The sequence below is a fragment of the Microcoleus sp. PH2017_35_SFW_U_B genome (assembly GCF_020737865.1).
Taxonomy (GTDB): domain Bacteria; phylum Cyanobacteriota; class Cyanobacteriia; order Cyanobacteriales; family Microcoleaceae; genus Microcoleus.
In genome coordinates this window covers 1-83,618 of record NZ_JAEQDE010000049.1, presented here as the reverse complement: position 1 = coordinate 83,618, position 83,618 = coordinate 1, and the positions used below count along the sequence as shown (strand labels likewise).

The 83,618-nt window shown below is 45.0% G+C and carries 78 protein-coding genes; 37 read left to right on the top strand and 41 right to left on the bottom strand.

Translation table 11 applies throughout. The features are described from left to right. Positions 1-258, top strand: a 258-nt coding sequence (locus tag JGK36_RS14515; protein ID WP_293200983.1) for a hypothetical protein, incomplete at its 5' end; no start/stop codon positions are given. Here JGK36_RS14515 and JGK36_RS14510 read toward each other — a convergent pair. Together JGK36_RS14510 and JGK36_RS14505 are read right to left on the bottom strand one after the other, a co-directional pair. Next, a complete protein-coding gene (locus JGK36_RS14510; RefSeq protein ID WP_293196743.1) occupies positions 204-2,282 on the bottom strand; it encodes an abortive infection protein in 2,079 nt (692 codons plus the stop codon). The two genes, JGK36_RS14515 and JGK36_RS14510, sit on opposite strands and share 55 nt — an antisense overlap. Positions 2,283-2,290: 8 nt before the next feature. Beyond that, on the bottom strand, positions 2,291-2,962 hold the full coding sequence (locus tag JGK36_RS14505; protein ID WP_293196742.1) for a hypothetical protein: 672 nt from the start codon (positions 2,960-2,962) through the stop codon (positions 2,291-2,293). A gap of 239 nt (positions 2,963-3,201) precedes the next feature. On the opposite strand from JGK36_RS14505, the gene JGK36_RS14500 reads away from it, so the two are divergent. Further along, positions 3,202-4,119 carry an OmpA family protein gene (locus JGK36_RS14500; protein ID WP_293196741.1) on the top strand — a complete coding sequence of 306 codons (918 nt, stop codon included), beginning with the start codon at positions 3,202-3,204 and terminating at the stop codon, positions 4,117-4,119. 539 nt (positions 4,120-4,658) lie between these two features. Here JGK36_RS14500 and JGK36_RS14495 read toward each other — a convergent pair. Next, on the bottom strand, positions 4,659-5,771 hold the full coding sequence (locus JGK36_RS14495; RefSeq protein WP_293185217.1) for an AI-2E family transporter: 1,113 nt from the start codon (positions 5,769-5,771) through the stop codon (positions 4,659-4,661). Positions 5,772-5,915: 144 nt separating this feature from the next. Here JGK36_RS14495 and JGK36_RS14490 point away from each other — a divergent pair, with 144 nt between their 5' ends. Continuing rightward, the gene (locus JGK36_RS14490; protein ID WP_293185218.1) at positions 5,916-6,896 is read left to right on the top strand and encodes an alpha/beta fold hydrolase; all 981 of its coding nucleotides are present in this window, start codon (positions 5,916-5,918) and stop codon (positions 6,894-6,896) included. Positions 6,897-6,957: 61 nt separating this feature from the next. Here the strand turns inward: JGK36_RS14490 and cysS are convergent, their stop codons facing one another. Beyond that, positions 6,958-8,580 (bottom strand): cysteine--tRNA ligase, encoded by a 1,623-nt coding sequence (gene cysS, locus JGK36_RS14485; protein ID WP_293196740.1) that lies wholly within the window; start codon positions 8,578-8,580, stop codon positions 6,958-6,960. Between the two features lie 148 nt (positions 8,581-8,728). On the opposite strand from cysS, the gene JGK36_RS14480 reads away from it, so the two are divergent. Beyond that, entirely contained in the window at positions 8,729-9,019 is a 291-nt protein-coding gene (locus JGK36_RS14480) for a type II toxin-antitoxin system Phd/YefM family antitoxin (RefSeq protein ID WP_293185221.1), read from the top strand. 24 nt (positions 9,020-9,043) lie between these two features. Continuing rightward, a complete protein-coding gene (locus tag JGK36_RS14475; protein ID WP_293190429.1) occupies positions 9,044-9,487 on the top strand; it encodes an Imm30 family immunity protein in 444 nt (147 codons plus the stop codon). On the opposite strand, the gene JGK36_RS14470 is transcribed toward JGK36_RS14475, so the two are convergent. Continuing rightward, positions 9,480-9,587, bottom strand: coding sequence for a hypothetical protein (locus JGK36_RS14470; RefSeq protein WP_293185228.1), 108 nt, complete (start codon positions 9,585-9,587; stop codon positions 9,480-9,482). The two genes, JGK36_RS14475 and JGK36_RS14470, sit on opposite strands and share 8 nt — an antisense overlap. 207 nt (positions 9,588-9,794) lie before the next feature. Here JGK36_RS14470 and JGK36_RS14465 point away from each other — a divergent pair, with 207 nt between their 5' ends. The 11 genes from JGK36_RS14465 to JGK36_RS14415 all read left to right on the top strand — a co-directional run bounded on the left by JGK36_RS14465 (position 9,795) and on the right by JGK36_RS14415 (position 21,300). Further along, positions 9,795-11,153, top strand: a complete 1,359-nt coding sequence (locus tag JGK36_RS14465) for a P-loop NTPase fold protein (protein ID WP_293196739.1) — start codon at positions 9,795-9,797, stop codon at positions 11,151-11,153. Further along, on the top strand, positions 11,110-11,691 hold the full coding sequence (locus JGK36_RS14460) for a hypothetical protein (protein ID WP_293200982.1): 582 nt from the start codon (positions 11,110-11,112) through the stop codon (positions 11,689-11,691). The genes JGK36_RS14465 and JGK36_RS14460 overlap by 44 nt, the downstream gene beginning before the upstream one ends. Further along, the gene (locus JGK36_RS14455) at positions 11,586-12,560 is read left to right on the top strand and encodes a tetratricopeptide repeat protein (protein WP_293200980.1); all 975 of its coding nucleotides are present in this window, start codon (positions 11,586-11,588) and stop codon (positions 12,558-12,560) included. The genes JGK36_RS14460 and JGK36_RS14455 overlap by 106 nt, the downstream gene beginning before the upstream one ends. Before the next feature lie 282 nt (positions 12,561-12,842). Next, positions 12,843-12,977 carry a hypothetical protein gene (locus JGK36_RS14450; protein ID WP_293185226.1) on the top strand — a complete coding sequence of 45 codons (135 nt, stop codon included), beginning with the start codon at positions 12,843-12,845 and terminating at the stop codon, positions 12,975-12,977. Between the two features lie 227 nt (positions 12,978-13,204). Further along, positions 13,205-14,602, top strand: coding sequence for a DUF4912 domain-containing protein (locus JGK36_RS14445; RefSeq protein ID WP_293185227.1), 1,398 nt, complete (start codon positions 13,205-13,207; stop codon positions 14,600-14,602). Between the two features lie 578 nt (positions 14,603-15,180). Next, positions 15,181-16,497 carry an ABC transporter substrate-binding protein gene (locus JGK36_RS14440; protein WP_293182577.1) on the top strand — a complete coding sequence of 439 codons (1,317 nt, stop codon included), beginning with the start codon at positions 15,181-15,183 and terminating at the stop codon, positions 16,495-16,497. Between the two features lie 80 nt (positions 16,498-16,577). After that, on the top strand, positions 16,578-17,477 hold the full coding sequence (locus tag JGK36_RS14435) for a carbohydrate ABC transporter permease (protein ID WP_293196737.1): 900 nt from the start codon (positions 16,578-16,580) through the stop codon (positions 17,475-17,477). Positions 17,478-17,651: 174 nt separating this feature from the next. Continuing rightward, positions 17,652-18,515, top strand: a complete 864-nt coding sequence (locus tag JGK36_RS14430; protein ID WP_293196736.1) for a carbohydrate ABC transporter permease — start codon at positions 17,652-17,654, stop codon at positions 18,513-18,515. Between the two features lie 247 nt (positions 18,516-18,762). Beyond that, a complete protein-coding gene (locus JGK36_RS14425; RefSeq protein ID WP_293182583.1) occupies positions 18,763-19,845 on the top strand; it encodes an ABC transporter ATP-binding protein in 1,083 nt (360 codons plus the stop codon). A 486-nt stretch (positions 19,846-20,331) separates the two neighbouring features. Continuing rightward, on the top strand, positions 20,332-20,772 hold the full coding sequence (locus tag JGK36_RS14420) for a DUF3574 domain-containing protein (RefSeq protein WP_293196735.1): 441 nt from the start codon (positions 20,332-20,334) through the stop codon (positions 20,770-20,772). 258 nt (positions 20,773-21,030) lie between these two features. Further along, positions 21,031-21,300, top strand: a complete 270-nt coding sequence (locus tag JGK36_RS14415) for a hypothetical protein (protein ID WP_293182587.1) — start codon at positions 21,031-21,033, stop codon at positions 21,298-21,300. Here the strand turns inward: JGK36_RS14415 and JGK36_RS14410 are convergent. Beyond that, complete coding sequence (locus JGK36_RS14410; protein ID WP_293196733.1) at positions 21,297-21,479, bottom strand: hypothetical protein; 183 nt, start codon at positions 21,477-21,479, stop codon at positions 21,297-21,299. The genes JGK36_RS14415 and JGK36_RS14410 overlap by 4 nt on opposite strands. 76 nt (positions 21,480-21,555) lie before the next feature. Between JGK36_RS14410 and JGK36_RS14405 the strand changes: the two genes are divergently transcribed. Next, on the top strand, positions 21,556-22,068 hold the full coding sequence (locus JGK36_RS14405) for a hypothetical protein (protein ID WP_293190424.1): 513 nt from the start codon (positions 21,556-21,558) through the stop codon (positions 22,066-22,068). A gap of 518 nt (positions 22,069-22,586) precedes the next feature. After that, entirely contained in the window at positions 22,587-24,602 is a 2,016-nt protein-coding gene (locus JGK36_RS14400) for an ABC transporter ATP-binding protein (RefSeq protein ID WP_293196732.1), read from the top strand. Positions 24,603-25,376: 774 nt separating this feature from the next. Here the strand turns inward: JGK36_RS14400 and JGK36_RS14395 are convergent. Then, entirely contained in the window at positions 25,377-25,586 is a 210-nt protein-coding gene (locus JGK36_RS14395) for a hypothetical protein (RefSeq protein ID WP_293182595.1), read from the bottom strand. Positions 25,587-25,737: 151 nt separating this feature from the next. Here JGK36_RS14395 and JGK36_RS14390 point away from each other — a divergent pair, with 151 nt between their 5' ends. Continuing rightward, entirely contained in the window at positions 25,738-32,004 is a 6,267-nt protein-coding gene (locus JGK36_RS14390) for a PAS domain S-box protein (RefSeq protein WP_293182596.1), read from the top strand. A 290-nt stretch (positions 32,005-32,294) separates the two neighbouring features. Continuing rightward, on the top strand, positions 32,295-33,605 hold the full coding sequence (locus JGK36_RS14385) for a cytochrome P450 (protein ID WP_293196731.1): 1,311 nt from the start codon (positions 32,295-32,297) through the stop codon (positions 33,603-33,605). A 408-nt stretch (positions 33,606-34,013) separates the two neighbouring features. On the opposite strand, the gene JGK36_RS14380 is transcribed toward JGK36_RS14385, so the two are convergent. Continuing rightward, complete coding sequence (locus JGK36_RS14380) at positions 34,014-34,610, bottom strand: chorismate lyase (protein WP_293196730.1); 597 nt, start codon at positions 34,608-34,610, stop codon at positions 34,014-34,016. A 275-nt stretch (positions 34,611-34,885) separates the two neighbouring features. Here JGK36_RS14380 and JGK36_RS14375 point away from each other — a divergent pair, with 275 nt between their 5' ends. Beyond that, on the top strand, positions 34,886-36,508 hold the full coding sequence (locus tag JGK36_RS14375; RefSeq protein ID WP_293196729.1) for an NAD(P)/FAD-dependent oxidoreductase: 1,623 nt from the start codon (positions 34,886-34,888) through the stop codon (positions 36,506-36,508). A 130-nt stretch (positions 36,509-36,638) separates the two neighbouring features. Here JGK36_RS14375 and JGK36_RS14370 read toward each other — a convergent pair whose 3' ends face one another. From JGK36_RS14370 to JGK36_RS14360, 3 genes are read right to left on the bottom strand one after another with little or no spacing between them, the layout of a single operon-like run. After that, positions 36,639-36,977 carry a XisI protein gene (locus JGK36_RS14370; protein WP_293182604.1) on the bottom strand — a complete coding sequence of 113 codons (339 nt, stop codon included), beginning with the start codon at positions 36,975-36,977 and terminating at the stop codon, positions 36,639-36,641. Continuing rightward, a complete protein-coding gene (locus JGK36_RS14365) occupies positions 36,965-37,381 on the bottom strand; it encodes a XisH family protein (protein WP_293182606.1) in 417 nt (138 codons plus the stop codon). Before JGK36_RS14365 ends, JGK36_RS14370 begins: the two co-directional genes overlap by 13 nt. A gap of 2 nt (positions 37,382-37,383) precedes the next feature. After that, a complete protein-coding gene (locus JGK36_RS14360) occupies positions 37,384-37,935 on the bottom strand; it encodes an acireductone dioxygenase (protein WP_293182608.1) in 552 nt (183 codons plus the stop codon). A gap of 227 nt (positions 37,936-38,162) precedes the next feature. On the opposite strand from JGK36_RS14360, the gene JGK36_RS14355 reads away from it, so the two are divergent. The 3 genes from JGK36_RS14355 to JGK36_RS14345 all read left to right on the top strand — a co-directional run bounded on the left by JGK36_RS14355 (position 38,163) and on the right by JGK36_RS14345 (position 40,930). Continuing rightward, positions 38,163-39,128, top strand: a complete 966-nt coding sequence (locus JGK36_RS14355; RefSeq protein WP_293196728.1) for a M48 family metallopeptidase — start codon at positions 38,163-38,165, stop codon at positions 39,126-39,128. Between the two features lie 299 nt (positions 39,129-39,427). Then, positions 39,428-39,832 (top strand): DUF4359 domain-containing protein, encoded by a 405-nt coding sequence (locus JGK36_RS14350; RefSeq protein WP_293149171.1) that lies wholly within the window; start codon positions 39,428-39,430, stop codon positions 39,830-39,832. Positions 39,833-40,372: 540 nt separating this feature from the next. After that, complete coding sequence (locus JGK36_RS14345) at positions 40,373-40,930, top strand: TerD family protein (protein ID WP_293182612.1); 558 nt, start codon at positions 40,373-40,375, stop codon at positions 40,928-40,930. A gap of 103 nt (positions 40,931-41,033) precedes the next feature. On the opposite strand, the gene hpsP is transcribed toward JGK36_RS14345, so the two are convergent. Further along, positions 41,034-42,266, bottom strand: a complete 1,233-nt coding sequence (gene hpsP / locus JGK36_RS14340) for a hormogonium polysaccharide biosynthesis glycosyltransferase HpsP (RefSeq protein WP_293196727.1) — start codon at positions 42,264-42,266, stop codon at positions 41,034-41,036. 99 nt (positions 42,267-42,365) lie between these two features. Between hpsP and JGK36_RS14335 the strand changes: the two genes are divergently transcribed. The 3 genes from JGK36_RS14335 (at position 42,366) to JGK36_RS14325 (ending at position 45,115) form a co-directional block, all read left to right on the top strand. Beyond that, positions 42,366-43,652 carry an ATP/GTP-binding protein gene (locus JGK36_RS14335; RefSeq protein WP_293182616.1) on the top strand — a complete coding sequence of 429 codons (1,287 nt, stop codon included), beginning with the start codon at positions 42,366-42,368 and terminating at the stop codon, positions 43,650-43,652. Further along, positions 43,645-44,277 (top strand): RloB family protein, encoded by a 633-nt coding sequence (locus JGK36_RS14330; RefSeq protein WP_293182618.1) that lies wholly within the window; start codon positions 43,645-43,647, stop codon positions 44,275-44,277. Before JGK36_RS14335 ends, JGK36_RS14330 begins: the two co-directional genes overlap by 8 nt. 205 nt (positions 44,278-44,482) lie before the next feature. Beyond that, positions 44,483-45,115 (top strand): DUF3455 domain-containing protein, encoded by a 633-nt coding sequence (locus tag JGK36_RS14325; RefSeq protein ID WP_293196726.1) that lies wholly within the window; start codon positions 44,483-44,485, stop codon positions 45,113-45,115. A 145-nt stretch (positions 45,116-45,260) separates the two neighbouring features. On the opposite strand, the gene hpsO is transcribed toward JGK36_RS14325, so the two are convergent. The 6 genes from hpsO to JGK36_RS14295 all read right to left on the bottom strand — a co-directional run bounded on the left by hpsO (position 45,261) and on the right by JGK36_RS14295 (position 52,368). Next, positions 45,261-46,430: a hormogonium polysaccharide biosynthesis glycosyltransferase HpsO gene (gene hpsO / locus JGK36_RS14320; RefSeq protein ID WP_293182622.1), complete on the bottom strand. Its 1,170-nt coding sequence runs from the start codon at positions 46,428-46,430 to the stop codon at positions 45,261-45,263. A 92-nt stretch (positions 46,431-46,522) separates the two neighbouring features. Continuing rightward, positions 46,523-47,497: a hormogonium polysaccharide biosynthesis glycosyltransferase HpsN gene (hpsN, locus tag JGK36_RS14315; protein WP_293182624.1), complete on the bottom strand. Its 975-nt coding sequence runs from the start codon at positions 47,495-47,497 to the stop codon at positions 46,523-46,525. Positions 47,498-47,515: 18 nt separating this feature from the next. Next, on the bottom strand, positions 47,516-49,213 hold the full coding sequence (locus JGK36_RS14310) for a glycosyltransferase family 39 protein (protein WP_293182626.1): 1,698 nt from the start codon (positions 49,211-49,213) through the stop codon (positions 47,516-47,518). Between the two features lie 368 nt (positions 49,214-49,581). Next, positions 49,582-51,042, bottom strand: a complete 1,461-nt coding sequence (gene glmM / locus JGK36_RS14305) for a phosphoglucosamine mutase (protein WP_293182640.1) — start codon at positions 51,040-51,042, stop codon at positions 49,582-49,584. Between the two features lie 379 nt (positions 51,043-51,421). After that, positions 51,422-51,964, bottom strand: a complete 543-nt coding sequence (gene rsmD / locus JGK36_RS14300; RefSeq protein WP_293182628.1) for a 16S rRNA (guanine(966)-N(2))-methyltransferase RsmD — start codon at positions 51,962-51,964, stop codon at positions 51,422-51,424. Between the two features lie 260 nt (positions 51,965-52,224). Next, positions 52,225-52,368 (bottom strand): hypothetical protein, encoded by a 144-nt coding sequence (locus tag JGK36_RS14295; protein WP_293182630.1) that lies wholly within the window; start codon positions 52,366-52,368, stop codon positions 52,225-52,227. 80 nt (positions 52,369-52,448) lie between these two features. On the opposite strand from JGK36_RS14295, the gene JGK36_RS14290 reads away from it, so the two are divergent. Further along, on the top strand, positions 52,449-52,580 hold the full coding sequence (locus JGK36_RS14290; RefSeq protein WP_293200978.1) for a hypothetical protein: 132 nt from the start codon (positions 52,449-52,451) through the stop codon (positions 52,578-52,580). A gap of 77 nt (positions 52,581-52,657) precedes the next feature. On the opposite strand, the gene JGK36_RS14285 is transcribed toward JGK36_RS14290, so the two are convergent. Together JGK36_RS14285 and JGK36_RS14280 are read right to left on the bottom strand one after the other, a co-directional pair. Further along, the gene (locus tag JGK36_RS14285; protein WP_293182634.1) at positions 52,658-53,104 is read right to left on the bottom strand and encodes a hypothetical protein; all 447 of its coding nucleotides are present in this window, start codon (positions 53,102-53,104) and stop codon (positions 52,658-52,660) included. Between the two features lie 316 nt (positions 53,105-53,420). Continuing rightward, a complete protein-coding gene (locus tag JGK36_RS14280) occupies positions 53,421-53,882 on the bottom strand; it encodes a CHAP domain-containing protein (RefSeq protein ID WP_293182636.1) in 462 nt (153 codons plus the stop codon). Positions 53,883-54,231: 349 nt separating this feature from the next. On the opposite strand from JGK36_RS14280, the gene JGK36_RS14275 reads away from it, so the two are divergent. Beyond that, positions 54,232-55,554 (top strand): NB-ARC domain-containing protein, encoded by a 1,323-nt coding sequence (locus JGK36_RS14275; RefSeq protein ID WP_293196724.1) that lies wholly within the window; start codon positions 54,232-54,234, stop codon positions 55,552-55,554. A gap of 584 nt (positions 55,555-56,138) precedes the next feature. Here JGK36_RS14275 and hisH read toward each other — a convergent pair. Continuing rightward, positions 56,139-56,774 carry an imidazole glycerol phosphate synthase subunit HisH gene (hisH, locus tag JGK36_RS14270; RefSeq protein ID WP_293185028.1) on the bottom strand — a complete coding sequence of 212 codons (636 nt, stop codon included), beginning with the start codon at positions 56,772-56,774 and terminating at the stop codon, positions 56,139-56,141. Positions 56,775-56,931: 157 nt separating this feature from the next. Between hisH and JGK36_RS14265 the strand changes: the two genes are divergently transcribed. Continuing rightward, complete coding sequence (locus JGK36_RS14265) at positions 56,932-57,468, top strand: peptidase C15 (protein WP_293185029.1); 537 nt, start codon at positions 56,932-56,934, stop codon at positions 57,466-57,468. A 42-nt stretch (positions 57,469-57,510) separates the two neighbouring features. Here the strand turns inward: JGK36_RS14265 and JGK36_RS14260 are convergent, their stop codons facing one another. Beyond that, positions 57,511-57,993, bottom strand: a complete 483-nt coding sequence (locus JGK36_RS14260) for a flavin reductase family protein (RefSeq protein WP_293149208.1) — start codon at positions 57,991-57,993, stop codon at positions 57,511-57,513. 286 nt (positions 57,994-58,279) lie between these two features. Here JGK36_RS14260 and JGK36_RS14255 point away from each other — a divergent pair, with 286 nt between their 5' ends. Further along, positions 58,280-59,479 (top strand): glycosyltransferase family 87 protein, encoded by a 1,200-nt coding sequence (locus JGK36_RS14255; protein WP_293185030.1) that lies wholly within the window; start codon positions 58,280-58,282, stop codon positions 59,477-59,479. 66 nt (positions 59,480-59,545) lie between these two features. On the opposite strand, the gene JGK36_RS14250 is transcribed toward JGK36_RS14255, so the two are convergent. The 3 genes from JGK36_RS14250 to lgt all read right to left on the bottom strand — a co-directional run bounded on the left by JGK36_RS14250 (position 59,546) and on the right by lgt (position 62,392). Next, the gene (locus JGK36_RS14250) at positions 59,546-60,424 is read right to left on the bottom strand and encodes a dienelactone hydrolase family protein (RefSeq protein WP_367120250.1); all 879 of its coding nucleotides are present in this window, start codon (positions 60,422-60,424) and stop codon (positions 59,546-59,548) included. A 174-nt stretch (positions 60,425-60,598) separates the two neighbouring features. Further along, positions 60,599-61,378, bottom strand: a complete 780-nt coding sequence (cobM, locus tag JGK36_RS14245; protein ID WP_293185032.1) for a precorrin-4 C(11)-methyltransferase — start codon at positions 61,376-61,378, stop codon at positions 60,599-60,601. 120 nt (positions 61,379-61,498) lie between these two features. Next, entirely contained in the window at positions 61,499-62,392 is an 894-nt protein-coding gene (gene lgt, locus JGK36_RS14240; RefSeq protein WP_293185033.1) for a prolipoprotein diacylglyceryl transferase, read from the bottom strand. 417 nt (positions 62,393-62,809) lie between these two features. Between lgt and JGK36_RS14235 the strand changes: the two genes are divergently transcribed. Together JGK36_RS14235 and rlmN are read left to right on the top strand one after the other, a co-directional pair. Then, positions 62,810-63,877, top strand: a complete 1,068-nt coding sequence (locus JGK36_RS14235; RefSeq protein ID WP_293185034.1) for an acyltransferase — start codon at positions 62,810-62,812, stop codon at positions 63,875-63,877. A 111-nt stretch (positions 63,878-63,988) separates the two neighbouring features. Continuing rightward, positions 63,989-65,098: a 23S rRNA (adenine(2503)-C(2))-methyltransferase RlmN gene (rlmN, locus tag JGK36_RS14230; protein ID WP_293185035.1), complete on the top strand. Its 1,110-nt coding sequence runs from the start codon at positions 63,989-63,991 to the stop codon at positions 65,096-65,098. Between the two features lie 136 nt (positions 65,099-65,234). Here rlmN and JGK36_RS14225 read toward each other — a convergent pair whose 3' ends face one another. The 3 genes from JGK36_RS14225 to JGK36_RS14215 form a co-directional block, all read right to left on the bottom strand. Further along, positions 65,235-66,344 carry a bifunctional 2-polyprenyl-6-hydroxyphenol methylase/3-demethylubiquinol 3-O-methyltransferase UbiG gene (locus tag JGK36_RS14225; protein ID WP_293185037.1) on the bottom strand — a complete coding sequence of 370 codons (1,110 nt, stop codon included), beginning with the start codon at positions 66,342-66,344 and terminating at the stop codon, positions 65,235-65,237. Positions 66,345-66,469: 125 nt separating this feature from the next. Next, on the bottom strand, positions 66,470-67,132 hold the full coding sequence (purN, locus tag JGK36_RS14220) for a phosphoribosylglycinamide formyltransferase (RefSeq protein WP_293185039.1): 663 nt from the start codon (positions 67,130-67,132) through the stop codon (positions 66,470-66,472). A 278-nt stretch (positions 67,133-67,410) separates the two neighbouring features. Further along, complete coding sequence (locus JGK36_RS14215; RefSeq protein ID WP_293185041.1) at positions 67,411-67,995, bottom strand: GNAT family protein; 585 nt, start codon at positions 67,993-67,995, stop codon at positions 67,411-67,413. A gap of 59 nt (positions 67,996-68,054) precedes the next feature. Here JGK36_RS14215 and JGK36_RS14210 point away from each other — a divergent pair, with 59 nt between their 5' ends. Continuing rightward, complete coding sequence (locus JGK36_RS14210) at positions 68,055-68,945, top strand: carbohydrate ABC transporter permease (RefSeq protein WP_293190406.1); 891 nt, start codon at positions 68,055-68,057, stop codon at positions 68,943-68,945. 226 nt (positions 68,946-69,171) lie between these two features. Here the strand turns inward: JGK36_RS14210 and JGK36_RS14205 are convergent, their stop codons facing one another. Further along, positions 69,172-69,762 (bottom strand): DJ-1/PfpI family protein, encoded by a 591-nt coding sequence (locus JGK36_RS14205; protein ID WP_293196722.1) that lies wholly within the window; start codon positions 69,760-69,762, stop codon positions 69,172-69,174. Positions 69,763-69,840: 78 nt separating this feature from the next. Between JGK36_RS14205 and JGK36_RS14200 the strand changes: the two genes are divergently transcribed. Beyond that, on the top strand, positions 69,841-70,206 hold the full coding sequence (locus JGK36_RS14200) for a hypothetical protein (protein ID WP_293196721.1): 366 nt from the start codon (positions 69,841-69,843) through the stop codon (positions 70,204-70,206). A 241-nt stretch (positions 70,207-70,447) separates the two neighbouring features. Here the strand turns inward: JGK36_RS14200 and JGK36_RS14195 are convergent, their stop codons facing one another. Together JGK36_RS14195 and JGK36_RS14190 are read right to left on the bottom strand one after the other, a co-directional pair. Beyond that, positions 70,448-70,594 carry a photosystem I protein PsaX gene (locus JGK36_RS14195; RefSeq protein ID WP_293185047.1) on the bottom strand — a complete coding sequence of 49 codons (147 nt, stop codon included), beginning with the start codon at positions 70,592-70,594 and terminating at the stop codon, positions 70,448-70,450. 124 nt (positions 70,595-70,718) lie between these two features. After that, entirely contained in the window at positions 70,719-71,690 is a 972-nt protein-coding gene (locus JGK36_RS14190) for a lipoyl synthase (protein WP_293185049.1), read from the bottom strand. A gap of 1,011 nt (positions 71,691-72,701) precedes the next feature. Here JGK36_RS14190 and JGK36_RS14185 point away from each other — a divergent pair. Then, positions 72,702-73,259, top strand: a complete 558-nt coding sequence (locus JGK36_RS14185) for a response regulator (protein ID WP_293185050.1) — start codon at positions 72,702-72,704, stop codon at positions 73,257-73,259. A 303-nt stretch (positions 73,260-73,562) separates the two neighbouring features. Further along, positions 73,563-74,654 (top strand): bifunctional heptose 7-phosphate kinase/heptose 1-phosphate adenyltransferase, encoded by a 1,092-nt coding sequence (locus JGK36_RS14180; protein ID WP_293185051.1) that lies wholly within the window; start codon positions 73,563-73,565, stop codon positions 74,652-74,654. Positions 74,655-74,925: 271 nt separating this feature from the next. Here the strand turns inward: JGK36_RS14180 and JGK36_RS14175 are convergent, their stop codons facing one another. From JGK36_RS14175 to JGK36_RS14130, 10 genes are all read right to left on the bottom strand, one after another. After that, complete coding sequence (locus tag JGK36_RS14175; protein ID WP_293196720.1) at positions 74,926-76,794, bottom strand: CapA family protein; 1,869 nt, start codon at positions 76,792-76,794, stop codon at positions 74,926-74,928. Between the two features lie 218 nt (positions 76,795-77,012). Next, complete coding sequence (locus tag JGK36_RS14170) at positions 77,013-77,462, bottom strand: hypothetical protein (protein WP_293196719.1); 450 nt, start codon at positions 77,460-77,462, stop codon at positions 77,013-77,015. Further along, on the bottom strand, positions 77,459-77,653 hold the full coding sequence (locus JGK36_RS14165) for a hypothetical protein (protein ID WP_293185055.1): 195 nt from the start codon (positions 77,651-77,653) through the stop codon (positions 77,459-77,461). Before JGK36_RS14165 ends, JGK36_RS14170 begins: the two co-directional genes overlap by 4 nt. A gap of 2 nt (positions 77,654-77,655) precedes the next feature. Next, complete coding sequence (locus JGK36_RS14160) at positions 77,656-77,877, bottom strand: hypothetical protein (RefSeq protein ID WP_293185057.1); 222 nt, start codon at positions 77,875-77,877, stop codon at positions 77,656-77,658. Further along, positions 77,874-78,236 carry a hypothetical protein gene (locus JGK36_RS14155; protein WP_293185059.1) on the bottom strand — a complete coding sequence of 121 codons (363 nt, stop codon included), beginning with the start codon at positions 78,234-78,236 and terminating at the stop codon, positions 77,874-77,876. Before JGK36_RS14155 ends, JGK36_RS14160 begins: the two co-directional genes overlap by 4 nt. A gap of 109 nt (positions 78,237-78,345) precedes the next feature. Next, a complete protein-coding gene (locus JGK36_RS14150) occupies positions 78,346-78,939 on the bottom strand; it encodes a hypothetical protein (RefSeq protein WP_293185061.1) in 594 nt (197 codons plus the stop codon). A gap of 45 nt (positions 78,940-78,984) precedes the next feature. Next, entirely contained in the window at positions 78,985-79,302 is a 318-nt protein-coding gene (locus JGK36_RS14145) for a hypothetical protein (protein ID WP_293185063.1), read from the bottom strand. 179 nt (positions 79,303-79,481) lie between these two features. Then, complete coding sequence (locus JGK36_RS14140) at positions 79,482-81,005, bottom strand: hypothetical protein (RefSeq protein ID WP_293196718.1); 1,524 nt, start codon at positions 81,003-81,005, stop codon at positions 79,482-79,484. Next, entirely contained in the window at positions 80,998-83,043 is a 2,046-nt protein-coding gene (locus JGK36_RS14135) for a hypothetical protein (RefSeq protein ID WP_293196717.1), read from the bottom strand. The genes JGK36_RS14140 and JGK36_RS14135 overlap by 8 nt, the downstream gene beginning before the upstream one ends. Further along, entirely contained in the window at positions 83,036-83,428 is a 393-nt protein-coding gene (locus JGK36_RS14130; RefSeq protein ID WP_293187147.1) for a hypothetical protein, read from the bottom strand. The genes JGK36_RS14135 and JGK36_RS14130 overlap by 8 nt, the downstream gene beginning before the upstream one ends. Positions 83,429-83,618: the final 190 nt, after the last annotated feature.

Sequence of the window (83,618 nt, the reverse complement as noted above, 5' to 3'; positions counted from 1 at the left end):
AAGACGGCGGTTAAAATCGCCGGATTCGTAGAAGACTCGGCGGTTAGAAACCGCGTCTACACAGACAAAACCCGCCTCCGCGGGTTGAAGAAAAGACGGTTAAAATCGCCGGATCTGATTAATTCTCTTCATTCCGCGGAGGCGGAATTTGTTTGTGTAGACGCGGTTTCAACCGCCGTCTTTTTCTTATATTATAATTTGACTCAAAGTCCTGTAGGTGCGATCGGCTCAATGTCTGGATCGCATCCACCAACTTGATTTGTGCGAATTACCCACAAAAAAGCTCCTTGTTTTAAGAGGATTTTGGCGATCGCATCTTGGGTACGCCTCGGCAGCATTGTTCGGTAACTCATAGCAGCTTTGAACGAATTCACGATGCCAGCAAAAAAGCTTTTTTTCAGTTCAGAATCAATACCCGCCAATCTCGCATTTTTGCGCCAATCTGGACGGACAACACCGAGGGGAATTAATACTTTTTCTAAACTCTCTCCTAAGGCTATTAACTGGTTAAATCTTTCGGTTTGTGCGGCGGTGGGATGTGTTTTCAGCCAGTCTTGAATCTGAGGATTTGACTCAATTTCCGCAGTAATTTTTTTAATTGTCGCGTAAATTGCCTGACTGGAATCTTGGACGCAAGAAGTTGCTGGCGTGACTAAACTGGCGCCGGTGCCGTCTCCGCTGCGGTAGCGCGCCATCATGATATCTAGTTGCTGGTTGAATTCGGCTAAAGGCGACAAGGTGATGCCGTCAAAGTCGTAGTCGCAACACACGCAGTCTAATTTACAGATGATATCGCACACCGGGCGATCGCCCAACCAGCCGCGCTGCAAGTCTCCCATGTAACTTTGCCATTTGCTGGAACCTGCTACAATTCCGTCTGGATTGTGGGCATAAACTTGTTTGTATTCTATGTCAAAACGCAGTTCGCGGGTAAAGCGATCGCGCACAACTTTTGCTACTCCAAAAGCAAAATGTCCGGTGACAATTCTCAGCGGTGCCGGTTCGCCGCCTTTGCCGCCGATACCGCCGAAACAGTGAATCACTATACCGATATCTCCTTCTTGCCAAGGGGAGATTGAATCGTTTTCTGTAGCATCATTTGGCATCAACAATACTCTTTTGGCTTGTCCTTTTTGCGCCCTAGTATTTAACCAGTTTTGGTCTTTTAAATAAGCGAGAGATTTTTGTAACCCGAAATGTGTTTCATCTGGGATTAATTGGGCAATTTTCCGGGGTTCGATAGCCTGAACAACAAAAATATTATCTTCATCTCTTTCGCCGTAAATGTACCAGCCCTCTGAATTTAATGGCGATTGTTCGATTTGGTGATTGGTAGACCTCGCTATCCCATTTTTGTCTGGCTGTACTTGGGGAATCCGAATGATTTCGGCGGCGCCGTCAAATTGTTGGGATGTTTGGCCCAAATGCCGGACAATAAATTTGTCGCTGTCGGGTTCTGGGCGCTGTAAAATTGAGACTAAGGCACAGAAACGTCCGATAATTTGTACTGGTTCGCGATCGATAATTAATTCTTGCGGGTCGCTGTTGCTATGGTTGATGGCAATCACCGGTCTCCGTAACATCACAGTCACGCTGTCTTCGCGTCTGCTACCTGCTAGAGTTTCTAAAGGGCCGACATTGCGCCAGCCGTTCAATCTATCTGGATGGATGTTGCCTGATTTTTGACTTTTTTGAGTTTGTTTGGTGAAGCTGATATCTTGACTGACGGCGTGGACAAAAAATTGTACTTGGCGATCTGTACTCCACTTCAAAAATGCTATTTTGCCAATGAAATTTTGATGTTTTTTGGGTGCATTGATCACTTCAAAAAAAACTGATCCATAAATCTGGCGCTGTTCGTTTGATGGCAAAATCAAGCGCCCTTGCCAAAGTGCGATCGGGTTGTAGAGATGGGCAACTGCTGCTGCATCTTCGCAGACGATTTCTGGCTCCGGCTCTTCTAAAGTATCGCTTTCTGGTTCCTCAAAAAACGCCGGATAATTGGAATCTTCTTCGACAAATTGCGGTTCTAAAAAAACGTTTTTACCTGCGGCAATATTGGCAGTTGAATCTCGGTTTTTTAGGGGTGATTTCAATTTCAGAAAATGGCGTTTTTCCTCCAGCTTGTCCTGCAACCAATTGACAAAAACCCGAACAAAAATAAAAGCTGTGAGACCGAAAATCACAGCCAAAGCTGTCATCCCCAGAGTCAAAAGAAATTGCTCTAAAGATTGACCGGAAAGTAAAATAATTTTGGGCCAAATCAAAGAATATGCCGCCATAAATATATCTAGAAACGAGTTTTAGGTTCGATCCAGTCTGTGCTGGCTTGAGTGCCGAAAACTAGGGGTTTGTCTTGGGTGACAGATACGGTTTGGCCAGTCATATCGACGGCACAAAGAGGCCAAGATCGATCGCCCAAATGACCGGCGCGGAACAGAACTTGTCCCGGGCAAACTTGACTCCAACCCAACAATACAGCATGGGTGTAAAGACTGCGAGCCGGAGCAACGGTATAAGTATAATTATCATTTTTATCCCAAATGACCGCGTAGTCGGACATATCGGAAGAGTTGAACAACGCTTCAAATTCGCGGGCGAGAACGCGGGAACCCTCTTGATTCCAAGAAACAGGTACTAAAATCGCGATCGTCCCGGACATATCTGTGTCATCGCTAGCATACATTCCGCTTTCCGCCAGGGGCGAAGCAGCCGCCACTGTTTGCAGTTCCCCAGTTTTGAGATTTTCCACAAACATGACGCTGCTAACCCGACACCGGGCCAATTCCGGCTGTACTTGCAATTCAATTCGACTGTAAGCCGCGTATTGGCCGTTAGTTGAAACTAGGGAAGGACTCCGATAGTAGCGGATACCTGTGCCAGCATTTGAACTCACCTTAGCGTGAGTCTCATTAATCCATTCCCAAGGCACGGGATAGGGGCTATTTAAAGGGTCAGTCATCGTTTTTTTTCACAAGTTCTACAGTATTATCTAACAGATTCAGGCTTACAGGCAGGGGAATAGCAATCGGGTTTTTGTCGGAAATGCTGTGCCGCCAAACCCCAGATTTGTAGAAACCGGGTGAATTTTTCAGATTTGAGATTTGTCCTCCAATCTAAAATCTAAAATCCAAAATCTAAAATTGGATATATAGGATAGTATCGAAATTAATCTGGTATGTGTACCGAGAGGGAGGAACCATGACGCGATATTCTACGGAAAAACCTTCAATCCCCCCGACTCGCGTCTCTAAGTCGCGGGGAAAAGGTTTATTTTTACTGTCGCTAATCTTTAGACTGCTGTTGCTGGGAGTAGGCAGCGGTTTTGCGTGGGTTTTGGGGATGGCGATCGCCCAAATTTATCCCTCACGCGCCACGTCTATGCCGATCGCCGAGAGATTGCTGCGCGTAACTCAAAATTTGACCTCCAGCCCGAAACGCGCCCCAGCAACGCCAATTCCAGCGCTTCCTGCACCAACCGCTACACCAACTCCCCAGTCGAAAGTCAATCCCGCCCAGAGAGAGAAATTGCAGGGAGATTTAAGAAAGTTGCAGGGCGAGCTCAACGCGCTAATTGGGCGCACAGCGGCTTTAGAAAGTCAGTTGGGTAGCAGCCGCCCGACGGAAACTTTGGAAAAGCGGTTGCAGTTGATGTCGCAGGAATTGGCTGCAACCCCAACGGAGACAACTCCTCCTCTGGCTTTACCCGCGCCGAGCCCTCTCGATGGTAACGCGCAGCCACAGAATACGAGAAATCCAGTGTTTGCAGGGGATGCGCTGATGGTAACTTTGCCCAGCGATGTTTTGTTTAATACTGGCAGCATTTCTCTGCGGGCGGGTACCAGTGCGATTTTGGACAATTTGGTGGCGGAGTTGCGGAGTTACGAGGGGGCGACGGTGCGGGTTGCAGGCCACACTGACGACGCTCTTGAAGAGGCGGAAAATCGCAATGTGTCGTTTGCGCGGGCTCAGGCTGTGGTGCAGTATTTGTCTGGTGTGCTCGGGCAGAAGTATCATTGGGTGGCGATCGGCTACGGGGAAAGTCGCCCTTCGGTGGATAATAGTTCTGAGATCAATCGGCAGCGCAACCGTCGCATTGAAGTGGCAATTAGTCCTTAGTCATTGGTCATGGGGCATGGGGCATGGGGCATGGGGCATGGGGCATGGGGCATTGTCCGTAGTGCGAGCTTAAGTCATTGGTCATTAGAATTATTTGTAGGGTGTGTCGCCGTCAACCATCTCTAAATTTCACCAATAATCGATCGGGCGACGCACCGGATTATTTGTAGGGTGTGGATACGTCAACAATCTCTAAAGTTGACAAATAATCGATCGGGCGACGCACCGGATTATTTGTAGGGTGTGGATACGTCAACCATCTCTAAAATTGACAAATAATCGATCGGGCGACGCACCGGATTATTTGTAGGGTGTGTCGCCATCAACAATCTTTAAATTTGACAAATAAACTCAGGGCGACGCACCCGATCCAATATTTGAGGAAATAAGCCTTTTACGAGTTTGGTGTTTCTGGAAATAATTTTAATGAATGGTATCAGGTGCGTCGCCCTGAGATTGTCGATATTGAGTTAAGAATTTTTCATGGCGACACACCCTACAACTATTAAAATCAGTAAAATCCTCCCTCTCTCCCTCTCTTACGCCGAAGGTGTCAAAGGTGGTAAGTCAGAATTATTTTTAGCTTGATTTATTGTCTCTCGATATTCGCTCCTCAGCTTCGGTTTTAAATACAAATTCTCAATCAAAGCAGCTACTCCCGCAAACCAAGGCGGCACAATTACCGCGCCAATAATTCCTAATACTTGCACGCCTCCCAAGACAGACAGCAATTGATACAATGGATGCACGCCAACCGAGGAACCAACCAGCAAAGGATCTAGTACGTAAGTTTCCAAGTTTTGGATAAATACAAATAACAGCAATACCCACAACAACACCCATCCACCCTTAGCTAAGGCGACGATTAAGGCGGGTACTGCACCCAAAACCGGGCCAATGAAGGGAATCAGATTTGTCACACCTGCGATCGCACCCAAGCCCAAAGCAAACTCCGGCATCCCCAAAAAGCTCAAACCTGCGGTGATAAATATCCCTAAAATCCCCGAAACTAACACCCGCCCGCGAATGTAACTCCCCATTCTTTGCCCGATGGGCGTGGCTTGGGCGGCGAGTTTTGTGTCCCAAGGTTTCGGGAAAAACTGCACCAAACTTTTAATTAATGTGTCGCTGTCCGCTACCATGTACCCGGAAATAAATAATGCTAAAACTAGGCTGAAGAAGCCGCCGAGAATGCCTCTTGTTAAACTGTACGATCGCAAAACCAGTTGTTGGCTCGATCGAATCAGCCAATTTGTCAGCGATTGAGTGTCCAGCAACTGATTCACCAAAGCAGGTGCATCATCGGTGAGGCGACTGGCTAAGCTAGTCGCTACCACTTCCAGACTTTCGGCGTAAACTGGTAACTGTCGCACCAGTAACTGTATTTGATCGATGACTGTCGGCCCGATTAACACTACCGTCCCGCTGAATCCGCCAATCAGAGTTAAATAAACCAGAATCACCGCCAGCCAGCGGGGAACGCGCATGGTTTCGGCCCAATTGACGATCGGGACGATCGACGCGGCGAGCACGACTGATATCATCAGAATTACTAGCAGACTCCGCAATTGCCACAGCAGCACTAGCAGCAAGGACGATGCTACAATGAGCAGCAAGTTAGGTATAGAAATTGTAATCCGCTGTTCAGACATGATTAAATAATAAAGGTCTGTAGTTGCGCTTATCTCCTCGCACAGGGCGGGTTTATTTATCTTCTGAGTTACCCCATATATTTTGGGTAAAACCCAGCCCTACTCATTTTATAATAAAAAGTAACATCGGCACAAAAAAATAATATGCAACCACAATATTCAACTCAAGATTTATCAGCCATTTCGTCTATCAAATCACCAACGCTGTTTTACGAATGGCAAAAATATCGCTGCGCTTATGATGTTTATCAACCAACTACTGCGACAGAAGATAGCATACCTTTGTTATTAATTCATCCCATAGGAGTTGGATTGTCAAGAGTCTTTTGGCACAGATTTTGCGAAAGTTGGTACAAATCAGGTAACACAAATCCGATTTACAATCCCGACCTTTTGGGCTGCGGTGATTGCGAAATGCCCGCTGTGGCTTGCTATCCTGAGGATTGGGCGGCACAGTTGCAGTTTTTCTTGGAGACTGTAGTAAAAAAACCTGCGATCGTCCTCGTGCAAGGTGCTTTACTGTGTGTAGCCTTGGAATTAGCCAAAATTCAGCAGGAAAGCGGTTCTAATTTAATCCATTCCTTAGTTCTCGCCGGGCCTCCAGCCTGGGCGGTGATGAACAAACATTCGACAGATAGAGAGCAAAGAATCGTCTGGAATTTGTTAGACTCTCCCTTGGGAAACGCTTTTTATCGATACGCCAGACGCGCTAAATTTTTGCGCTCTTTTTCTGCAAAACAACTGTTTGGCGATGCTGCTAAAGTTGACAGCGAATGGTTGGATGCTTTGCAAGCTGGGGCGGCAAATCCTGACAGCCGTCATGCAGTTTTCTCATTTTTAGCGGGTTTTTGGCGGCAAGATTATAGTACCACGATTCAACAGTTTATGAATCCGGCACTCGTTATTATGGGAGAAAAAGCCTCAAGCATCAGTCAATCAGGTAAGGAAGAAAAACCAGAGGAAAGAATAGCGCAATATTTGGCTAACTTTCCCAACGCAGAGGGTTTATTAATGCCGGGGCGCAATGTTTTACCCTACGAATCTACGGCAGAATTTGTGAGTGCTGTTGCGGAGTTTGTGAATGGAAGTTTGCAACCGCAGATATCAGCAGATGAACACAGATGAACGCGGATGGAATTTCGTCTGCGTTAATCCGCGTTCATCTGCGGTTAAAAAACTCTGAATTTCAACTGCGATGCCAAATTGTTGTGCCATCTTTTTGATCGATCAGAGTAATGCCCCGATCCTTGAGTTCGTTGCGAATGCGATCGCCCTCAGCGAAATTTCTAGCTATCCGGGCATCCTTCCGCTGCTGAATCATCGCCTCAATTTCCGCATCACTCAAACCGCCAACCACCGCATCGCTGTCAGCTTCCGGCTGCACTTCCAACCCCAAAACCCCCGCCAAACTCACCAAAGTCAGCCAATGAAGCTGCAACAATTCCGGCGAAGTTTCAGTTTTGCCTTGATGCACCAAAACATTGCTTTCCTTACCCAATTCCTTCGCCAATTCAAACAAAACAGCCAAAGCAGCCGGAGTATTGAAATCATTATCCATAGCTGCTTGGAATTGCTGCACAGCTTTGGTATCTTGTCCAGTTTTCTCAACATCCCAATTTAGTTTATCGGCATATCGGAGTCCAAAAAGCAAGCCTTCGTTGATAGTATTCCAGCCATTTCTAGCAGAGGCGATCGCATCTTCAGTAAAATCTATCTGACTGCGATACTGCGCCATAAACACAAACAGCCTCACCGCCATCGGTTCCACCGCTTTTGACTTATTACTTTGATTCTTACTCCCCCCCTTAGCAAGGGCAGATTCATTTTCACTCTTACTCCCCCCCTTAGCAAGGGGGGGCTGGGGGGGGTCAGATTCACTCTTACTCCCCCCCTTAGCAAGGGGGGGCTGGGGGGGGTCAGATTCAAGTTCTCCCGACCAATTCCCCTCCAACAAATCGCGAATTGTAATAAAATTGTGCAAAGACTTCGACATCTTTCTGCCATTAACAGTCACAAAAGCATTGTGCATCCAATAATTAGCCAAAGACTTGCCAGTCGCAGCTTCAGATTGAGCAATTTCGTTTTCGTGATGCGGAAAAGTTAAATCGGAACCGCCGCAGTGAATATCAATAGTTTCGCCCAAGCAATCGCGCACCATCGCCGAACATTCAATGTGCCATCCGGGGCGACCTTTTCCCCAAGATGATTCCCAAAAAGGTTCACCGGGTTTAGCACTTTTCCACAGGGCGAAATCTGAGGAATCTTGCTTTTTTTGAGCTTCTATTTCGGCAGTTTCCAATCTGCCGCTAGCCCCGGCTGCCATTTCTTCCAACTTGCGGCCCGAAAGTTTTCCGTAGTTGTCAAACTTGCGAACGCTGTAGTAAACGTCGCCGCTGTTCGCATAGGCAAAGCCTTTGTTTTCTAACTCGTGAATCAGCCGTTTGATGCCGTCTATTGAGTGGGTGGCGCGGGGATATTCATCGGCCCTGAGAATATTTAGTTTGTCCATGTCGGCAAAATATTCGTCGATGAAGCGTTCGGCTACGGCTTCCATTGTGGAATTTGTCTCGCGGGCGCGATCGAGAATCTTGTCATCAATATCGGTAAAATTCTGTACGTAGCGCACCGAGTATCCCCGCCACATCAGATATCGGCGCACCATATCCCAGACGATGTAAGCGCGGGCGTGGCCGACGTGGCAGTAATCGTATACCGTAACGCCGCAGCAATACATCCGCACCTTTGAGGGTTCGATGGGATCGAAAGGTGATTCGCGGCGGGTCAAGCTGTTGTAAAGCGTTAGGGACATGGGATTTGAGATTTGGGATTGATGTATTGCTCTAATTTATTATAGTACCGCGTTTGATTCCGCTATTTTTTTTGCTATCAAAATTTGATTGACGAACTCCGTCGGCATGGTGTAGCATTGAATTGAATGCTAATTTAATGTTATTATTATGATCAACCTTTCAAGAGACATACATTCTCTCACCGATTTCAAACGTAATACGACTGAGTTTGTGCAGCGACTGAAGCAAACAAAAAATCCTTTAGTTTTAACTGTCAACGGGAAAGCAGAGTTAGTTGTTCAGGATGCTGAATCTTATCAGAAGCTTTTAGATGCAGTTGAGTTATTGGAGAGTTTAAAGGGAATTAAACTGGGTTTGGCACAAATGGATCGAGGGGAAGGGAAAAAAGCGGAGGATTTTTTTAATCAACTGTTTGACAAGTTAGACAGTTCCCCATGAATCAGATGAGGAAGGTAATAGCTGATGAAAGAAAATATTTGGATTAACTTTTTAGAAAAAAATAAATTAATGCGATCGCCTGATGAAGTGACAGCTTTTGAAAATGCTTTAGCCTCAGTTGCCGATCGTCCTCACAATGAAGATTTGCCAGATTTACATCTGATTTTAGACGATCGCTGCGAACAGCCAGAAGTCATGTTCGGTTTGATTCATTTTTTAGAATCTTTTGATGTGTCAGCACAGATTCAAGCATTTGTTACAGTTATACCGCAATTAATGCTCGTTGCTTCGGAATGGACGAGAATTCTCCACAACCGCATTTTGAATGATGATGATGCTTGTCGTTTGTATCGAGATATTTTGCATTCATTGAACTCCGAAGAACCTAGTTTTGTTCGTCAATTGCTGGAAGAAAGCGCTAGTTACAATTTAAGCAAGCGGGAACCAAAATTAGAGTTGGCTAGGTAAGAATGTTTAGGCAACAGCAAAATCTGTCAAAGGGCGATCGATCGTCTGGATGGTGAAAAGCCAGCACTATATCGCTTTGATGAACTTCTTCTTTTAACAGTTCGTTGGCGATTCCTTGTCTTTACAAAAGTATTGGAAAACCTGATTTTTAGGACAATAATTAATTATGGTCAGTCGGTGGCGATCGCCATTTTTTGAGTATCGTGTGAGATATGAGTTAGAATTGGGGTTGAAAAGCTCCACATTGCGATCGCCCCTAATCGCAGTCAACTGTGGGTTCCATCTACAATCCATAATCTAAAATCCGATGACTTCACTCCCACCCAACCGCGCCAAAACACTCAAGGAAGCTTACCGCGCTTGCGATGTCAAGCCTCTAGCGGGTGATGATATTGCCCGATATTATGTAGATTTGTCCGCAGTACGCAACACAGTGGCGATCGAAAATGTTAGCACGGATTTGGATCTTCAAGAACCGGGAGAATTTAACACAATTTTGTTTACGGGACATCGGGGATGCGGCAAAAGTACAGAATTAAAACGCATTCAGTCGCGGTGGGAAAATGAATATCGGGTGATTTATATAGAATTCGATCAGGAACTAGATGTTCTTGATGCTGAATATACCGATTTATATTTGCTAGTTATCAAAAAAGTAGCTGATGAGTTAACTGAATTAGGATTGAAGTTTGATCCAAAACTATTACATAGTTTTGAATTGTGGTTTAAAGAAGTCACTAAAGAAACAGAAGAAACTGTTCAATCTTCTGTTAGCATTGAAACTGAAGCAAGTGCAGGGGCAGAAATTCCCTTTATTTCTAAGCTGATGGCAAAATTGATCGGTCAAATCCGAGGTTCTAGTCAACACAAACAAGTTATTCGCGAAACTCTTCAGCGCAATCTATCCCGCTTGCAAACAGATATGAATCTGTTGTTAAAAGATGCTTTTGACAAGCTGATACGCAAATATCCAGGCCGTTACCAAAAAGGATTTTTACTGATTGTTGATAACTTAGACCGCATTACTCCAAGAGTTGCCAATCATTTGTTTTTTGATTATGCTCCTCAACTGCAAGAACTAGACTGTACAATTATCTATACAGTGCCGATTTCGGTAATTTATTCATATAAAAATGTCAGCAATTTATTTGATAGCAATCCCAACATCGTGCCAATGGTGAATATTTATGAATTTAACCGCAGTGAGTGCGATTTAAATTGCAATCAGCAAAGATTAGATGGAGTTGCCAGTTTGATCGAGAAACGAGTTGATGTTAGTGCGGTATTTGATGATCGAAAACAGTTGCTAGATTTGGCAAAAGCCAGTGGCGGTCATGTGCGACAATTGATGCAGATAACTCGATCGGCTTGTCGCACGGCCATTACTCGCAAACACAATAAAGTTTTGGCTGAAGATGTAACTTACGCTTTAAATCAACAGCAATTTGATTTTGAAAGGTCTACTCCTACACCAGAATATTATACAATACTAGCGCGAGTTTGCATCGACAAAGATATTGCTAAAGAAGAAATCGGACAAAATTTATTATTCAATCTTTCCGTCTTGGAATACAACGGCAATAGTCGGTGGAATTATGTCAACCCACTCGTAAAACAAAGTTATGCTTTCCAACAAGCCCTTAGATCAATTCAAGGAAATCCCTGAAATACACCAGCAAAGGATAATTGAATTCAATCAAGAATCTTTTGACCAATTGCTGACGTTTGTCGATATTGTTCCCGATGATGCCTTTGATTTGGGATTTATTGACTGTAATTTTGCGAAGGATACAGATGCGATTATTCAGGCTTTAATTAATCATCCCGATTGTCAAGAGATGCAGTTTGAGATTTGGGATTTTCCCGATCCTGATATGCGCTTTTTGATGGATGAAATTCTGAAGGTTTTGCCAGCAGTCAAGGTTCAACCAGACAAAAAGTTGATTTTCATTGTGCGGGGAGTGGAAAATGCGATCGGGATGACGGGGGAATATCCGCCAATGTTGGTAGATTTTAATTGGGTGCGAGATGCTTATCCGGTTATGGTACGGTTGCTAATTATGCGCCGGATTTCTGGGCCTGGAATTCGGGAACTTTTGTGTTCAAAACTCCGGCAAATACTAGGGATGATGCGATTTCTCAAACTCTGGATGCTAGCAAAGAAATTAGCAATTGTGAGGTTCCAGAAAAGCAGGAACGGATAGATTTATTAAAACGGTTATTGATTGAATACACTCCCTCGAATGGGCGCGAGGAAACTCAAGGTGATTTAAAAACTCGCATTAGGGTTTTGAATGATTTGGGAATTGCTTATCGCAGTCGGAGTGACTACTCAACAGCAAAATACTATCTGAAACAAGCATTAGATTTGGTTAAAGATGATGAAGATTTAGCCGAACTCAAGGCAAATTCTTTGCATGAATTAGCAATTGTTGAACGCAATCTAGGAGAAATCGAAAAAGCGATTACTTTAGAAAAGCAAGCTATGGAAATCTTTGAACGCATCGGCGATATTAAGATGAAAGCTGCTACTTTGCACCAACTAGCAATAATCTATGCCAATCAAGGGGATGTAGAAAAGGCGATCGCATTTTATCAAGAATCTCTCGAACTTGAGGAAAAAATTGGCGATGTTCAAGGGAAAGCTGCTACTTTGCACTGTCTAGCAATAATCTATGCCAATCAAGGGGATGTAGAAAAGGCGATCGCATTTTATCAAGAATCTCTCGAAGTTAAGGAAAAAGTTGGCGATGTTCAAGGGAAAGCTGCTACTTTGCACTGTCTAGCAATAATCTATGCAAATCAAGGAGAAGTAGAAAAGGCGATCGCATTTTATCAACAATCTCTCGAACTTAAGGAAAAAATTGGCGATGTTCAAGGGAAAGCAGCTACTTTCGTAATGCTTGGACAGTTGTTAGCAGCGCAGGGAGATTTTGACCAAGCTTTGAATTATTTACAGCAATCTTTGGAGATTTTACAGCATTTGCGATCGCCCGATGCGGAGATAGTGAAGGAAATTATTGCTGAGGTTGAGCAGATGGATGGAGATCGTAAGTTTGCGCGCGGGATTTAGAAACCGGGTTTCTCACGAATATCTCGTGAGGATGCGTAAAATCTCGTAGAAACCCGGTTTCTGGCCGCCCTCACCCACCAAACCCTCCAAACCCATCACCAGCCCCGTCCCAGAATATGTCATCAAACCCTGATATTTGTCCGAACATCGATCCCCTGACGCTCTAAAATATCAATATTCCCTGACATATTGATCCCCGAATCCCCGAAAATGCGTATAAGTACCCATGATTAAGGCAAAAGACCCCTTGACCAGACCGGGAGTTGTCTGCAACATTAAGTCATGACAAAGCGATCCCAAAGAAATGCTTTGATTGAGCAACTTTGGGAGTCAGATAGCGCGTGTGCTGCCGGCACAGCGTTGCTAGCAGCACCGATCGCACTCGCACAATCGATCTTGTCAATCAAGAATCGATAGATAAAGCTTTATTTAGATCGGACGGTGCGCGCAGAAGCCAATAAGTCAAAAACCCCGATCGCAATTGGGGACAAGACAAGCTAAAAACCAGCAAGGCTTCAAAGGTTGGAGAGATTCAGAAGCTCGATCGTAATTGTATTTAAAAGAGTTTCTAACTCAAAAAATCAACACATTAGTGTTGAATCGAAAAATCTAACCCGCCATCCAAATTAGTGGAGAACAAACTCATGGCAAAAGAACGCCCACCATTAGAAGAGATGACTTTGCGACAACTCCGCAGAGTTGCTAGCGAATGTGGAGTCTCTCGCTACAGCCGGATGCGGAAATCGCAACTTCTGGCATCAATTCAAGAAATTCAGCGCAACAAGTTTTCATACAGTCCATCTCGCAAACTAGAGGCACAAGAAGCAGTGGAAGCAGCAAAGTTTGAACTAGGTCAAGAAGATAGAACAGGCGGTTCTTTGGCGTCTGTAGATGAAGGTTTAGCAGATTTGCCCAACGGTTACGGCGAAAGCCGGGTTGTTTTGATGCCCCGCGATCCAGAATGGGCTTACACCTACTGGGATATCCCGAACGATCGCAAACAAGAAATGCGCCGCCAAGGCGGACAGCAACTCGCCCTGCGGATCTACGACGTTACAGATGTTAACCTCGACATCCAAAGCCCCCACAGCATTCAAGAATATCCCTGCGACGAACTGGCGCGGGAATGGTACGTGCCAATCCCCGTAAGCGATCGCGATTATGCGATCGACATTGGCTACCGCTGTGCAGACGGCCGTTGGTTGGTGTTGGCGCGATCGGCAGAAGTCCGAGTCCCGCCCATCTATCCCAGCGACTGGATTGAAGACCAATTCATCACCCTCGACTGGGAAGAAGACTTGCGCGGCCAAACCTTCGCCGAACTGGTTCCCCCGGCCAAGAAAATCGCACAAGCAACCAACGGCATCGCTTACAGCACCGGCAACGCCATCTACGAACAAATCTTCGGCATGGCAGAATCGGCAGAATCGATGCGCGTAGCAGGTTCGATGTTCGGTTCCATGCAGCACGTTGCAGGTTCGATCCAGCAATCCGCAATCCACGAACAAGCTTTGAGTTCCTACGTATTCCCCTCCGGTGTTGGAATGTGGGCTGGGGCAGGAATGTCTGCCCTCACTGCGTCAGGTGTGGGTATGTCCGGCCTCACTGCGTCAGGTGTGGGTATGTCCGGCCTCACTGCGTCAGGTGTGGGTATGTCCGGCCTCACTGCGTCAGGTGTGGGTATGTCTGGCCTCACCATGTCCGGTTTCGGTATGTCCTCCGGTGTCGGTATGTCGGGAGTTGGCTTTGCCGCCCCGATGCGCCCCCGCCAGTTCTGGTTAGTTGCTGATGCCGAACTGATCGTCTACGGCGCCACCGAACCCGATGCTACCGTCTACGTAGGCGGACAGCCAATCAAACTGAATGCTGACGGCACTTTCCGCTTCCAGATGTCTTTCCAAGACGGCTTGATCGACTATCCGATTTTTGCAGTAGCAGCAGACGGCGAACAAAACCGCGCTGTCCACATGAAATTCGAGCGCGAAACCCCTGAACGTCGCACCAACACTAAGGAAGATTCTGTTGTGGAATGGTTGGGCTAATCGTAAATGTCGATCGCGATCCCGGTAGGTGTTTGGGTTTGTGCCAATTTTTTAACCATCACAAGGCCTACCCGGAGCAAATGGCGATTTGTTAGGGTTAGTTTCAGACAACAACCCATAACACCCCCTATACACCGTTCTCCTATTTTGAGGAGCGGTGTTTTTTGTATTTAGAAGGAAGAGTTGACAGTTGACAGTTGACAGTTGACAGTTGACAGTTGACAGTTGACAGAGGGAATAAGGAATAAGAATTATTTCTTGGTAGGGTGCGTGAGGGCGAGAAATCTTTACATCCACACTTCGAGACTATGACTCACGCACCGCCCCAACGATTGAATCATATCAATGCTAGCGTCAACGATATTAGACACTCATCTCAACATCTGCCTGTAGATAGATGTTGACTTAACTTGCGATCGAACTCGTGACCTCAAAATTTGTAATTTTCACTCAACAATTATTAAGTAAGCTAAAGTTTACTTAAATTTTCATTGCACAAACTCGGTAAATCCCGCGAAACGAAAGAAAGCGAGTTATGAGATCAGTAAGGCGATCGCACAGTCATATCTCAAAAGCCAATGCCCAAAATAAATTCCCCGCCCCAGCGAAGGCAAAAGCGCCCCCGTCTTGTAGCCTTATTCGCTGTCACATTAGCAGCCGTCTTGCTGTTATTTATTCTGCCCGCACTGACTCAGCAGCCAGTTGTGCTCACCATGTTAATGCAAGGCCAAGACATTGCCAACTGGAAACCGTTTGTCAAAGAATTTGAACAGAAAAACCGCGATATTCGCATCAACCTCGTCGAAGGCCCCTTTGACACAAATCTCGTAGAAAATCTTTACACATCTGCCTTTCTTTTAGGCGAATCGCCCTACGACATCATCAACATGGATATCGTTTGGGTTCCCAAATTTGCCGCCGCAGGTTGGGTAAGGGATTTAACCGACAGAATTCCCCCCGAACAACTTGCAAAATTCATCCCCGGTAACGTTGAAGGCGGAAGGTATCGGGGCAAACTTTACCGAATTCCCCACGCTTCGGATGCCGGAATGCTTTATTACCGCAAAGACATTTTAAAACAAGCCGGAATTCCAGCACCGAAAAATTTTGAAGAGATGGTAAAAATCTCTCAAAACTTACAGCAACAAGGAAAAGCAACTTGGGGTTATCTGTGGCAAGGTAAACAATATGAGGGAGTATCTGCGATGTTTGTCGAAGTGCTCTCGGGTTTCGGCGGCTTCTGGGCTAATCCTCAAACTTTTGAAGTTGGGTTAGATAAACCCGAGGCCATTAAAGCAGTGGAATTTCTCAAAAATACGATCGCCTCCGGCATCTCTCCAGCGGGTGTTACTACCTACGGCGAAGAAGAAACCAGGCTGTTGTTTCAAAACGGCAAAGCGCTGTTTTTGCGAAACTGGCCCTATGTTTGGAAGCTAGCAAATGCCGAGGGATCTAAAGTGAGAGGCAAAATTGCGATCGAGCCAATGCTCAGCAGTATCGGTAAAACAGGCGGTTCTTGCTTGGGCGGCTGGGGCTGGGGAATATCCAAAACATCAAAACATCCAGAACAAGCCTGGAAAGCAATTAAATACCTCACCAGCGAGGCAACCCAGCGCAAATTCATTTTAGAAACAGGTTTAATTCCCAGTTACAAATCCCTATTTACCGACAAAGAAATAGTCGCCAAATATCCCCACTACCCGCAACTTTTAAAAGTAGTGGAACGCCCAGCCTTGCGCCCGCCCATTGCACAATACGCTCAAGCTTCTGATATTTTGCAGCGCTATTTGAGTTCAGCTTTTACTGGGAGAATGACTGCGGAACAAGCAATGAAAGCGGCGGCTAGCGAAACTCGCAATTTATTAGGAAGTTTGAAACAACCAAAAGCTTCTTGAACAGTTGACAGTTGACAGTTGACAGTTGACAGTTGACAGTCCTAAAGCCGTAAATGAGGGATAAATTAGGGCTAAAAAATATGCAATCAGACAAGATGCGACAGCGCGAACAAAGAACCGGATGGATATTAGTAGCACCAGCATTGATAATTCTGCTGCTAGTATTTGCTTACCCAATCTTGCGCGCGTTTTGGCTGAGTTTATTCACCCAAAACCTCGGTACTGAATTGAAACTGGTTTTTTCCGGCTTTGCTAACTACAGTCGAATGTTAGGCGACGGGCGTTTCTGGCAAACTTTAAGCAACACCACAGTCTTTACTTTTGCCTCTGTTGTGCTGGAATTAATTCTCGGCATGGGCATTGCCTTAGTCTTAAATCAATCTTTCACGGGGCGCGGCATTGTGCGGACAATTTCCCTGCTGCCTTGGGCGCTACCTACTGCATTGATGGGTGTAGCTTGGGCGTGGATTTTTAACGATCAATACGGCGTAATTAACGACATTTTACTGCGCTTGGGATTGATTCAAAAGAGCATTAGCTGGTTGGGAGATCCGACTTTGGCAATGATGGCAGTGATTACAGCCGATGTTTGGAAAACTACGCCGTTTGTCAGTCTGCTTTTGTTAGCGGGATTGCAATCGATTTCCGGTGATTTGTATGAAGCCCACGCCATTGACGGCGCCAGTAGTTGGCAGAGTTTCCGTCAAATTACCTTGCCGCTGCTGATGCCCCAAATTGTGATTGCTTTGCTGTTTCGATTTGCCCAAGCTTTCGGCATTTTTGACTTGATTCAGGTGATGACGGGAGGGGGGCCGGCTGGGGCGACTGAGACGGTTTCTATCTACATTTACAGCACGGTGATGAGGTATTTAGACTTTGGGTACGGGGCGGCTTTGGTGGTGTGTACTTTTTTGCTGTTAGTGGCCGCAGTTGCGATCGCCAGTTACCTATTATCGAGAGCCCGCGCCAGTCAATTTTAGATTTGGGATTGGGGATTTTAGGTTGGTGGTAGTTAATGAATCAGATACGTTGAGGGAGAAATTAAAATCAGACTATTCATTGCTTCAATCTTCTTCCTTCCAGGTAGAGGTAGCTGTCAACTGTCAACTGTCAACTGTCAACTGAATGAAACGTTCCTTTCATTGGTATAAACTATGTCGATCGCCCGCGAACAACCTACCACAAAACCCTTTAACATCCGGCAATTAATCTTGCCCCTATCAGCGATATTAATTGTCGCATATTTCCTCGCACCCATCATCTGGCAAGTGCTGACATCATTCAAAGTAAACGGCGATATCTCAGCAATTCCCAACGTCTACATTCCCGCACGAATTACCTTCGATCATTACCTGTCCTTATTCCAGCGCCGTCCGTTTGCACTTTACATTTTAAATAGCGCTTTTGTTTCCATTACTTCCACACTGCTGTGTTTAGCAGTAGGTGCTCCCGCAGCTTACGCATTAGCGAGGTTGCGACTGTGGGGCGAGAGAATTATTCTGGCAACTGTGACAATTGTGACGCTATTTCCGGCGGTGTTGTTATTTTTAGGACTGTTGGAAATAGTCAAAGCTTTGGATTTAGGAAATAATTATTTAGCCTTAATTATTCCATACACAGCTATCAATCTGCCGCTAACAATTTTGGTAATGCGGAGTTTCTTTCAACAACTGCCAAAAGATTTAGAAGATGCTGCTAAAGTTGACGGATACAACACCTTTCAAATGCTCTGGGAAATCGTGCTGCCGATGACATTTCCCGCCTTAGTCACAACCGGAATTCTGACATTTATTTCAGCTTGGAACGAGTTTATTTTCGCACTGACATTTATGACTCGCGAATCTCTGAAAACAATTCCCGTCGCCACGGCTCAACTCAGCGGTGCATCAGTCTTTGAGATTCCCTACGGCCCGATCGCAGCAGCCACAGTTTTAGGAACCTTACCCTTGGTTTTGCTGGTTTTGGTGTTCCAACGGCGCATCGTTCAGGGTTTAACAGCCGGGGCTGTCAAGGGATAGTAAGGAGAGTTTTGAGTGGTGAATTTGTCAATAAAACAGTCAAATAGTTAAGGATCGCGAATTAAATAATTTACACAAGTTTGTGGAATGGGCGTCCCGCCCGTCCAGAAAGAACGGGCGGGACGCCCATTCCACAAGAACAATAAAGATTGTAAGTTATTTAATTATCATTCCTAAGTTGATTCCTAGTGACGAATAACCAATAACCAATAACCAATAACCAATAACCAATAACCAATAAAAAATCATGGCAAAACTGCAACTAAAAAACCTCAATAAAACCTACAGCCCCAAAGTTGTACCAGTAAAAGACATTAGCTTAGATGTCAGCGAGGGCGAATTTCTGACCTTGCTGGGGCCCTCCGGGTGCGGCAAATCTACCACGCTGCGGTTGATTGCAGGGTTGGAACAGCCGACTAGAGGCGAGATTAGAATTGGCGATCGCGATGTGACATATCTCAGACCGGGCGATCGGGATATTGCAATGGTTTTTCAAAGTTACGCGCTGTATCCGCACATGACAGTGTACGACAATATGGCATCCAGCCTCAAACTCCGAAAAATATCCGACAGCGAAATCGATCGCTTAGTGACAGAAGTTGCAGCATCCCTCGGATTGACCGAATTAGTCGATCGCAAACCGGGTAAACTATCAGGCGGACAGCGGCAGCGAGTAGCCCTCGGACGCGCCTTAGTGCGCCAACCAGCAGTATTTTTGCTCGACGAACCTTTAAGCAATCTCGACGCCTTATTGCGAGAAAAAGTTAGGGCCGAACTCAAACAATTGTTTTCATCCCAAAAAGCCCCTGTAGTGTACGTTACCCACGACCAAACCGAAGCAATGACACTTTCTACAAAAGTCGCAGTTCTCAACAGCGGCAGCATCCAGCAATTAGACCCGCCACACTTGATTTATAACCGTCCGGCAAATCAGTTTGTAGCGGGTTTTGTAGGCAGCCCGCAAATGAATTTGCTAGTGCTTAAATGCCAGGGAAATTTTGCGATGTTGGGCGATTCTGGAGTTCCGCTACCAAATCTGCCGACAGTCCCACCAGAGATTGTCTTGGGAATTCGCCCGGAACACCTCAGCTTTGCAGATGTAGAGGCCAGGAAGAAGCCAGATCCAGAGGCAATTAAAGGTGAGGTTTATTTAGTAGAAAACTTGGGAATGCAAAATTTAGTTAGCGTCCGAGTTAAAGGTTTGGAGTCAGTAACGGTGCGCGCTTTGCTCCCAAATGACCGTCAGTGGAGTTCCGAAATTGTCGAGCTGGTTTTTCCGTCTCAGTTGCTGCACTGGTTTGATGTCAAAACTGGCGATCGCTTGAAATGAAAATTTGGCCTGTATAACACGATCGATTGAAAATAGTCTAACCCTGTGCTGAAAAATACTATTTCTGCTTTTAACTAAGTTATGACTGTAGTAAGAGGTATAAGTATTTGGCTGCTGTTAAGGTGATATTTGTGCTTGAAAAAGCTAGTTGACTGGTATCATTTGCGATCGATCGCCATCACAAAAAAGGTTTGTAGTGCGGACTTAAGTCCGCAGTATAGAGGTTTTCAGAAAGATGAGGTATGACTGACAGCTTATATAATAATAAACAAAGAGGGCTGAAGCCCAACTACGTCCGCGAATCTTTTTAAGAAAGGCTATACAAACTAATCTGCACATTTTATGTTAAATTATATCGCGAACGGTAGCATCGGTATTGTGCGATCGCTCGGGCGGTGCCTCAGTACCAATAGTCTCATAGTCGGTAGTTAAAGAGCGATCGCACTGGCGCACCCTACTACTTGTTTATTTATAGAAAATAATGACATGAAGAACAAACATCTTAACAGTCTTTGCTTGGCAGGCCTGCTGTTGCTCGTGCCGATTTGTCCGGGGACAATTGCCCGCGCTCAAATTTCCGAAACTTCCGATACTAACGCCAGTCCAAAAACCTTCCTCAAAGATGAACTGTATTTTGGCTTAACTAAACCCGGAGGCGAGACAATTTCTGAGTCAGAATGGCAGGAGTTTGTCAAGGAAGTTATTACCCCTCGTTTTCGGGAAGGGCTAACTGTATTAGACGGTTCCGGGCAGTTTCTCAACCAGGGCGGAATATTGATTCGAGAAAACTCTAAAATAGTTATTTTGATTTATGAAACTAGCCAGGAAAAAAATCGAGCTATTCAGGAAATTATCGAAAATTACAAGCGCAGGTTTCAGCAGGAGTCAGTGCTGCGAACGACCAGCGAAGTTAAGGTTTCTTTCTGATTAGCTCATCCAATCAGCGTTTTTATGATATTATTCCTAGTAATCAAGGTCATACCCTCAGAGATAAGTAGGGTGCATTCAACAGTTGACAGTTGACAGTTGACAGTTGACAGTTGAATTTTGACTGCTGACTGCTGACAGTTTAGGAGCGACCTCTACCCTTAAGTCAGAGAATTGGAATAATGAATAGTCTGATTTTAATTTCTCCCTCAAAGGGAGAGGCTTTCAACCAATTTTTTCTCGTAAAAATTATAATTTGTGGGTATCGATCGCACATTGCAAAAAGTCGCCAGAAAAACCAGCCCGGGAGAAAACAAAAATATGACGAACGATGGCAACCCAAAAGCCCAAGCGCCGGATAACGACGATGTACAAAAAAATTTGGACGGTATTGGGAAAGCTTTGATTGTGAGCGTGGCTTGGTCTTACGCAGAGGCATTGGAGCGAACAAAACGAGATCGAAAAGAACAGAAAGCTACGCCGGAATCTCAACCAGAATCTCAACCAGAATCTCAACCAGAATCTTAGACATCCGCCGCTGCGAAAACAGCGCAATTGCTTTCATCTACAGAAAAGCGATCGATCGCGCACCGGCGAACCATCACAATCATCGCGATCGAACACATTGGAATCGACTTTTTCGGCAGATTCCCGAAATTGCAGCGGTTTTTATGCCATTTTACCTCAATATATTTTATTTTACCCAAAGAGATTTAAATTAAACAAAGTACGGTTTTATAGCTACAGTGTACAGAACAAACAACCAATTTTGAGATCGGTCTCATGTCTAATTCAAAAATGATTGGCAAAGCGATCGCAGGTGGCATTTGCTTCGGCATCCTCGCCAGCAGCTTCAACGGCGCGCAAGGCCCAGCATCCGCAGCAGCACCAACAATTGCCGAAGCAGCAGCCCCCGCCGCTAGCAATATCGACAAGCAACTTCTAGGTCAATGGCAAGGTACAATCCCCTCCGGTCAGTCTTTCACCTTCGTCTTTGCCCCAGAAGGCAAATTGTTCATGATGGGTAAATGCCCCGACGGAGCCCCCTGCGCCAAAGAAACGAGGTATAAAGTTAATCTCGCTGCAAAACCGATGCACCTGGATGTCAGCCTCAACAAGACCGAAACCGTTGAGACTGTTTTTGAGTTGACTCCCGAAGGTCAAATGCGCCTTCAGGTGGAAGGCACCAATCCCGGACTGCCAAGACCGAATTCCTTAAACGACCAGGCAACCGTGTTTAAAAAGGTCTCCGAGACCACTGCACTGCCTGCTGGCACTCAAGTCATCGGTTATTGAGGAAAATTCTTCCCCCGCATTCGGCAGTTAAGTAGTTCTGGGTTTTGAGTTTTGGGTGTTGTTATAGGCAGTTTTCAATTCTATGAAATATAGTAGGGAAACGGCATTGCACATTGGTGTCAACAACCAGCTCAAACCCAGTCACAGATGGCTGTTTGACCATTAAACTTAGATCCCCCCTTAGCTTGCCCCCTACTCCCCCTTAAGAAGGGGGGGACAAGAAGTTACTCAAAGTCCCCCTTCTTAAGGGGGATTTAGGGGGATCTAGACTTGGCATAAAACCCATATTTCTCAAGGGTTTCAGCCTTAAGTTGACACGCCTTGGGCGAAGCGTAGCGGAGGGAGTGCAGTGTCCCTACCGTAGCATCTGTATTTTTTTTACTAAGCGTGAAAATCACCATCAGTTAAAGAATTTAAAATTTAAAACTGAAAATTTAAGAGTTTCCCGCTGCCTTCTGTCTTTAACAGGCCCTGCTACAATCCACTTAATCTCCTTTTAACTTTTGCCATAGACTTCCATGAGTGAAACCGTCCTAGAAGTTCGCAACCTGCGGGTTGAATTTCAATCTGCGGACGCAGACAATGCGTCCGCAACAGTCAAAGCTGTTGACGGCATTTCCTTTGAGGTGAAGCGAGGGCAAACTCTGGGAATTGTCGGAGAGTCGGGTTCGGGAAAATCGGTAACATCCCTCGCTGTTATGGGTTTGCTGTCAAGTTCGTTAACGAAAATCCAGGGCGAAATATGGTTTTCTCCGACAGCAGATGGCGCTACCAAGCAGCCTGTGAATCTGCTGGAAATGCCGGATAGGGAAAAACAAACCTACCGGGGAAGCCAGATTGCGACGATTTTTCAAGAGCCGATGAGTTCGCTAAATCCCGTTTTTACGATCGGCTTTCAACTCACAGAAGCCATTTGTCTCCACCAAAAGATATCCCAGACAGCAGCGCGGCGCAAAGCTGCTTCGCTATTGCAAGAGGTGAAGCTGCTACCGGGGGACGAGGAACTGCGGCAGCGCTGTTTGGCTTTGCGGCAAGAAGCAGGTGCCCAGGACGATCGCGATTTCATGCCACAAGTCAACAGCCAAAAACAAGCTATGCTCGATCGCTATCCCCACGAACTCTCCGGCGGTCAAATCCAGCGCGTGATGATTGCGATGGCCATTTCTTGCAATCCCACTTTATTAATTGCTGACGAACCGACAACGGCCTTAGACGTAACCGTGCAAGCAACAATCTTAGCTTTGCTGCGCGAGTTGCGGGACTCTAGAGGCATGGCAATGATTTTTATTACCCACGATTTAGGCGTCATTGCTGAAATTGCCGATACGGTGGCGGTGATGTACCGAGGTAAAATTGTTGAATGCGGTGCGATCGAGCAAATTTTCAGCAATCCCCAACATCCTTACACAAAAGGTCTCTTAGCTTGCCGCCCAACTCTCGAACGCCAAATGCGCCGCTTACCGACAGTTTCCGATTTTATGGAAGTCACCACAAATGCTAGCGGCGAATTGGTAATTGTCGAGAAAAATGTCGATTTAGACGGCGACAGCAGCGGCGGACTTTCCACTTTTCCCACCGGAAAACCCCCTCGGCTGCCGAATATTTCCGAGCCTTTGCTAGCTGTTAATAACTTGCGAGTCGGTTTTCCGGTGCAAGGAATGTTTGGCGAAACTAAACGCTTGTTTATGGCGGTAAACGATATTTCTTTTGAGGTTTACCCGGGCGAAACTTTGGGTTTAGTCGGCGAATCTGGCTGCGGTAAATCAACTTTAGCGAGAGCATTGCTGCAATTAATTCCGATATCCAGCGGCAAAGTGTTTTTTGAAGGTCAAGAAATTACCCCTCCTACCAAAAGTAGTTCCCGAGGGCAGTGGATGGCTAATTATCGGCTCAAAAAAGAGTACGATCGCCAATTGCGCCGGCTGCGGCGCGATTTGCAAATTATCTTTCAAGACCCTTATAGTTCTCTCGATCCGCGCCTGAGTGTTGGGGAAGCGGTGATGGAACCGATGGTGATTCACAGCTTTGGCAAAAACCCGAAAGAAAAGCGCGATCGCGCCGCTTATTTGTTGGATAGAGTGGGTTTAAATCCCGATTTTATGCGGCGCTACCCCCACGAATTTTCCGGGGGACAGCGGCAGCGAATTTGTATTGCTAGAGCTTTGGCTTTGAATCCTAAGTTTATTATTTGCGATGAATCGGTTTCTGCATTGGATGTATCGGTGCAGGCGCAAGTTTTAAATTTGCTCAAGGAGTTGCAAACAGAGTTTGGACTGACTTATATTTTTATTTCTCACGATTTGAGCGTGGTCAAGTTTATGAGCGATCGCGCGATCGTCATGAACAAAGGTAAAATCGAGGAAATTGGCACAGCCGAGCGTATTTACCGCCAACCGCAGCAAGCTTACACGCGGCAACTGATAGCTGCTATTCCGGCGGGGAATTTGGAGCGCATTCGGCAACAGCAATTAGGTCGCCAATCTGCTTTGTCTGCTGCGAATGCGCCCCTATCGCCTGGGGATGAATCGCAATAAATGTGATATTATCTAGCTAGCTAAATTAACCCCGAGCCTTTGGCAGCATCGGACTAAATGCCTCATCCAACCAATTTGATTGTGGTGGTTTGATGGGATACAATTCTAACCAAATCCCAGAATTAAGCCTACACATGGATTGTACCAAGGTTTGTAGTGCGGACTTCAGTCCGCTTTATACTGCGGACTGAAGTCCGCACTACAAACCGTTTTTGTGATGGTAATCAACCGGACACGATATTAATACCAGATTGATAATTGTAGCAAGAGTTTTGTGAACTTGTATTAATACAGTTAAAAAAATCAAAATCCAAATTAAACACTTAACACTGGATTCTGCCTTCGGTATGGAGAATGTCCGGTTATAGCAATTTGCAACACTCGCGAAGTACAACGGATCCATTCCCAATTCCCAATTACCCGGGAACATAGGAGTTTAACTAACAACTCCTACCAACATCTTTTTATTTTTTTTTCATAAATCAACAGTCGATCTTCATTTTAACTTCACAATTAATAGGTAGTATGAAATTTGGTTGAATTTGACGGAGAGTCCGGGTTTTTCAACCAGCAGTCAGAGAGTTCCCCGCAGTATTTTAGTACATCAAACCGGGTCATAACTTACGCAAAAAGTGGTTTGACACGATACTCTTACGCGGTAATGTGCTTCAGGCGCACTCTAGATAATTAAATTTTGCGTGCTGGACTAGCTAGATTAGGCCAAATGTCCAATGACCAACAGCAATATCTAGTCCATTATTAAAGATAAACCCTTTATGCCCTTACAAAAAATGATAAAAGCCGCACCGCAGCTAAAAAAATATTACTCGCTAATTCCGTAAATACACTTAATTTTATGGTTGTGTTGCATAAAATAAGGAAAAAATGCCAATGCTTGATTTCGCCAGCTAGAAAAAATTTACCCGAAAGAATTGGTTGAAAGCCCCAAGCCTGCTCGGGAGAAATTAAAATCAGACTATTCATTACTCCAATCCTCGGACTTAAGGGTAGAGGTAGCTCTCAAATAGTCAACTGTCAACTGTCAACTGTCAACTGTCAACTGTTGAAAGTATTTTAACATCTTTAGAGTTGTTTTTAAGTCTTAACTCATCAAAAATTAAACTTATTCAAAAAAATGAAAGATCTAGTTCATATAGAAGAATCACAAAACACTAAATTGTTTAAATTCCTGCAACTATTATTGATAAAATTAACGGCAGCAGTCACCAGCAGACAGAAGGCAGAATGCAGTATGCAGTATGAACAAACAATCAGCCTTGCGACGATCGCCTCAGGCAGTGTATTCTCAGTTGCGAGTGTGGTACTGCTTGTATTAAACGGGTTGCTGGTAACAGGCGGAGGCGATGGTTTGTGCAAGAGCCAACTCGCCCTGGGATGTTTGGCTGTAGCCAATATTGTCATGTTGGTGGTGTCCGCGCGATCGCACGCCTCTGCTGTCTGGGCCTATAACGATCGCCAATCCAGCAAGTTCAACCAGGGCGATCGATTTTTTAGCCTGTCGCCAGATATGCTCTGCGTAGTTGCTTTTGACGGTTATATTAAGCACATCAACCCAGCAGCCGAAAAAATCCTCGGCTATTCCCCAGCCGAAATGGTGGGCAAACTCTTCATTGAATTCGTCCATCCAGGCGATCGCGAAACTACTCTAAAACAAGCTGAAAGGATTGCTGCGGGGAATAATATCGTTGGGTTTGAAAACCGCTGGCTGTGTCGCGAGGGGTCTTACAAGTGGATAGCCTGGACTGCTAGCCCTTTCTGCGAAGAAGAATTGATCTATGCTGTCGCCCGCGACGTTACCGATCGCAAACTCGCCCAAGAGTCGCTCCAGCACAGCAATTCAATCTTGCGTTCCGTGATTGAAAGCACGCCGGATGTCATTTTTGTCAAGGATATTCAAGGCCGCTACGCGATCGGAAATTCTGCCCTAGCTAATTTTTTTGAAAAACCTATTGAGGCAATTATAGGCAAAGACGATACAGAATTATTTCCCGCTGAAATAGCCAAAAGAATGATAGATTCAGACATCGAAATTCTAGCATCAAGAATACATTTCAATCAGGAAGAAAATCTCCATATAAATGGACAAATGCAAACATTTCTGACAGCAAAATGCCCTTGGTACGACTCGGAAGGAAATGCGATCGGCATCATTGGTATATCACGCGACATCAGCGATCGGAAAGCAATAGAAGCAGCACTACAAGAAAGTAACATCCTCTTTGAAAACGTCATCGAAAGTACAGGCGACAGCATTTTTGTCAAAGATATTCAGGGCCGCTACCTATTGGTCAATTCTACGGTTGCGGGCATGATTGGCAAGCCAAAATCAGAAATTTTTGGCAAAAATGATGCCGAATTATTTCCGCTGGAGATTGCGAATATGCTGGCGGAAAATGACCGCCGGATCTGGCAATCTGGGATTGAGGAAAGCATCGAAGAATTAGTAAAAGATAGTGAGGGCAACATCCTGACATTTCTTTCTACCAAAAGCCCTTTGCGCGATCGCTCTGGAAACATCACGGGCGTGGTGGGAGTTGCTCGCGATATTAGCGATCGCAAACAGGTAGAAGCCGCCCTGCGGCGCAGCGAAGAGCGGTTGCAGCTAGCTCTTTGGGGTTCCGACAGCGGAATGTGGGATTGGAATATAGTTACTGACGAAATGTATTGCAACCACGAGTACAGTGCTTTGTTGGGCTACGAACCAGACGAACTACAAGCAAATGCGATCGGTTTGTCACAGCTAGTTTATCCCGACGATTTACTGGTATTGAACCAGAAATTAAATGCCTATTTGGAAAATCCAGAAAATGGCTATGCTGTTGAGCATAGAATGTTAGCTAAATCCGGCGAATTTAAATGGATTTTGGCGCGGGGGAAAGTCGTAGAAAGAGATGAAAATAATGCTCCGGTGAGAATGATTGGCACTATTTCTGATATTGGCGATCGCAAACAAGCCGAAAAAGCTCTCCAAGAAAGCGAGCAAAAATATCGGTGTTTAACTGAAGCCACCTCCCAAATTATTTGGGATACTACCGCCGCAGGCGAAGTTGTCGCCGAACAAACAGGATGGAGTGCATTTACGGGAGCGACTTACGACGAAATTAAAGGATGGGGGTGGCTCAATAACATCCATCCCGACGACAGAGAATATACTGCCAGGATGTGGTCTGAGGCACTTGCCGATCGCACCTTATTCGCAATAGAACACCGCTTGCTGCGGCACGACGGCGAGTACAGGTATATGACCGTGCGCGGTATACCCGTATTGAATGCAGATGGCAGCGTTCGCGAGTGGGTTGGCATCCACTCCGACATTACCCCAGCCCGCCGCGCCGAGGCAGAAATGTGGCAGCAAAAAGAATTTCTGAGCAGCATCTACGACAGTGTGAACTACAGTATTTTCGTACTAGATGTCGGCGCAGACGAAGAATTTCGCTACGCCGGCTGGAATCGAGCAGCAGAGTTACTCAGTAACATCAGCAAGGAGGAAGGATGCGGCAAAACTCCAGAAGAACTTTTCCCAGCATCTACGGCAGCGTTTTTCCGGCAGAAATTAAGAGAATGCCTGCTAAAAAATAGCTCTCTTTCTTACGAAGAATCTGTTAGTCTTGAGACTCAAGAAGTCTGCTTTATCACAACTCTGACTCCGCTGCGAGACGAATTTGGGAAAATTTGTCGCATTGTGGGAAGTGCTACCGACATTACAAAACGCAAACAAGCCGAAGCACAATTGCGCGAACAAGAAGAATTTTTAAACAGCATCTATAACGGATCGAATCAAGTTATTTTCGTGGTAGATGTCGCCGCCGGAGAGTTCCGCTATGCAGGCTGGAATGCAGCTACAGAAGCATCTACAGGCATTTTGAGTGCTGATGTCAAAGGCAAAACTCCCGAAGAAGTGTTTCCCCCAGCAGTAGCAGCAAATTTTCGGCAAAGATACCTCGATTGTTTGGCCGCAGACAGCTCGATTTCTTACGAAAATAGCGCCGAATTGGCAGGTGTAGAAAATTGGTTTATCGTAACTCTGACGCCCCTGCACGATACCTCTGGCAGCATCTACCGAATTATTGGTAATTCCACCGACATTACGGCTCGAAAACTTGCAGAAGCAGCGCTGCAAGCTAGTCAGCACTTTGTTGAGCGCATTGCCAATACCAGTCCGAATATTCTCTATGTTTACGACGAAATCGAGCAGCGAAATGTGTATGCCAACCGCGAAATCACCGACCTCCTGGGCTATACAGTGGCAGAAGTTCAAGAAATGGGCAGCAATCTGTTGCCGACAATTATCCACCCTGAAGATTTAGCTAAATTTCCCACATATATCCAGCAAATAGAAAATGCTCCCGACGGCGAGGTGGTTGAGTACGAATATCGGGTGCTCGACAGACAAAATAGTTGGCGCTGGTTAGTCAGTCGCGATATTGTATTTAGCAGAACAGAGTCGGGCAAAATCCAGCAGCGTCTCGGTGTTGCTGCCGACGTTACAGATCGCAAATTCGCAGAACAAGCTTTAGCAGAACAATTGAAACTTTCTTCATTCACAGCAGATGTGGGAATTGCTCTGACTGAAAACCGCACTTTACCTGCAACTTTGCAAAAATGTACCGATGCAGTTGTGCGCCATCTGGATGCTGCGTTTGCTCGGATTTGGACGCTCAATGAAGAGGGAAATGTCTTGGAATTGCAAGCAAGTGCGGGGATTTATACTCACATTGACGGCGCTCACAGCCGCATTGCGGTCGGCGAGTTCAAGATTGGTTTAATCGCCCGGGATCGACAACCTCACCTCACTAATTCTGTGCAAGAAGATGCCCGAGTCAGCGACAAAGAATGGGCGAAACGAGAAGGAATGGTGGCTTTTGCTGGATATCCGTTGATTGTTGACAATCAGTTGGTGGGAGTAATCGCCATGTTTGCTCGCCAGGAGTTGACGGAATCTACACTGATTTCTTTTGCGTCAATTGCCGATTCGATCGCCCTGGGAATCAAGCGCAAACAAACAGAACTTGCTCTCGCCGCCCAAAAGCAAACTTTGAGGGGAATTATTGACAATGCTCCCATCTGGGTGTGGATGGCAAATGCTAGCGGGCGGATGTTATTAGCCAACAAAACTTTCTGCGAAGATGTAGCTATTCCCGAAGAGAAGTTCTTAGCAGCCTCTCACTATTCCGAAGTTTTTGGATTAGAAGCATCTGCTAACTGCATGGTATCAGATGCACAAGCCTGGAGCCAAGATCCTCCCTGTTATTCTGAAGAATTGCTCCAGTTGGTTGACGGTGAATACCACCAGTTGGAGATAATTAAAACTCAGGTCAAAGATGATTGCGGTAATGCGATCGGCTTAATCGGTTTGGGTTTGGACGTAACGAAACAAAAAGAAGCTCAAAGACAGTTGCAAGAGTCGGAAGCGAGATTCCGCAAATTAGCAGAGCAGGAAGCGCTGCTCAACCAACTAGCTAGCAATATCCGCAAATCTCTGGATTTAGACACTATTTTGGCCACAACTGTGCAGCAAATACGTGAATTGCTGCTGCTCGAACGGTGCATATTTATCTGGTATATAACCAACGAAACATCAGCATTTTGGAATGTAGAATACGAGGCAAAAAATGATGAACTACCTTCCTTGCTGGGTGTATTTCCGGCTAACTTGACTGGTTCTAAAGCCGAGCGAATTGCCAATATTGAAATAATTCGGGTGGATGATTTTAAAAATGTTACCGATCCAGTAGAGCGGAATTTTTTCATGTGTATAGGATTACAGTCTATGCTGGACATTCCCATTCAGACATCTTCAGGTAAAATAGGGGTAATTTGCTGTAGCGCTTCTAGCAGCATCCGGTGTTGGAGCGATGAGGAAGTGGAACTGTTAGTGGCTGTGGGCAATCAATTGGCGATCGCCATTAATCAAGCCGAACTTTACGAAACATCTCGCCTCGTCGCCGCCGAAGCTTCATCAGCAGCCATGAAGCAAAAATTGCTCAACCAGTTAGGCAGTCAAATCCGCGCTTCTCTCGATTTAGATACTATATTAGCAACAACTGTGCACCAAATTCGCGACTTGCTGCAACTCGATCGCTGCTTGTTTATTTGGTATGTATCCGATGTCGAGATACCCGCTTGGGATGTCGTCCACGAAGCTAAAAATGATGACTTGGTCTCGCTTGTGGGTTATTATCCTGCTAACCTAACGGGGACTCTGGTACAAAAAATAGCCAAATCGGAAATCTGCCAGATAGATGATGTTTCAATTTGGAGCGATCCCATAGAAAGAGAGTTCTTTTTGCAGCTGGGTTACAAATCTATGTTGGATTTGCCAGTCAATAGTGCAGGGGGTTTAATTGGTGTTGTAGACTGCGTGGCTTGTCGCGAGATGCGGAGGTGGACACAAGACGAAGTGGATTTGCTATCGGCAATTGGCGATCAATTGTCGATCGCCATCAGCCAATCCGAACTCTACACCCAAAGCGTCGATTCAGCCCGAATGGCGCGAGAACAAACTGCCCAACTAGAAGCAACTCTGTGCGAACTTAAGCTTGCTCAAACCCAGCTCGTGCAAGCAGAAAAAATGTCGAGTCTCGGTCAGATGGTAGCAGGAATTGCCCACGAAATCAATAACCCAGTCAGCTTTATTTTTGGCAATCTTACCTACACAGAAGAATACACCACAAACCTGATGAAACTGCTGCAAATGTATCGAGATGAATACCCGGAACCGACCGCAGCTATTCAGGAGGAAGTAGAGGCATTAGAGCTAGATTTCTTGTTAGACGACTTGCCAAAAATGCTGTCTTCGATGCAGGTGGGAGCAACTCGCATCCGAGATATCGTGCGGAGTTTGCGAAATTTCTCTCGCCTTGATGAATCTGAAATGAAAAAAGTTAACATTCACGAAGGCATCGACAGCACGTTGATGATTTTAGAACACCGTCTGAAAGTTCAGCCCGTTAGCGCAGCGGGTACGGAGTACCATCGCCCAGCAATTCAAGTCGTTAAAGAATACGGACAATTGCCGCTGGTAGAGTGTTACGCCGGACAATTGAATCAGGTGTTTATGAATATTATAGCGAATGCAATTGACGCTTTACAAGAACCGCTTCCAAATTCAGCAATTATCCGCATTTCTACAGAGGTAGAAGGTAATTTTGCTGCGATTAGAATTGCTGATAACGGTGCAGGTATCACCGATCAAGTCAAGCAGCGGATATTTGATCCGTTCTATACTACAAAACCGATCGGTTCGGGGACGGGAATGGGTTTGGCGATTTCTCATTCTATTATTGTCGAAAAACACAAAGGTGAAATCAAGTGTTTCTCTGTGGTGGGGAAAGGCACTGAATTTACGATCAAGATTCCGATTCAAAGAAGAGAAAATTAAATAGGTTCTATAGGGTTAACTCTTAGGTACGTAGTTGCGCTTCAGCGCTCTTTCGGGTGCATCTGGCGCAAGGCGAATATATCCGTATGGGCTATAGCATGACCTCGGTGAATATGAGATGATAACTAATAACTTATATGCGGTCATGCTTCGCCCTCTTCCTTGCGCCAGATGCACCCGCTCTTTCATATGTATAAAAGCGCTGAAGCGCAACAACGTACCTTTATACAGTTGCGTAAATTCAGTTAATATGATATGAACAATCTAAAATCTGAAATCTGAAATCTGAAATGACATTACCTCCAGGCAATTTGGGTTTACCGCTAATTGGCGATACCCTCAACTTTTTACAAGATGCTCAATTCGCCAAAAAACGCCACCAACAGTACGGGCCAATTTTCAAAACCAGCATCTTCGGACAGCCTACCGTGTTTGTGTCCGGCTCAGAGGCGAATTTGTTTGTTTTAAGCCATGAAAATCAATATTTTGTTATGAGTTGGCCTCCGAGCATGAAAGCGCTTTTAGGGCCGCTTTCCTTGGCGCTGCAAACGGGTTCGGAACATCAAAATCGGCGCAAGCTGCTGTACCAAGCGTTTCAACCGCGAGCTCTGGCGGGCTACATCGGCGGGATGGAAGATATCACTGGGCGCTACTTGGAAAGATGGACGCAGATGAGCGAGTTTGCGTGGTATCCCGAACTGAGAAATTATACTTTTGATGTTGCTAGTAAGTTGTTAGTTGGGATTGATGCTGGTTCGGAGACGGCGCTGGGACATTATTTTGAAACTTGGTGCGAGGGTTTATTTTCGATTGCTTTAGATGTGCCGTGGACTAAGTTTGGAAAGGCGAAAAAGTGCCGAAAGTTACTGTTATCAGAACTTGAAAAGATTATTCGCGATCGCCAACAAGATATGGGAGAAGGGAATGATGCTTTGAGTTTGCTGATTTCGGCTCGCGACGATGACGGAAACAATTTGAGTTTGGAGGAGTTGAAAGATCAAGTGCTGCTGCTGTTGTTTGCGGGACACGAGACTTTGACTTCGGCGATCGCCTCTTTTTGCCTTCTCCTAGCTCAAAACCCCGATGTGATGGCAAAAGTTCGCGCGGAACAACAGCAGTTTTCGGCAACTGAACCGCTAGACTTGGAACAGCTCAAACAAATGACTTATTTGGAGCAGGTGATGCGAGAAGTGCTGCGGTTGGTTCCGCCGGTGGCAGGCGGTTTTCGTCAGGTAATTCAGGCTTGCGAGTTCGGCGGCTACGAAATTCCCCAGGGTTGGAGCGTGCTTTACGAAATCAATCAGACCCATCAGGATAGCTCAGTTTATCCCGAACCCGATCGCTTTGACCCCGATCGATTTAGTTTGGAGCGATCGACAAATGCTAAACCTTTCAGTTACGTGCCCTTCGGCGGCGGTTTGCGGGAATGTTTGGGGAAAGAATTCGCGCGGTTAGAGATGAAACTGTTTGCGGCGAGGATGGTTCGAGAGTGCGAATGGGATTTGTTACCGGATCAAGATTTGAATTTAATCCGAGTACCGACTCCACACCCGCGTGACGGTTTGCGAGTGAAGTTGCGGCGAAAAATTGCAGGTTCGTAGTGAGGACTTCAGTCCGCATTCAGGTTCGTAGTGAGGACTTCAGTCCGCATTCAGGCTCGTAGTGAGGACTTTAGTCCGCATTCAGGTTCGTAGTGAGGGGAGCATCTCAGTTTTGCATTTATAGTGCGAGCGTCCCCGCTCGCGTATGCTACAAATCGCGAGCGGGGACGCTCGCACTATAATAAAAAAAATGCTTTTTGCAAAATTGAGATGCTCCCAAGCGTGAGGACTTTAGTCCGCATCTATCCGAGGACTAAAGTCATCACGCTCCGGTGCATTTGGTTTTTGAAGAGGGCGAAGCATGACCGCAGATAAGTTATTAGTTATAATCTCATATTGACCGCGGTCATGCTTCGCCCCTACAAATATATTTGACAAACCCAGATGCACCTGCGATCGCCTACAATATTACAACTCCATCGGCCCCAAATACTTAGTCAAATAAGGCGAAAACACCTCATAAATCAGCGTCAGCGGCTTCCCGTGATGCCAAAACAAATAGTGTCGCCCCCAAAAAGGCCCCGACTCTTGAAAAGCCGACTCCAAGGCCACCGACTCACCGCAATAAATGCCTTGCACATCGCGATACAATTCTGTTCGCAGGCGCGCTAAACTTGCCCAAATTGGCAAAGATTTATTTTCCAAATATTCATCTACGTGACTCGCTTCCCACCAAGAAGTCGCGTAGGCGAGGCGCTGTCCCGAAGCAGTCCGCAGCCACACTTGGCGGCGCAGGCGCGGCCCGGGAACCGCGACAATTTGTGGCGGCGCGCCGTCTGCATCCTCACCCACTAAGGACATATCGATCACATCTACTTCTGTGGGTTCCCCTGTCAGCAGTTGCAGGTGACGGGTGGGGGAACCGTCGCCGAGGAGCAGTATTTGCCATGCCGGTGCTAGCTTGGTGTGGGGTAAACCCTTCTGTACTGCGTCTTCTGCTCCTTCCCACAGGGGGTTGAGAGCGTGCCAGGTTTGGCTGTTTTTTGGTGTAAATGTTGCAGTCAAGGGTCTTTACAAAACTTAATTTTTTGTTTATTATAACGCTTCTGCAATCTACAGTTTAAATCTGTTTAGAAACGGGTTCTCCGGCCCGTTCCACAATAAAATTGAGTTTTTGTGGAACAGGCATCTTGCCTGTTTTGAGAATGTTACGGGCTCTCCGGTCCGTTCCACAATAAAATTGAGTTTTTGTGGAACAGGCATCTTGCCTGTTTTTGAGAATGTTACAACATCTCAGTTAAATCCATTACCCAATCCGTTGCCGAACTTCTTTGCCCTATATGTTACGAATAACCGAAATAAAACTTCCCCTCGATCATCCTGAAGATGCGATCGCCAGCGCCCTTCTCAAAAAGCTGCAAATTCCCCCCGCAGAATTGCTCAGCTATACCATCTTCAAACGCAGCTACGACGCTCGCAAAAAAGCCGAAATTGTTCTTGTCTATATTGTGGATGTCGAGACAACACAGGAAAACGAACTTCTGCAACGCTTCAAAAAAGACCCTCATGTCATGGTGACGCCAGACACGAGTTATCGCTATGTAGCCCAAGCCCCCAGCAATTTGACGACAGTTCGGCCCATTGTGATCGGTACGGGGCCGTGCGGTATGTTTGCAGGGCTGATGCTGGCACAAATGGGGTTTCGCCCGATCCTTTTGGAACGTGGCAAAGCTGTGCGCGATCGCACGGCTGACACCTTTGGATTTTGGAAGAAAAAAATAGAATTCAACCCAGAATCTAACGCCCAGTTTGGGGAAGGCGGTGCGGGAACTTTTTCGGATGGCAAGCTCTACAGCCAAGTTAAAGACCCTCAGCATTACGGGCGCAAGGTGCTGACAGAACTTGTGAATGCGGGTGCTTCACCGGAAATTTTATATATTAATAAGCCGCATATTGGTACGTTTAAATTGGTGGGAATTGTCCAAAGTATTCGCGCCCAAATTGAATCCTTAGGCGGTGAGATTCGGTTTCAAACTCGTGTCGAAGATATTCATATCGAAAATGGCAAAGTGCAGGGAATTACTACAGCCAGCGGAGAATATATTGCTAGTAATTATGTAGTTCTGGCGGTGGGACACAGCGCCCGCGATACTTTTGAGATGTTATTCTCGCGCGGTGTTTACATTGAGGCTAAGCCTTTTTCGATTGGTTTTCGGGTGGAACATCCCCAAAGTGCGATCGATCGCTGTCGTTTTGGCGATCGGGCGGGCCACAAGCTTTTAGGTGCCGCCGATTACAAACTGGTTCACCACTGTGCAAATGGTCGTTCTGTCTACAGTTTCTGTATGTGTCCCGGCGGTTTGGTAGTGGCGGCGGCGTCGGAACCGGGGCGACTTGTGACGAATGGGATGAGTCAATATTCTCGCAACGAACGCAATGCTAACAGCGGGATTGTGGTGGGTATCACGCCGGAAGATTATCCGGGTCATCCGTTGGCGGGAATTGAGTTTCAGCGTCGCCTAGAAGAACGGGCATTTGAGTTAGGAGGTGGCACTTACAACGCCCCTGGGCAGCTTGTGGGAGATTTTTTGGCGAATCGCCCTTCGATCGCCCTAGGCGCTGTGCAGCCTTCTTATACGCCCGGAGTTGTGATGACTGATTTGAGCGAAAGTTTGCCGGATTTTGCGATCGTAGCCATCCGCGAAGCACTTCCGGCTTTTGACAAACAAATTAAAGGATTTGCGATGGATGATGCGGTTTTGACTGGAGTGGAAACGCGGACTTCTTCACCAATTCGGATCAAGCGCAAAGACGATTATCAGAGTTTGAATACTGAAGGGCTTTATCCTGCGGGGGAAGGTGCGGGATATGCGGGTGGAATTCTGTCGGCGGGGATTGATGGGATTAAGGTGGCGGAGGCGGTTGCTTTGAGTATTTTACAATCTTTAAAGCACAAAGTTTGAGGTAGGATTAACTAAGATTTTGCACAATGTCAATTAGCCTTTTATGAACAGGCAAGATGCCTGTTCCAAAAAGATTAAATTTCTTGTGGAACAGGCATCTTCCCTGTTGCTGTTGATGTAACATCTCAGATCAACCAACTGCAAATTCGGTGTATTGTCGGACATGAGGTGCATGATAGGCTAGCACAATTTCCTGGGATGGGACGCCTCGTGCTATTAATTGATTGGCGATCGCCTCTTCAGTTCCGTCATGCTGTACCCAAATTTTCCCATCTTTAATGTCTACATGAATTATGCAGCCATAAATTCGAGTGTTACTATCTTTCCAACCCACATGAACCAGTTGATAGCGATCGCTGACTAAATCGAAAATTGTCTCGCTGGAAACTGGATCGTGAGGCGATCGCCTCTGAGATCGTTCAGTTAGCAATTCCTGAATATATTGACGATACAAACTTACTTTATCCATTCAGAAATCTCCTGTTTTTCGGTGTCGTAAACTAAAAGTGGAATTTGATTGCGTTCAATTACCGTTTGAATAAATGAGTATTTGAAAAATTTTCTGTGAATACCTAATGGAATTGCCAGGTAAAGAGTTCTCTCTGGATCGTCAAATTCTAATGCAATCCGATAGTTGATAAATTGTCCCACTGCGGTATGAAACTCTGAAATCGTCGATGGTGCCAAAAACGTTTTGATTTCAATCGCAATTTTTTCATTATCCTTTGTAGCTGCTAATAACTGTTCTGCACCCAGATCGATATAAAAATCAACAAATCCGAGATCGATATGATAAGGGTCATCGGTAATTGTCCAACCCTGATTTTCGAGGGCAGTTTTGACGAGTTCGTGAAACTTATCTTTAGCTGGCATATTTAAACAGTAGCTAATTGCGATCGAATTTGAGTATCCGTATATTCCGGTGTCCAACCGACCGTGGTGGTAAAATAGCGCACAGCTTTAACTTTCCGGGCTGCTGTCAAATAAAACCAGTGTTCCGTATTCGCTGGTACGTTGATAAATTCTTCGGGCTGTACAGTCACTTCTACTTGACTACCGTCGGGACGCACAAAACCGAAAATTCCTTCTCCTGCTACAATGTAGCGGACTTCATCGTCAGCGTGAATGTGACACTTGTCGAATTTGGAGAGCAGAGTGTCGAGGCTTGGAATGTCTGGGTGTAGTACAATTAAGTCGCGGGATTGATAGCCTGCGCTTTCCTTGAGTTGCTGAAAGTAGCCGTCGAGGGCTTGTAGCACTTGCTCTTTTTGATTGTCGTCGATCGCATCGAGAGCCAGCAATTCCCGAATTTCTGGGTTGTCACCCACCGGCCAACTATTGAGTTGAATGTTCAAAGGAGCAAGTTCGCGGGTAATATCGCTCAGTTGAGTATAGGTTCTACCGTTTTCGAGTCGCAGGATAGCCATTTTTGCACGTTCCTATTTTTGATTAACAGACACAGCGAAAGACGCTTGTCGATCGCGCCTGTACAATAAAAACAATTTTAACTCACATTTTGCAGCATTCTCAGGCAAGATGCCTGTTCCACAAGAGTTGAAGATTTATCGCGATAAGATTGATAAGTCAGGCGCCCGGTAGCAACCGCTGCGATCGGCAACACTGAGATATTTTAGATGTAACTTTTGCAACAACTATGCCTACTTATACTGGAATTTCTAGCGAAGCTTTTCAGCATCCCCTCGATCGCCAAGCCGAGACCGCATTACGCAGCGTACCTGGATTTGACTTAATTGCCAGCAAATTTGTAGAATTTGTCTACGAACGACCGCAATTCGTTTACCTAATGGGAAATAGCATACAAGTCGGCCCGCGCCAATATGCCAGCATTTATCATATATTTCGGGAGTGCGTGCAGGATTTAGATATTTTTCCAGAACCGGGTTTGTTTGTGTCTCAGAATCCCGCTGTTAACAGCTATGCCCTCGGGAAAAATCAACCCTATATAGTTTTAAACACTGGTCTTTTAGATTTGCTGGATGAGTCAGAAATCAAAGTAGTCCTGGCTCACGAGTTGGGACACATCAAATGCGGGCATCCAACTTTAAATCAAATGGCGATGTGGGCGATGAGCATCGCATCAACAATTGGCGAGATGACTTTTGGGCTGGGAAATATTGTCGGAAGTGGTTTAATTTTCGCTTTTTATGAGTGGCGGCGGAAGGCTGAATTATCGGCAGATAGAGCAGCTTTGTTGGTGACGGATGATTTGAACAATGTGATGAAGACGATGATGAAACTTGCGGGAGTTAGCAGTAAATATGCAGATCAATGCAGTTTGCAAGAATTTATCCGCCAGTCTGACAACTATCAAGAACTCGATCGCGACAATCTCAACCAAGTGTATAAATTTTTACTTTACAACGGTGGCCAAGGCGTGATGCTGAGTCACCCTTTCCCGGTGGAAAGGCTGCGGTATTTGCGAGATTGGGCGGCTTCCGAGGAATACCGGCAAATTAAGCTGGGTAACTACAAGCGGGCTGTAGCTGAGGGTGCGGTTGATGTGAAGTCCCAAACATCTAACAGCGAGACGGAGGCTTTGCGCCGTCAGATTGAGGAGTTGCAGCGGGAGATCGATCGACAAAAATCTAAGCAAAAATAAGTTGAGGATGTGCCGCAAGTACCTTGCGGCTGTCATTAGCGCCTTCAACCACTGTTTGCGTAAGTCTTTGAAAATTTACCGGATTTGGGGGAGGGAGGAAAGTAAAAGGAAGACAGGCTGCGGATCTCCCATCCCGCTACCTCGGAATTATATTAGAGTGCGATCGTCCCCAAAAGCCATAGCCTGCATTTGCAACTCGCCTCCAATCTACAAACTGTCCTCTTTTTTCTGAAATCTGTTTCTCAGAAGGTGTAGTTTAAATCTAGATAAGCTTATAACTCAATCGGGGCAAGAAAAAAATGATTATTGATAAAGCAATGAATACTCACAAACCAACTTCTAATTTTTTCGGGAATATCGGAAAAATTGCGATCGCCCTCAGCGTGCTAGCCGCCGGAATGGCCTTTACAAATCCTCCGAGAGATAAATACCTAACTTATGCTTCCGGCGTGCTCGAAACCGAGTTTAAAAACACCGTGCGTAATGATTCCCGCGTACCCAAAGCTTTGAGTGGCGTTGCAGAGACTTTCCTGACTTCCCAGCGCGGCTCGATCGAACACTTGCTCGACAATACAACGGAACGTCAGAACTTTGGCGTTGTCAGCATTTACACAACTCAACTAGGTAAAAAAAGCTATCAAACGGTTGGAGCTTTTGGCAATTTCGTTACCCTCCCACCTAGTTCGGCAAATGCTGAAAAGTAATGTCAAATTAAGTTAAATTATAGAAACCGGGCTTGCGATCGAACCCGGTTTTTACTTACTAGAAATAATTGGTTTAAGGCCGGAACCTTTGTAGGGAGAAATTAAAATTAGACTATTAGACCTATTGCAAAAAACAATCTATTCTATAATTAATAGTTAGCATTTTATTATGCTAGTTTTAGCAGCAGGTACGTAGTTGCGCTTCAGCGCTCTTTCCGAGATCCAAAAAGAGCGCTGAAGCGCAACTACGTACCTAAATTTAATAGACATCTTGCCAAAAAGATATCTGCGATCATTAAAGATTTATAGCAATCCTAAATGATTGATGAAGATTGGTAGCGGTAGTGGATGGTGCGTGCCTACCACCTATCTATCGGGGCAACCTGGATCTTTAAGAGCAACTACAAAAATTATCCAAATGATGGGAAGACTACTATATTATAAAAATATTAAGTTTTATTAAACACGAAAATTTCTCGTCCCACTTACTATTAAAATAAATAAGATAAATTTTTATGTTTGACAAATAAGCAGATGGCTATGCAATTAAGTAAGGGTGAGAGATTTAATCTCTCTCAAGAAGCACCGGATTTAAAAAAAATGGCGATCGCCCTCGGTTGGCAGGTAACGGAGGCAGGACAAAGCTACGACATTGATGTCTCTGCATTTATGCTAGGTTCGGACGGCAAATTACCTGACGATAATTTTTTTATCTTTTACAATAATCTGCAATCCTCTGACGGTTCGGTACTGCAATCGATTCCTGAAAACAACCCAGCTAAAGAAAATAAGACTATTTACGGCATTATCTTAGAAAAAGTTAATCCTGAAATTGTGGAAATAACTTTTGTTGTGACTATTCACGAAGCAGATAAAATCAATGCAAGTTTTAGGAATATCAGAAATAGTTTCATCAAAATTGTCAATTTGGATACCGGAATCGAACTTGTCCGGTATGAATTAACAGAGAGTTTTACACTAGAAACGGCTCTAGAATTTGGTCGTTTGTATAGAAAGAATGGAGAGTGGAGATTTCAGGCGGTAGGAGCAGGATATCAAGCTGGATTAAAGAGTTTTGTTGACAAGTATTGTAGGTGAAATAGCAATAACATTACTGCAAAGCAGCGATGAAAAAATATCGCCGACAGATTCTGATAGCAGCACAAAAACTCGCCGCCGGAGAAGAAGTAAAAGGTAAATTTTAGTCGGATTCGTTAATAGATGACAAAATGTGCTGGTAAGCTTCGATGGTTTTTCGGGCGATCGCCTCCCAGTTATAATATTTTTTAGCATAAGCTTGCCCGTTAAAGCCCCTGCGCTGCCTTTCCTGTGGTGCGAGGAGGGCTGATTCGATCGCGCGGGCGATCGCCCCTACCTCCAGAGGCACCACCCACCCAGCCTCCGCTTGCTGAATGTCATCCCAGATATAAACGCGATCGGAAATAACCACAGGTACACCCGCAGCCATCGCTTCTGCTACGGCAATACCAAAGTTTTCGTAATAAGAAGGCAACACAAATAAGTCAGCTTTTCTCAACATCTCAGCTTTTGAATCACCGCTAACAAAACCCGTTATTGTAGTAAATCTTTCTAAAATTGATTTTTTTATTTTGACTTTAATTTTGGCTTCGTAATCGGCATCTTGGGGATTAGAACCTGCTAAAATAAAGTTAAATTTTAGACCATCTTCTAAAATACTTTCCAGTGCCGTAATTAGCAATTCTAATCCTTTTTTAGGTTCGATTCGCGACATAAATAAGATGATTGGTATTTCCGAATCAGGCAATATTTCAGGGTAAGCATCTGCCGTCACCCCCAATGGAATTATCAAATCTTTTGGAACAGACATCTTGCCTGTGCTATCTAATAGTAAACAATCTTGTGGCACAGGCATCTTGCCTGTGCTATCCAAACCAAACCTTTCTGAAATTTTAGCTTCTTGCTTGCTAGTGAAATGAATTGCTGCCGCACCTGCTAAATTAGGTCGTTCTAAAAGTGTAGCATAAACCTGTTTTAAAAGCTTTTTCTTCTGCAAATCTGCGGGGTCAAGCATACCGCAGGGCCGGATAATATACGGTAACTTGTGCCCTCTGGCAATTGTCGCGGCGAAAGTAGTTACTGGCGAGAACAAAGCGTGAATGTGAGCGAGGTCAAATTGCCGCGCATTTTCATTCAACCACTGCAATAAACTCAGAGAAAACTTATATCTGCGAAACGGAGAACAGCGGAAATAAATAATCTCATAGCCGTTTTGTTTGATTGGTAGATTTAACGGCACATCTAAAGGATCTTGACCGATATCTCCGTTAGAATCTGTAGTTATAATTGTGACATCAATACCTTGGGAAGCGAGGGCGGCAGAAAGCCCCAATACCATTTGACTTGGGCCACCGTAGACGAGGGAAATTGAGGGGATAATTTGAAGGATTCGCATGATTAGCCCTTGGTCTTAATTGCGGTAGCTGGTTGTGTTATTATATAAAAAATTGCAAGATTTGCACTTTATACTAATTTAGGCGATCGGAGGCAAGTTATGCTGATTGGATTCAGCGTCGGCAACTACAAATCTTTTAAAGAAACTGTCACACTCAGCATGGTAGCTTCGTCAATTACGGAGGACGATCGAGAGCTTGACGAAAATAATGTATTTGAAATCAATCATAGATTAAAATTGCTAAAAAGTGCTGCTATTTATGGAGCAAATGCCAGCGGCAAAAGCAATCTTGTTGCTGCTGTTAACTTTATGAAGTGGTTTGTTCTCAACTCATCCAAAGAAACGCAAGTTTCAGAGGCGATCGATATTGAAGCATTCAGGCTAAGCACAGAGACAGAAAAAGAGCCATCATTCTTTGAAATAGTTTTCTTGCTAGAAGGCAAAAATTTTAGATATGGTTTTGAGATTAATTCTGAACAGGTTGTTGCTGAGTGGTTGTTTCAAAGTGATGAAGATTCAGAAACAATGCTTTTTGAACGGGATTTTGACAGCTTTATATTAGATGATTTCCCGGAAGGGCAAGGTATTAGCGATAAAACTAGAAATAATGCTTTATTTCTTTCTGTTGTTGCACAATTTAATGGTAAACTTTCTGGCAAAATCCTGCTGTGGTTCAGTAAAACTTTGCAATTGATATCAGGCTTGCAAGATAGGCAATACCGCAAGGAAACTTTAGAGTCTTTTGAGAACGATCGCCACAGGCATGATATTATTGAATTCATTAAAAAATTAGACTTGGGTATTGCTGATATCCAAATCACAAATCAACCTGTATTTATTATTTCCAATAATACAGCATTATATGGTAATTCCTACGGTAGTTTATATCCTATTTCTGAAAGCAAACCAGCCGTGAAAACAGTTCATCGGAAATATGATGCTGACGGTAAGCAGACTGCTATAGAAATATTCGATATTGAAAAGCATGAGTCTGAGGGAACAAACAAATTGTTTGCATTAGCAGGGCTGCTTCTCGATACTTTGAGGACAGGAAAGATTTTATTCATAGATGAACTTGATGCCCGACTACATCCGTTGATTACTCGTGAATTAATCTGCTTATTCAATTCTAACGAGACTAATCCCCACAACGCACAGCTTATATTCACGACACATGACACAAATCTGCTTAGCAGCAAGACTTTTCGCCGAGATCAAATATGGTTTACCGAGAAAGACAATAAGGGCGCTACTGATTTGTACTCTTTAGTAGAGTATAAAGTAGGAAAAAATGCCTCATTTGAACACGATTACATCATCGGAAAGTATGGTGCTATCCCTTTTGTTGGTAATTTCAAAGAACTTCTAGGTGAACTCTATGCCTAAAAAAAGTTCGTCCAGAAGAACTATTGATTACTCTAAAAGAAAAGTTAAAAATAGAAGATGGTTTTTAATCGTGTGCGAAGGTGAAAAAACAGAACCCAACTATTTTAGAAGTTTCGCGGTAGACACAAAGGTAATCAAGCTTGATATCAAGGGAGAAGGGAAAAACACGAGGAGTTTAGTAGAAAAAGCTATTGAGTTAAAAAATGACTCAGAATACGACGAAAGCGATCGATTTTGGTGTGTCTTCGATCGCGATATTAACGGTAAAAATTCTAACGACGCGCAAAATTTTAATGCAGCTATGACTCTTGCAAAAAATAACGGCATTAAAGTAGCGTACTCCAATGATGCTTTTGAACTTTGGTATTTACTACACTTCCATTTTTATAATACTGGAATTTCTCGCAAGGATTATCAAAATATGTTGACGAAGTTGCTCGGATACGAGTATCAGAAAAACAGTGAAACGATTTATGAGGAACTGAAAAACAAACAACAGGATGCGATTAAACACGCAAAACGGCTTTTAATGGAATACGATCGCCCTAATCCTGAAAGTGATAATCCTTCAACAACAGTGCATCTGCTAGTGGAAGAACTTAATAGTTTTATTCCTAAGAGTTGATGAATTTTGACACGATATACCTTAAATATACTTGGTATTAGCACAATTTGACTTCTTCCCATGAGTCTGTGTATCCCATACGCGAGATAAAATTTATCTGATCGGGCTAACCCAATGGTGTTGTGATACGATCGAGCAAGATTAATCATGCAGAATACCAAAAATGACTGTTCATTTTTAAGTAACTTTAGGAGTTGAATCAAAAATGGCTAAACAATCTCTCTCATTTATGCCGATCGCCATTTCGATGTTAGCCGCCATTGGTTATCCGACAACCAATGCAGCCGCTACCGCCGAAGTATCGCCATTACAGCCAACAGCATCAGCCATAACCGTCGCACAGAATCCCACTCCCAGCGACACGAATAAAAAGCTTCCTGACGTGCCGGCAAAGCTACAAGTGCCTGCTGGTAATGCTTTAATCTCCGAAGTGTCAGCCAAAGGCGTGCAAATTTACGTGTGTCAACCCAAAACTGGCGATCGCACTCAATTTGAATGGACATTAAAAGCACCGGAAGCTGATTTATTTAATGCAAGTGGCGCATTAGTTGGCAAACATTACGGTGGCCCAACTTGGGAGTATACTAAAGACAAGAGTAAAGTCGTTGGCGAAGTAAAAGAACGTGTAGATTCGCCCGATCGCACTACCATTCCTTGGGTGCTACTAAGTGCCAAAAGCAATGAAGGTAACGGTTTATTTAGCAAAGTTACCTATATCCAGCGCGTCAATACTAAAGGTGGCAAAGCCCCAGCTACCGGATGCGATTCTTCAAAACAAAATAGCACTACCCGCGTGGATTACACAGCAGATTACTACTTCTTTGCTGCCAATAAGTAATACGCTTGTTAAAAGGTTTTGCGGCAAAAGAAGCGTTTGGTTTATTTGCACGAATCCTTGAATAACCCAGGTGCGTCGCTATGAGATTGTTGATATGTAGTTAGGAATTTTTCATGGCGACACACCCTACGACTTCTATCTTCTGCTACAAAAGTTGTTTGTAAAAGTCCAATAACTGCTCAGCTAAGGCTTGATTTGTATAACTTGTCATAACTTTATGATAACCCCGATCGCCCAAATCAACAGCAAAATCCCGCGCTTCCATCAATTGCTGCAAACAATCGCGCAAAATCCCTGCATTTCCCTCTGGGAAGACTAACCCCGCATCGCCGATAACGTGGGGAATTTCGCCGCAATCGGAACCGATAACCGGGATTTTACAAGCCATCGCTTCAATTAAAACATGACCGAATTGTTCTTTCCAGCCCACGGTAGTCAAAGTTTTGAATTTATAGCTGGTTTGCGAGGGCAATACCAAACAGTTCATTAAGTTAATGTAAGGTGGAATTTCTTCATGGGAAACGCTTTCTACCCAGATTATTCGATCGCTGATGCCCCATTCTCTACATTTTTCTTCCAAGTGCGATCGCAATTTTCCTTGTCCTACTAACAACCACTTCCAAGAAAGTTGTTTCAATCCTGCTAATGCTTCAGCTAAAGTTAGCAGTCCTTTTTCTTCGACAAATCGCCCTACAAATCCTACCACAAAATCTGTTGGTTTAATGCCAAATTTTCTAGATAACTCAATATCTTTAGCAGCAGGCACAAACAATTTTTCATCTACTCCAAGTTGGGGCATTACTGCCATTGCACCTGTGTAGCCCCGCTGGTGCAAAATTTTAGAGCCATCTAAATTGCCGGCAATAATTCCGTCGGTATTCTGAAGATTGCAATTTTCTAATAGGGAAATAGGCCATTTCAATTCATAGGATAGATTCCACCAGGTAAATAATATATTTTTGGCTTGGAGTTTGAGTAATTTATTGAGTATAATTAATTGGCTGTAGGCTAGGGATTTTGAACCTTGTTCGACTTGGATAATCTGCGGTTTGAATTTCTGTAAAAGTCTAATTATATCTGTACCAAATGTTAGCAAGCCTTGATTGTTTTGACTAAAATTGGAGATGGGAACTATTTTAAATGAGTCTTCTTGATAAAATTCGGTTTCGATGATTTTATTTTGTACGCCTCCGGGTTTCCAGCGTCGTGGCACTACAATTGTTACTTCAATATCGGGTTCTAGGTTGGCTAATATTTTGAATTTTTCCCGATTTATGTCAACTATATAGGTGTGGCTGGCAACGAGGATTCTCATTTATTGGGAATGGGGAATGGGGCATTGGGAATGGGGCATTGGGAATGGGGCATTGGGCATCGGGCATCGGGCATTGCGAATTAATTCATAAATTATTTAGGGTTGATTTTGTCTTGATTTGTGTAAATTTGTCCGTCATTCCAGAGCGATTTGATGAGTGTTATGAGGGCACTGATAAAACCGAGGATATAAAAAGCAAATCTAGTGATAATTTTTAGGGGCGATCGGCTTTTATGACAAGGTGGATGCCCCAAAACGTGGCAGTCAAAGAGTTTGGCAAAAAATCGCAGGCATTGAAAGACGGTTAAATTTTTCAATCCCATCAGGAAGTGGTTGTGATAAAATGTGGTTTGATATTCGATCGATCGCGTGCTGACATCGTGACATCCGCCGCTTTCTTCCCCCAAGTGAACTAAACAAGCACTGGGATCGTACCAAATTTTCATGCCAGTCGATCGCAATCTCAAACAAAAATCCGACTCCTCCCGCACCGCACTCCCTACAAACCGCTCGTCAAACGTCAAACCCCACTCGGCAAAAACCTGACGGCGAAACGACATATTGCAGCCTCTAGCCGAGAGTACCTGCTGCGGTTTGACTGTATGCACCAAATCGATAAAATACCAAGCAATGCCCGGATCCATGGCTTCTGGGGGCAAAAAGTCGATCGCCAAATCGCCTCCAGAATTACCCAGTTTCATTCTGTCAAAAACCCTGCCCGCCACACATCCCACATCCGGTTTTGCTAAATAATTATCAGCATGAGCGGCTAAAAAACCATCCGGCAATTGTACATCATCATCAATAAATAAAATAATCTCTCCCACAGCGCGCCGCACAGCATAATTTCGAGCTCCCGGTAAACTCGCCCAATCTACCGGAAACCACCGAATTTTCCCCGCAGTTGCCAATTCCTCTAAATAAACTTGAGTTTCCGATTCGTGAGTGCGAGTTTGATCGATTACCAGCACTTCAAAATTCGGGTAATTTTGCCGAATCGCGTCAGCCAATGTCTCTCGCAGGGGTTGCTCGCGGTTGTAGGTAGGTATCACAACAGAAATCATCATTCGCAGTTGCCACTTTAATTATTTCTCTAAACGCCAAAGCCACACATCGCCCGGTGGGTAAATTGGTGTAATTTTATATTTTTGCACTTGTTCTAATTCAAATCGCAATAGCTCGGTGCTTCTGTAGAGAAATACATCGCTAAAACCATCAGGAATTTTAACTTGCTCGGGTTTCACTGCTAGCAAAAGCTCTACTTGCGGCTTCAGCAAATAGCTGACAGACAGTATTTTTCCGGTGAGGTTGTTGCCTCCGTGACAAATCACTAAAGGTTTTTGGGCTTGATTGACAATCGCCGCTACTGCGGGATTGTATTTAGTGCTAGAAGGATACTTGTTCCACCAAAGTTGTGACTGTGAGCTGACGGCACAAGAAACTATTTCACTCGATATTAGGGCTATTAAACCGAGCTGCCAGAGTTTTTGTCGTGGATTGTTGGCGGTGGTAATTTTAGCGCTAAAGAGGTAGGCAACAGCTAGCTGGATTCCTAAAAGATAGGGAACTAGATAGCGATCGGCAATGCCTCCCACTGCTATCAATACTATCGCTGTAATTCCGATCGCTGTCAAGACCAACAGCCAAACTCGTTTGGGAGTTGAGTAGCAAAGCAAGTAGATTGAATGTGCGATCGCTAATATTAATATAACTGCTACAATCAGTCTGATTGAATCAGTAGTATTGCTCGAACCTAATTTGATGATTCCACCCGCCCAATGGGTGTCAATAAAAGTTCTACAGGTGATAATAATCAAAGGTTTAAGTGAAGATAGGGCCGAAAGAGAAAGATGGGGTAAACCTACTGTTGCAGCGATTCTGGGCGAGTTATCAACTAATACGAAAATCCAAGGAGCGAAAATGAGTGTTGCTGCCGCTGAAGCTAGTAAATAAGCAATTAATGTTTGGCGAACACGCCAATTTTCAGTGATAATTACGTAGATACCGTGGGCTAATATTACTATAAAAAATAATAAACTACAATACAGTCCTACAGTTAGGGCGATCGCATAAATCAACCAAACGCCTTTGCTCAATTTCGATGTAGATTTAAATGTAGATTTAAATGTAGATTTAAATGTGGCGGTAGATTTTTGTAGGGCGATCCTCTTCGTTGGCGCAGCCCCCGTAGGGGCGGGCTTCGCTAACGCCCGCAGCAGAATGGCATTCGACAGCAAGACGAGGACAGCAAACATCATGTACGGCCTTGCCTCTTGCGCGTACAAGACGTGAAAAGGCGACACAGCCATGATTGTCACAGCCATCCATCCCGCACGTGCAGAGCGAAATAATTCCCAGCACAGCCAATAAACGCTCGGAAAAATCAACAAACTCATCCAAGCTGAAAGACTTCTGACAGTTGCCACTTCCGGGCCGAACCACTGCACCCAAAATCGGGCTAAAATAAAATATAGCGGCGGTAGTTGAGGTTCTTCTGTAGCTAAACCTTTAACTGTATCCAACCAACTTTTTTCGGGATTTATCTGCTGGTATTTCCGCTGCAAATCTTGAACGGTAATTGTTTTTCCTTGAAAATCTTGCTGTACCATTTCCGTCCAGGTGTAGCCAGAAATTCGCAGCGAGGTGATAGATTCGTCGAAGGAGTAGACTTTGCGATCGAGGTTTGTAAATCTAAAAAATATCCCCGTTATTAATATGACGACAATTAAAATTTTTAACCAAGTTTGGTGTAACCGCCCATTTTTAATTGATTTGCTGTTCATAAAATCAGAAATGGGGAATTGAAGAAAGAAGAAGTTAGTTGTTTAGTCTATAAGTAATAAGGATGAGGGAATAAGCATGAGAAAGTGGTTTCAATATCCCCTATATTTTACTAGAGGATTCTTGCCATTGGTGTCAACTCAATCTCAAGCTTAGTCTTAGCCTAATGTCGATCGCCGAGAGCTAGATCCCCCCTAACCCTCCGTAGGTACGTTGTTGGGCTTTAGCCCTCTTTAGATATACGCCTAAAGAGGGCTAAAGCCCAACAACGTACCTAGAGAGATACACAGGATTTCAGACTCAAGTTGACACTTCCCTCTTCCTTCTTCCTTCTTCCAACTGTCAACTGTCAACTGTCAACTGTCAACTGTTAGATAGCGATGTGTTGCTGAACGGCTAAGACTAAATTTTCAGTCCAGAAGTTAGCTAAGTCGGCGCTGGCAGCTTCCACCATAACTCGGATTAGCGGTTCAGTGCCAGAAGCGCGAACCAAAATCCGTCCCTGTTCTCCCATTGCAGTTTTAGCGCGATCGATCGCCTTTTGCATGGGTTCGCACTCGTGCCATCTTAAGCGTTTTTCGCGATCGTCCACCCGCACATTTACCAACAACTGCGGATATGTTTGGAAACTGTCACTTACCAATTGTGACAAAGATTCCCCTGACTCACGCACCAGCGAAGCTATATGCAAAGCTGTCAACAAACCATCGCCACTAATACCGAAATGCGGACAAAGAATGTGCCCCGACTGTTCGCCGCCCAACATCGCACCCGTGCGCTGCATTTCAGCGTGAACGTGCTGATCTCCGACGTTTGTTCTAGTTAGTTTGCCCCCCAATTCTTCCCAAGCTCGCTCGAAGCCCAGGTTAGCCATTACAGTAGAAATAATTAAATTATCCGGTAACTGTTCGGAGGCGCGCAATTGCTGGCCCCACAGATAAAGAATGTAATCGCCGTCAATCGATCGCCCTTTGTTGTCAACACCCAAAACTCGATCGGCATCACCGTCAAAAGCAAATCCCAAATCAGCCTGGTGTTCCAAAACCGCCGCTTGCAAACTGTCGAGATGAGTCGAACCGCAGTTAACATTAATGCGAGATCCATCAGGAGAATTGTGCAAACAGATCACATCCGCCCCCATTTGCTCAAACACCGCCGGCGCCAAACCAGCAGCAGCCCCCCAAGCCAAATCCAAAACCACCCGCATTCCCCGCAAATTCATCTGTTGCAGCGAATCTGAGAGAGAATCAGCATAATCTTTAATCAACTCCGGGCGGTGGTAGTGATGCCCCAAAGCCAAGCTAGCAACCGCAACCTTAGCCCCTCGGATTCCCGCTTCGATTTGTTCCTGTAAATGCTGAGACAGCTTTGACCCGTTGGGGCCGAAAAACTTAATCCCATTGTCTTCTGGGGGATTGTGGCTAGCCGAAATCATCACTCCGCCCACAGACTGCGAAATGCTTGCCAGATAAGCAACGCAGGGAGTGGGACACAAGCCCAAATTCCACACTTCCAAACCGGCGGCTGTCAAACCAGCCGACAGTGACATTGCCAGCATATCGCTGGAATTTCTGCTGTCTTGTCCCAAAATCACAGGGCCCTGGTTGGGGGCATTTTGGCGTAGAACTTGCCCAGCCCAGAATCCAACTTGCAGCGCTAGGGGTGCAGTCAGCAATTCTCCAACTTTCCCGCGAATTCCGTCGGTGCCGAAAAGTTTTGTATTTGGTAGGGAGAGGGTATTTCCCAGCAAAATCGTATCGCGTTTGACTGGTTGTACCGAGTTAGTAGCCGAAAACTCGCTGCCGCGATGGCGCGAAGGTGTCTGAACCATATTCACTCCTTTAGGAATATTCACACTCACACTTTGCAGTTCATGTTACAACTGAAAGATCTTTTTTTCAGCGTAAAGTTAATTTATTTCGAGGATTTCTCAGGAAACTTGCTTTGACAAGCTACGGAGCAAGTTTAACTTCTTCAGAAAAATTTGTATGGTATCTAAGGGAAAAACTTTTATGGGGCGCGCCAAGAGGATCGTGGCGATCGCTCTTGGGGACGCTTCCACACGGATTTGAGACGATCCTGATGCCCTTTGAGTCTGTCAATCGAGACCCCACGGATAAATTCGGGGGAAGAGAGGATTTTCGATTTTCGATTTGGGATTGATTCCACGGATAAATCACGTGGCGGGTACCACCTGTGAAATTCGCTTGTCAGCAACTGCGGGTATAGAAGGTTAATGCTGTGTTGCCATATACTTTTTGGCGGCAAATTTCTAGGCCGGGTATCGGTTGGGTCGATCGCTCCGGGCTGTGTTCGATCGCGATTTCGCCATCAGGTGCTAGCATTTCTTGGCTGGCGATCGCGTTCAACACAGGTTCGTACAAGTCGCTGGCGTAGGGCGGATCGAAATAAATGCGATCGAATTGCTGTGGTGATAGTGAGGCTAATTTGGCGATCGCATTTCCCCGCAGAATTTGGAACGTTTGCGAAGAGTCTGCTACTTGCTCCCAATTTTCGCGGATAATCGCACAAGCATTTGCCGACTGTTCGATGCCGGTGACACTCAAAGCCCCGCGACACAAGGCTTCTGCACCCATCGAACCGCTGCCGGTACAGATATCGAGCCATTTGCAATCTGCGATCGACCCTTGCCAAATATTAAATAAAGCCTCTCTCACTCGCGCCAGAGTCGGGCGAGTTGCCAGTCCCGGCAGAGTTTTTATTTGGCGGTTTCCGTAGATTCTGATACTCATAAGAAGAAGGAAGAAGGAAGAAGGAAGAAGGAAGAAGGAAGAAGGAAGAAGGAATAAAGTATTTGTAGGGTGCGTAGCCATTAAAACTCCCTAAATTCAATGAACAATCTCATAGCGACGCACCTTACACTTCGGGCTAGTGGAAACAAACTACCAACTCGGTTAGTACCACTAATTTTTATAAATTATATTATAATTTGACCAAAAATGGAATTTGGAGCCGACAAAGCAGCTCCATTCTTTTGGAAAAATCGTATCATTTAAAACCCAGACTTAACAGTATTTTCTGCTTGATTAGATTCAGGTACTGGTGTCTGGGCTTGTTTGACACATAATACAGCATTGCTGACTACCAGTGATACTAACACCACTTTAACAGGAAACGAAACAGGAGGAGTATTCATAAATTTATAATTGGTAATTAGTAATTAGTAATTGGGAATTGGGAATTGGTAATTGGGAATTAGTAATTAGTAATTGGTAATTGGGAATTGGTAATTGGGAATTGGGAATTGTGGGAATTGGGAATTGGGAATTGGGAATTGGGAATTGGGAATTGGGAATTGGGAATTGGGAATTGGGAATTGGGAATTGGGAATTGGGAATTGGGAATTAGTAATTAGTAATTGGTAATTGGTAATTGATTCCGAAGTTTGGGCAACCACCGAGGATTGCCCTAGGGAATAACAACTATCAAAAGTTGTTGATAATCATCGGTTGGGTTTGCCGCGCCGGAGGAGATGCCGGTACAGGAGCAGGATAAGGTTGTGGATAAACCGGATAACCTGGTTGCGGATATCCAGGTGCAGGTGGATATGTTGGTTGTTGATAAATTGGCTGTTGATTGGGTTGTCCGGGATATTGAGGTACAACATTAGGTTGTCCGGGATATTGAGGTGCAGCATTTCCGGGAAAACTTTCAGGAGAACCAGCAGTTCCTTGGGGAAATTGCTGTTGATTTTCTGGGAGATTTTGAGGATAAGATGGAATTCCCAAGATGCCTTCAACAGCGCGGCGGAGAATTGGTCTCAGGGGAATTGCTAAACTCATTTCGGCGCTTGAGCCGATCGCCATTACAGACAGCGTTCCGACAATAGCTAGTTTTCCGAATCCTTTTTGCAGTTGGTGTTGAAAAATCATGGTTTGTCTTCCTTGTCAAGTGATTTTAGATTTTGGATTTTAGATTTTAGATTGAATTCATAGATGAGTATGGGTATTCAACTAAAATCTAAAAGTTAAAGTGTTGGTGAATAGATAGATGCAGCCGAGAACTAAGGCATGGGGCGAGAATTGGGTGCGTTGCCGTATTGATTCCGGTTTTTTTGTTTGTGGTTGTTTGTGGCTGCTTGCTTAACTGTTGATACTTTCCCACAAGCCAAAAGCAAGGGCTACGGAAGAATCGGGAGTTAAGCAAGGAGTTAAGAATCTCGATAAATACCGAAACTTAGGATTTATTTCATCGCACCCAAAACGAGACATCGCGGCGGCCGTTAACAGAAGTTCCAAACTGGGTAACGTTGACATTGTTGCAGTTGAATTCCCCGAACAAACCGCGATTTCCTTGGTTGCTACCTCGAACGGCGATTGTCCCGTTACCGTTAACTCTTTCAACTACTCCAATGTGTCCGTGAGTGCGATCGGCACCGGGGAATGAAGACTGCATAACAACGACTGCACCGGGTTGAGGCCCAACTTGACGGAAGCCGTTACGTTGCAACACTGAACCGTAATCTTTGGCACTCCAAACATAGGGAGGACGCAGTTGAAAACGATTGTTTGCGTAGTGTACGCACTGGCAAAATTGCGCGGCTGCGGCTGGTTTGATATTGGATAAACTCGCAGTTACGACTGTGCTAGCGGCGGCGAAAGCAGTTAACAAAGCTAGAGAAATTTTGGAGGAAGAAGTAAATAATTTCATGGTTGATTCCTTGTTTGTTTGCGGTTGTTTGCTTAACTGTTGATACTTTCGCAGAAGCGCCAAAGGATTTCTCGCCAGAAACGGGACTTAAACAAGGAGTTAAGGATGGGTCGAAATATTTTTGTCAAGCCTTTGCTCGGAAAGGGTTTCAGGCGTTATAAAATTTAAAGAGGGCGAGAAAGTTAACTCCGGCTTCTCCTGAGTCGATCGCAAATTCCGATTAATTCCGGCGTACACCCCATCTCTCGCGAGGTTTTCCCTCGCCAACCGCCGTCTCAAGCGGAGTGCGCGTGCTAACAGAGAGCCCGATTTAAAATCTAAAATCTAAAATCTAAAATCTAAAATCCAAATGAATGTACCCAAAGCAAGGCGCGATCGCGGCAGAATACTTACAGACAAAGGATGGAAGAAAATCTGGGACGCGATTTATCTCAAATTTACCGATCGCCCCAGCTTGCAAACCATCTCTGAACAAACCGATCCTGGACTTAATCGAAATTCTCCGTCTTTCGTCTCGACGGATACGGTGTCTAATATATTGAACCGGCGAGCCCCCGCTGACACAGCCAAAATGGAGAGTTTGTTTGCGAGTTTTGGACTGCGACTCGAATCTGACGATCGCACTTCCGGGGATATTTCCGGTAATCTCGCGCCCGCGCCCACTCCTCAAACCCGGCAAAATTGCAGCGAATTGCCGGATATTTCGGGGTTTTTCGGTCGCCGGGAAGAACTGGGTTTCTTGAAAAACTGGATTTCGGGCGATCGCTGTCGGTTAGTTGCGATCTTCGGGATGGGCGGAATTGGTAAAACTGCACTTTGCGCGCAATTAGCCAAGCAAATTCAAAACGAGTTTGATTTTGTCATCTGGCGGAGTTTGTCGAATCAGCCGAGTTGTCAAGATTTGGCGGCTGGCTTAATTCAATTTATCTGCGACTGTCAGGGCAAAAAATTGCCAGAAAACCTCAGTGACGGCATTTCCGTTCTGATTGAATATTTGCAAGCGCACCGCTGTTTAATCGTGCTTGACGGCGTGGAAACGATCTTAGATACGGGCGGTTTTGCTGGCAAATATCGATCGGGCTACGAAGATTACGAAAGGCTGTTCAGACAAATAGGAGAATCCAACCATCAAAGCTGTTTATTGCTTACCAGTTCGGAAAAATCTAGAGACATAGCTATGTTGGAAGGTCAAACTCGTCCCGTTCGATCTTATAAACTCACAGGTTTAGACAATATGGCCGCGCGGGAAATCCTGACAGAAAGAGGCTTAATTCAAGAAAAACAATGGGACGAATTAATTGACTGTTATGCCGCTCATCCTTTAGCCCTGAGGATTGTTTCAGCAATGATTTTAGAGTTATTTAATGGTAAAAGTTCAGAGTTTATCAGAGAAAATACCGTATTTTTAGGTCAAATTAACCATATTTTATCGCAGCAATTTCAGCGACTTTCGGTATTAGAAAAAGATGTAATCAAGCAGTTGGCTACGGCGGGAGCACCAATGGATCTAGCTCAATTGCGCCGCGGACTTTCTGAACCGGTTAAAACATCGAATTTGATGGAAGCGCTGGAATCTCTGGGATGGCGATCGCTAATTGAGAAAATCACAGTCAGCGGCAATGTCGCTTTCACGTTACAGCCGGTGGTGAGGAAATATGCGATCGAGCGATAGGTATTAGCTGGTACGATATGCTGCGAGATCGTAATTTTAGGATTGGGATAGCGATCGCAAATCATTAAGGATTGCTATACACCTTTTGAAAAAAAGCAGGTATGTAGTTGCGCTTAAGCGCTCTTTCCGCAAGTCTTAAAATTAATTCAGGTATGAGGTATGTAGTTGCGCTTAAGCGCTCTTTCGGCAAGTCTTAAAATTGCTCTTCCCGCAAATATTAAAATTAATTGAGGTATGAGGTATGTAGTTGCGCTTCAGCGCTCTTCCCGCAAATATTAAAATTAATTGAGGTATGAGGTACGTAGTTGCGCTTAAGCGCTCTTCCCGCAAATATTAAAATTAATTGAGGTATGAGGTATGTAGTTGCGCTTAAGCGCTCTTCCCGCAAATATTAAAATTAATTGAGGTATGAGGTACGTAGTTGCGCTTCAGCGCTCTTTCCGACGTTTGATAGTCAACATATTTTTGACTGTGTTAAGAAGTCCGTAATTTGGGATTTAGCGCTCTTTCCGATATCCCCAAAAGAGCGCTAAAGCGCAACTACGTACCTGGATTTAATAGACATTTTGCAAGATATCTATTACCTAAGCAGCAACTTTTGTTCTCACCAGACTGACAAAATTTGACAGCATATGCAATCCCGTACTCGAAGACTTTTCCGGGTGAAACTGCACCGCCATCAGATTATCTTTAGCGATCGCCGCCGTCACATTTTGACTTCCGTGAGTCACCATAGCCGATCGCACTTTCAAATCAACCGGATCGACATAATAAGAATGCACGAAATAAACCCAAGGATCGGAGGGTAAACCTTCCCACAGCGGTTGATTCGGCTGAGCAAATTCTAATTGATTCCATCCCATGTGCGGAATTGTCAGCCCCGGTTCCGACTGAAACCTGCGGACTTTGCCCGAAATAACGCCCAAGCCTGGTTCTACGCCTTCCTCCGAACTTTCAAACAGGATTTGCAAACCCAAACAAATGCCTAAAAAAGGTTTTCCCGAGGCGATCGCACTTTTTATCGGTTCTATCAAATTGCGCGATCGTAAATTCTGCATTGCCGGATCGAAGGAACCCACTCCCGGCAAAACCACCGCATCAGCCTGCTCGATGATAGCAGGAGAATCCGTAATTTTTGGCACTGCACCCACATTTTCCAAGCCTTTACAGACAGAGTGCAGATTGCCCATGTCATAGTCCACTACTGCGATGACAGACATTGACTTACTTGCCTTATATTATCAATATCGCTATTATTGCATACAATCAGTCATTAGTCAGTTGTTATTAGTTATTGGTTATTGGTTATATGTTGCTGCCAATTCCCAATTCCCAATTCCCAATTCCCAATTCCCAATTCCCAATTCCCAATCATTTATGACAACAAAATTTTTATTAACATCATTTGATACTTGGCTTCCCCATCAGAAATCCAACTCTTCCGACGATTTATTAGCCAAAATTTCCCAAATTCAATCTTTGCCTGATTCGCTAACTTTTTTGAGAAAACTGCCCGTAGATTTTCAGGAAGCGCCGAATTTGGCGATCGCCCAAATCAACCAAATCCAACCCGAAACCATTATCTGCTGCGGCATGGCCGAAAGCCGGGAAAAATTAACCGTAGAATCTTGCGCTTGCTGCGATACAGACATTCTGAAAACAAAAGTCAATCTCGAACCGCTAGTCGCTGATTTATGCACCACAGAAATCAGTTACGAAGCCGGAAAATATGTTTGTGAAGCTCTCTATTACGCAGTTTTAAAACATATTCGCAATGCTCAACTTCCCGCTAAATGTATTTTCGTCCACGTGCCAATTTTAACATTAGAAAATTCTGACAAAATTGTCGGCGATTTTTTATCTATTGTCAATCGCCTAACAATTAACCACTGTCAACTGACAACTGACAACTGACAATTGCCAATTGCCAATTGCCAATTGCCAATTGCCAAGTTGTTAACCGCCGTAATTCCAGCCCGTCGTTTCTAATAGCAACGGATCGCCCTCGCGATGAACACCGGCACCGATAACTTCACCGACATAAACCGTGTGATCTCCGTGTTCCACAGCACCAACAACATTGCACTCAATGTAACCCAGAGTATCCGAAATAATCGGACAACCGGTTTCGGCGCCTAGATAAAATTCTACATCCTCAAATTTATTGCCAACGCGGCGCTGCTGCTTGAAGAATTTCTGGGCTAACTCTTTTTGTCCAGCTTCCAGGAAACTCAAAGCAAACACACCGCTAGCTTTGATCATGGCGTGGGATTTGGAGTCTTGCTTGACGCAGTTGACGACTAAGGGAGGGGTAAAGGAAGATTGCATCACCCAGCTAGCGGTGAAACCGTTGACTTCTTCCCCGTCTTTGACACCGCAAATGTACAATCCGTGAGGGATTTTGCGGAGGAGGGTCTTTTTAGCTTGTTCGTCTAGCACGGGCTTACCTGTCGATCGATAATTCTACACCGCCCAGTTTACCAATGTCCCGTCCACAAACCCAACTGTCTTAAGGGCGATGCGCCACACGGAGAATCTTGAGATTGCCAATATTAGTTTTTTCACAACCAAATTTTCTGCTTGCCACAATATTTATTTTTATTAACTTAAATTGAGTTTTTCCGATGTTTTGACAACCAACTATATACTATGTTAAGACTTTAGCTATTAATCTTAGAATCTAAACGCAGTCACTCAATTAGTTAACAAAACCGGAGATAATTCGATGACAGAATCGTTTAAACGGAACTTTGGTTTAGGTCTTGTAGCAGTCAGTATATTATCTCTAATTTGTTTCGGCATAATAGGGATTGGCAGAGATGGCCAGCTAAATGCTGACGGTTCTGTACTTTACGCTGCTGGGCGTGCTTGGCTGAAGGGTTTAAATCCCTACAACCACGATATGCTGACTCAGAGTGTAGCGACAATAAAAGAAATTGACACGCTTCAAGATGCGGCTTTCTTTTATCCTCCTCAATCAGCCGCATTGTTTATGTTTGTCGGTCTTTTCGATTACCCTGTTGCCAAATTCGTTTGGCTATTACTCAACTTGCTGTCAATCGCAGCTATTATTGCGATGACAGTTCGCACCATCAACCAACATCAAAATAACAGTCAAAATCAACTCGGCAGTTTGGTGATGGCTGCGATGATTATCGGCAACCCATTCACTGCCCACGTTGTGTGGATGGGTCAAACTTCTTTGATGGCTTTTGCCGGGACAATGGCTGCTTGGTTCTTCAGCCAACGGCAAAAATTTGTATTGGCAGGTATCTGTTTGGGTATAGCCAGTTTTAAGCCGCAACTATGCTTATTGCTGGGTATTTGGTTTTTGCTAGAACGGAACTGGAAAATATTAGCTGTAGCCTTGGCAACGGTTATAATTATGAGCGCTTACCCATTGGTGCTGTACGGCGGGCCAGTTGGGATGCTGGCAGCATGGCATCAAGGAATTCTAGACAGCTATAGTTCTTTGCCTTTCAATCAACCGGGGTTTCAAGATAAAGTTGGTATGGAAAGTCTTTTCGCTTCTTTAGGCTTGAAGGTACCGGCTATCAAGATTGTGGCAGTAATTTTAGCGGTTGTGCTGTGGGTGTTTCGCAATAGAATTAATCGCGAAGATGTGTTGGCTCTGCTGATGGGTATATCCTTCACCTTTCTGGGATATACTCACGTTTACGATTATGTAGGTTTGTTCCCGATTCTGACTTCGCTGTGGCTGTATTGCAGCAATAACCGCAAAGCTTTGCTCGGCAGTATTGCCTTAGTTTTTCTGCTCTTTTTTCCGAGACGGATATTTTTAGCAGCGGGTTTGCCTTTTTTGATTCACTGGAGAACAATTGTTGTTTTAATTCTAGTAGTTGGTGTTGTTCTATTCAGCATGAAATCTAAATCGAGTGAGGGATTGCAACAAGAAATTGCTTGATTTTGGGTCGAGTTACCAGTGACGATATTTTTAACTGTCCACTGGCGACTCCCTTGCTCAAAACTCTCAAACAACTCCGTGCTTTTTAAACCAATCTTGCAGCTTTTTCCAAGCATCATTGGCTTCTTTTTCCCGATAAGTGGGGCGATAGTCGGCGTTAAAACCGTGGGGTGTATCTGGATAAAGCACAATTTCGGAACCGCTGGTACCAGTTTTGAGAAGTTGTTGCATTTTCTCGACTGTATCGTTGGGAATTAAGTCATCTTTGCCACCGTAAAGCCCCAATACTGGCACTTTCAAAGTTGCTGCAAGGTCGATCGGCCCTTTGGGAGTCAAAGGCGTAGAATCGCTAGCCAAACGCCCGTACCAAGCCACGCCAGCTTTGACTTTCGGGTTGTGTGCCGCGTACAGCCAAACAATTCTGCCACCCCAGCAAAATCCGGTAATCCCTAACTTATCAATATTGCCCTTGGCTGACTTTTGCGCCCAATCGACGGTAGCATCTAAATCGGACATGACTTGAGCGTCGGGAACTTTCGAGACAACTTTACTGACAATTTCTTGAATGTCGGTGATTTTAGAAACATCACCTTGACGGGCAAACATCTCTGGGGCGATCGCCAAATAACCTAATTTAGCAAAACGGCGGCAAATATCTTGGATGTGCGCGTGAACCCCGAAGATTTCTTGAATCACTAAAATGACTGGAAAATTGCTACCGCTAGCTGGCATTGCCCTGTATGCTGGAATCTGCCCGTCTTTCACGGGAATTTTGACTTCACCTGCAACTAAATTCGTTGCATCTGTGGTAATAGTTGCCAAAGAAATAGGATGAACTGCTAATGCAAATCCGGCGGTTAATGCGGTGACAGTGATAAATTGTCTGCGAGTTAAATCTTTCATTGGTAATGGGGAATAGGGAATAGGGAATAGGGCATTGGGCATTGGGAATGGGGCATTGGGCATTGGGAATGGGGCATTGGTTATTGGGAAGAAGGCCCGCGCCGGGCATTGGGCATTGGGTATAGGGCATTGGGTATAGGGAATAGGAACCAACCAATAACCAATAACCAATAACAAATAACCAATAACAAATAACCAATAACAAATAACCAATAACTACTGACGAAATAGCCGATCGTGCTCTGGATGGTACAAGCGCGATCGCCCTTGGGCCTCTTTTCCCAAAGCCGGACTAATCACATACATCGTCGTTCTGATCAAATTATGTTCGCGAGTGGCGATCGCCATTTTGTCAAGAGGAACCAGCACAATCTTCTCATCAGGCCAGCCCAACCGATAACAAATCGCCACAGGCAAATCAGACGGGTAATATTCCATCAACTTAGCTTGAGCTTGTTCGACATGGCGCGCGCTCAAATACAGACACAAACTCGCTTGATGAGCCGCCAAACCAGCTAATTCTTCACGTTCTGGTACTTCAGTTCTGCCGCTAATTCTGGTCAAAATAATTGTCTGCACAACTCCGGGAACTGTCAACTCAATTTTAAGTTTAGCCGCCGCAAGTTGGAAAGCGCTAATTCCCGGAATTACCTCAAAAGCAATTCCCGCTTCAGCCAAAGCGTGCATTTGTTCGCCGACTGCGCCGTAGAGACAGGGATCGCCCGAATGCAGTCGGACGACGCTTTTGCCGGCTCGCACTCGATCCACCATCAAAGGTACAATCTCTTCGAGAGTCTTATCTGCCGTTTGGATAACTTCAGCATCCGCGCGCACCCCCTCTAAAATTTGCTTTGGAACTAGGGAATCGGCAAATAATATGACATCGGCCTGGGCCAGCAATTTTTGAGCCCTAACAGTCAACAAATCCGGGTCTCCGGGGCCTGCACCTACAATGTATACGCCTGGAATTAGGGATTGAATCTCTGTCAAACTCATTGCTGATAAAAAATTTGCGAAATTTACTGGCGTTTCCGGATGCACCTATTTTGGTTGGAAGTAAGGGATGGTAGATGCACCCTGGTTTTGAACCCTAGAGACTAACGTCTCTGGGGTTTTTTATTGATCCTCTGGGGATTTGGGAGCAACCTTTGTGCGATCGCCCGTGGCTGATACAACATCTGGCAAAGGTCGATCGAGCAAATAAAGCCAAGCCAACCCGCCAAAACCTAACACAATCCCAGTCAAACTTACCATCTGCGCCGTCCGCAGCGGCCCGAACATCAAACTATCAGTTCGCAACCCTTCAATCCAGACTCTACCGCAACTGTAAGCTGCGATGTAAACCAAAAACAAAGCACCTGTTTTTAACCTAATTTTGCCCTGCAAATCGCGGAAAAACAAAGTCAGCAGCAACCCAAATACTGTCAAATTCCACAGAGATTCGTAGAGAAAAGTGGGATGGAAGTATTCAAAATTAGCATAGGCGATCGGGCGACTGTTTGCCGGAATATAGAGTTTCCAGGGCAAATCCGTAGGACTGCCAAAAGCTTCGGAATTAAAGAAATTTCCCCAACGTCCGATCGCCTGACCAAGAATTGCCGAAGGTGCGATCAAATCGGCCAATTGCCAAAAAGAAACTCGCTGGATTTTCGCAAAAATCAAAGCTGCGATCGTGCCGCCCAAAATTGCGCCGTGAATGGCAATTCCGCCTTTCCAAATCGCAATAATATCTTCAGGTCTCTGGGCGTATTGCTGCCACTCAAAAGCCACGTAATAAATTCTAGCGCAAGGAATAGCGCCCAGAACCAGCCAAATTGCTAAATCGCCCAGCAATTCCGGGTTAACGCGGCGTTTTTCGGCCAAATATTGGGACAGACTGACCCCAATCAAAACGGCAGAAGCTATCAACAGCCCGTACCAACGAACGGCTACGGGGCCGAGTTGAAAGATAATCGGGCCCGGGGATGTGAATTGAAAACCTAAAGGCAGCGCAAGAATATTTAGCACCATGAAAGTTGAATTATTTTTGGTGGAAAGCTGTCAAATTTGCATACCCTTTCACAAACTACAGAGTTTATTTTAGGTGACTGCGGTCATTTACACGCAATATTTGGGGAATTTCGCCGAAAATTAACTTTGTTGTCGAGATTTCTGTTATTGCAACCTTGTTGACGTGACACGACGGACTCAAAGGCTACACTCAGAATCACAGAATTACCTTGCAATGCCTCCAGGAATATACAGCAGGTTGCAGGTTTAGGAAGTACACCCGCTTATCGAGCAATTCCCGTTGGGACAAGGCACTGCCCTCCATACTGCACTTCATAAACTGGGGATAGGCTGTAAGCATCAGTCGGGCTTGACATAAAAAAACTATGGGTGTTAGTATGCACTAATCAAAAAAATAATATTCTTTAAAAAAAGATTATGGTAAAATCCAAATTTTACATTCCTTCCTTGGACGGAATTAGGACGATTGCTTTTTTCATTGTCTTTTTATCTCATGCAGGGGGCGAGAATATTTTCCCTGGGGCCTTTGGTGTAACAGTGTTTTTCTTTTTAAGTGGATATTTGATCACAACTTTGCTGAGACGTGAATATGAACAAAACCAATTCATTAATTTAAAACATTTTTATTTACGACGTATTCTGCGAATTTTGCCTGGGTTTTATGTAATTTTATTCCTAGCATCTATCTTGACCTGGATAGGTGTACTTGAAGGAGAAATACAACTACCAGCTTTTTTAAGCCAGGCTCTCCATTATTATAACTATTATGTAACTTTTTTTGGTGGTTCCGGAGTAGCTCCTGGTACTCAGGTATATTGGTCTCTGGCGGTGGAGGAACACTTCTACTGTCTTTTCCCTTTTCTCTACATAAGTTTACTCAAAATGCGTGTGAGTCCCCAAAGGCAAATGTTAATTATTTGGGGGATTTGCTTAGCTATTCTAATTTGGAGATGTGTTCTAGTGTTTGGCAGGGGAGCAGATGAAAATAGCATCATTTTTTTATCAGATACGAGAATAGATAGTATATTGTTTGGCTGTGCATTAGCGGTCAATGGCAACCCAGTATTAGATGCTCCCTATGGCTCTGATAGACTGTGGAAGTATTTCGTACTACCAGCCGGAATTACTGTAATTATTTTATCGTTTATATGTGATTCTAGTGAATTTGAAAGTACAGTGCGTTACACTATTCAAGGTATTGCACTACATGGTCTTTTTATGGCTGCTATCCGTTTTCCCGATTGGGGAGTATTTCAAATTCTCAATTGGAATTGGATGCGGTTTATCGGTTTGCTTTCATACTCGCTTTATTTAGTACACCATACTGTAATTAAGGCTGTTTATCTTTATTTACCTCAAGTTTATGTGGTTTTGCAAGGAGCGATAAGTATGCTGATTTCCTTGATATTAGCCTATGCAATATATAGGTATATAGAGATGCCATGCGGAAAGCTACGCAAGCAGTTGTCATCCTCATCAAGTTAAGTGCCACAAAAAATTTACCAAGTCTATTTTCGCCAATTTCGTCACCGATAGGTGGCAGCTTTGGTCGAAAAGTTTTAATATAGAGGGTGGTTTTAAATTTTCTGATGACCTATGTCTCCTACTTCCGTTTCTCAGGTGTACTCTTCTGGTAATTCCAGGGATGCGAATCAGTCTCGCAAGACTGATGCTTTGGCTGTTGAGTCTGGTAAAATTCCGCCGTTGTTGGGCGCGAATTTGGCTGAGTTAACGGAGTGGGTACAGCAGCAGGGACAACCGGCTTATCGCGGGAAACAGTTGTATCAGTGGATTTATGAGAAAGGGGCGCGATCGATCTCTGACATTTCTGTATTCTCGAAACAATGGCGCGAGACTGTTGCTAAAATTCCGATCGGGCGATCGACTATTCATTTGCGATCGGTCGCACCAGACTCCACCGTAAAGTATCTCCTAAAATTAGCAGACGGTCAAATCATTGAAACCGTCGGCATTCCCACCGAAAAACGGCTGACAGTGTGCGTCTCAGCCCAAGTTGGCTGCGCGATGGGCTGCGACTTTTGCGCCACGGGTAAAGGCGGTTTCAAGCGCAACTTAGAAAAACACGAAATCGTCGATCAAGTCTTGACAGTACAGCAAGATTTCGGCCGCCGAGTCAGCCACATCGTATTTATGGGGATGGGCGAACCCCTGCTAAATTTCGATAATGTCGTAGCTGCTGTCAAGTGTTTGAATCAAGACGTAGGAATTGGACAGCGAAACATCACCATTTCCACAGTCGGAATCCGCAATCGCATCACCCAACTAGCTGAACATCAACTGCAAGTTACCCTCGCCGTCAGCCTCCACGCCTCCAATCAAAGACTGCGCGAAGAGTTGATTCCCAGCGCCCACCCTTATCCTTTGGGTGAGTTAATGGCAGAATGCCGCGAATATGTGCGATCGACTGGACGTAGGTTAAGCTTTGAATACGTACTCTTAGCTAATGTGAATGATTTACCGGAACACGCCGCCGAGTTAGCAAGTCAGTTGCGCGGCTTTCAGTGTCACGTCAATTTGATTCCTTACAATCCGATTCAAGAAGCTGAATATCAGCGGCCAACTCCCAATCGAATTAACAATTTTGTGACGGTTTTGAAGGAAAAGAAAATTGCAGTTAGCGTGCGATATTCTCGTGGTTTAGAAGCAGATGCCGCCTGCGGACAATTGCGGGCCTCCGAGGTTTAATAGTAGATTTTTACTGTTAGGTAAAATTGGTTCGTAGTGAGGACTTTAGTCCTCTCTCATTTGATGCGGACTAAAGTCCTCACTACGAACGTTTTTGATTGTGTTTGTGCGAGATGACATGATATTACAACACACTCTACAAGCGTTTAACCAGTATCCACCGCAACTCCAACGGCGGCGTTTCTTGCACCGGAAATAAATCGCGCCCACTCGCCCAACTGACAAACCAAGGCGTCGGCGGCCACGCAGAATCAGGCAAATGTTTTTGTTCGTATTCAATCACCGATTCATCGGCAATAATTTCTAACGGTAAACCCTCGATAGCTGCTTCCAATTCTTGTCTGGTAATTAAATAAGACCAACACAATTCTGACATTTGTTTTGCCATCTCATCTGGTTCATAGCCCTCGACAGCTAAGAAAGTGCTGAACAAGATAAACCCGCCACTTAACACAGCATCGGACATTTTGCCGAGAAATAAGCGGATTTGTTCGGGATAGCGGAAGTGCGAGAGAACTTCGGTAGCAATCGCTAATTTGTACCGATAGGTTTTCATCCTCAATAAAGGATCTAAAACGTCGCCTTGGATGACATGAATCGGCAACTTTTCGGCGGTGGCTGCTGCTGAGAGTTTTTCGGCAAATATCGGCGTTAGCTCGATCGCATCCACGGAATGTCCTAACCTAGCTAAAGGCAGACTATTGCGCCCTGGGCCCGCACCGACATCTAAAATAGCTGCTTTACCCGGTTCCCCTAATTCGGCGACAATTGCCATGACTTTAGCATCGGGATGGCTGCCAAATAAAGGTTCGGGGCGAATATCCGGCCAGGTATGATATTTCTGGGCCATCGATTCGACTTGAATCTTGGTATTCAGAGTAATCCCGCCGCCTAAGCCAGTTTGGGGATTGGCGGGAAAGTATGAGACGATGAGATTAGCGTGGGGAGAATTTTTGAATCCTTCTGTTAAGGCGTTAGCGATTAATGTTCGCAAATTTTCGGTTTGGGCAGCGTCGAGGTTTTGTCCGAGAACTTTTAAGAAGTCTGAGAGTAATTTTAGATAGTCGTCTAGCATTGATGGCAAACAAGGTAGATAAAATTCTCCCTTGATGCCGATGTTCTTTTTGAGTCTTTCTTTGAGAATTAATTTCAGGCTATTAGAATCAGTCAGCGGCGGGCCAGTTTCGGGCGAGTCGCTGACAGGCAATTCTGGGGAAGATGCGGCACTGGTAGGGTTTTTAGTCACAATGTTTTCGATGATAACCGCGCAATTTGCGGAAAAGTGCGATCGACATTACGGACAATCATAACCTCGGTGGTTGCTCTCGGTGGCGAAATTTGGTATAATTGTCTGCTGCCAAGATTCAGACATTAAACAGGAGGTCGATCGGCAATAAGTGCGATCGCGCCTAACATAATTTTATGCTCTTGCACCTGAATTCTCGCGTGCAGCGTTTCTGGCGTATCATCAGGCAATACCGGCACCGCAGCCTGCATTAAAATCGGCCCGCTGTCTACTTCCAAATGAGCGATGTGCACCGTACATCCCGTTATTTTCACCTTAGCGGCGAGTGCTTGCTCAACGGCGCGAATGCCTGGGAAACTCGGCAGCAAACTGGGGTGAATGTTAATAACTTTGTCTGCAAAAGCATCAAGCAAAACTTTGGTAACAATTCGCATCCAACCCGCCATCACCACCCATTCTACATCATGGGATTGAAAAGTTTTAACAATTTTTGTATCTAATTCTTCGCGGCTTTTGCAATCGCGGTGATTGAGCAAAATCGAGGGAATGCCGTATTTTTCCGCTCTGGCGACAGCTTTAGCTTCGGGATTGTTGTAAATTAACACTGGGATTTTAGCGTTGAGTTGTCCCTGTTGGATGGCTTCGGCAATTACCTCGAAGTTGCTACCGCTACCAGAGGCTAAAACTCCTAGTTTTAACGGTGGATGAGTCGGATCGATCGCCGGAAAGCCAATCTCAGGAGAAATCAGGCTGGCAGTGGAATTAGTAGATACTGGGTTAACCGTCATAAGTTATTGGTTATTGGTTATTGGTTATTGGTTATTGGTTATTGGTTGTTGGTTGTTGGTTGTTGGTTGTTGGTTAACTGTCATACCAATTTAATGTGAAGTTGCATAGAATCGGATCCCCCTAAATCCCCCTTAAGAAGGGGGACTTTGAGAAAAATCTTGTCCCCCCCCTTATTAAGGGGGGTTAGGGGGGGATCGGATTTGGGAGCAGCCTCATAAAAAATTGTTATCAACTGTCAACTGTCAACTGTCAACTGTTTAAATAGCCTGAAAAACATTCAATCAGATTCTACAACAATACCATTAAAAAACTCTTCCCTCAGAAGCGAATAAATTTTCAGATCCCAATATCTGCCTTTGACAAATAGCTGCTGTCGCAAAATCCCTTCCAACTGCATCCCCACTTTTTCCATCACCCTCGCCGAAGCAATATTGTTAACTTCACATCTACCCACAATTCGATTTAGCAACATCTCCCGAAAGCCAAATTCAATAATTGCATTGACAGCCTCGCTCATGTATCCTTCTCTCCAATATCTCGCAGAAAGTGCATAGCCAATTTCCGCGCGGCTGTGCGTCATGCTCCATTCCACATATCCGCAAGTCCCGATAAACTTTTTCTCGGCTTTGTGGACAATTCCCCAATCTACAAGCTCTTTTCTTTTGTACATTTTTGTCAGAGACTTAAGAAAGTATTTAGTGTCTTCGATGGAGGTGTGGGTTGACCACATTGTGTATTCGGAGACTTCCGGGTTGGAAGCATACTCAAACATATCGCTGGCATCATTTAAAGTGATTTTTCGGAGCAGGAGCCTTTCAGTTTCTATAGTGGGTATATTTGCTAATATATCGAGCAATTTCATTTTGACATTGACCTATATTGTGATACCATTTAAAACTAAAAGCTAAAATTTACAAGCCAATGGTTCCGATAAAATCTGGGCGTTTTAACTGGTTGGACAATGAGTCGATCGCAGCTTGGACATTTCTGGCCCCAGCTTTACTGTTTCTGGGTACTTTTTTGATTTGGCCGATCGCCTATTTATTCTACCTTAGCTTTACCAGAGGCAGCTTTACCCAGTCGGGAGTGCGTTTGATTGGCGCCAATAACTACTCGCGCCTGCTCACAAATCCGGATTTTTGGCAAGTTCTCCAAAACACGATCTATTTTACAACCGCGACAGTCATTCCTAGTTTAATAATTCCGTTGGGTTTGGCAGTTTTGCTAAATCGCTCGTTTGCTTGGCGAGGAGCTCTCCGCACTGCTTATTTTATCCCTTCGATTACCTCTCTAGTGGCTGTTGGCTTGGGTTGGCGGTGGTTGTTTCAGACCGAAGGCCCGGTGAATGATATGCTAAGGGCGATCGGCTTAAATCCAATTCCTTGGCTCAGCAGCACAGTTTGGGCAATGCCAGTCATAATTCTGCTCACTGTTTGGAAACAATTAGGCTTTAATATGGTAGTATTTTTAGCAGGATTGCAAGCAATTCCGGTAAATCGTTACGAAGCAGCAGAATTGGATGGAGCTAATGGTTGGCAGCAATTTTGGCACATCACTTTACCCGGTTTGCGGCCGACTTTAGTATTTGCTACCATTACTACAGCTATTTTTACTCTACGCAGTTTCGAGCAAGTCTATGTCATCACCGGCGGCGGCCCTTTGAACTCTACTAATTTGCTAGTTTATTATATTTACGAGCAAGCTTTTTCCCAATTCGATTTTGGCTATGCAGCCGCAGCAGCAACTTTTCTGATGGCGATAGCTTTGATATTAGTTTATGTTCAGCTTCGAGTTTGGGGCGAAGATTCTTAATGAGCTAGGGACACAGCTATTAGTGTCAAATTAAGAGGGTTCGCATCCCAACTACACACAAAGGTACGTTGTTGGGCTTTAGCCCTCTTTCGACGTATATATAAAGGAGGCTCAAGCCCAACTACACACAAAGGTACGTTGTTGGGCTTTAGCCCTCTTTCGACGTATATATAAAGAGGGCTAAAGCCCAACAACGTACCTAATTTTTATACTCCATTCCCAATTATCAATTATTAATTGTATATTCCATATGATCTGCTGTTTGTGCGGCTTGCGCTGTTCCCAAAAGCTTGCCGACAACGTGCAAAGACATATCAATTCCCGCAGCAATTCCCCCAGATGTAATGATTTTGCCGTTATCGACAAATCGCTGATTTTCAACAACAGTTGTATTCGGAGCTAATTCTCTCAACAAATCCAATGCCCCATGGTGTGTAGTTGCGGCCAAACCTTCCAACAAGCCAGCTTTTGCCAACAGCAGGGAACCCGTACAGACAGACAGGACTAATTCTGCTGTTTGCGAACAATCTTTTATCCAGTTAATCACGGCTGAATTATCGATTAACTTTCTCGTGCCTAGTCCTCCCGGTACAATTAAAATATCGGGTGGCGGACAATCGGAAAAAGTACAATGGGGATTTACGCTCAAACCGTTGCGCGCGCTGACTGCACCGGGATTTTCGGCTACGGTAGAGACTGCAAAAGGTCGTGAATCCTTATTTAATTCTGATGTCACCGAAAACACTTCAAAAGGCCCGGCAAAGTCCAGTACCTCGACATCATCGAACATGAAAATAACTACGTTCCTAGTTGGCATAACACATACTTCTGATAGAGGTCAAAAATAGCAGCGATTTGTTAGAGTATAAATGCTATGATTTAAATCATTAAAGCTATGCCGAAAAATCTTCGCCATCGCGCCCTAAAAATCGGTTTTTTGTGTCTTGTTTGCGCGTTAGCAATTACTATTTCGCCAATTTTTACCCCGGCTCAATTGACCAGTCAATTAGAGTTTCGGATTACTCAATTAGAAAGTCAAATTGCTGAACTCCGCGGACAAATCAACAGTTTGCAGTCTCAAGGTTCTAGAGTTAATCGGCCTCAGTCTCCGAACCGCCCAGGTTCGGGCAGGACAAATTCTAGAATGCTTTCGGGAGACCCGATGTTTGACAATTTAGCAACTTTGGCAATTGAAACTAAGCAGGATGTGCTCAAAATTCAAGAGCGCTTGTCTAAGTTAGAAGCATCAAGAAATCCTTAGAGAAGGAAGAAGGAAGAGGGAAGAAGGAAGAAGGAAGAGGGAAATACTTAGAAGGAAGAGGGAAATACTCAGAAGGAAGAAGGAAAAAGTAAGTAGCAAGAAAGAAAAGGTAAGTAGTAAGAAGGAAAAAGTCTCCCACTCTCCCACTCTCCCACTCTCCCCATCTCCCCCTCTCCCTCTCTCCCCCTCTCCGACTTTGAGGTTCCCAAAAGCAGGGTCTGCTAAAAGTCAACTTGCAGAACTATTCAATGATATGGAAATAATAGGCTGCAACCAGCAAATTGATACCTAACAGACCCAAAAACCAGGCTGCGCGAAAGGTGTAAGGGAATTTGCCCGTTTTCATCACGGAGTCGGATTTTAATTGGTTCTTTGCTATGTCTGCCATAATTCAAGCTCCTAATTCACAAGTCACTGTATTCACAAATAGCAGAGAGCGTCGCACATGACACAATCTAAGAGTGTTATTTTTTGTAACTAGGACTTGATACCGAGTTGAATTCAGATTGATTTCAATGGCTCTCTCCGGCGTGGTAGGAACTGCGGACTAGGGGCCCCGATCGCACTCGCTCAAACCCCATCTCGCGGGCGATCGACCCGAAACGGTCAAATTCGGCTGGCGTCCAGTATTTGCGGACTGGGAGGTGTTCTAGAGATGGTCTCATGTATTGACCGAGGGTGAGCCGATCGCACTTGGCATCCCGCAAGTCGGCCATCGCTTCCACAATCTCGGTCTCGGTTTCCCCGTGCCCCAACATCAAACCGGATTTGGTGGGAATAGTTGGGTCAAATTCCTTGACGATACGCAGAAGGTCGATCGAGCGATCGTACTTAGCCCCCCTCCGCACCGGCCCTTGCAATCGGCGCACCGTCTCAATATTGTGGTTGTAACAAGCCGGTTTTGCCTCCACCACCGTCCGAATCCGCTCCCGCTGCAACTCATCAAGCCCGGAATTCTCCCCGGGGGCGGGCACGGGGGCACCGCCCCTACCGATGCCTCCCCAAAAATCCGGCGTTAGTACCTCAACCTCAGTATCGGGGTTTAAGTGCCGGATTTGGGCGATCGTCAACGCAAACCAACCCGCCCCCCCATCCGGCAAATCGTCCCTCGCCACCGAAGTCAGCACCGCATAGCGCAAACCCAATAATTGCACGGCCTGGGCCACCTTTTGCGGTTCCTCGGGATCGAGGGGCATCGGAGAATGACCTTTATCTACTTGACAAAAAGCACAAGCACGGGTGCAAGTCGGCCCCATCAACAAAAAAGTCGCCGTTTTTTGGGCGTAGCACTCGCCCCGGTTGGGACATCTGCCTTCCTCGCAAATCGTATGAATTTGCCGCTGTTTGATAATTTTCTGCACTGCGGAAAGTTCGCTAGCTTTGCCAATCGGCCGTCGCAGCCAATCCGGCATCGCCTCGATTTCGCTCCGCATTTGAGCGGCAGTTGCTTTGACAGTAGGAGTTTGAGGAGTTTGGGGCGACATAAAACCTGCATGGCGATCGAGTTAATATATGCGATCGTATCCGAAATCAAAGTCCCTCAACTTGTAGGAATCTGACCCCAAATCAGAATCCGGATCAATTGCAGCTAAACTAAACTCGTTCAGAATTCTAGGTAGAATTCTCTTAGGGATATACTAAAGATTGCAAATCACAAGACCACACGGGAAGCGGCAAACTCAGAGACTTCATTCAGTCCTGAGAGGAAAGCGACTCGGAGGACTTTAGTCCCCGTGGTATGTAGTCTATAGCGCATCACGCGCAAACCTCGGTCTTTCAAGCCGGGGATGAAACGCAGCAGCAGCCGTTTGAAGGCTGCCATTACTCTAGATTAGAATTGAATTGTGCTAAACAAGTAGGCGTATCAACTTGCTGAACCATTCCTAGAACGGTGAAATTCCAGGCAGTAAGACACCCTCAGCATTTTAGACTGGGAAAGACTTGCAGCACAGCCAAGCAACGCAGGATGGGGAACGTACCGAACTGGCTTCGTGTTGAAAAGTGCGAACGAAAGCATAAAGCAAAAAAGTAGACGTAATGCTCATGGCGATCGTGGCGAAAGTCAGTGAGGTTGAACGTGTAGCGGCGATTTGACAGCGCCTTTAAGAACAATCGCCAGGCTGTTTCTTAAGAATCTCCGTTCCACTATAGTCGGAGAGTGTCAAAATCTAGAGGCAAGTAAGTAAATCTGTCTGCGTAACGAACTATCCTAGTACGGAGAAATTCCGGCCACTTAGTAAACGCATTGGGGCGTTAAACAAAAAGAGCAAGTAACAGCAGGATGGGAAGCGTACCGAACTGGCCAAAGTGATAGACCGAGAAAGCATTTGAAAAGGATAACGTAAGCGCGATTGCAGCATCGAAAGATAGTTGTTTTTAGCCAAAGCGAGGCACCTTGACAATGCCTTTGAAATTGGTTTCCGATCTATTCAAAAAATCTCAGTGGCTCTCAATGGCCCTGAGACCCTCAACACTCATTACTGAAGGAGTCAGTCGTGGCTGGTCAAAAAATCTTGGTAATCGATGACAGTAAAGTCATCCGCGTTCGAGTTCGAGAGATGTTACCTCAAGGTAACTTTGAAGTTCTAGAAGCAAAAGACGGCGAAGAAGGACTCAAACTGATCCGTGAAGCCCGACCGAATCTAATTATGTTAGATTTCCTACTGCCCAAAGTCAGTGGTTGGGAAGTGTATCAAAAAGTGCAAGCCCATCCGGTGCTTTGCAAGATACCTTTGGTGATCATGTCGGGGCGCGAAGAAGAGGTGATGGAGAAAATTCCAAAACCCTTCGAGAAGCATTTCTTTGCATTCATCGCTAAACCTTTTGAGAAAAAGCAGCTAACCGAGGCGATCAAATCGGCGATGGTACTGGCTAAAAAGAAACCAGTACCAGAAGCCCCTGCCGCCGCCACTGCTGTACCGAGTTCTGGAGCCGGTGCTGCCGAAATTCAGGTGATGACTAAGCAAATGGCGAAAATGCAAGCGGAAATTGATGCACTCAAAAAACAAATGACTCAGGTGATTACGATCATCAAGCAGATGAAATCGAAATAATTCTGCGGTCTTTTACAGGTACTCGTGCAGAAGACACTCATGTAGAAGGAAACTTCTACACGGTGAAACTTTCTCACTTTATTTCAATGGGTTCCTTCTCTCCGCAGTTTTTTTGCTAAATTTGTCGATCGCGCGCGATAGCCAACCGCCTGCAACCGATTTCTCACAATCTCAGTGGGAAAATCAATTAAAAGTTAAAAATCAAACCAGGGAGGAAATCAATTATTAATCTTTATTAAGATTTTTTAATTGCCGCTCGTGCCACGCTCAACTATCAACTCCTCAGTCTCATTTTTTTGGTTAATGACTAACGACTATTCCGATTTTTTGCCTCAACTGCGTGCCTCAACTGAGCAATTGTTGAAAAGATTAGACTGCTTCGATCGAGCCCAGGTATTAGCGATCGGAGATTTGACCTTGGACGAGTTTCTTACCGGACAAGTAGAGCGAATTTCCCGCGAAGCACCTGTGTTGATTTTGCGCTACGAGAATACTCGGCAATTACCCGGAGGTGGCGCAAATGCTGTCTACAATTTAGCCAAACTGGGAGGCAAAGTAAAAGTTGCTGGTTTGGTAGGAAAAGACGACCAGGGAAAGGCTTTGTGCGGTATTTTTGAGGCGGCGGGAATTGATACGGCTGGGATTTTAATCGATTCGCAGCGTCCAACCGTTACCAAAACTCGCATTTCCGGGCACGCGCGGCAGTCGGTGACTCAACAAATTGTCCGAGTCGATCGCAAATCTGACGAGTTGCCGGATTTAGACTTGCAATTGCAATTAGCAGACTACATCCGGCAGCAAATTCCGACAGTCGATGCCGTGGTTTGTTCTGACTACGGCGACGGAGTTTTGACTCGTTTGGCGATCGAATCGGCAGTGGTTCCCGGCAAAACAATTGTAGACGCTCAAACAAATTTGCAGCGATATTCTGGAGCGATGCTGTTTACTCCGAACTTACCGGAAGCCGAGCAAGCAGTCGGATATGCTATCAAAAACCCTGAAACTTTAATGCAAGCAGGACGCGATTTATTGAACTTAACTCAAGCTCAAAAAATCCTGATTACTCGCGGCGAAGAAGGGATGAGTTTGTTTGAAAGGGTGAAGGTTGAACCAATCAAAAATTCACCCCCTCCAACATCCACTTGTGAAAACGGGGAATTTGCCATTCAAAGCTGGGATATTCCCCCTTTTAACAAGACTGATGTCTTCGATGTAACTGGTGCTGGAGATACAGTCGTAGCAGCAATGACTTTAGCTTTGTGCGTCGGTGCATCCGGTTGGGAAGCAGCAGTTTTGGGCAATTTGGCCGCTAGCATTGTCGTGCGTCAATTCGGTACGGCGACGACGACAGCACAGGAAATGAAAGAAGCTTTGAAAGCAATGGTTTATGAGTAGTTATTAGTTATTGGTTATTGGTTATTGGTTATTAGTTATTAGTTATTAGTAATTGGTAATTGGTGATTGGTAATTAGTCATTTTGTAGGGTGCGTCGCTGTGAATTTTTTGATAGAACAGCAGAGATTTGTGAAGGATCCGCACCTGAATATTATGTGGTGCGGATCCATGAGATTGTCTATCTTCTTTGGGAATTTGTGAAGGATCCGCACCCTACTCACTAATTCCCAATGACCTGTTTGGCCAATGCCCAATTCCCAATTCCCAATAATTACTTACTCTTCTTCAAAATTTGTCCCTTGTCATCAATCATCAAACCAGTATTAGGAAAATCGCTCTTTGTCAAACGGCGAATCAACCCCACAGTCCGAAAATCTTCATCCACTGAGGGAATACCTTGGCTGCTAAGTTCGATGGGGATAATCTTACCAGAAACAAAATCCCCTTTTGGAGTCATTTTTACATCCAAAATCAGAGATTGACCCAGTGCTCCGGCTGTGGACAAAGTGCGATAACCCATGAAATTGCCCAGGGAATACGCGATCAATTTCCCTTTGTAAAGTTCCAAAGCTCTTGTAACGTGGGGGCCGTGTCCCAAAATCAAATCTGCTCCCGCATCAATCATCGTCCGCGAAAACAACACCATATTTCCCCGGTTTTCTCCGTAAAAGAACTCATTTCTATTGTTCACATTCTGAGCTCCGGTTCCTTCAGCTCCAGCATGAACTGAGATGACTACAATATCAGCCTTTTGCCTCGCTTTTTTGACAACTTCTGCCCCCGCTTTCAGTTCCAGCAAGGAATTGTGAACTTCGCCGTAGTTGCTGAAACCGATAAAAGCAACATTGACGCCCTTGACATTTTGATAAACAATTTGATCTCTTTTGCCAACAGCCTTCATGCCGTTGCTGTCGATGTTTTTGATCGTGTCCTTAAATCCCTGCTCGTTAAAATCGTAGGAGTGATTGTTGGCAATATTCAAGATGTCAAAACCAACATCTTTGAAGATTTTGGCATAACTCGGAGGCGTCCTAAAGGCAAACAGCATTCCTCCGCCGCCTCCTTTGGAACTGTAAGGATAATCGGTCATCGTGCTTTCAAAATTGCCAAACAGAATATCGGCTCCTTGTAGGTAGGATTTTACCGATTCAAATAAGCGCTCCTTATTTTCCGGGAGTTTATTGTAGGGGAAATTGGTGCCGGGGATCATGTCGCCAACTGCTTTGATGCTGACTGTTGCGGGCAAATTTGCAGGTATTTTTGCTGCCTGGGATGGTGATTGCGATGCGGGTTTGGCGGCGGATGCTGACGCTGGGATAGATTCCTTGCGGGATGGCTTTGCCGCGCCTACTTTTTGTACCGCAGGCTTTGAGGTGACATGGTTAATTGTAGCGGTGCTTGAGGATTTATTGAATTGAGAACCGAGTACAAAGCCTGCTATCGGTACGAAAATCAGGCTGAGAGTACCGACTGACAGCCAAGATTTTTTAGTTTTACGACGGGCTAAATCTGGTAGCGGTGATGGCTGTTGTTGGCTTTGGTTTGTGGCTTTGGGAGTTGGGATTGTATCTGGCGGCTGTGATGGCTTTTGTTGGCGTTGGTTTGTGGGTTTGGGAGTTGGGATTCTATAGGATTTGCGGGGGGATTTTTCTGGTATTTGAATGGGTGGGGTTGTGATATTTTGAGGTGTTTCTATTTTGGGCAAAATTACAGGAATTGGGGCAGTGGGTACACTGGCGACAGCTACAGGAATTTTGACAGGGGCTACACTCACTGGTGCGGTTACGGTTACGGGTGTGGCTACACTCACTGATGCGGCTGCGGTTGCCGGTGCACTAGCCAAGCGTTGTTTTAATTCTACCGTCTGAGTCCAAGCGGGCAATTGCTCGCCTTCGCGCCGCCCGTACACTGTTAATCCGTAAATGTTATTTGGTTGCAGTCGCTGCAACCCTTTGATTGCGACTCGGAGACAGGCTTCTTCTGCGGGCAATTGTTCTGCTTCCAGCAGGAGGTGCAGGGTTTTATTTTCCAAGCTGCCTTTAGCCGTGACGCCGAAGGTTTGGAGTGCTTGGCCGATCAGAAATGCGATCGCCCTGGCATCGCCTTCTTTTGCTAAATTTAAGATATCTTGTTGGCTCACAAATGCCTCTACTCTCACACGAGAAATTTAGCTCGATCTTATATCAGATTTGCGAAACACGATTAAATGCCGATCGACTGAACTTAACTAACTAGGTACAAATAAACATACTGAAAACATTCGGTGTCGCAGCCCGAAATACACTCAAAAACCAGATTTCTCCTTGCCGCTACAAATCCCCCTTGTCCGAGTACCCGTTAAGATGAATCCCCAATGACTTACGAGTAAACCACCTTCAACGGAATCTGTTTTATCCCCGATCGCGCCATCGCCTCCATCCTCTGACAAAATTTCTCCCAGCCCGATCGATTTCTCAGCACAATGCACCCAGCAGAGCCGGGAACGTTGGCATCGAAATGGATTCCTAACTCCGATCGAGTTCGCCCGCCGGGAGAGACAACCGGATCGGGGGTGATGTGGAAAAACAGCCCCTCTATGCCGCGGGTGTCCGACCAATAAGGCCTTGTAGGAATTTCATAATCGAATCCTTGCGGTATCGGCCCCTTGCCACGCTCCCATTCGTCCCCAGGCTGTTGCCAGCCCGCGCAGCCGGAAGTTGCAAGGTAGTCGATCGGCTTTCCGTCCGGATAAACAAGTTTGAGGTTGCCGTACAAAAGCTCAGTGGCAGGTTTTAACTGCATTGTAAAAATCAGCTTGTGTGGTGTCATTTGCTTTGAATTTCTATAATGCGATCGCGCAGTGCACCAATCAAATAGTCTGTTTCGCCGATCGTCTCTGTAAATCCCTGTTTTCCCTGCAAATAACCTTTGTCCTCGGACAATTTAGCTATCGCATCAACCAACTCTATTAAAGTTGGATCTGGAACTGCGAGTAAAGCTCTGGCAGTAATTCTTGGCATTCTTAACGCTCTCTCAATCCAGAATTTCCTGCAATCCACTGCTCAACACTATCCAGTCTTTTTTCGTGAAATTCTAGAGTTTTCTCTATTTCTGTCTGATGCTTAGCAACAGCAACCGCCCCTTTTTGGATTTCCGTTAGAGACTTCCAGACTAAGACCATCAACCCAAGAATGCAGCTTACTACAGCCAAATCAATCGTTAGTAAAGTAGAAGTAAAATTCATGGGCTATTGTAAATTTCAAGGGTTAACTGAATTTGCTTGTGCCACGGCGCAGGCTCAAACTTGATCCGATATTCCCCAGTGAGTTCAGGAAGTGAAATTAGCGTAGTTCTATTTAAAGGCACTTGCCAGCGTGACCCTTCAAAGTCAACCTGAGCACTACCATTATTCAATACTTGAGTTAAAGTTCCTCCCAGCCACCAGCGGGGCTTTGCCACCGAAGAACTGGCATAAGCCCTAATGATGTGCTGAGAAAAAGATCCCGGAATCAAAATCCTGCCAATACCTTGTTCTAGCCCTACCGCAGCAGAATGCGTACCGCTGTAAATAACTTCCCAATTAGACTGGTTGTCAAGACTCATTTACTAATCAATTAGAAATTCCTCGACCCCTTTGAAATCGTCTTTGTATCATTCCAATTGCTCGGGCGGTACGTACATATCGCCGTACCGCCATACAAATACTTGTTAGTTAGGGTGTAGTTTTAGGTTTTTTCTTCTTGCTTTTTGTTGTAGTTGCAGTAGTTGCTTGTTCGGTTTCTGTGGTAGCAACATCTGGATTTGCTGAGGCTGCTGCAACAGTTGCAGAGGCAATAGGATAAGTCCTTCCGCCTTTAATTGAGAAAAAAGGCTCAATTTCTCCAGCCCCTACCGTTGCAGTAGTTGCAATTTTGGTAGCGGGAATCAGTTCGCCCAAAACATCAGCTATTTCGGCAACTGTCAAAAATGAGGGAAACGTAAAAGATAATTTTCGTTTATTTCCCTTAGTTGTTTTCAAGCCAGTGGTTAAAGAAACCTTTCTTGCGTTAGGACGGCCAAAAGCTAGGTAAACCGCTTTACTTGCTGGAACTGTTACTTCCCCCGTGCTTCCGTCTGCTTTGATATAGCTTCTTGTGTAACCTGCTCTGTCTGTCACATCTTCGGGGCTCGGAGTGTAACTTCTGCTTTTGATGTCAAGAAAATCTGCTACGCGGGGAATGCAACTGCAAGTTGTCCGAAAGTCATCAGTACCTGTTCCGCCAGCGCCACTTCTGCGATATTTTACTAGAAAGCTATGTCTTGTCATTGATTATTTTTTAGTTGTTGATTTGATTTTTTTCCAATAGTTACTTTACCCGTTTGAAGGAATAGAACCATCAAGATCGATCACTACCAGCGAAGTGATTGAAGCAGTTCTTCGGAAAAACAAATGATTGTTTTTGCTGGTTTCTACAGCCCCATTAATTGCTGCCGGATAACCGAGAATTTTCTGCCCCACTTCTTGATTTTCATTCTTGAGTGCAGCCGCAGTTGAACACGCATGCAGCGATTTCATGAAAAATTCACACATTGTAAATTCTTCTGGAAGATTGCCGATTTGTTCCCACCAGGCTTTTAAAGTTTCATCTTCAATGGCTGCAATCATTTCCGCAAGAGTAATGTCGTTCATGTTTTTTGAGAAATTTCAGTTATTTGCTGGGTTATTTTCATTGTAATTATTTGCGTTAATCTGTCAATGCCTAAAACCCTTGTGGCTTGTGGCTTCCAGCTACAAAACATTTTGTACAACCCTAGGGTTGTACAAAATGTTTTATAAATGAATAGCGGTTATTGTAAATTTTTATTGAGCTACCCTAGAACGGGTAAATTGATGGGTTCATTTTCAGGCCACAAATCCATCTCGATCCTCTGCTCGTCCCAGACGCGATCGGACAAATCTTCCCGACCTTGCAAGTCGTCAGAGCGTCGCCGCCACACCAAAACGGCTTTTGACGGGTAAACGATGTAAGGCTGTTCCCTGCGTCGGGCGGTTGGACTTGTGTAGCCCGAGTCGCGAACGCCATTCGGTACAATTTCGGCAGTGGAAAGCGCCAACAACTCTTCGATTTTGTTCAAGCCCTCATTTTCGGTATTGGCGTAAACCTGCATCTGGCGGCCGTTGTTGAGTTGCGCCGTCACCAATTTTTGCCCGCTAGTGTACAGCTTGGCAGCTAGCTTAATTTTGTCCCAAGTCAAGTCGCGCTTAACGTCGGGAATTGTCACCTGTCGCTTGCGAGCTCGTTTGCCGTCCGGCATTACCCAGGGCGGCTGCTGCTTTTCTTTGAATTCAATAATTAGATAGCGTTCTTGAAAGTTCGGCCGCACGTAGTCGTCAACAGGAGTTCCATTGATAAGAACTCCCACGTCACGATTGCCCAGCATTTGGTGAGTTGCTAAGACGTTGACCACAGTCGGCCTCATCACGGCTTCAGGGCCAGACAAGACAATGCGTTCGTCGGGAACCGATCTATCTGGAGTAATTTCTATGGTGCGATCGACACCAAGCACCGAATTGTTTGCCACTTTTTGCATTGCCAGCCAAGCATCAATGCCGCCCGCGACGGCATAGCCGGCTTCTATACAGGCCTCCGTTCCTTCTTCCCAAGCTTCCTCAACAAAATTCCTCAAAAAAGTATTGGGGATAGATTCAATTGCATTCTCAATAGCACCTGCAATTGTCCAACTTTCCCCCGTTCCCCATTTATCTATTTTTTCGCTTCCAAAAAAGCCTCTAAGAGCAATTCCCAGGGGGTTTGCTGGATTCTTTAATGCAGCCCTAACGTTTTTGTAGAGCCACAAGAATGAAGCTTGCACCCCCATCCTAAAGCCAGCCTGAATTACCTCACTAGCGGCGTCGAGCAGTTCGTCCAGGGCTTGCTCGCCAACTTCCTTTAGTAAATGAGTTGCCAGCGCTTCGTTGAAGGTCATGATGGCCGCAGCCGGAACCAAACCGCAGCCAATCCAGCCGATCGCCCGCCCTACCGCACTGCCCAAGAGGCCACCGAAAGCATCCCACAAACCCTCAATTTGTTTGTCGATACTTTCGTCGCTAATATTCCAATTGAAATTGGCAATAAATTGAACGCCGCCGACAATCCAACTCCACAGCTTAGTCCAGCTAAACGAAATTAATTGAACAACTCCTGATACCAGAAATCCGACGAATCGCGTTGCACCGTCCCAAATAGATTCTAGGAATCCTTTATCTTGAGAAGTTGTTGTGGCGCTTGCCGACCAAGTGCGGATAATATTGCCACCAGTCGAAGATTCCCGCATTTTGCGACTAGGCAAGTCGCGCAAAACCAAACCAAATTTTTTTATTGCATCAGCCATTTGGTTTACCTGCCTGACCTATATTGTCGCCAATCTGTCTGATGCGCGGTCTGCGCTCTCTGGATCGACCGTAGGGGGTTTGCGCGTCTTCGATTCCTGTCTCAAAGCCAAATCCATCCTCTACCTGATCGAGGAAGTCTTCCCAATCTTTAGAATGCTTGGGTTTACTCGGATCGTCCTCCTTTGCTAAAGGATTTTCTAGCTTGTCACTTAAGTCAGCGCTACCTTTAATTGATTCCAAAATTTGTGATTTGATATCTTTTTTAGGATCGACTTGCCGCCAATGTACCGCTCTAGTAATTGCTGCTGCCTGCAATAAATCTAATAAAATATCTCGCTGAGTTTCTTTGTTTGTGTACTCAATACCTTTGACGTGGATTATGCTTTCTTTGATGAGTTCATCAATTGACTCGGCTTTTGGGGTAAACGTTGATGGCATTTTAATGTCCGATTCATCATAAGGGAAGTTCATGTATTTTGCGATTGCCATGCTTGCCAAGTAAGCTTTGATTGCTTCTTGCCGACCCATTCCAGACTCGCACAAATTGCGAGTTGATAAAGCCACAAGGGCTGCTACGTTGGCTTGCAGGCTCAGTAGTTGCCCTTCCATTTCGGCTATCGACTCTGCCAAGTTCGGGAATTTAATCTGTTTGCCTTGGTCACCTTCTTTTGTCAAATCGGTATCTTTTACGTCGATTTGAATTTGCCATTGACCCCAGCGTTCGTCATCCCGCTGGAACATCCACATCAAGAGGTCGGCAAAGTCCTCAATTTTCTCTTGAACTGGCTCTGTTGCTGGTTGGCCTTTTTCGACTTCTTGAATAATTGTACTGGGAAGCTCACCGGGAAATTTGTTAACTCCTAATCTTTTGTGAATTTGGCGCAGCAGTTTGATGGAATCGCTACAGCATTCATCCATTTCTTTTCTAGGGGGTTGGTTGGGTGGAGGGGGGGAAGAAGGAGAAGGAGAAGGAGAAGGAGAAGGAGAAGGAGAAGGAGAAGGTAAACTGCAACTAGAATAAATTACAAAATATGTTTGTTTTCGGACAATTCTCATCCACCTATAATCAATTGTCTGGGAATAAAAAATCCCATTGTTTAGAAGATCAAAAATCTTGTCTTCTCTGCCTGATAGCCCCCAAAGAATGCCATCAGGCTGATAAATCCCGTTATTCGGGTTGCTTGTGTTTACGATTTGATTAAATACGCTTAGCTGCCAATTATTGTTGTATCCCCACATTCCGGCGGTATTCGGATACTGTCGAGGATTATCTAGAGGAATTCCAAAAGGGATATTTTCTATGATTAATTGACTTGCGTTTAAAACACCCGGATTGCCGTTAGTAGGTGGTGTGTAATCCCCCGCCCCTTTGTATTCATAAGAGTAGGCAAGCCTCGTCCCGTACCACTCTTCCGATCTGTAATGAATGGCAACAATTACGGTACAGGTTTTGCTTGGATCGCCAACGGGCAATACAGGTCTATCCCAATTGGGAGGGCTTGGAACAGGTGCCGGGGTTGGTGTTGGCGTTGGCGTTGGTGTTGGTTCCTTCTTGTCAGGAAACTCAAATCCAAGTTCAAAACTAATTGGAGTAAACGGAATTTGCAATGAAATTCCGACCCCTACACCTTCAGAAGACTTAGAAATATTAATTCCAATTCCAACTACCTCACCACCAATACTTCCGCCCTTTACTTGCCCCGTACTTGTATTAATTGTGACTCCCCCGCTCACACCCAAAACCCCGCCCGGAACCTCTGCGCCGGCACCTATTGAAATTGAGCTTTTTGAAGGATCTTCATAGTCGGGATTGCCACTGATATCTAGGCGAATTGGGCTGACATCAACACTGACTCCACCAGTCACGGAAACCCCCCCAATATTTGCTACCTCGCGGGTGACTCCAATTCCTCCGGTACTTACAGAGGTTTGGCTTTTCTCCCCCATATTGACGCCGCTATCCTTCCCGAGGTCGATCGCGCTTGACCCCGAAGTCGAACTCGGCGACAGACTGGATTTGGAGCTAACCCTAGACATAGCTCGCCTCTATTCCTGAAATGCGAGATGGACTGCCTTCGGCGATCGCCCAAAGTTCCCCTGTCAACGTTTCCTCGGTTAGATTGCCACCACCGTTAGCTGCTAGGTAGATTCCCGAACCTACCGCGACGCTCGAATTGCCAGCAATCCAAATATCAGCATTCCCCGTATTCGTGGCATAGAAAATCGCCCTGTTTGCATTAGCCAACCTAAACCTAGTAGGGGCTGTTGAGGGGATATTAATTCCGTAAGGAATCGCAGTGCCGACAATCTTATTTACTGGTTTGGCTATTAAATCGACGTTGAACCTAAAGTCACCTTCTAAATTAATATAATCGCCCGCTCCTAATACACCAGAGCCGTAATTGATTATTGAAATTCCCAATCTGTCATCAGGGCTAAGTAGTTTGAGTTGGTTAATAGTTAGGTACGGGATTACAAATGGAATCGTTGTCTCGCGCCCCTTATTTTCTGTAGTTTAGACTAAAAAATGAGTACAGCTAAAAGTAGCCACCTTTGAATCTCAGGCAAGCTGTTGCTTAAAAACTCAAGAGGGATCAGATTAAATAGCTAAT

What these genes read in the sequence shown, in the direction of transcription:
- JGK36_RS14355 (WP_293196728.1), top strand. Translation starts at nt 38,163, where the DNA reads ATGCCTACTTATACTGGAATTTCTAGCGAAGCTTTTCAGCATCCCCTC.
- hpsP (WP_293196727.1), bottom strand. Translation starts at nt 42,266, where the DNA reads ATGCGAATCCTTCAAATTATCCCCTCAATTTCCCTCGTCTACGGTGGC.
- JGK36_RS14505 (WP_293196742.1), bottom strand. Translation starts at nt 2,962, where the DNA reads ATGACTGACCCTTTAAATAGCCCCTATCCCGTGCCTTGGGAATGGATT.
- JGK36_RS14465 (WP_293196739.1), top strand. Translation starts at nt 9,795, where the DNA reads ATGACTTCACTCCCACCCAACCGCGCCAAAACACTCAAGGAAGCTTAC.
- JGK36_RS14330 (WP_293182618.1), top strand. Translation starts at nt 43,645, where the DNA reads ATGCCTAAAAAAAGTTCGTCCAGAAGAACTATTGATTACTCTAAAAGA.
- JGK36_RS14250 (WP_367120250.1), bottom strand. Translation starts at nt 60,424, where the DNA reads ATGCCCAATGCCCTATTCCCTATTCCCTATTCCCCATTACCAATGAAA.
- JGK36_RS14440 (WP_293182577.1), top strand. Translation starts at nt 15,181, where the DNA reads ATGCCCAAAATAAATTCCCCGCCCCAGCGAAGGCAAAAGCGCCCCCGT.
- JGK36_RS14150 (WP_293185061.1), bottom strand. Translation starts at nt 78,939, where the DNA reads ATGACAAGACATAGCTTTCTAGTAAAATATCGCAGAAGTGGCGCTGGC.
- JGK36_RS14280 (WP_293182636.1), bottom strand. Translation starts at nt 53,882, where the DNA reads ATGAAATTATTTACTTCTTCCTCCAAAATTTCTCTAGCTTTGTTAACT.
- JGK36_RS14255 (WP_293185030.1), top strand. Translation starts at nt 58,280, where the DNA reads ATGACAGAATCGTTTAAACGGAACTTTGGTTTAGGTCTTGTAGCAGTC.
- JGK36_RS14385 (WP_293196731.1), top strand. Translation starts at nt 32,295, where the DNA reads ATGACATTACCTCCAGGCAATTTGGGTTTACCGCTAATTGGCGATACC.
- JGK36_RS14390 (WP_293182596.1), top strand. Translation starts at nt 25,738, where the DNA reads ATGAAAGATCTAGTTCATATAGAAGAATCACAAAACACTAAATTGTTT.
- JGK36_RS14195 (WP_293185047.1), bottom strand. Translation starts at nt 70,594, where the DNA reads ATGGCAGACATAGCAAAGAACCAATTAAAATCCGACTCCGTGATGAAA.
- JGK36_RS14170 (WP_293196719.1), bottom strand. Translation starts at nt 77,462, where the DNA reads ATGACACCACACAAGCTGATTTTTACAATGCAGTTAAAACCTGCCACT.
- JGK36_RS14420 (WP_293196735.1), top strand. Translation starts at nt 20,332, where the DNA reads ATGAAGAACAAACATCTTAACAGTCTTTGCTTGGCAGGCCTGCTGTTG.
- JGK36_RS14405 (WP_293190424.1), top strand. Translation starts at nt 21,556, where the DNA reads ATGTCTAATTCAAAAATGATTGGCAAAGCGATCGCAGGTGGCATTTGC.
- JGK36_RS14165 (WP_293185055.1), bottom strand. Translation starts at nt 77,653, where the DNA reads ATGCCAAGAATTACTGCCAGAGCTTTACTCGCAGTTCCAGATCCAACT.
- rlmN (WP_293185035.1), top strand. Translation starts at nt 63,989, where the DNA reads ATGTCTCCTACTTCCGTTTCTCAGGTGTACTCTTCTGGTAATTCCAGG.
- JGK36_RS14345 (WP_293182612.1), top strand. Translation starts at nt 40,373, where the DNA reads ATGCAATTAAGTAAGGGTGAGAGATTTAATCTCTCTCAAGAAGCACCG.
- JGK36_RS14425 (WP_293182583.1), top strand. Translation starts at nt 18,763, where the DNA reads ATGGCAAAACTGCAACTAAAAAACCTCAATAAAACCTACAGCCCCAAA.
- JGK36_RS14235 (WP_293185034.1), top strand. Translation starts at nt 62,810, where the DNA reads ATGGTAAAATCCAAATTTTACATTCCTTCCTTGGACGGAATTAGGACG.
- JGK36_RS14460 (WP_293200982.1), top strand. Translation starts at nt 11,110, where the DNA reads ATGCTTTCCAACAAGCCCTTAGATCAATTCAAGGAAATCCCTGAAATA.
- JGK36_RS14265 (WP_293185029.1), top strand. Translation starts at nt 56,932, where the DNA reads ATGACAACAAAATTTTTATTAACATCATTTGATACTTGGCTTCCCCAT.
- JGK36_RS14335 (WP_293182616.1), top strand. Translation starts at nt 42,366, where the DNA reads ATGCTGATTGGATTCAGCGTCGGCAACTACAAATCTTTTAAAGAAACT.
- JGK36_RS14475 (WP_293190429.1), top strand. Translation starts at nt 9,044, where the DNA reads ATGAAAGAAAATATTTGGATTAACTTTTTAGAAAAAAATAAATTAATG.
- JGK36_RS14215 (WP_293185041.1), bottom strand. Translation starts at nt 67,995, where the DNA reads ATGAAATTGCTCGATATATTAGCAAATATACCCACTATAGAAACTGAA.
- JGK36_RS14145 (WP_293185063.1), bottom strand. Translation starts at nt 79,302, where the DNA reads ATGAACGACATTACTCTTGCGGAAATGATTGCAGCCATTGAAGATGAA.
- JGK36_RS14495 (WP_293185217.1), bottom strand. Translation starts at nt 5,771, where the DNA reads ATGTCTGAACAGCGGATTACAATTTCTATACCTAACTTGCTGCTCATT.
- JGK36_RS14395 (WP_293182595.1), bottom strand. Translation starts at nt 25,586, where the DNA reads ATGAATAGTCTGATTTTAATTTCTCCCGAGCAGGCTTGGGGCTTTCAA.
- JGK36_RS14370 (WP_293182604.1), bottom strand. Translation starts at nt 36,977, where the DNA reads ATGGATAAAGTAAGTTTGTATCGTCAATATATTCAGGAATTGCTAACT.
- JGK36_RS14435 (WP_293196737.1), top strand. Translation starts at nt 16,578, where the DNA reads ATGCAATCAGACAAGATGCGACAGCGCGAACAAAGAACCGGATGGATA.
- JGK36_RS14365 (WP_293182606.1), bottom strand. Translation starts at nt 37,381, where the DNA reads ATGCCAGCTAAAGATAAGTTTCACGAACTCGTCAAAACTGCCCTCGAA.
- JGK36_RS14500 (WP_293196741.1), top strand. Translation starts at nt 3,202, where the DNA reads ATGACGCGATATTCTACGGAAAAACCTTCAATCCCCCCGACTCGCGTC.
- JGK36_RS14295 (WP_293182630.1), bottom strand. Translation starts at nt 52,368, where the DNA reads ATGAATACTCCTCCTGTTTCGTTTCCTGTTAAAGTGGTGTTAGTATCA.
- JGK36_RS14190 (WP_293185049.1), bottom strand. Translation starts at nt 71,690, where the DNA reads ATGTCGCCCCAAACTCCTCAAACTCCTACTGTCAAAGCAACTGCCGCT.
- JGK36_RS14480 (WP_293185221.1), top strand. Translation starts at nt 8,729, where the DNA reads ATGATCAACCTTTCAAGAGACATACATTCTCTCACCGATTTCAAACGT.
- glmM (WP_293182640.1), bottom strand. Translation starts at nt 51,042, where the DNA reads ATGGTTCAGACACCTTCGCGCCATCGCGGCAGCGAGTTTTCGGCTACT.
- hpsO (WP_293182622.1), bottom strand. Translation starts at nt 46,430, where the DNA reads ATGAGAATCCTCGTTGCCAGCCACACCTATATAGTTGACATAAATCGG.
- JGK36_RS14430 (WP_293196736.1), top strand. Translation starts at nt 17,652, where the DNA reads ATGTCGATCGCCCGCGAACAACCTACCACAAAACCCTTTAACATCCGG.
- JGK36_RS14490 (WP_293185218.1), top strand. Translation starts at nt 5,916, where the DNA reads ATGCAACCACAATATTCAACTCAAGATTTATCAGCCATTTCGTCTATC.
- JGK36_RS14155 (WP_293185059.1), bottom strand. Translation starts at nt 78,236, where the DNA reads ATGAGTCTTGACAACCAGTCTAATTGGGAAGTTATTTACAGCGGTACG.
- JGK36_RS14375 (WP_293196729.1), top strand. Translation starts at nt 34,886, where the DNA reads ATGTTACGAATAACCGAAATAAAACTTCCCCTCGATCATCCTGAAGAT.
- cobM (WP_293185032.1), bottom strand. Translation starts at nt 61,378, where the DNA reads ATGAGTTTGACAGAGATTCAATCCCTAATTCCAGGCGTATACATTGTA.
- JGK36_RS14510 (WP_293196743.1), bottom strand. Translation starts at nt 2,282, where the DNA reads ATGGCGGCATATTCTTTGATTTGGCCCAAAATTATTTTACTTTCCGGT.
- rsmD (WP_293182628.1), bottom strand. Translation starts at nt 51,964, where the DNA reads ATGAGTATCAGAATCTACGGAAACCGCCAAATAAAAACTCTGCCGGGA.
- JGK36_RS14180 (WP_293185051.1), top strand. Translation starts at nt 73,563, where the DNA reads ATGACTAACGACTATTCCGATTTTTTGCCTCAACTGCGTGCCTCAACT.
- JGK36_RS14205 (WP_293196722.1), bottom strand. Translation starts at nt 69,762, where the DNA reads ATGCCAACTAGGAACGTAGTTATTTTCATGTTCGATGATGTCGAGGTA.
- JGK36_RS14140 (WP_293196718.1), bottom strand. Translation starts at nt 81,005, where the DNA reads ATGGCTGATGCAATAAAAAAATTTGGTTTGGTTTTGCGCGACTTGCCT.
- JGK36_RS14160 (WP_293185057.1), bottom strand. Translation starts at nt 77,877, where the DNA reads ATGAATTTTACTTCTACTTTACTAACGATTGATTTGGCTGTAGTAAGC.
- purN (WP_293185039.1), bottom strand. Translation starts at nt 67,132, where the DNA reads ATGACGGTTAACCCAGTATCTACTAATTCCACTGCCAGCCTGATTTCT.
- JGK36_RS14200 (WP_293196721.1), top strand. Translation starts at nt 69,841, where the DNA reads ATGCCGAAAAATCTTCGCCATCGCGCCCTAAAAATCGGTTTTTTGTGT.
- hisH (WP_293185028.1), bottom strand. Translation starts at nt 56,774, where the DNA reads ATGTCTGTCATCGCAGTAGTGGACTATGACATGGGCAATCTGCACTCT.
- JGK36_RS14275 (WP_293196724.1), top strand. Translation starts at nt 54,232, where the DNA reads ATGAATGTACCCAAAGCAAGGCGCGATCGCGGCAGAATACTTACAGAC.
- JGK36_RS14135 (WP_293196717.1), bottom strand. Translation starts at nt 83,043, where the DNA reads ATGTCTAGGGTTAGCTCCAAATCCAGTCTGTCGCCGAGTTCGACTTCG.
- JGK36_RS14210 (WP_293190406.1), top strand. Translation starts at nt 68,055, where the DNA reads ATGGTTCCGATAAAATCTGGGCGTTTTAACTGGTTGGACAATGAGTCG.
- cysS (WP_293196740.1), bottom strand. Translation starts at nt 8,580, where the DNA reads ATGTCCCTAACGCTTTACAACAGCTTGACCCGCCGCGAATCACCTTTC.
- JGK36_RS14310 (WP_293182626.1), bottom strand. Translation starts at nt 49,213, where the DNA reads ATGAACAGCAAATCAATTAAAAATGGGCGGTTACACCAAACTTGGTTA.
- JGK36_RS14450 (WP_293185226.1), top strand. Translation starts at nt 12,843, where the DNA reads ATGACAAAGCGATCCCAAAGAAATGCTTTGATTGAGCAACTTTGGGAG.
- JGK36_RS14350 (WP_293149171.1), top strand. Translation starts at nt 39,428, where the DNA reads ATGATTATTGATAAAGCAATGAATACTCACAAACCAACTTCTAATTTT.
- JGK36_RS14325 (WP_293196726.1), top strand. Translation starts at nt 44,483, where the DNA reads ATGGCTAAACAATCTCTCTCATTTATGCCGATCGCCATTTCGATGTTA.
- lgt (WP_293185033.1), bottom strand. Translation starts at nt 62,392, where the DNA reads ATGGTGCTAAATATTCTTGCGCTGCCTTTAGGTTTTCAATTCACATCC.
- JGK36_RS14360 (WP_293182608.1), bottom strand. Translation starts at nt 37,935, where the DNA reads ATGGCTATCCTGCGACTCGAAAACGGTAGAACCTATACTCAACTGAGC.
- hpsN (WP_293182624.1), bottom strand. Translation starts at nt 47,497, where the DNA reads ATGATGATTTCTGTTGTGATACCTACCTACAACCGCGAGCAACCCCTG.
- JGK36_RS14285 (WP_293182634.1), bottom strand. Translation starts at nt 53,104, where the DNA reads ATGATTTTTCAACACCAACTGCAAAAAGGATTCGGAAAACTAGCTATT.
- JGK36_RS14445 (WP_293185227.1), top strand. Translation starts at nt 13,205, where the DNA reads ATGGCAAAAGAACGCCCACCATTAGAAGAGATGACTTTGCGACAACTC.
- JGK36_RS14400 (WP_293196732.1), top strand. Translation starts at nt 22,587, where the DNA reads ATGAGTGAAACCGTCCTAGAAGTTCGCAACCTGCGGGTTGAATTTCAA.